Here is a 103,153-nt window from a genome sequence, read left to right as displayed (position 1 = left end):
GAGATGATGAAACATTGCATGAGCTCTACGATTTGCTTAATAGCTCGGCTGAAGAAATGGTCCAGAAGTTTCTTGCGCATGGGGTTGAAGCAACTTTTGTTGGTGATCGCAGCTTATTTTCTTCCCGGGTTCTCTCATCGATTGAGTTTATAGAAGCAAAAACACGAGGCCAAGATCGTTTAAAGCTATCAATTTTATTTTGTTACGGTGGAAAGCAAGAAATTGTTTCCGCAGCCAAAAGAGTTGCGCAGCGTGTTTTGCAAGGGGAAATATCGCCAGAAGAGATTACAGCAACAACATTTGAACAAGAATTGTGGAGTTATCCAGTCCCATTTCCTGATTTAATTGTTCGAACCGGGCGACACATTCGCTTGAGTAATTTTTTGTTGTATCAGGCGGCATATTCTGAGTTGGCATTTTTGGATATCTTATGGCCGGATCTGTCTGCAGCAGATTTGGATGCTGTTTTTGAAAAATTTTCTTCATCAACACGAACATTTGGTCGTTGATAATATATTTTTACGCGAGCGTTTTTTGCTGCATTTTTAAAAGAATAAAACGCTTTCCAGAAAGCCGGTTTTTGAGGCTTTGTTATGTTTGGAATGCTGATTTTTTTTATATTCATACAAAAAATCAGCTCTTTGAGTGACTGAAGAGTTCTGATCGAAATGGTTTGTACCGTTATTTTTGAAATTTTGCATGTTCCGTGTGATCTGATTATGGGCATTTTGAGATTAAATGGAACTTGTTTTTGGGCATGAGATATTCCTTTGAAGTAGTTTTTTTCCACTATTTCTAACCCGTTTGCGGTGTCTTGAATTTCAAGTGTTCCTGCAGAATTTGAAAGAGTAGAAGAGCCTCTTTTTAGGGGTAAAGCAAAAATGAGCAAGGTGAAAATAACCCCGCACAATAAGGTTTTAGTAATTTTTTGATGACTTTTTGCATGAAAAAGTGTGTACGCAGTTCCTATGTTGATGAGTATCAAAATAAACAAAAGGACTGGGGAGTATATTTGAGCAAATAAAACATTTCGCGAGCTAAAAGAAAGTAAGAAAAGCCATATTTTTGTAAAATTATCGAGTATCCATCCAAGATGCCAAACAGTTACGTTTAACGCTGCAAAAACTGTAAAAAGACTTGAAAGTAAAATAAAAAAAATTAAAAAAGGGGTAAAAAAAATATTTCCAAATAACGTCAGCATCGAAATAGGCAGTCCCCACCAGAGTAAAATTGGCGCAGAGAAGATGAATGAAGTGCTATTGACGACGAAAGAAGAAAAGCAAAAAGCGCTCAGTTTTTGTCCGATCGAAGATGCATGTAATTTTGAGAGTACGGGTATTATTTTCTCGGTCATGGTATCTCAAGGGCGGATAAAATAAGAGTTCGCCAAAATATTTTTCCCGATCCGGGGGCAGGAGGGGTTGTGCAAAAGGTGTATGCAAGATTAATAAAACGACTTTTTCTTGCAGAATTTTCATCAGCAGTTATTTGAACAATAAAATCATTTAAAATTTTTAAGCTGATTTCCTTTTCAAGAGATTTTTTTTGAAGAATCGCATCAATTTTTTGAGCTGTAATTGGTTGTTGATTGTAGATTTCAAGAATTAATAATAAAAGCTCATCATTCTGATTTAAATCTTGATCTGTGCTGTTTTTTATAAATTCCTGATCGCAGCGGGATAAAATCGTTGGCAAAAGCGCGTTGGCATTTTGTGATAAAAAAATAAAAAAAATATTTTCACCTGGTTCTTCAAGTGTCTTGAGAAGGCTATTTGCAGCCGCAGGCAGGAGAAATTCTGGGTGTTCAAGGATAAAAAAAAGAGGTTCTGATGTGGATCTTTTTTGCGCGCTATACACAAGAATTGGCTCTATATCGCTTTTTGTGTAGGAATGTTTGGGTTCAATGTAAATCGTGTTTGGATGGATCTGCTGTAAGATGAGAGAACATCCTTTGCAATAACAATCGACGGCATTTTTATTTAAACAAAAATATTTTTTTAGGGCTTGAGCGCATGCTGTGCGTAATTCAATGATGCTGGAACTTATAAATAGTTTTACAGGATTCATTGTTATTTTTTTTGCATGATTTCAAGAATTTTCTGAGTCACGGTGTTGCAGATAGATTCCACATCTTTTGTTCCGTCAACAACAAGTACCGAAGGAAGTTTCTGTAAAAGTTTTTTATATTGCGCTTGAACGATTTTAAAATATTCAATTCCGCGTGCTTCGAATCGTGATTTTCCTTCAGGTCGAGCTGAAAATCTTGCAGATGCTTCTTCGGGTGAAATATCTACAAATACGACAAGATCAAGGTGCGTTTCCTGAAGTGCGATTTGATTAATTTTTAAAATTGTTTCTTCGGAGAGTGATTCATTTGCTTGATAAACGATTGAAGATAAAAAAGTTCTATCCGAAAGAACAACATCCCCTTGAGCGAGTGCTGGTTGAACAACCGATGCAATATGTTCGGCTCTGTCTGCAGCAAATAAAAAAGCTTCAGTAAGAGAGCAGAGGCTTGCTGGCGAATGTTGAAGAATATTTCGAATTGCTTTTCCGATAGGGGTGCCTCCCGGCTCGCGAGTTGAGACGATACGACAGCCGCACTCAATAAGTTTTTTTAGAACATGGGCGATAAGGGTTGTCTTGCCAGCACCATCGATTCCTTCAAAACCTACGAAAATTCCAGGAAAAGTAGTGGCATTTTTGTCTGAGTTTAACATGCGGATACCGTGTTTTTTTGAGATTTTTTTTACCTTCGTAGGATATCCCAGAAAAAAAAAGATGTCCTGTTTCACAATGGAAGTATTGTTTTTTGTTTTTTAACCATAGTACAACAATCCAGCCTTGCTGAATTTTTATTCAAGCTTGGTGGGATTTGTGATTTTTTAAATTTTGGTTGGGCTGGGAATGAAAAATATCCGCATATTTTTAAGCACGATTTTGTTGTTAGTGGTAAGTGGAGTGTCTGCGCAAACGGTTAATAGATCGTTTACAACGGGAGCAACCATTGGGTCAGAAACAGTAACTCCCTCACTTGCGGTTATGGCTAGTGATAACGATGCAACAAACGCGATTTCTTTAGCTGGAAACTTAACAATCAATGGAAATGTTATTTTTGGAGCGCTGCCGAACTGTAAATTAAAAATTGATTTAGGCGCTTTGACTCGAATTCGTCCATCTGCACCAAATAACACTAATATTGAAGGTGGCTTTGGGTATGGACATCTTATTTTGTACGCGGGAGATGGGGCGAAGGTTACCGTCAACGTGAATCATGATTTAACATTTACCGGAACAAATCCTGATGGCGTTGGCTTGACTCGATTAGCAACAATGGCGGGAGACTTGAATTTAACGTTTTCAGGCGCGGGTCAGGTTGAATTTGTTGTAGTTGATGGAAAAACGATATCGCTTACTAGTCTGTATGAATCTGAACCTGGAACATTTGCTGCTACTTCAGATGCGGTTGGATCAGGCGTTCGAGGTGTTATTTTAATGGATCATGATGACACTAGGGTTTGGCAAAAGGGTGTGAATAAAGTTGTTGTAAGCAGAAAAATAACAACATGGGATCCTGAAAGTGCTGAAATGCAAAATGATATCACTTTTTCGATTGGCCATAATTCATTTTTAACCTTTGGCTCAATAAATAAAACAGGTTTAAACCCAACTTCTGCTGAGGGAATTAGCGCGAATGAAACAACTGAAATGTTAAGTGCTGCGTTGGCATTTGATGTTTCATGTGCAGGGCCAGGAAGAACGATATTAAAGATTGAAGGTATGTCAACGGCAAATACATATCGTGATGGGGCGTTAACAATTGGTGGAAACCTTATTGATGACGGTTCTGGGGGTGTGGGATCGCTTTCGAATGCAACTCATATTCGATCGAACTTAAGGCTTCACAAGCCAGCTGGTGGACAAGCGTTTTTGCGAGTAACAGATGAAAAAGCTTATTCATTTAGTGCCTATGCAACAGCAATGGAAGATGCTCTTACAAGTTATTTGGATAATGCGAGTCACATTCCGCTTGATGAAGATGGAAATCCAACAACTCGTGGATTATGGATAATAAATACCAATAATTCACATCCTGCGATGGCTGCAAATTCATTTTCAGATATGTCATGGTTTTCTCAAGAAATTTTTAATGCTGGGAAAGGCCGATCTTCAATTAGGCCTGGATTTGTCTTAGCGATTAATGGACAGCTTTCGATTTACCATAATACGTTTGTTCATCATTTAGCATGTAAAAATACACGAGCAATAGATCCTTCTGCCTCAGGAATGGCAGAGCTTGCATCCATGATTGATGAAGCAGAAAACTCAGACTATAGATCTATCGGAGCTACAACAAAAAAACATAATCCGTCGGCGTTTATTATTGATGGTTATTCGTCATATGTTGGCGGAAGCTATTTGGCTTATAAAGGTGACACGCGAGCAAAAATTACCCTTTGGGGTGCTGCACAATTGTATGTTTCGTCAGGGGCGAATGCAAGTGGAACGGTGACGGCTGATTACACCATCGGAACTGGAACGTATAATGGATCTTATGTACCAATCACCAGTGGAATGACTTCTGGCGAGGGTGAGCATGTTCTTGATATTCAAGGATTATCAGCTATTCGTTCATTTATGGATTCTGCAGTAACGGATACCACTGTTGCATTTTCGCGACATGAAGGATCGATGATTGGAAAATATCGCTCGGTAACCGATGATGAAGGTGAAACAACGCTCGTTCCACAGCCGGGAGGTATTGGTGGTATTTCTATTGGATCGGTAAAAATTGATTATACGGGAACTCCGCTTCGTGCATCTGGTGCTCAAATTGCGTCATGGCCACTGCTGAAAAATGCTACTTATAAATTATATAATCGTGGATGTATTAACGTAAATAACGATGTCACTTTAAGGTATGCGCGCTTAAATCACTTTGATGTTGGTCGTGACGTGGTAAGAGATTATGCAGCGACATCACCTGCTATTGTTGGTGGTGAGTATGCTGTGTACGCAAGCAGGGTTTTGGATAATGATGAACAAATTCCTGTTATTTGGTTAGAAAACGCACAGCTTCGATGTCATGAAAGCATGTGCGTATCAGGTGTTCGTTTTGCGGTTAAAGAACAAATAAACTTAACAGCTCCATTTATTGAAAATAATTCATCAAGCATTTATTTGTATAATCATGGTGATGAATTAGACATGAATATTCGTGGATATGGTCGAGTGTTTCAGCTAGGAAGTCAGGTAAATAAGCTTGCAGGTGGGGCAACCACTTCTTTATTACAAAGTGCGTATGCGAATGCGTTTAGGCATATTGTTGATGAAACAACGGTAGAACTTGCTCTTGATACGTTTGTGGATGATGGTGTTTTAAATTTATCAGAACGAGCTTTTCAGCTTGTTCACTTGGCAAATGATTCAAATCTTTCCTTGGGTTGGACTTCTACGCAGGGGATTATTTCTCGTTCTTCTGGTGCGGTAACAACAACGGTTTATCCGTGGCATGGAACACAGGTTCCTGTGATTGGAACAGGTTGGTCGCTGTTCTCGCTTGATGCCGAAAGTACTGCTCGTGCATCGCTTAAAATAAATGGTGAACTTATCCACATTTCAGCAAGTGCTGAGGGTGGAGCTACTCCTCCAACGATTGTATCAAATGCTACCATGGGGGGCGTTGTGTATGTAAACCATGGTGCACAAATTACTGCAGGAGATGTGACCAATAGTTCAGGGCTCGTGCCTCCGTATACTCCAACAGCTGCTATTGATGTGCCAGTTGCGTTACGGGTTGCGCAGTCAACACTTAATACATACAATCCAATGGGAACGTTAACTGTTCCGTTTGATCAGATCAACTTATTAAAAGGCGTCCAACCATATAACATCGATACAGATTTTGCTGCTGCTCAAGATGAACATGTAAATCTTTCATTTCAATTGAGAACTGATGGACTCTCTTCTGGTCTTACAATTCCATGGAATGTCGTTAAAAAAAATGTAACGTTTCCATTTAAAAACATTTCATTTTCGCCAGAGTTTGAACGAGCGTTTTCTGGCATTGCAACGCGAAGTGTTGGGGTTCAAACAACTGCTATTTCTATGCCGACAAGTGGTTTATTGAAGTTTGGAGCAGGTGTATCGCTTGAACAACTTGCTATTTCTGGGGCGACTTCTGCAAATCCAATTGGTTTGTATTTGACTGGTGATGGTACGAATTATTCGATTGTTCGTGAAATTGTTTCAGTCCCTTCAACTTCTGGATTTGTTCCGGGTGAAGGTTCCTATGCTGCTATTTACATGGATAAAGATGCTTTCCTTGGTCTTGGTCAACGCAATTGGAATGATAAATCGGTAAATGCGTGGAATATGTTGGGTCGTAGTCGCGTTACCTTGGTAGCAAATGGAGATTGTTTTATTGAATTAAATGAAGACATTATTCTTTCTGATGCTCAGCCAATAATCCCAACAACAAACTTTGGGGCAACTCGAGCTCAGCGCATTACGTTCTTTTCTCAGGATCCTCGTGAAATTAGAATTCCTCGTGGTGGAGAGTTTGATTTAAGTGCCTTTGGGTCATTAACAAATGGAACAAATCAACAAATTACCTTTGATGGAAATATTCGATTAATTTTTGAAGCAGGATCGACCCTGAGATTCCCAGCAGTTGGTCATAGTAATAATACAAAGGGACCTGTTCTTTACATGAATGGAAAATCACAAATTATTTTTGAAGGACTTTCGGATCGAGATACTTCTCGTATTGTCAATCGAAACGTTAGTGCTGTTGATTTTGCAACAGCAGGACGGTCACGTATTGTTGGGGTTGGTAAGATTTGGTTAAACAAAAGCGCGTCTATGAAAATTATGGAATCAGCTTGTGTTGGGATTGAGGGTGATTCTCGGGCTCTGGAAACAGATATTTTAATTTCGATTGCAAGAGAAGGGTCGCTCTTGCTTGGGGATCAAAATTCTGCTGGCGGAATCTTGCAAGTTGGAAACGTTGCCGATTTAAGTAGCGGCGGAGATGTGTTGGCAGGGGTGTATTTAACGCTCAGAATTAATGGTCCTCGTTCGATTGTTCATATGGATCGAGAATCATATCTTGGGTTTGGTGCAGGGGTTCTTAATAGAAATCAACTTGTTTCTGGTTCATTGCAGAATTCGTTGAATAACATGAAGTTAAAAGCTCTATTTAACGTTAAAAATGTTGCTATTCGAGCAGCTCGAGGAAGCTTTAGTCATAACCAAATTTATGATGGACGAGATTCTCAGGCTTCGTTGTTGGCGTTTGGACCATCAACAGAATACACCCTTGATCTTGGTGTTTCTGCAGAATCGATTTGGCGAGGTGGTGGAAACATGATTTATGTTACAGAGTCTGCAACTGTTGAATCGCCACTCCAAGTTTCAGTTCTTTCTTCTGCGCAACCGCTTGCAGATGAATACAATCGAAATACGAGTGGAGAAGCAACAACCGTTAATAGCTCTGCTCGTTCAGGAAATAATGGTAAAATTTCTATTATGGGTTCTGGGGTTATGGCTCGACAATTAACTCAGACAACGTTGCCATATCCTGGTCCGGTTCGCGTTGTTAGGGAAATTACCAGCACTTACCTGTCATCCATAAGAGACTCAGATAATGGTTCTGCTCCAACGTTGTTGGGAGGTAAGAATTTTACAGGTCCTCAAGCGGATATGTTTAGATACTTGGCATTCACTCCGTTTGAATATCAGGAGCCTTCAAAATATAGCGTGTTGGGTTCTACTCAGTTTGAATTCAAGATTGGATATGTGATTGGAACAACAATTACCAGGACAACAACAATTCCAATGTTGGGTGATGCTAAACCAGAGGGTGCTGCAAAAGTAGGAGCTCTTCTCGTGGAAGCTGTTGATAGTAGTGGAAATCCGGCCTTGTATGGATTACCTGAAGTCCCAAATAATCCGCCTATGTTATTTATTGCATCATAAAAATTGTGGGGGATATGGAAAATGGTTTTTAGGAGATTAGCCGTTATGAAATTAAGGCCCATAAATAATGTTCTTACAAAGATTTTTGTAGGATTTTTAGCGTGTGCTAATCTTGTTGCCTCTGATTTGCGACCTCCATTAATGAGCATGGAAGGGCCATTGCGATTTGTTCAAGAAGCTGAAGTGCGTGATGAAAGTTCGCTTAAATTTTGGGCAACAATTGGCACGCGACAAGCGTCTCAAGCGTTTATGGAGCATGGTTTTTCTTCGGTTGATTATTCAAATCTTATTTTTAATAAAAGCCAATTTCGCGTTTCTGATATTTTTACAGATTCTTATGTTTCATCTCGGTCGGAATCATATTTAGCGTTGTTGCGTACAGCTCGTATTTCGACAAATGCATCTTACGCAGAAAAAGCCATTGTTTTTGGTTTGCAGTGGATGTATCCAGTGTATGAAGATCGAGGTCGCTTTGGAGTTCGAGTGAGAGTGCCGTTGAAATCTGTTGAAATAGAAAGAGAAGACGTGAAGGGGCTTCCTGGTGGAGCACAACTTGAAGATCTTATAGCTGTTCAGCAAGCCACGAGCAAGTCAAATGGTTCAGGTTCATCGCGAGATTTACCATCGGTTCAAACGCGAATGATGAGGTTTGACTTTGCAGAAGCGTTGACGCAATCAAGTGATTTAAATTTAGTTTTTAATTTTGATGCACAGCCTAAGATGTCGGGAGATCGAATTATTTCTGGTCCAAATAGTGTTGAGCCTCAAGACACTGCAAAGCGAAGACTTGCTGTTGTGTATTCTCCGGTTGGAGATGTGCCACAAGTTCCCGAAATTCCAACAAACGTAGCTGTTGTTCTGAATGCAACAGAGCAGATTCCTTCATCGTATTTAAGTTTGCCGGCGGATGGAAAAATAGCTCCAGGTAAAGTTTATGTATTTGATTCAACTCCAGGAAAATACAGAAATCTTCTTGATGACAATGCGCCAGACGCAAATGTTCGTCGTGCAAATCAGCTGACAAAGGAAACGATGTGGCTTGTTCCTTTTGGCTACGAAAATTCAGCAAGTGCTATTGTTATGGCGGGAACAGAAGATGGCGGAGCGATGAAAACATTAAAAGAATTAAGTGGTCGCGTTACTGAAAACGTTTATCAGTGGCTTTTGGCTCGAGGATATGAGTTTGAAAGTGAACCGCGTCAGGGCCTTGGAGATGTTTCGATCGAAGGTTTTTATCAGCATGACCTTGTTCCAAATATGTCGACAGAGTTTTTAGTTGGGGTTGGTATTCCTTTTGATAGGGATAATCAATTTTATAAATCGCCCTACAAAGCAAGACTCGGCAATGGAGGTCACTGGGAAGTTTATTTTGGCGGGGGCGTTGGGTCTGTTTTTAAGAAAATGATTAATTTAAGAGTTCATGGAAATTATGGTATTGTTCTTCCCGCAGAGGAGGAAATTAACGCAACTTTTAAAGGAACATTGATTAAAGCAATTGGTCCAAAGCAAGAAGCAACAATTGACTGGAAGCGCGCGACAGTTAATTTTGATTGTACTCTTTTTCATCCAGATTCAAAGACGTGTTCTGCCGTGCTTGGGTACCAGTTTCACTGGAGAAGTTCAAGTAATGTCTCATTCAAAAATCATGAAGCAGAAACATGGCTTGGGAAAAAATATAATGTAAGTCGTCGAGAATTTGAGCCAGACTTGGTGGTATTAGATTCTTCTCGACATGCGATTAATACAAATTCTATTGCGCATCGTCTGCGCATGGAAGTTTCTTTGCGGATTGGTTCGTATTGTGAAATGTTGTTTGGCGGTGCGTATACAATAGCGGGTAGATATGTTGCACGAGATCTTGATACACATTTCGGTGTGCACCTCACCTTCTAATAAAGGATAGGTTTCATGCAAATAACCAAACATTTTTTTATTACGTGTGCGTTGGTGATTGGGATAATAACAATACCTTCGGTGATTAAAGCGGTGACGATTCAGCCTCCTATGCCCTATGACAGGGGTCCAATGCGGTATTTATTTGATTTTGATGAGCCAGAAAGTACTCGCAATTTAAAGTTATGGACCGGAGCTTTTATGCGGTACTCTGGGGCTGCGTACACAGATGTTTTGGGCTCTCAAACAGAGAATTTATCTAGACTTATTTTTAACAAAACAGATTTTAGAGTAACAGAAGCATTTCCCGATTGTCTTGTTCCTCAGAATGCAGAATTTTACAACCCGCTGATGAGAACAGCACACTTTGAAAACAAAATAGATTATAAGGAAAATACGTTTCTTTTTGGGGGACGGTATACGATCCCGGTAAATAATAACGAAGGGCGGGTTGGTGTTCGCTGGGTGGTTCCTTTGCGTCGAGCAACAATTCGTCGACTGGATGCTCGCAGCGTTCCTCGAGGAGCTTCATTGGAGGATGTTTTGGCTTATTCATCACAAGTTATACCTCGCACGGGTGAAGCGCCGATTAATGTGACGACTGTACCGATGATGCGAATGGATTTTGCTGAAGCGCTTGTTCAATCTCGCTCAAAAAATCCTGCGTTAATAATTGATTCACGAAATAAGCCGCGCGTTGGTGGTTCTGAGATTAGTGATGCAAATCTTGCTGGTGGAGATGATGCGTTTAAAAGTTCTGTGCAGCGTTGCTTGTGTGTTGTTCGCTCGCCTAGAAACTTTATTCCACGACCTCCGGTAGTAAAAAACACCGCAGTTATTACAAGTGTTCCTGTTATTACAGCTCCAGCAACGGCGCCAACAGTCGCCCAAATGAAAGTTGCTGATGGAACAGATGATGTGTTGCCAGATGATGGAAATGCAGAGTATCGAATGATTTATCGGCTCGAAACAGTTGGAGATCCAGGCAAATATGGAAAACTTGCAGATGAGACAACAACGGATATCGATGAGCGCTTGGCTCGACAAGAATTAAAAGAAGAGTTGTGGTTAATTCCGCGCGTTTCAGCAACTGATTCAACGGTAAGTGGTTTTGGCGTTGGCGGAACCCTTAAAACATTGGTTGATTTGAGTGAGCAAGTAACTGAAAACGTTTATGAGTGGCTAGAAGACAGGGGTTATTCGTTTGAAACAACAACGGTTGCCGGATTTGGGAATGCATCGGTAGATGTTTTTTATGAGCATGCGATAGCAGATAAATGTTATGGAGAATTATTTGTTGGGTTGGTTTTACCAACTGCTCAAGAGTCAGATGATTTTCTTTCGGCGTATCATACATATTTGGGGAATGGAAAACATTTTGAAGTAAAATGCGGCGCAGCCTTATTTGGACAACCGTTATCTCGGCTGAATATCAAAATTGATGGGCTTTATGCATGTGTTATTCCTCGTGAAGAGACCATGCGGGCTTCATTCCGAGGAAGTAACATAAAAAATATGGGTCCTTTGGTGAAGGGATTTGTTGGATGGAATTATCTTGTCGGAAAAGTTGAAGCAACAATTTTCCATTTCAAATCGCGAGCACTTTCTACCATGTTTGGATATGAAATTTATTATAAGCAGCGTGATTCGTTGAGTTTCCCATCCAATACAATGGAAACTTGGCAAGGAAAGCAAATTCAATCTGACGGTCAGATGATTTCTAATCCACGTATTCTTGATGAATCGGTTACGACAAAAAACACAGATTCTATTGCTCATCGAGTGAAAATAGAAGCTTCTATGCGTATTACCAATCAGTGCGAGTTTGCACTTGGGTTTGCATATACGATTTCGGGTAAAAATACGCCACAAACAGTTGATCTTGGAATGACGTTTAACGTCATATTCTAGTTTTGATATTTTTGGTACCATCAATTGCATAGATAGCATCGTAATATGATTGTTTTATGTATATGAATAAACCTTTAATTGGCGCACATGTTTCTATTGCTGGTGGAATTGAAAAATCATTCGACCGAGCTTGTGAAATAGGAGCGAGCTGTTTTCAGATTTTTACTAGAACAAATAGAAGTTGGACAGCTCAGTTATATTCTTCTGATGAAATCGCTCGATTTAAACAAGCGCAACGTAATTCTACTATTTCCAGTGTTATTGGGCATGCTTCATATCTGATTAATCTTGCCTCTGCAACCGAAGAAACGCGTGAAAAATCAAAAAATTTTCTTGTCTCAGAATTGATTCGCTGTTCAAGCGTTGGAATAAGAACTTTGGTTCTGCATCCAGGTTCTCATGGTGGTGAAGGCGAAGATCTTGGAATCGAAAGACTGGTTGAAGGTCTACAGTTCGTGCTCTCTCAGACTCCAGATGATTGTGTAATTGCTTTAGAAACAATGGCGGGTCAGGGTTCAAGTTTGGGATCTTCGCTTGAAGGATTAAAAAAAATAGTACAAGCGATGCCGTCATTGGCTCGTATTAAATTTTGTATCGACACGTGTCATATTTTTGCTGCAGGATACGACCTTTCCTCTGGCGAGAAATTTGAGCTGTTTTTAAATGAGTTTGATCAGCAACTTGGGTTAAAAAATGTTTCAGCGATTCATTGTAATGATTCTTTAACGGTGAGTGGGAGTCGTGTTGATAGGCATGCAAATCTTGCTCAGGGTAAGATGAATCCGGAAGTTTTTTCAGTATTAATGAATAATTCTGTATTGGCCGCTGTTCCCAAGATTCTAGAAACACCAGAAAAAGATGGGCAAGATCAGTACGCGCAAGAAATTGTGTGGCTTACTTCTTTGGTGAAGAATACACAATAAACAACCATACAAATAACCCTACAAAGAGTGTTAACCAGAGCAGGTACAGTGGAATGTATGAAAGTCTGTAGGCAACAACAAGTCCATTTAAAATAATCCCTGCAAAGCTGGTGAGTGCTATTATCTGATTCCATGACCACATTTTTCTTTGTAAAAAATGAACATAATGATGTGGGCTTGCAAGAACGGGAGAAAGGCCAAGTTGAAGTCGAATTACGATAAGAGCGATAACTTCAAGCAAGATTACTCCTGCAACCACCGGGATGCTGAAAATTTCAAAGAATTGTTCACTCTTCCATACATGTGTAAGGATAAAAAATCCTAAGATGCCACCAAGCAACAATGATCCAGCATCGCCAAGATAGATCGATGCTGGTTTTTTGTTGTACCACATAAATCCAACCACCGCGCCAAGTGCGATGACTTCTAAAAGTAAAAGGCTATTGTGTCCGGCGATAATGCTCAGCGATATAAGCCCGCAAAGTGAAAGAGCGGTAGTTGTTGAAGCTATAAGATCCATGACATCAACAAGATTTACAGCGTTTACGATAGTCCACAAAAAGAACAGACTTACTCCCATAAAAAAGAGCGGTGGCGTTACTCCTGTTGCTGCATTAACTGCAATAAGGAGTGTCACGCAACCTGCGCCTTCAAGAACAAATTTTGCTTTTGCATCAAGAGTGTATTTGTCATCAACAAGTCCAGTAAGGCAGAGCAGTCCAGCTCCTGTTAAAAAAATGCCAACCCACGCATACATTTTTAAAAAAAAGATTGTTGTTGCAAACAGAGCTAGATAAATAGCAACGCCTCCTAGGTATGGGACGGGAGCGGCATGTGTTTTGTGGGGAGTGCTTGGAACATCAATAATCTTGGTCTTTTCTGCGACCTTAATCATCAGTGGCGTAAGAATAAGTGAAATAACAAGAGCAGCAAAAAAAGGAAGGTATGCGATCATAATTGACCACCAAATAAAAGGTACCTTTTTAAGGTCGCAATCGTATCAAAAATTTACTTAAGGGTACAGGTTTTTATGAAGATTTTTTGTTAAGTAATTCTAAAACACGAATTGCTTGTTTACATTCTGGCTTGGTTTTTAGCACTCGCTCGGCAAGTAGTTGAGTTTCCTTAATGTCAAAACTTTCATTTCCTGGTTCATAGAGAGCAAGTAATGCTTCTTGTAATTCAATATTGGTAGGCTCGAGTTTTGCAGCGCGGTAGGAGTGAAAGAAGGAGAGTTCTTTAGCTCCCTCGAGTAGCTTTTCGTGATTTGACGGTGAGCAAAAGATAAGAGGTGTGATTTGAGCGAGAAGTGTATGCCATTGAGCTGTTTCGCCAAATTCGCGTATTAATTCCCAAATAAAATCATAAGTTCATCCAGCATTAAGAAATGTAGGGCATTTTTTAGAGACTGGCAGGTTTTTTATGCATATTTTGCAAAAAATCATTGTTTTTAAACCTTAGGCGCAAGGCTTTTGTGAAAAAAAAAGGGGGGGGGTATTCTCAGAAGATCTACCCAAAAATGTTATCAAAACAAAGGAAAAAACGTGAATTTTTTAAGATACTTAACTTTAGTTCTTATCATGGGAACCGCCACATCAGACATCAGTGCAGGCATAAATCCAGAAGATATGATTGCACGTGCTCATACAATACTCTCTGCAGTAACTGCTATGTCACCAGAAGAACAATTAGCATCCACAGCAGATATTCTTGAAGAATCAAACAGACTGCTTACAGAACTAAACTTTTTTAAAGAACTCAACAACACTGCCGATTATCGCTTACCCAATGAAACGGCGCCCGAAGGTTTCGATTTCACAGGTCCTGTTACTTACGAATATCCCTACATTAAAGACGATGGTTCTTTTTGGACAACCAATGAGTTTGAAGATGTTATTGCTGTCGTAAACACTGTAATATCAGCGATCGAAAATCTTTAAACCGATTAAAAAATTCCCTCGCATCTTCAATAAAAAAGATGCGAGGGAATTTTTTATTTTTTATTATCTAAAATCATCTACTCTCCGTCTGGTGAAAAGCCAACAACGAAAAGATTGCCATAAAAGGCCTCTGTATCAGGATAAATAAAGGAATGAGCCTACGCAGTCTCGTAGGCTCCGGTAAGATATTGAACAGAAAATTGAAACATTAAAAAAATTTGAGTGTGCCAATAAATATCTTCGCGTTTTAAATTTAAAAAACATACTAAGCCGTATGCGCAGAGATTTCCATCATCTGCTAGTGTCTCAAATATTTTGTTAAATCCAAGAGATTCAATTTCTGTTTGATTGTACTGTAAATAAATGCTGGCAAAATTTGAAAATTTTCCATGCATAGCAAGCGAAAGTAATTCAGTGTATTTAGGTGAATTCATTTTTGTTTCAATTATCATGAAAAAACTCTTTTCGGAATCGGGTTTATTGCCAGATTAGATAATTTCTTTTTCGTGGATTATGTTTTATTACTTCGTTAACGCAATCTTTCCATATACTATATGGAAGATTAACAGCTGTTTTTAATTTTAATTTTTGTACTAATTTTATAAATTCTTCGTCAGCGCCAAGAGAGCAGTATATTTCTAAGAAATTAATAAGCACTTCATATGCTTGAGCTTCTGTCATATTGATAGCATCAATTTTGTCATTTTGATTAAAAAAAACATTTTTTACAGCCCTTTCCCAATCTGACCAAACTGCTAAATCAAACGGTCTGTCTTTGCTAGAAAGGAGCATATTACTTGCTATTAATGCGGCATCATCGTGATTGGTTTTTGAATAGCAATAATCTATAAATTTTTGTGCAGCATCGTATGCGTCATTTGTATTCATTTTGGATTGGGAGAGATGATATTATTTTTTGTCGAGTAATTCTAAAACGCGAATTGCTTGCATGGTGTAGGTTTTCTTGGCGATTAGCTTTTCTGAAAGAGCTTTAACATCAATATCATCAAAGCAGGGATGGCCAGGGGTATACATACGTAGAATATTTTCCTGAAGGTCGATATTTTCGGGATTAAGTTCTGCGGCACGGCTTACATGAAAAAAAGCTAATTCTTTGGCGTGTAGATCTTTGCAAAAATCACCGCCGTATTCGTAATCAAAAATTTCCCGAGCCATACGAGCCATAAGGGTATGCGTTCTGGGGGTTTCGCCTTGTTCGCGCATCAAAAACCAGCAGTAGTCATAAGCGCATACGTTGCGTTCTTTGAACGAAATCATAAACAAGATATCTTCAATTTCTTCAATCGAAAGAGTTGGTAAAATTTGTCGTGTTTCGATGTAGCGACCTCGCAAAACTAAATCTCTAAACGCTGCTTTTTTATCCAGAGCAATTGCTTGTGTAATTTTTTCTGCAGTTGAAATCTGAGGGGGGTTATTCTTGCGATTATTGATGATTCGTTGAGCCGTCTCATGATCTGGCCATTTTTTTAATATTTCTTGGGCGAATTCATAAATTTCTCCGTCTGGAAGATTGCCTTCGGGGGTAAAGTCGATCATTAAAATAGCATTATATGTTCCTCTTTGATGAGGATTGAGCTCAAGTTGTCGCATTACATGTGCAAACGACACTTGGCATGCGCCTGGAAGGTAGGGCATATGAATTTCCATCATAATGGTTATTAACTCATGCCAATCAGCGGCTTCTTGTTGAAGATTTAAATAACATGCAAGACCGTATCCACAGATGTTATAGTTATAGACGGCTTCATCGCATAAGGAATCTAGCTTTAAATCACGTCTTTCTTCTTCGGAAAAGGTGAAATAGTTGTTGGAAAATTTTGTAAATTGGCCTTTTTCTAATAGTTTTTTCATTAAAATAGCAGCGTCGTTCATTGTTATTTGTACCTATTTGTGGTTGTGATTTTTATATTCGAGACGATTGCATAATGCACGAAAGCGCGAATCTTAAATTCGATCTATTTTTTTGTTAAGTAATTCTAAAACGCGAATTGCTTGCTCACATTCTGGCTTGTTTTTTAGCACTTGCTGGGCAAGTAGTTGAGTTTCTTCAATGTCAAAACTTTCATTTCCTGGTTCATAGAGAGCAAGTAGTGCTTCTTGAAGCTCAATATTGTATGATTCAAGTTCTGCAGCGCGATAGGTGTGAAAAAAGACGAGTTCTTTTAAGCCTTTAGGGTCTTTTCTTATCCCATTGCGTTCGCATTTAAAAGACTCTTCTGCTGTTTTTGCCATGAATGAATGCCTTTGGGAGTTTTCGCCCATTTCACGCATTAAGAACCATCCATAATCGTATGCGCATATGTTACCTAGGGTTGTAGCAATTTCAAGAAGAATTGTTTGCATTTCGATTTCACTAAGCAGCAAAAATAGTTGTCGTGTTTCGATGTAGCGACCACGCAAAACTAAATCCCTAAAGGCTGCGTGCTTGTCTTGTTGGATGGCTTGTTTAATAATTTCGGCTACAGTTATTGTTGGGGGGTTATCTTTTTCTTTATCAAAGACGATTTTTGCTGCTTGATTATTTGGCCACTGAGATAAAACAATTTGAGCAATTTCAAAAAGCTCATTGTCGGGAAGTTCTCCGTCTGGTGAAAATCCGACAAAGAAGGCGTCACCATAAAAAACTTCTATATTGGGAAAGAGTTCAATGTTTCTAAAAGCATGAGCAAGAGCAGCTTGATATGCCCCAGCTAAGTATTGGATGTCAAATTGAAGCATGAAAAAAATTAATGAGTGCCAATATGTGCTTTCGTTTATTAGGTTAAGGTAGCAAGCTAATCCATATCCGCATAAATTATAGTCGGTTGCAAGATTTGAACAAATTTTATTTAATTTAAGCTCTTCTATTGTTGATTTGCTTGAAGTTAAATAAATTTGAGTAAATTTTGAAAATTTTCCACATAGAGCTAGTTTGTACATATTGTTATATGGTTCGTTCATTTTTGTTTATCCTTAGGAATGTATTTATCCAAACGTTCTTGTGTATCAGCAATAAAAATGGATCCTATTTTTTCAACTCCTTCATGTTCACCATAGGTTACGACGACAGGTTTACGGCCAAAATATTTAAACCTACATCTGCCTGTTTGGCCTAAAATATTTCCTTCTTCTCCGGTACTCATTACATCATCGATTAGCGCGTGTGTTTTTTCCCAGGTAAGCTCACCTTCAACTACGGTTTCTAATTGATGGTTGCTTCCTTTTGATCCGTACATTAAATGATTTCTTTTTTCATCGCTTTCTTCTTTATCGATTCGATCAAGATCATTAGGCCTGCGTTCTTTAACGCCATCATCGGTTTCATTCGTAGATGTGCCTTCTGGGGCTGTGGCTTCGGATGCTTTTTCGCCTTCGCCTTCAGTTGATACAGGTGTTCTTTCAGGCTTTTCTTCATCCTGAGTTTTTTCTTTTTCTGGAATTGCAGGGGTATCATCGCCATTCGTAAATGGAGGAAGATCGTTAAAGCCCTTAGAAAAATTACACGATTGCGGCTCTGGCATAAATTTTGCCATATGCTGACCGGTGCCGCAAACAGGTCGCGTAAATTCTTTTTTTGTGGGAGGTTTTCCAAGCAGCCGAGAAAATGGCGGCTCTGGCGAGTGAGATCCGGGAAAGGGGCTTTCTGGATCTGAATCTTCTGGCTCGAAAGATGTGCCGGTTGGGAATTCTGGTGAGCTGTCGGGGGTGCAGCCGGCAAATGCCCGTGATGATTGAGCTCGTTCGGGACTCCAATCGCATTCGCATTCTGATGTTACATCAAGGGCCTGAAATTCATCGTCTGAGCAAGGAAAGAGAGAGACGACTAAAAACTTCTTACCATCAATTACATAAGCGAAATTACTTTTGGGGAAATGCGTCACCAATAGTGGCAGCTTTGGATTAAAGCTTTTTCTGTGCGATTTATTAAGCAGGGGAATTGGTATCAAGTCGCGCCAGCTTAAGTGATGAGCAGAGGCAAAGTCGGCAGCTTGGGGCGAAAATTGTATTAAACCTATTTTAAAACCGTGTTCTGCATGAGTTGTGTTAAGATCGCGCGCTTTTTTTCCAAGAATACTGTGAGCGCACAGATGATTTTTGGGGCAGAGAAATGAATTAAGTTTTAATTCTTCGGGCAGGGAAGTTTTTCTTGAGCGAAATTCTGCCATTTTTTGATTGAATTCATTAGTAAGAAGAGTCGCTCTTTTTTGTTGATATTCTTGGTAGAGATGGCGGTGTTGAGCGGACGCCCATTGTCTGTACAAATCATTGTCTTGTTCTTGAACAAAACCAGTGAGTCTAGATACTCCAACAATTGAAGGATTTTGACCGCGAGGGTGATGCACAAGAACTTTAAGGTCTTTGGTAAGGCTTCTTTTGATATAAAAATAAAAATCAAAAAAGCTGTAAGTGGAATCGCTGGTACCGTTTTTTACGGCCTGGGCGATGTGGTAAGGCGCAATCTTTTCGCGAAGGCACCACATGAGCACGTTCGGTTTAAAATGGTATCCATGAAGTACTTTGTCGTACAAGCGCAATTTAAATTGATTTTCTGGGGTTGATTTTGTGTAGCAACCGGTTTCATCGGAAAAGGTCCACAAATCGTCTACGGTGTACAAAGAGTTAAAAGAGCTTTCAAGCGTTGCAAGTTCTTTTGCATCAAGTATCACTTGTTCTTCCGGAGAGGGGGGAGCGGGCAGTCTTGGTTGTGGGCGCTCATAAACAGTCTCTTGAGAGTATGAGCGTTGGTTGTTTTTTTTAAATGATTGAAAAAGACTGATGAGTAAAAACTGTCCAGCAAGGCCAGCTGCATCAGAGAGATAATTGTTTTGTGGGCGAAAAGACTCGATAAGGGCAGCAGGGTATACAGGTTTTTCTGGGTGAGTTAAGGTGTTTAATTGTCTTGGGTAAGCTTCGCACGCAGTTTGAGAGTAATGAGGCGAAATAAACGTAGGATTTCTGGTGGCTGAATTTTCAGGAAGAGAAGGAGTTGTTTTAAAAGAATCGGTTGATTTATTCGAGCGCGACTTATCAATCTGTATTGAAGTAGCGGCTAATCCAAAGACTACGGCCAGGCCCGCAATACCCGCAAGAACGCTGTCACTCACTGCAAAGGCGATCGAAAATTCGATAAAAAAATTGTGAAGCAGCAGTTTGTTTTTTGTTGCAAAAAATAAGTGAGGGAACTCTAAATGTAAGCCATAAAAAATGGCACAATCGCGACCAGAAAGAGCACGCAGGTTTTGCAACTGTTTGTTGCTAGTTTGCGTTTGAGGGTTGATAGTTTCAAGAGCTAAAATTTGAGTTAAAGATTTATCTACATCTTCTAGCAGGTCACCAATACGCAGATCTTTTGCTTGAATAAATTGCTGTTCGGGGTCACCGTTCACTTCTGAAATTTGCTCTGGCGGGGCTCTGCTTACACGAAATAGTTGCGCGTCAGAAACAACAAAAACATCATCAGGGGTTGTGATTTTTATACGCGTGGCAATCGCATAGCGCACCACAGACCGAATCTTAGTTTGTATGTATTTTTTTGTTGCAAGATCAAATCCAACAACCTCATCTCCCGCTTTGAGGTGCTGAATTTGCACCATGCCATGAGGCGTTAGGACGAGTGTCTCGGGAGGTAATGCAGATGAAAGTTGTAAGCAAACAAGAGAAAGAAGAGCAATGAGCAGTTGGTTGCGCATGATGAAAAACCCGTAAGAATGACGTGATTTTACGCAGCAACGATAGCGCGATATTTTCTTCGTGTAAAGTGAGAATGAAGAAAGGGGAGTCTTTCGATTTCTCGAAAAACCCCCCTTAGGGTGTAAGGCTTTTTATTTGTTATGCAAGGCGCGAAAGTTTTGTTATACCTGCTTTTGCAAGTTGAGCAACAGCCTCTGAGCCCATGTGTGCAACAAGGTCTCTGACAACAGGATTATGAAGTGTTTGCTTGGTAATCTTTAAAAGATTTTCAGGACCAATTTTTTCAGCCCATTTGCTTTCTGGAGATTTCAGAGCCTGTATAATGATTGATTTTCCGATGAGCGCAAGAACGGGTACCGCAAGAGCCATAAGCCGTTTATTAGAAGAGGTTGCTAGGGCATATCCCCACCCTTTGAGTTTGGATGTGATTGTATTTTTTATGGTAGGAATTTCTTCAAGTTCTTTTGCTTTTTCAAGACCCAGAGCCTTTGCCAGAGTGAATGATGTTGGAGTTGTCAGAGTTGTTGGATTTGCTTCTACATCAACAGCTACATCTTTTGGTTCAGGTGTTTGAGCGGTCACAATATCATCAACTTCTGATTCGTGAGCAGCATCAAGAGCGTATGGGTAAAAAGTTTGTGCGCATGAAATCGGTGATTTTGGGGCACTGATTACATTATTTGCAGTAGTTGCTGCACTCAAAATAATAATGAGTAATAATTTTTTATTAACGGTGTTCATAAACCCTCCTTACTATGGTTTATTGTACGACTTTGTTTTCTCGTGTTATTTCGTAATGTACTTATTAACTGTAGCAAGATTTGATTAATGCAAAAACGGGTAGCATTCAGGGTGAAAATATTGGTTGTTTTTTTATAAAAACTGCTTAATTTGACTAACTTGTTTGATTAAAAAGACTAAAAACGGCATGTTTTTGATAAAAAGTGTTAAAAAGAGCAAAAAATGAATGATTTTAAATTGGCAGAAGTGTGGAATCGATATACAAATCGATCATTTTCTGAAAAAAATGACATTTCTGAGCAGCAGATAGAATTACTTTTTGAGGCTGCAGGCAGAGCGCCGTCATCCTTCAATGCTCAGCCCTGGCGATTTATTTATGGAGAAAAAGGTTCGCAGGTAGGAGAACAGTTATTTTCTTTGTTGAAAGAATCGAATGCAACTTGGGCGCGTAATGCATCTTGGTATGTGCTGCTTGGTGCGGTAGAAACTGTTTTGTTTAAAGGCTCAGAAATAAAAAATGATAAAGCTTTTTTTGATTCTGGGGCTGCGTGTCAAAACTTTGTTTTACAGGCAACGCATATGGGCCTTGCAACAGCTGTTATTGGTGGTTTTGATTATCAAGCCGCAGCTACATTGGTAGGAAATTATATGACTCCAGTATGTATGATTATTGTTGGTCACTTTGATGATGCAGAGCCTAAAGTGTCCACTAGAAGGGCTCTTTCGGAGATTGCTAAAAAGACATTCGAATAATGCTGTTTTCTCTATTTCTCCGATTGGCATGGGTTGACGGTTGTGGGGGTGGTCGTTAAAATTGAAAGAATGTTTATTTGCTATCTTGGGAGGATCCGCTACATGATCGAGAAAAAAAATATGCCAATCCGAGCGATAATCTTTGATATGGATGGCACAATTGTTAATACGGAAAAAGTATGGGATTTTGCGACAAAAAAACCGTTGTTTGATCGCGGAATATTAGAATTTACAGAAGAAGAAGAGATTTTTTTAGATTCATTTTCTGGGATTGGAATTGAAGACTGGGCTGTTCAGGTAAAATCGTTTTTTAAATTAGACGATCCGCATGAAATGATTGCTTCTGAAGCTGTTATGAATGCATCGCAAGGCTTTGAAGAAATAGTTCCTTTTATCGAAGGATTTGAGCGTTTTCATTCATTTGTTAAAGATTCAAATTTGGTTTTTGCAATAGCAACCAACACAGGGCGACAAGCGTTTGATGCTATTATTGAAAAAATGAATTTTAAGTATTTTTTTGGTAATCATTTGTATTGTAAGGATGATGTTGGTGGTTTAGCAAAACCAAATCCAGCACTTTTTTTATATGCGGCAGATCAACTTGGTGTTTTACCAGAAGAATGCTTGGTAATTGAGGATTCAATTTTTGGTTTTGAAGCAGCGGCTCTTGCAGGAATGCGATGCATCGCTATAAAAAATAAGCGAAATAAAGAGCATATTCATCACGCAGATTATGCCGTGCGTGATTATCATGATGCGTTTGATGTATTGGTAGATATTTTTGCCCATCAAAACGCTGCACAAAACATCGTTTCTAACGACATACAACAATTGCAGTAATTATTTTCGGTTGATGATTTGATAGTACTCGAGCAGCCTCTGTGAGGGTTGCTCCAGTCGTCATGACATCATCAACCAAGATGATTTTTTTATTAAATAATAATTCTTTATATTTTTCATCGACCGAAAAAGAGCCCTTGATATTGATTTGTCGCTCTTCTTTGCTGAGCTGGGTTTGGGGTTTTGTGCGAACTTTTTTTATGAGGCACGAAAGCATTTGGGCCCCACTAAGATCTGCGTATGTTTTTGCAAGTATTTCTGTTTGATTGAAGCCGCGTTGAAGTTTTTTAGTCCAATGAATAGGAATCGGAATAAAATAGTCAACGTCTTTGATTTCTGGCGAAAGATTCTTGAGTGTGAGCCGCGCAAGTTTTTCAAAGGTTTTTGATTGTCCTTGATTTTTTCTTAAAACAAGTGTTTTGGTGATTCCAGAATAATGAGTTAGGGCGTGTACGGTGAGTGATTTTTTTTTGGAGATTAATAGGTTTGAGCTACACACTTGTGAAAGACTTGCTGCACAGGAGTTACATAAAATTTCTTCTCTAGAAAGTAATATGTGGCATTCTGCACAAAAGCTTGGAAAGGCAAAATTGATCAGCGTGTTGAAAATTGAGCTCAGTTGACTAATCATGCAAGAATTATTCGTAAAATAAGCATACAAATGTTTGAACAAATTCCCGCAACAACATCAAGAGCGAAAATGCCAATAAGTCCAGAGAGTGCGCTTAGGTCGATTTCAGTTTTCGAAAGAATAACCTGATTTACAAGGCTTCTGGTCATATGAAAAACAATTAAGGCTAAAATGATGAACTTAAGTTGCATCGGAATGTAAAAGTAGGTAATAAGCATGCCAAGAATGCGATTTGCCGTGATGGTGTTTTGTTTTTCTGATGGAAGTGATTCGAAAACAAAATAAAGACCATATGAGAGCAATGACATAAATATCATAAAACAATTATAAAACAGATCTGGGGAAAGGTGGTATGCCGATCGTCCGAGAATAATCAGCGGAAAGGCCCCAAGAGACAGCGTGACGCCACCAAGGATTCGATTATTGTTGACATGAAATGTTGCGAATTTAAATAATGCGCTTTTTATTTTTTCAGAAGGGAAATTCATGAGAAGCCTTTTTTAAGAGTATGCAGATGCCGACGATAATGTATACATCCGCAAGATTAAAAACAGACAATCGATAGTTTCCGATAAACAGTTGAATAAAATCAATGACTGCTCCGTGAAAAAGTCTATCTACAAGATTAGAAAATCCACCAACAATAATCAGGCTCCGGCCATAAATGATCCATTTTGAGGAATATTTGCACCAATCGAGCAGCGTTTTATAAGAAAGAAAAATAAGACCAATAAACATCCCCAGGGAAAATATCCATCGCATAATTGGAGCCGAAGAAGCTCCAATACCCCAGGCAAGTCCATTATTTGCTTCAAGACCCAAAAAGAGCCAGGATTTTAGCGCTATGATGTTTTCGCTCCAAAAAAGAAGTGCACATCGTTTTGTTATTTGGTCGATTATAAAAAGAAAAAAGAAAAAAAATACACTTCTGCTCGGTCTGAAAGGGGCGTTGTTTTCTCGCATTTTTATTCTCTAAGACTTAATTTGTGTTGCTGTGCGAATGAGGTGATTTTGGACAAGATGCTATCAATATCATTCTTATCTGTTGTTTTGTCATGCGAGCTAATTTTGAGTCTAAAGGTTAGCGACCGATCTCCATTCCATTCTTTTTTGGTAAAAGAGTCGATAAGGCTCAATTCCGAAATGGATGAATCAAGGGCTTTTAGTTTAGTTGCGATAAATTCGTAAGAAACTGTTGCGGGAACCAAAAATGAAACGTCAACAGAGCTCGCTTGGTATCGAGAGATTGGCTTAAATTTAACGAGCGTTTTTTTGTTGTTTTTGAGTACGGAATAATCAAAATCAAAAATAATCGCAGAACTTTCAGGAAGGGTTCCGGTAAGTTTATTGATAATTTCTTTGCGAATAAATCCGACAAATCCAATTAATTTATTTTCGTGATAAATAGACGCTGTTTGTTCTGGGTCAAAACAGGCGTAGAGTGGTTCGCTTGAAGCCTTCCAATCAGCTGTTTTTAGATCGGCTTCATCAAGCAATCGCGAGAGAATGGTTTTTTTCTGTAAAAAATGAGCTTTGCTTCTTCGCGAGAAAAATATTCCAGAAAGACGTTGTTCTTCTTTGTATGTTTGAGCGGGTTGCAGATTCCAGGTGGCGTTAATTTCAAAAAAAGAAAGTGCATCATATTCCAAAATGTTATCTTCTACGTTTTTGAGCAACCCTGGAATAAGAGAGTCTACAAGAAGTGATTGGTTGCTAGAGACAGGGTTTACGATAGATAAACATTTTGAAGTATCAAGTCCAAGTTGCTCCGTGAATGATGAATCAAAGTACATGTAATTTTTTTGTTCGAACATGCCACCAACATTTGACAAAATTCGCTTGAGGTTTCGTTCGTGAGCATTTATCGCCATGTCGCTTGGGGCTGTTGTTCGAGAGGGAAGAGAGAGCGGGATTTTATCAAATCCGTACATGCGAGTAATTTCTTCGATGATATCTTCTCGGATGCGAATATCTTTGGATGCTCTAAAGTGAGGAACTTTAATTGTATAGGTAGTTATTTGATTTTGAGTTGCGCATGAGATTTCGAATTCTAAAGATGAGAGCATGTCTAAGATTTGTTCCTTGGAGAGGATTATTCCCATGCGAGATTCGATAAAGTGATGTTCGATCGTAATTGTTATTGGTTTATTTGGGTTATTTGCGATATTTACGATAGGACCAGAAATTACAGGATTTAATGATAGTTGTTTTGCTAAAAACATAAATCGTGCAAGAGCTTCAATTGGTTGTTCAGATGAAAGTGTTTTTTCAAAACGGGCAGAAGCGTCTGTTCGAAGATTTAATTTATGAGCTGTTTTTCTGACAGAGGTTGCATCAAAAGTTGCAAATTCTAAAACAGCGGAAGTTGTTTTTTTTGTAATTCCAGAATTTAGGCCGCCCTTGATGCCAGCAATGCAAAGGGCTTTTTCTGGCGATGCTATAACAACGTCTTGTGGAGAAAGTTTTTTTACAGAGCCATCTAAGATTGTTATTTCTTCGTCGGTTTTTGCATGTCGAACAATAATTTTGTTTTCAGCAATTTCAGCGGCATCATATGCATGGCTTGGTTGAGACCAATCAAGCATCACATAGTTGGTGAGGTCGACGATTGCGCCAAAAATTTTTGATCCAAGGCGCATTAACCGAATGCCAATAAAAAAATCAGAGGCTCTATTTTCGATTGATGAAAGATATGCCAAGACTAATCGCGAGCATTGCTCTGATTCTATTGCACCCGCAATTTTCATCGAAGAATTATGTTCTGTGTTTTCAAGTGAATCTGTGACTTGATTATGGGGCTTTAATGGTAAATTCATAAAAGCGGTAATTTCTCGAGCAAAACCACGGTGTCCCCACATGTCAGGGCGATGAGTGATTGTTTTGTTGTCAACTTCGATGATTGTGTCGTGCGTTGGGATAAGATTCCGCCATGAGCCGTCATGATATTTTTGATCCAACCAAAGAGCGGGAATAAGTGTTTCAGATTCTTGTCCCATATCTTTATATGTTGCCCAATCAAAAGATCCAGCTACTTTTTTTACAAGAAAAACAACAGAATTGGATTGATTGTTTTGTGCATCTGATCGGATAGAAAGATTGATTGTTTGATTTGTTTCTGCAATAAAAGCTTCTACGTGCTCAGAGGTTTTGTTTTTTACAACAGCTGTATACAAACTATCGTTGTCGTAAGTCATATGACAAACGCCATCAATTTCGGCAGATACTTCGTTAAAGCGCTTGATAATCTGTTCAACATTTTGATGTGACAGCGCTGCATTGATGTGATCAAAAATCCAATTCAGTGAAAGTTTCATGACGACTCATTTACGGTTTTAAGGGTTTTAAACGATTATTCTTCTGGCTTGTAAACAATAAATGAAAGTAATACGCAGCCAACAAGTGGAAGCACGCTATTCATTCGAACACTCCAGCTTGTACCAAGAGATAAGAATGAGTAAGTAGCTAATCCAACGCTTGAAATAAACCCAAAGAAGGCAATTAATTTGTCTGAGAGGCTTGGCGCTACTTGTTTATTAAGAACAGCGATTAATGATGTAATGAGTAAAACGAAAACAAGTAAGACCGTTAAATTGGTCAAATTTGCAAGAACAAGAATGTTTGGAACAAGTGTGCCAAGAGCATAAATTGTGATGAACTGTAAAATTCCAGCAAACAGTGGTCGATCGTTTTGATTGGTTATTGTTAAAATTTCGCCACCACGAATTAATTTATCTTTTGCAAGACCGTATAAGGTTGTGATGTTACCAAATGTCATGCCATTTGCGGATGAAAAGTAAGATAATTTAATTGCAAATCCAAGAAGCATAGCAACCCACAGTTTGATCGTGATTGATGAAAGTGGAAGGAATGATGCAAATCCAGTTGCTCCAAGAGTTGCCAGATTTTGACTTCCCATGAGTTTTAACAATCCAAAGTGGAACAAAACGTATAAAACTGTTGTTGATAAAAATGTTCCAACAACAGCACGCGGGCCGTTTACTTCTTTGTTTGAAAGATATTGATTTAGTGCGAGAGAATATTCAAAACCAAGGAATCCAAAGATTGCAGTTGTGAGCGCGCTTGGAAGATTTCCTAGTTTGCTTAAATCAAATACAAAATCAGAGCCGCTTGCGAATGGAATTGCGCCAATAACAATAAAAAGTGGCGCGAATTTGAGCAAAATTGCAGGTGTTTCAAAACTATTCATTACGCGAATGCTGACAAGGTTTAATGTTGCGATTAAAGCCATCGCAATTCCGTAAAATGCAAAAATATTTTGAATCAAAAAGGTTTCTGGAAATGCGGTCAAGAGAAGTGCGCGCAGAAAGCTAATGACTGCAGTAGCGGCAAATGTGTAACCAAGGTAGTACATAGAACCACTCAAAAAACCGACTGAACGACCGAGGGCTTTTTGTGCGTATGCGTAAATTCCGCCATCGTTTTCAACAAGTTGCGTAAGTCTCATGATACTTAAAACAATTGGAAGAATGACAAGGGAGACACCCCAAGCGAAAATTCCCATGTCGCCGGCTGCAGTGGTGATGATTTGAGGGGCTGCTAAAATAGCTGCGCCAACCATGATGTTCATGCCTTTTAAGATAGCATTTACCAGTGAGATTTGATTTTTTTGTTCCATTTTTTGCCTGACTAATTAACTTCAGAAAAATGCCGAACCAATTTTAACACACATATTTTTTTATAACTAGGGGAGTTGAAAATATCGTGGGGTTTGCTGCTTGAGCGAGCGCATATTTGCTTTTAGATATTCGTATGGTAAACTTCGTCCGTATTTTTGTAGCGGCTGAAAGTAAGGAGCTGTTTTATGGAATCATCAGGTAAATCGTTGTTGTTGATTGTTGTTTTGCTTGGTGCGGCTGGCGCATTTGTTGGTCGAAAACAGCTTGCAGTGTTCTTTGAAATGGGCAAATCGTCTGCTCAGTCAGCACTTATGGATAGTGAAAATGTGTCGCTGGTTCAGGGTGGCGAGATTCTTGTTGAGGCTTTTGGTAAGCCGTATGTTTCGGAAGAAGCGTTTAATAAAAAGTTAAAACAATTGTTAAAGTCATCTCAGTATACTAAAGAGATGGATCCAGAAACATTCCCTGTTGATGCCAAGGCTAAGTTTTTAAAGGATTGGGTCAATTTCCTTCTTATTAAGGATGTTTGGGGAAAAGAAAAAAATCTTGAGCAAGATGAAGCATTTAAGGCTCGTTGCGTAGAAAGTTTTGAAGCGATTAGAGATTCATTGATTATCGACACATTTGTTCAGTCACTTAAAGAAACAATTGTTGTTTCTGATGATGATGTTGCAGTCGAATATAGCTCAAATAAAGATAATTACATTAAGAGCCGTGGTGGTTCTCGTTTTGCTGTTGCGGAGTTTGCGATTAAAGCTCAGGCTCAAAAATTGCAAAGTCAGCTTTCAGGCGTTGCGGAAACTAAAGATTTTGCGGCATTGGCTGAAAATCTTGATGGCATTCCTGTTGAGATTGGGTATATCGATGGAAAAGGCTCTTCGCTTAATGCTGTGATTGGAAAGTATCCAACAGAGGTTCGTCGCTTGTTCTATGCAAAAACAGTAGATCCTGTTTCGTTGGTTTCTGAGGGCGATAGACATTATGTTGTTTTTGCAACAGAAAAAAAATCAGCAACCTATTATGAGCTTGATGAGATTGCCCCAAGAATTAAGGCTATGTTGGAAGAAAATTTACATAAAAATGCGTTAGAAAAAGCACTTGATGAAATGATGAAAAAAGCAAACGTTACTCTTCATGAAGATGTTTTTGAAAAAAAATCAAAGTCGCCAAAGCCTCGTATTATAAATAAGAAAGAATTGCAGCAACTTAATGATGAGTTGGATGGTGAGTTTGAAGAGGAAAACCCTGAAGGGCATGTTCATTAAAGAGAATTGCAGGATATGAAAAAAAACCTTTTATTTATTCTTTCAGTTTTTTTTGTTTCGTCGGTATCGGCTCGAGATCTTGTTGACTGTGTTGTTGCACGGGTTAATGATGTGGTGATTTGCAAATCTGATTTGAATGAGCCGCAGTTGATTCTTGGCGGAAGAACAAGGGATCTGGAAAGATGCATCATGGATGAGATTTTGTTGCAAAAAGCTCAGCAGAATGGCGTTGTTCCATCTCAAGAGGATGTTGAAAAAAAGGCTATCGCGTATCGTAATGGTCATGGATTTGGCTATAAAAGCGGCGAAGAATACGAGCGTTTTCTTGGTAGAGCCGGGTTGTCTTCAAAAAAAGTTGTAAATCAGATTAAAAATTCTGGTGCAGCCGCTCGAATGGAGATGCTTTTGATGCCAAAGGGAGCGGTTGTTTCTCGTGATGAAATTGTAGCTTTTTGTGAAAAAAACCCTGAACAAAAAGAGGCTTTATACTTAGTTTCTTTTTCGACAGGCTCTAAGGACTTGGTCGATGAAAATGGTCACTTGACCAAAAAGGCAGCGACTCAATGGTCGCGCTTTGACGGGTGGCTGAGCGAGTCAGAGCTTTCAAAAAGCATGAAGTTTATAACAAAAATGGAGCCAGGCCAGGTTTCAGAGCCTGTTATTCGGGGCGATAGTTTTTTTATATATCGACTTGAAGAAAAGCAAGATGCGCGACTGTTTACGATTGAAGAGCGGTATGCAGGGATTGAGCAACGGCTTTTGGAAGAGGCCAAAAAAGATAAGTTTATTGATATAAAAAAGCGATTAAGGCAAGAGGCCTGCGTTGTTTATATGTCTTAACGGGACAATCCGTTTAAGGGTGGCTTTACAAAAAAACCCTTTTCTTGGATACTTTTAACAATTAGGCAGGTCTTTAAAAAAGTAGAATTAAAGGTTAATTATGAAAAAAAGCGGAATTCATCCAGAAGTACACACAGTTGAAGCGCATTGTGTTTGTGGAAGCAAGTTCACCACAACATCAACACAAAAGAACATTTTGGTCGAAATTTGTTCCAAGTGCCACCCATTTTTTACCGGACAGCAAAAGTTTGTCGATAGCGCTGGTCGTATCGAAAGATTTGCTGCTCGTTATGCAAATGTTGGCAAAAAATAACATTTTTGAGAGTCGTTGATGATAGATTGGGGTTCTGTTAGAGCGGAATACAACAAAATTCTTGAAAAATTAAACGATGGAGCTTCTCTTCCCGCAAAAGACAGAGTCGATTTGCAGAAAAGAAGCTCTTTGCTTAATGGCCTTTTGGAAACTAATGATGAACTTGAGCAGGTTTCGCGTGAAGAAGCCTATTGTGTTCAGCTTATTTCGCAGGGTGATGAGCTTTCTGATTTATACAAAGAAGAATTGATTTCTTTAAAGGCTAAGCAGGTCGCATTGGAAAAAAAGCTAGAAGATAAGCTTTATCCGGCCGATGAGCACGATGATAATTCTGTTTTCTTGGAAATTCGTGCAGGAACGGGAGGCTTGGAGGCAGGTCTTTTTGTGGCAGATTTATTCCGAATGTATACTGCTTATGCTAATTCATTGGGCTGGGAAGTTTCTGTAGTTGATATTAGCTCGTCTGATATTGGAGGCTGCAAAGAGCTTATCGCCTATATTAAAGGCAAGGGCGTGTACCGATCTTTAAAGTTTGAGTCTGGAGTGCACCGTGTTCAACGAGTTCCAGCAACCGAAGGGGCTGGTCGAATTCATACATCAACAGTTACTGTTGCGGTTTTGCCAGAGGTTGATGAAGTTGAAATTTCTATAAATCAAAGCGATTTGCGTATCGACTATTACCGTTCTAGTGGTGCGGGCGGTCAGCACGTTAATACCACAGATTCAGCGGTTCGCATAACTCATATCCCAACGGGAGTTGTTGTAACATGTCAGGATGAGCGATCTCAAATTAAAAACAAAGCAAAAGCGATGAAAGTGCTTCAGGCGCGAATTTATGAAGCCGAGAAGCAGAAGCTTGAGGCTGAGCGATCCAGTAATCGTAAGTCACAAATCGGAACAGGTGAGCGTTCCGAGAAAATTAGAACATATAATTATCCTCAAAACCGAATTACAGATCATCGTGTCGATGTGACACTTAAAAAACTTGATTTGGTCATGAATGGTGATATGCAGGATCTGATTGATCCTCTTATCGAAAATGAACGCATTGAGCGACGTAACAACGCCCGGATTGTCTAGTTTTTTACAAGAAAAATATGAACAAGTTATTTTTAATCGCCGTATTGTTTTTGAGCGGGGTTTTGGGATTTTATTTTATGTCATTAAAACTTGAATGTGATCAAAAGGAATTAAAAAACGCCTTGGATTTAAATTTGACAGGGCCCTATAAGGTAGGCACGATAGTTCATCAGGTGATTGATAAAGATAGGCACGATCCCTTTTTTGCAAGCGAACCACGAGAATTGAAGGTTCGTTTTTGGTATCCCGCAATACATGATGAAGCGTATCCTCTTGAATCATATTATGATGAGGCTATAGCTGCCGTGCAAACGTTTAATCATTTTATGGGAGTGGAGCGTGAATCAGTTTCTGATCTTCGATCTATTAAAATTCCAGTACAAAAAAAAGCTCAACCTGTGCGGCAAAAATTTCCAGTAATTTTTTTACTTCATGGGTATCTTGCAAGTGCGCCTGAAATGTATAGTTTGTTTGCTCATGAATTAGTAAGTCATGGATATATTGTTGTTGGAATATCGCATACTCATTTTGCCAATAAGGTAGTTATTTCTGGCAATCGAACGGTAACGTTTAATAAAGATAAGCAAAGTTCTTTTCTTTCTGATTACTATAAATACGAAGATCAGGAATTATGGATTTCGGATGTAGATTCGGTAGTTAGTGAAATAGAAAAGATGCAAGACGATTCAGAGTCTTTTTTGCATGGGCTTTTTGATATGGATCGAGTTGGTGTGATGGGGCACTCTTTTGGTGGAGTTGTTGCATTAATGTTAGCGGCTAAAAAAAACCTATTTAGGGCATGTGTAAGTCTTGATGGTGTTGCACTGGGTGATGTTATCCCTTCAAAATCAAGCAAAATTTATTTTGCGCAAACATCTGTTGAGACATTTTATCTTCCTTCGAGCGATGAAGAGCTTTCTGCTCAACTTAATTGCCCTCTTGCTTTTATTGCTGATGCTCGTCGTGAGGCTTTGATCGCAATTCGCACGCTAAATAGTGAGGTCATTAGCGGGCTAGGGCATAATGGATTTACAGATCTTTTATTGTTGAAAGACTCGCCTATCTATTTTAAAAATCAAGCTACTGCGGCTATGATTGGGGCGGTAAATGGTAAGATTGCATTGCAGGCTATTAATCAAGGCATTACCGATTTCTTTAAAGCAAATCTTAAATAGCACATCTTTTTTATTTAGATCGTCCTTAAATGTTTTATGGAGGTTTTTAAACTTTTAACAACGCCCGGATTGTCTAACCGTTAAAACCGCAGCTTTTTATTTTTATTGAGTGATTATTTTCTTTAGTGAAATAATTTTAAAAGTATAAAGAGTTCTGTTGTTGATCGGTTTTGTTGTGAAAAAATATTTAAAAATCTTTTTTTTGTGTACTATTTTTGCCGTTCATTCACTGTTTTCGTTGTCAGAGGGTGAGCTTAAATATCAATTTCAACAATTATTTACAAAATCTGTTGATGCTTCGATTTATGATTCTACGAGTTCTTTAAAAAGGTCCTTTGATTTGTTTTTAAAATCGTTGTTACGGATGAGCGATCGCCCTTCCTTGCAAATAAATTTTGTAAATTTATTTTTTTATAAAGCTGTTCTTCTTGACATGGTTTCTATTGATGATATCTCTTTGATAGCCGATTTGTATGCAGGCACAAGGGCTCGGTTGGATGAGCTTCTTGATCGCGCAAAAGCGCAAATTTGGGTAAATTCTATTGATCCAGAAAAAGGAATTGAGAGAATTGAAGGCCTTATGATAGCTCTTTTAGCTGTTTTTGACTCAGCAACGTCTTCGGATTGTTTTTTTTGTTCTAATCAAGAAGGCGATTAGAAAGAAATTCATGAAGAATCAGCTCATGTTGATAGCAAGCCATTAGCGGAGTTGAGTGTTGCTATTCCAGAAGATTCATTGTCTGATTTTGTTAAAAAGGTTGGGCGATCTTCTTCTGGTGCGAGCTCTGCCACAGCAACACCTTCTAGTGTTGACTCAAGAAAATCGTCAAGAAAATGCTCCGCATGTGATTATTATGGAAATTCTCCGATTGCCGTCGATGCACGTAAAAGAAGAGGCGTGTTTATTGTAACGGCACGTCAATTGATTAAAAAGTAACTAAAAATGTAGGCCCATTTTTGATGGGCCTTTTTTATTCTCGTCGTGGGGAAGTGATACCAGGGTGAGGGATAATTTTTGAGTTGGTGTGTGAAATTTAAGCTCAGGAAATTCTGAATTGTTTATTTTGTGTGAAAGTCGTGCGGTATCTTTTGCTAATTCAGGATTTTCCATCAATAATTTTTCGATAGCAGATACAATCCAGTGTACTTCTGATTCTGAGCCTTTAGTAAATGTAACGCCATGTTTAATTTTATGATCAAACGTGTGGTGATACTGATTGATTGCGCTATTTTCTTTAAGTTGTTCATTTAGTGCGTTGATAAAAAGGCTAACAGCGTTTTCAAGTGAAATTTTTCCAGAAATTTCACTAATTAGGCAAAATTCACTGACTTGATTGATAAAAAGAGCAACTGTTTTTTGTTGAGCATCCAGCGCAGTCGCATGCCAGGTGTCCAAGAGTGGTGTTGCGTGTTCTTAAACCCGATTAATTGGGTGTGAAATATGTTTTTGTAATTGTTCTGCACAATCAATAAGAATACTTATTAGGCGGTTTTCTTTTTTGGTATTGTTGTTTGTTGTAGCGAATTATTCTTCAGGAAAAATCGATACAAGGTCGTAAACACTCCTAAGGCCAAGAATACTCTCGAATTTGTTTTTGCAAAAAGCGGTTTTTATTCAAAAATGTTAATAAAAATTAGAACTTAGGAGTCCAATCTACAGGGTCAACATAAAATTTTTTAATCCAGACCTCATCAGGGAGTTCTTCTCGAAATGTTATTTTACCTTGTTTCAACGTTATAATTGATGGCTTATTGCAGGAGCTAAATTTATTTCTATATCCATTTTTTAGGTAAATTGACATAGAAAGCGCATAAGGCCATGAGAATTTTAGCTTATCCATCGAGCATTGTTTTTCAATAATTGGAATATTTACAAAAACATGATGATATGTTTTACAGCGAGCGATTTTTCCTGAGTAGTGAGGTAGTTTTGATAGCGAGAATTTAAATAAATTATTTTTTTTAAATGTGTATCTTTTTATGCAAGGGCCAAATAGGGGCATGCGAGCATCTTTGTCGGGAGGCATAAACCATGGATTGCCAATAAGCCAATCTGTAAGTTCTTCTTCGGAAAATAAAGAAGTACATTTGTTTGGATGTTTACCGTGTAGCGTTTCTTCAAACTTGTTAATTTGTACGGCATGAGCATAGTCTCTTCTTGCTTTAAAATATCCCGCAAAAAAAATTGATTCCAATGATGCGCAGCTTAAAAACATTATTACGCTTAAAAATAAATGAGACAGATTGTTGCCCATGAGCTCTTCCTAAAATATTTCATGAATAAAAATATTTTGAGTAATTGTGGACTTTTAAGTCCACAATTACTGTTTCAGGCTTAAAAAAGATACATATTAATCTGCTGGTTATTCTGGGAAAATAGCGACCAGGTCGTATACGCTGCGGAGGCCTGTGACTGTTTCAAATTTATTTTTTCCGGCTACGGTCTTGTGTGAAGTTATTAAATTTTTGATACCAAACTTATGCGCTTCGAGTAATTGTTTTTCGCTTGATGAAATTGGTTTTATGTGACCTGTTAGACTCATTTCTCCAAGGGCCATCGTGTGTGGAGGAAGAGCTTTTTGAAGGTAGGATGACAATAATGCCAGGGCTATTCCCAAATCGCTGCCCGTCTCTTTAACCGTAAAGCCGCCAGTGACTTTAAAGAAGATATCTTGTGAGCTGAGTTTAATGCGGAGATACTTTTCTAAAATCGCTGCAACGAGCACAACTCGTTTATGATCAAGGCCGCTGATAACTCGTTGTGGTGTGCCAAATTTGGATTCAATACACAGTGCTTGAACTTCAACAAGCACAGGCCGAGTGCCTTCCATTGAGCAGATGAGTGATGCTCCAGGGCTGATTGATGCATTTTGAATAACAAGAGCGTTGATATCAGACACTTGCGACATGCCGTCGGCATTCATTTGGAAAAAGCCAATCTCGTTGATGGTGCCAAATCGATTTTTTACGGCTCTCAAAATACGCGTTTCAAATCTGTCATCACCCTGCAAGTAAAATACCGCATCCACCATGTGCTCAAGTACTTTTGGTCCAGCCATGGTACCATCTTTTGTTATGTGACCGGTAATGATGATTGCGATATTGTTTTCTTTTGCAAGGCGCATGAGTTCAAACGCAGCGGTTTTGAGTTGCCCAACGGTACCGGGAAATGAATATTCATCACTTTCGACAATACAGCTTTGGATTGAATCGATGATCATGATGTGGGGTTTTTGTTCTTTTGCGATAGCAATAATTGTTTCTAGATGGGTTTGGTCAGAAAATTGCATCGCTGTGTGAGCGATTCCAATTCTTGTTGCGCGGTTTTTAACTTGTTGCAATGATTCTTCTGAGGAAAAATAAAAAACTGTTTTGTCGTTGGTCGATAGTGCGTGTCCGAGTTGAAGGAGTAATGTTGATTTGCCAACACCTGGATCGCCGGTAAGAATAATAAATGCTCCTGGAAGAATGCCGCCTCCCGAGACTCTATCCCACTCGTCAATTCCACTTATAAATCGAGGAAACTGTTCGGTTGAAATTTCATTAAGCGAATGCATGACCGTTGATGACACTTTGTTTAAAGGAGCGGATTTTTTTGGGTTTTTTGCTTCTTTAAATTCGGTGTAGGTATTCCATTCGTTGCATTGGGTGCAGCATCCGATCCAGCGAGCTGATTCTTGGCCACAGTTTGTGCAAAAAAAAATAGTTTTTTGCTTAGCCATTGTTATAGTTGCGTGCGAACGAGAGGTTTATACATCGCCTTGTAGGGATTGTCTTTTAGGACAAAGCAGCTTCTGCAGCGTGCTTCATAAAATTCAGATGCTCCAACAAGAATAATTGGATCATAAAAAGACGCTGGAGCTCCGTTGATGAGTCGTTGGCTGAAGTGTGCATTTTCTCCACAGGAGATGCAGATTGCATTCAGCTTATACACTTCATCTGCAAGTGCGAGAAGAGAGGCGACGGTCGGAAATGGTTCGCCGCGAAAATCAAGGTCAAGTCCAGCAACAACAATTCGTTTTCCCTGATGTACAAGCGATCTAAGCGCATGAAGAATTTCGGTTGAAAAAAATTGTATTTCATCGATTCCGATGACATCTGCGTCTTCAGCCATGCGTGTAATTAAATTTACCATAGCAGGAGAGTTTTCAAGCGGATGCGCTTCGCGCAGGTTGCCGTTATGGCTTGTGATAATAGTTGTTCCACTACGAGTATCGATATGATTTTTTATGGTAAGAACACGTTTTTTTGCGATTTCTGCTCTGCGCAAGCGGCGCAAGAGTTCTTCTGTTTTCCCGGAAAACATTGATCCACAAATAACTTCTAATCTTCCTTGGTTGTGATATTGCATTGTTTTCTCCTCAAAATATGCCTAGAGCGCTCGTGAAAGTTCAGCAACTTCTCTGGTGATTAATGTTTGACGTAATTTATTACAGTGTAGTTTTAATTTTTCAAGAGCTGAAGATGCATTTTTTGTTGCCGCATCCATAGAGACAAATCGTGCACTTTGTTCTGCCATGAGTGCTTCATGCAAAAGATTGACTAGCAGGGCGATCCCGAATTGTTCGGTTATTTGCTGGAACATAAGTTTTTCTGATTGCTCAAGGTGAAATAACTCACTGTAATGTGAGATGCTGCTAGAAGATTCGGCTTTTTGATTAAAAGAATAAATGTGTCGAACGGTTTGTTCTCGTGCATCAACTTCGCTGAGTTGGCTGAAGGGGTAAAGAATTGTTTCTGTCGGCTTATAAGAAAAAAAATTGATGAATCGATTACTAAAAAGACGAACAGTTTTATAATTTTTTTCATAAATAAAAAGCATTATTTCTCTTGCGGTATCATATACATTGTTGGCGTTTAAAACCTCTATGTGTTTGACGCATGTAGCCGTTGTGTAGCTTGTTTTGCAAATTAAATGTGTTTTTTGTCCAATTTTAATCAAGTCTGGTGTTGATGAGCTGTTTTTTGTGCGAGAGTTTAAAAATTTTCTTAATGACTCGTGATATCCGCCACAGAGGCCTTTTGTTGATGAGAGGATAATAACAAGTTCATCTTGAGGCGGGGGTGAGTCATTGGTGCGAACTTGCTCAAAAGTGCTTTTGTGCTGTTGAAGTGCCTTGAAGTTTGATTTTAACTCAGAAATCCAGAGTGACGACTCACGTCGTTTTTTTTCGCTTCTATTGTACAAAGACATTGCAACCAATCGCATAGCGTAGGTGATTTTTTGAGTTTTAGTGATTGATGCAATTCTGTGTTTAATTTGATTTATGTTAAACATGATATCATTTTAATTGGGTTATTTTTTATCGCCTCATCGTAAATCAAACGAAGCGACCGAGGCAATTTTACGGTAAGGAAAAAATCCAGTGGTGGTGGTTGTCGATGCGTATAATGTTATAAGGCTTTTTGGGAAAAAGACAGCCGGTACTCAGGTGGACGACTCAGAAAGAAGTTTATTTTGCGCAAAAATGCGAAAATATGCTGAAAAAAGAAAAAAAACTATCAAAAAATTAGTATTAGTTTTTGATGGCGGGAGTCTTGCGTATCCAGAAAAAAGATTTGTTGGTGATGTTGTTGAGGTATATGTTGGGTATCGACAAATAGCTGATGATTGGATTTTTAATTATGTTGTTGATAGTCGTCATCCGTGTTGCGTTGTTGTTTCTGATGATCGTGGTTTAGCAAAAAAGGTTTTTAATTTCGTTGATGCTGTTGTGGGGGCGAGTGATTTTAGGGAATTGGTGTTTTCTGCGATGAGGGAGATTAATACTCACAAATCGGTTGCATTGCCAAAAAAAACTGTTCTTACAGAATATGACCACATGGATGGTCGAAGCGATGAAACAAAGGATTTATTAAGAATCTTGATGGAGCAGTCGACAAGAAATGTTGTTAGTAAAAAAGAAGACGATGCCGCTTTTTATGACGATGAAAAAATAGGTGAATTGGGAAAATCAAGTTCTAAAAACGATATGCGACTTATGCGTATTTTGAAAAAGATGTAGGTGTAAAAGTGCAAAAAGAGCAAATACAAGATTCGAGCGTGTATGAGGTGGAGTCAACCGCCGTAATTGTTAAAGAAAAGATTTTGCCATTGTGGGAAAAGGGTACAATATTTGCGTTGCGCGGCGAAATTGGAGCCGGAAAAACAACACTTTCAAAGGAATTGTTACGACAATTGGGTGTTTTTGATGTGGTTATTAGTCCAACTTATTCATATTTTTGTCGATATGAAACTACTTCAGGTCATTCAGTGTATCATTTTGACTTGTATCGAGTTGAATCTGTCGAAATGTTTTTTGAACTTGGGTTTGATGAAATTTTGTTTGATATCGCTCATTCTATGGTGGTTGAGTGGCCCGAAGTGATTTCTGATTTGTTGCAAGATGATATTTTGCGCTCACGGGTTGTGTGGATAGATATTTTATACGATGCGAAAAATCCTCAAAAGCGAGACTTAGTTGTCTCTCGATTTGTATAAATATTAAAAAAAGTGTCTAAAAAAACAAAAGTTGTTTCAAAAGCCCTTGCAATACTCATCAGAATAATTATTCTATCCAATAGTGACTTTGACATATGTGGCCACATGTGTCTTTAAAGTTAATTGTTTTTTGATATACGTTATTTTCCTCGGGCGTTATACAGCTAGATCTTGAGGGGGAGATTCCCGAGCGGCCAAAGGGGACGGACTGTAAATCCGTTGGCTCAGCCTTCACAGGTTCGAATCCTGTTCTCCCCACCATAGCAAGAGTGTATTGCGGGAGTAGCTCAATTGGCAGAGCGACAGCCTTCCAAGCTGTAGGTTGCGAGTTCGACCCTCGTCTCCCGCACCAAAAATGTTAGCTGGCATAGCTCAGTCGGTAGAGCAGCTGATTTGTAATCAGCAGGTCGCTGGTTCGAATCCAGTTGCCAGCTCCAGTGTTTTGGTGCCCGCGTAGCTCAGGTGGTAGAGCACTCCCATGGTAAGGGAGAGGTCGTTGGTTCGAGTCCAATCGCGGGCTCCAGTTAATAACGCGTCAGGGAAGTGGGTTTTTGGGAAAAGGATAAGGCGATGGCAAAAGATAGAATAATCGTTCATTTGGAATGTACGGAGTCGGGAATGCGAAATTATAGCATTCGTGTTCCAAAAAATAGAAAATTTGGTAAAATTGCTCTTAAGAAGTATTGTCCTAAGCTTCGAAGGCATACTCTTCATAAAGAAACTAAATAGTTGTTAGTTCAAGAGGCCAGTAGCTCCAATGGTAGAGCGGCGGACTCCAAATCCGCGTGTTGGGGGTTCGAATCCCTCCTGGCCTGCCAGTCTTAGCGTATATCCTGAGGTTTTTATGCGTGAGTTTTTTAAATTTTTCAACGAGGTTAAGAGTGAGTTGCAGCGTGTTACGTGGCCAAGCTCTGAAGAGTTTTTTCAGATGTTGGTTGCTGTAGGGGTTGTTGTGTTCTTTTTCTCCGTTGTTTTGGCTGGCATGGACTTTGGATTTAGTTTTCTGTTGAAGAAATTGATGTCTTAAGTTGAGAGCTGTTAAGGGAGCGAAATGAGTAAGCGTTGGTATGTTCTACAGGTTTACACGGGGTATGAAGACGTTGTAAGGGCGGATCTTTCCAAGCGTGTGGTCGAAGAGGAATTGCAAGATCTTTTTGGTGAGATTGTTGTTCCGTCTGGCGAGGTGGTAGATCGATTTGTTGCAGATGAGCCGCGCCAGGAAAAAATTTTTCCTGGATATTTGTTGGTTCAGATGGAAATGAACGGTGCTTCTCAGCGACTTGTGATGCAAACTCCTCGGGTTTCTCGCTTTCTTGGCGGTAGAGATCCAATGCCGTTGACTGGTGCTGAAGTTGAGCGAATCTTTACGCAGATGAGCGGAAAGTTGTCGTTGTCTTCAGAGAAAGAGTCTATCGTTATTGGTTCAGAGGTTCATATTACCGGTGGACCCTTTGTTGGTTTTGTTGGTATTGTTGAAGGTATTGACGAAGAGCAAGAGAATGTTACTGTAGTTGTAAGTATCTTCGGTCGTATGACGCCGGTTGTGCTTAATTTTCGTCAAATCAAATATTAGCGTGGGTTAAATGTCTAAAAAAATAAAAGCATATGTGAAGATGCAGTTGCCTGCTGGTGCTGCTACTCCAGCGCCTCCTGTTGGTAGTAGTCTTGGGCCCCACGGGCTTAATACTATGGATTTTTGTAAAAGGTTTAATGCTGAAACGGCTACCAGAAAAGGTGAGACTGTTCCAGTTGTTGTGACTGTTTATACAGATAAAACGTTTGATTTTATCACAAAAACAGCTCCAACTTCCGAGCTTCTTAAGAAGTATGCAAAAATTGCAAAAGGCGCAAAGAAAACAGGTTCAGAAACTGTTGGAACTATTTCGATCTCTGCAATCGATGAAATTGTAAAAATTAAGATGAAAGATCTTAATGCTTGGACAGTTGAATCTGGTCGCAAAATGATTATGGGTAGTGCGCGCAGTCTTGGACTTAGTGTTGTTGATTAGTTGTTGGTTATTTTAAATATAGAGTGTATTGGTGATGCGGAAGATTGATACAAGTTCTCAGGTCTCTTTGGGGCACGGCCTTAAAGAAGCGCTTGAGCAAGTCGTTAAGACCGCCCGAGCAAAATTCGACGAATCTGTCGATGTTGACGTCGTTCTTGGGATAGATCCAACTAAGGGTGAACAGACCGTAAGAAATTCGGTGTTGTTGCCTCATGGAACTGGAAGAAAAGTGAGAGTTATCGCTTTTGTTAAGGGTGAAAATGAGAGCAAGGCGCTGGCTGCAGGGGCTGATTTTGCTGGTGGTGAAGATCTGGTGGCAAAAATCGAAGGTGGATGGCTTGATTTTGACGCGGCCGTTGCTACCCCCGATATGATGGGTCTTGTTGGTAAGGTTGCTCGTGTTCTTGGGCCTCGTGGCTTATTGCCTAATAATAGAGTTGGAACTGTCGCGTTTGACATTCTTCCTGTTATTAAAGAGCTAAAACATGGTCGTGTTACTTTTAGAAATGATAAGGGTGGCGTGGTTCATGCACCGTGTGGAAAGGTTTCTTTTGGTGTTGATAAGTTGGCTGAAAATTTGATTGCTTTTTTGAAAGCTCTTCAAGCAAGTAAACCAGCTACCTCAAAGGGAAAGTTTCTCAAAAAAGCATTTGTTTCATCAACGATGGGCAAGGGTTTTCAGCTTAGTCTAGAAAATCTTGGAATTCAGGGATAAGGGTTAGATTATGAATCGTAATCAAAAAGGGGTGACCATTGAGTCTTTGCGTGAAAGCGTAAAGCAGTCAGAGGGCGCTATTCTTGTTAATTATCAAGGTATGACAGTTGAAAAACTTCAAAAATTAAGAACCCAGTTGCGTCAAGAGGGTGCGGTAATGAAAGTTGCCAAGGCTCGTTTGATGGTCCGGGCTATTGATGGTCTTGCTGATAGTGAAGGATTTAAGTCTTTCTTGAAAAATCAAGTTGGTCTTGTCTTTGCGAAAAGCAACACCCCGGGAGTTGCAAAAAAATTAGTTGATTTTGCAAAAGATGAACAGGGCTTTGCGGTTGTTTCAGGCTTGTTTGAGCACAAAGTTTGGGATAAGGCTGGGGTTGAGGCGCTTGCCGCTATTCCGTCGCGGGAAGTATTGCTTACTCAGTTGGCAAATGTCTTGCAAGCTCCTATTGCTGGACTTGCTAGAGTTCTTGATAAGACAGCTCAAAAGCTTGCTGAATCAAAGTAGTGTTTATAGTTAAATTTATACGTTTTATTTAAAAAATTATTTGTTTTGGAGAAGGTCACATGACACCTAACGCAATCCTTGAAGGTATTAAAGGTTTAAAAGTTACAGAATTGGCAGAATTGGTTAAGGCAATTGAAACAGAATTTGGTGTTTCTGCTGCTGCTGCTGTTATAAGCGCAGGACCTGCTGCTGCAGCTGCTCCTGTTGCTGCAGAGAAAACTGAATTTAAGGTTGTTCTTAAATCTGGTGGTTCAGAAAAATTAAAAGTAGTTAAGGCTCTTCGTGCTGTTTGTCCTGATTTGGGCTTGAAAGAAGCGAGCGAAGCGTATTCAAACACTCCGTTTGTTGTTCGTGAAGCTGCTTCAAAAGATGATGCTGAGAAAATGAAAAAAGCTCTTGAAGAGGCTGGTGCTCAGGTTGAGCTTTCATAAAAAGCGGGTTCTTTTGAATCTAGTGATTTAGTTTAATTCGGGGTTAGTTTGCTTTTCATATGTAGAAATGCTGCTAACCTCGAATTATTGTGTGGTTGATTATCAGCTTTATAAAAATTTAACTTAACGAATGGGAGCGGGTGGATGTCTGAAGTGCAAAGCGGTGTGACTTTTTTGAGAAAGATGTTCGGAAAGACGAAAGATGTCGTCGCGCTGCCGAATCTCATTGAGGTTCAATCCAAGTCGTTTAATGATTTTGTGCAAATAGATTACTTGCCGTCTGAACGCCTCAACATTGGTCTTGAAAAGGTGCTCCGTGACATCTTTCCTGTTGAGTATAATTCTCGGATTGCCTTAGAGTATGTAAGCTATGAGCTTGGCGATTGGTCCTGTATTTGTGGTAATTTGACGGGAATCGCGGCTCGATATCAGTGGAAGCATCATGGTTCAAAAAAGACCGGATGTTCTCGTTTGACCGATCAGCAATTGGCGTCAGGTCATTCATATGTGCGATGTACAAAATGTCACGCGCGAGTAACATTGAAGCCTCAGGCTTCGCCGGAAGAATGCCGATATGGTGGCAAAACGTATTCCGTTCCATTGCGTGTAAAAATGCAATTAACTACCTGGGACATTGATCCGGTTACAAATGAAGGCTTGATGCGCGACATTAAAGAACAAGAAGTGTTCTTTTGTGATTTGCCTATCATGTTGGATTTGTATGAAGATAATGATGGTAGAATTAAGGCCGGAAATCAGGGTATTTTCTTAATTAATGGTGTTGATCGAGTTGTGGTCAGCCAGATTCATAGAGCGCCCGGTGTTCTGTTTGCTGTAAATAAAAAAACAAAAGATTTTAGGGGAAATGCATCCCTTCTTGCGCGGATTATTCCTGCGCGAGGTGCGTGGTTAGATTTTGAGTTTGATCAAAATGATTTCTTGCATGTTCGTATTGATAAAAAGAAAAAATTATTGGTAACAACATTCTTGCAAGCTCTTGGGCTTAAGCGTGAAGAAATTCTTCCATTGTTCTATTCGTTTGAAAAAATTGAATATGCAGGTGGTGAGTTTATTCGTCCATTGAACAAAGGGCTTATTGGTACTCGTCTTGAGCTTGGTGCATTGTCCAAGGAAGTTGAAAAACAATTTACCGTTGGGCAACGTATTACTGAGCCGGTGTTTCAAAAATTAAAAAAACTTTCAGTTGATTGCCTTAAAATTCGTCGAAGTAGTTTGATTAACCGTATCGTTGCTGAAGATTTCGTTCATCCAAAAACGGGTGAATTGTTGCTTGAGCGTGGCGGTACGATTAAAGAGGGCGTTCTTGATTATATCGAATCATTGAATGCTGAGTGTTCATTGACCGTAATTCAAACCTCAAGTCATGCTCCGCAATTGTCGCTTGCTTTAACGCTTGCGCAAGATCAAGCAATGTCTCATGAAGAGGCGGTAAAAGAAGTTTATTCAAAACTTCGTCCTGGTGATTTGCCATCGATCAAAGTCATGACAGATTATGTTATGGATTTATTCTTTAATGGTCGTCATTACGATTTAACCGTTGTTGGTAGAACAAGAATTAATCGTAAGCTCGGTGTTGGTTTGTCTCTTGATGTTACAACACTTGCTCTTGAGGATATTATTGGCGTTGTGCGGTATTTGATTGGGCTTAAGGAGCGTGGAGAAGGTGAGCTTGATGACGTTGATCATTTAAGTAATCGCTGTGTTCGTTTGGTTCGTGAATTATTGCAGTCTCAATTTTATGTTGGCCTTGCTCGAATTGAAAAAATTATTAGTGAGCGTTTTAGACTTCAAGAAACCTATGCAGCTCAAATGCCATCAGATTTTATTAATGTAAAGCCGTTGTCTGCGGTCTTAAGAGAGTTTTTTGGAACAGGTCAATTGTCTCAGTTCATGGATCAAACAAATCCTCTTGCTGAGATGGCTCATAAGCGTCGATTGTCAGCTCTCGGGCCCGGAGGTATTACCAGGGATCGAGCAACGCTTGATGTTCGTGACGTTCACCCTTCTCACTATGGTAGAATTTGTCCTATTGAAACTCCTGAAGGTCAAAACATTGGTCTTATTTCCTCTCTTTCAACGTATGCTCGTGTAAATGAACTTGGTTTCATTGAGGCGGTGTATCGTCCGGTAGAAGATGGAAAGGTTGCAGATAATGTTGTTTATATTGATGCATACCAGGAAGTTGGAAAAGCAGTTGCTCAGGCTACTGTTTCGCTGGATAAAGCTGGAACAATTACAGATTCTTATGTTCTTGCTCGTCGAGATGGCGCAATGCAGGGAATGCCGGTAGAAGACATTTCGTACCTTGATGCGTCTCCTCGGCAGTTGGTTTCTGTGGCAACGGCCTTGATTCCTTTCTTGGAGCATGATGACGCTAACCGTGCGCTTATGGGATCTAACATGCAACGGCAAGCTGTTCCGCTGGTAAAACCAGAGGTGCCGCTTGTTGGAACAGGTGTCGAGTGGGAAGTTGGCCATGCTGAAGGCGCGGTTATAATTGCTCGAGCAACCGGTATTGTTAAATACGTTTCTGCGGATAAAATTATTATCGCCTTAGAGCAAGATCAAAAATCAGATGAAGAATGGTTTGCGCGTCCAATTGATGTGTATCGATTGAAAAAATTTGGTCGTTCAAGTCATAACACATGGGTTCATTATGTTCCGGCGGTTCAAGTTGGAAAACTTGTTCAGCGCGGTCAGGTAATCGCTCATGGAGCTTCGATTTCTGAGGGTGAGCTTTCCTTGGGGAGTAACGTTCTTGTGGCATATATGCCATGGTACGGATATAATTTTGAAGATGCGATTGTTGTGAGTCGTCGTTGCGTAGCTGATGATGTATTCACTTCGGTATATGTTGAAGAGTTCGTTGTCGAAGCTCGAGATACAAAACTCGGTGCAGAAGAAATTACGCGAGATATTCCAAACGTCGGTGAAAAAGAGCTTGAGTCTCTTGATGAAGACGGTATCGTGAAGATTGGTACGCGAGTTGAACCTGGTGACATTTTGGTTGGTAAAGTAACCTTTAAGGGTGACGTACAAGTTTCTCCAGAAGAGAAATTGTTGCGAGCTCTTTTTGGTGAAAAATCTCGAGAAGTAAAGGATACTTCATCAAGAGTTCCACCTGGTGTTGCGGGAACAGTTGTTGACGTAAAAATCCTTTCACGAAGTGGTATTCGAAAAGACAAACGTTATAAAGATGTTGTTCAAAAAGAAACTCTTGAAATTGAAGAAAATTATGCATGGCAGGTTGGTGTTCTTGAGCGATCTATTAAAGAAAAAATTGTTGCAGAATTGCAGGATGTTTCTTTGAAGGGTTCCGAGTTTGCTAATGCGAGTGGTGTTATCAGTAAGGATAAGGTTGCGGTAGCGAATGTTCACGACTTACTTAAAATCAAAGTTGCGGACAAAAATGTTACAACAAAACTGGCTTACTACCGTGACATTTTAGATAGTCAAGAAAAAGTTCTTGAAGCACTTAAGGCTGAACAGGTTTCTAAATTACGTAAAGGGGATGATCTTCCGTCTGGCGTTATTAAGCTTGTTCGAGTCTATGTTGCGGTAAAGCGACCAGTTTCTGTTGGTGATAAAATGGCGGGACGACACGGTAACAAAGGTGTGGTTTCAGCGATTGTTAACGTTGAAGATATGCCATATTTAGCTGATGGTACGTCTGTTGATATCGTTTTAAATCCACTTGGTGTTCCTGGTCGTATGAACGTGGGGCAAATTCTTGAAACTATGTTGGGTATGGGTTGCCGAAAAGTTGGTGAAAAGCTGGCTGATCAGATTAATGCTATGTCTTTCAAGCAAGTTGAAGCTTTCATGAAAAAATATTACGCGCCAGAACTCATTAAAAATATTCAAGAAAAATATGGTGATGAAGGTGTCATGGATGCTGCACGAAGAACCGCTGCGTTGGGATTAAGAATTTCAACACCAGTGTTTGATGGTGCAAGTTTTGAAGATGATATTAGTCCATTATTAAATGAGCTTGGATTACCGTCTCGTGGGGTATATACCTTGTATGATGGTCAATCGGGTGAAGCATTTGAGCAGCCGGTAACGGTGGGCTATGCCTATATGATGAAATTGAATCACTTGGCTGACGATAAACTGCATGCTCGTTCTGTTGGTCCGTGTTCATTGATTACGCAACAACCGCTTGGTGGTAAAGCGCAATTTGGTGGACAAAGACTTGGGGAGATGGAGGTGTGGGCTCTGTTTGCATACGGTTCGGCGCATATCTTGCAAGAGATGTTGACGATTAAGTCTGATGACGTAAATGGTCGATTAAAAGCGTACGAGGCAATTGTTCGCGGAGATGAATTGCCAGAGCCAGGTATTCCAGAATCATTTAACGTTCTTGTAAAAGAACTACAAAGTCTTGGGTTGCAAGTAGAGTTGTTTAGAACAGGTAGGGAGCAGGCCAGTGAGTAGCAGAATTTTTGATCGTTTTCGCGAATACATTCATACCACTCAATTTAACGCTATTAAGATCGGGATTGCATCTCCCGATCAAATTAGATCGAAATCGTATGGTGAAGTAAAAAAAATTGAAACAATTAACTATCGTACGTTAAAACCAGAAAAAGATGGTCTTTTCTGTGCTCGTATTTTTGGGCCACAAAAAGACTGGGAATGTAATTGCGGTAAATATCGTCGCATGAAGCATCGTGGTGTAACGTGTGAAAAGTGTGGGGTTGAGGTAATTCAGTCTCGCGTTCGTCGTGAGCGGATGGGACACATTAATTTGGTGTCGCCAGTTTGCCACATTTGGTTTTTGAAGGGTATTCCAAGCTATTTAAGCTTAATTCTTGATATGACGGTTCGTGATATTGAGAAGGTTATTTACTTTGATAGCTATTTAGTTTTACAGCAAGGGCAGTCACCGTATCCAGTAAGATCATTGTTATCAAGCCAAGAGTACGAAGAGTATTTGGAAGCTCGTTCTGATGATTTTGATTTTAAAGCTGATATGGGAGCTGAGGCTATTCGTAAAATTCTTGCGCAAAAAGATCTTGCGTTTGAAGTGCGAAAAGTTGAAGAGCAGTATCGTCAAGCAACAGCACTTACGGTTAAGCATCGATTAGCAAAAAGATTTAGAGTTCTTTCTGGTCTTTTGGCTGCTAATATGCGTCCGGAGTGGATGATTTTTGATGTACTTCCTGTTCTTCCTCCAGATTTACGTCCGTTGGTGCCGCTTCCAGGTGGAAGATTTGCATCTTCTGATTTAAATGATTTGTATCGTCGTGTCTTGAACCGAAACATTCGTCTTAGAAGGCTTATTGAACTTGAGGCGCCGAGTGTTATTGTCAAAAACGAAAAACGAATGCTTCAGGAGTCTGTTGATAGTTTGATCGATAACGGCCGAAGAGGACATCCTGTTCGTGGAACGAATCGTAGAGCTCTTAAGTCATTAAGTGAGATGCTTCGCGGTAAGCAGGGGCGATTCCGTCAAAACCTTCTTGGTAAGCGTGTTGACTACTCTGGTCGTTCCGTTATTGTTGTTGATCCAAAGCTTAAGATGTCTGAGTGTGGATTGCCTAAATCTATGGCTCTTGAATTATTCAAGCCATATGTTTATGCAGAATTGCAGCGTCGTGAAATAGCGCCAAACCTTCGTGTTGCAAAGCGCATGGTTGAAAACATGGAAGCGGATGTTTGGGCAGCTCTTGAAGAGGTTGTTAAAGATCGTCCGGTTCTCTTGAACCGTGCACCAACTCTTCACAGACTTGGTATTCAGGCATTCTTCCCTCGCTTGGTTGAAGGTAAAGCAATTAAGATTCATCCGTTGGTTTGTACAGCATTTAACGCTGACTTTGACGGTGACCAGATGGCGGTTCACTTGCCATTGAGTGATCGTTCAAGGGCTGAAGCGTGTGCATTGATGTTGGCAACAAAAAACGTGATCGCATCTTCAAGTGGCAAACCGGTTTCACTTCCTTCAAAAGAGATGGTTCTTGGTTTGTATTATCTTACTAAGGGGCGAAAAGGTCTTTTGGGTGATGGACTTGTTTTTGCTAACACTGATGAGCTTGTTTTTGCATACAATCAAGAAAAGGTTCATCTTCAGGCGATTATTTCATTGCGTTTGGCTGATGGAACAATTGTAAAAACAACAACTGGTCGAGTTCTCTTGTTTGACGTATTGCCTCCTGTTGTGAAATTTGAATGGATCAACAAAGCAATGACGAACAAGGATATTGGTAAGTTGATCTCAAAGATTCATAGATTTGCTGGTGTTGAGCCAACCGTTGAAGCATTAGATAAAATCAAAACCCTTGGCTTTGATACAGCAACAAAGAGTGGTATTTCTTTGTGTATTGATGACTTGGTTGTTCCTGAGGCTAAAAAATCAATTCTTGATTCAAGTCGCTCTGCAATTGAAAAAATTGAAAAATTATATCGTGATGGTGCTATTACTAATGGTGAGCGTCAAAATAATGTAATTCAAGTTTGGGGTAGGGCAACTGAAGATGTTGCATCTGCCATGATGAAAGAGCTTGAGGCAAATGATGCGCAAGCAGTCGAAAATGAAGATTTGAAGAAAAAACCGTTTAATCCGGTCTTCTTGATTCTTGCATCTGGAGCGCGAAATTTAAAATCTCAAGTGAAACAGCTTGGTGGTATGAGAGGGCCGATGACTAACCCGAGTGGTGACATTATCGAAACGCCAGTTCTTGCTAACTTTAAAGAAGGTTTGAATCCATTTGAGTACTTTATTTCAACTCACGGGGCTCGAAAAGGTCTTGCCGATACAGCGCTTAAAACCGCTGATGCTGGTTACTTAACAAGACGATTGGTTGACGTTGCTCAGGACGTGGTTATTGCAACGGAAGATTGTAAAACCCTTGGGTATGTTACAATTGAATCGCTTGAGCGAGCAGGTAAAGTTCTTAAAACACTTGATGAGCGAGTCTATGGTCGTGTTGCGGCTGAAGACTGGAGAGATCCAGTGACAAATGAATTATTGGCGCGAGAAGGTGATTTCATTACGCATGACATTATCGATAAGTTGCGCGATTCAGCATTAGTAAGTGTTAATGTTCGATCTGTTTTAACTTGTCAGGCTGCAGTTGGTATTTGCGTAAAGTGTTACGGTCTTGACTTGGCTACAACTCAAAAAGTTGACGTTGGCGCTGCGGTTGGTATTGTTGCGGCTCAATCTATTGGTGAGCCAGGAACTCAGTTGACGCTTCGAACTTTCCACATTGGGGGTACGGCTTCTGGTCTTCTTGATCAAACACTTCTTTCGTCACACGTTGCAGGAAGAGTCTTGTTTCAAGATGTTCAGTGTGTCGTTCGAAAAGATGGTTCAAGCGTCGTTATTAATCGAAAATCACGCATTTTAATTATGTCTGGTGATGGTCGAGAGCTTGAGCGCTTTAGAATTGAATACGGTAGTGTTCTTTTTGTAACTGATGGGCAACAGGTTCAAGTTGGGGAAAAATTGGCGCAAGCTGAACCTCAACGTGTTATCGTAACTGAGCATGCTGGTAAAATTGAATATCTTGATTTGATCGAAAACGTTACGTATCACGATCAATACGATGAGTCTACTGGACAATCCAGAAGGTTTATTTTAGAGCGTCGAGAAGAAAAGCGTCAGCCTTGTCTTGCTATCGTGGATAAAGAAAATGAGGTTATTGCTCGCTACTTCTTGCCAACAGGAACAAACATTGTCGTGAATCATGGTGATGTTGTAACACAGGGGCAAGTTGTTGCAAAAATGCCTCAGCAGATTACAAAAACCAAGGATATTACCGGTGGCTTGGCGCGAGTGGTTGAATTATTCGAAGCTCGAATGCCGAAAGATTTGGCGGTCTTGAGTGATGCTGATGGTAAGGTTGAGTTTGGTGGTATTCATCGTGGTCAGAGACGAATCACGGTTACAACTGATGATGGCGAAGTCTTTGAATACAATATTTCTCGAAGCAAACATTTGAACATCGAAGATGGTGAATATGTTAAAGCTGGGGATATTTTGACTGATGGACTTCCTGCGCCGCATGACATCTTAAGGATTCTTGGACCAGATGAACTTCAGCGATATTTGGTTGGTGGAATTCAAGAGGTTTATGCCGATCAAGGTCAAACAATTGATGATAAACACGTAGAAATTGTTGTTCGTCAAATGTTGAAAAAGGTTAGAGTTGTCGATCCAGGTGAAACAAGTTTTGTTGTTGGAGATCGTGTTGATAGACATCATTTGCGTGCTGTAAATGAGCTCTTGGCAAAAGATGGTAAGAAAATTGCTATCGCTCGTCCGTTGTTGATGGGTATTACCAAGGCTTCTTTGGAAACTGATAGTTTCCTTGCTGCAGCATCTTTCCAAGAAACAACACGAGTTCTTACTGAAGCGGCTATAACTGGACAGGTTGACTATTTGTCCTGCTTGAAGTCTAATATCATTATTGGTAGAATGATTCCTGCGGGAACTGGAGTTGCATCTTTCCGGCAGAAATATATTGGTGATAACCGTTCAGACTTTGAGAAGAGAGCCGCAGAAGAGGAGCTTCTTGAGGTAGGTCTGGATAAGGTTTTTCTCCCTTCTGGGGTTTAAAAATCGAGTAGGCGCGTAGCTCAGTTGGCAGAGCATCGCCTTGACGTGGCGAGGGTCAGCGGTTCGAGTCCGCTCGCGCCTACCATTTACAGTGGTAGATAGTGGTTAGTTTTTAGAAGCTAAGGTTTTGGCATAATGTTAAATAAAGAAGTTGTTGCGTCTATTGTAGAGCAATTCGGTTCAAATTCTGCGGATACAGGTTCTTCGGCGGTTCAAATCGCTTTGCTTAATGCTCGTATTCGTAAGGTTAGTGGTCATTTGAAGCTTTTCCCAAAAGATAAGCATTCTAGATATGGCTTGATTAAAATGGTTGGTGAAAGAAAAAGATTTTTAGCGTATCTTAATCGTACTGATCGAGAATTGTATTTGAAGCTTGCTGATAAGTTAGCGGTATAAATAATTCTGTAATAAAACAGAATGGAAAGTTGGGTTGCTAGGTGAATATGTCTAAAAAATTTGTATTATCATCCCTTGGGATTGAAGTTGAGATTGGAAAAGTTGCACTTCAAGCTAATGGGTCAGTGTGGATTCGATCTGGTGATTGCATTGTTTTGTCTGCTGTGTGCGCGAGTGAAGAAGAGCGCGAATTTCAGGGTTTTTTCCCATTAACAGTGGAACATCGTGAGCGTCCTGCGGCCGTTGGTAAATTTCCAGGTGGTTTTAAAAAACGTGAAGCACAACTTTCAGAATCTGAAGTTTTGTTGTCGCGATTGATTGATAGATCTGTTCGACCTTTGTTCCCTGAGTTTTATTTCAAAGAAGTTCAAATTTCTTCACAGTTATTGTCTTCTGATTCAAAGATTCCTTCAGGCGTTCTTGCGGTCACAGGGGCTTCGTTGGCTCTTGGAATTTCGGATATTCCATTTCAAGAACCAGTTGCAGCAGTGTATGCGTATCGCATTGCAGGAGCTTGGAAGTTTAATTGCGATGCTATGGCCGCAAAAGAATCAGATTCTTGTATCGTAGTTGCTGGAACAAAAGGCGGCATTTCGATGGTTGAAGGGTATACAAATGACCTTTCAAATGAAGAAATGATCGAGATGCTTTTTAAAGCGCATGAAATTATTTGTGAGTTGGTTGCGTGGCAAGAAGAAGTTATTCGTGAGGTTGGTAAGTCTAAAATAAATCTCTCAGAAGGCTTTGATTGGCATGGCTGGCAAGCAAAAATCCGAGCTGCTCTTCCGATTGAAAAAATTAAATCTCTTATTGGTCTTTCGAGCAAAGAGGCATTTAAATCTGGCGTTAGAGAGTGTAAGGGTCTTGTTGCAGGGCATTTTGAGCAAGATGTTGTTGCTGGACGTATTGGAGAATCGATTTTAAAGTATCTTGTTGATGCAGAAATTAAAGAATTGCTTCCGATTTCTGTTTATAATCAAGAGGTTAGGTTTGATGGTCGTGCCTTAGACCAGGTTCGTCAAATTAGCTGTGAAGTTGGTGTTTTACCAGCTTCTCATGGATCTGCGTTGTTTCAACGTGGTGAGACTCAAGCGCTTGGAACGTTGACTCTTGGTACTGGTCAAGATGCTCAGAAGGTTGAATCTCTTGCATATGGTGCAATTGAGCAATCCTTTATGTTACATTATAACTTCCCAGCGTTTTCAACCGGTGAATGTCGTCCTTCTCGTTCGGTAAGTCGTCGAGAAATTGGTCATGGACATTTAGCTGAAATTTCATTTAAGCATGTCTTGCCTGACAATAAAACTTTTCCATATACCATTCGTTCGCTAGTCGATATTTTAGGGTCAAATGGATCAAGTTCTATGGCATCTGTTTGTGTAACCAGTTTAGCGCTCATGGATGCAGGGGTTCCTGTGTCTGATGCTGTTGCTGGTGTTGCGATGGGACTTGTCTCTAATGGTCATGGAAAATATAAAGTTCTCACTGATATCTTGGGTGATGAAGACGCATTTGGTTTTATGGATCTTAAGATTACAGGAACTCGTCGTGGGACCTGTGGCTTGCAGCTTGACGTTAAACATGGAATCAGTTTGACTCGTGAATTAATGACTGACGCGTTTGCTCGTTCAGAAAAAGCGCGAAATCATATCTTGGATGAAATGGCTAAAGTTATTTCGTCTTCTCGTAAGCAATTGTCCCCTCGTGCTCCACAGTTTGTTACATTAACAATTTCTCCTTCAAAGATTGGTGCTGTTATTGGAACGGGTGGTAAGGTTATCAAAGAAATTATGGCTTCAACTGAATGCGAAATTGATATTGAAGATTCAGGCTTAGTAAAAGTGTATGGCAAATCTGCTGTTCAAGCAGAAAAAGCTGTTGGCTGGATTAAGGCTATTGTCGGAGATTTTGAAATCGGTGCTATGTTTGAAGGTGTTGTTCGCAAGATCGCTGATTTTGGCATTTTTGTTGAGCTTGTTCCTGGTTGTGATGGCTTAGTTCATATTTCTGCGATTGCAAAACAAAAACAACCTGACGTTGCTCGTAAATATAAATCTGGCGATAAGTTGAAAGTTAAAGTTCTTGCTGTTGATAAAGAGACGGGAAGAATCCGATTGTCAGCTCCTGACCTTGAGTAATCGTGATTAACAAAAAAAATATACAAAGACGTGGAAACCGGCAGCTTCATGAGATTCGGCCGGTTTCTTTTGTTTATAACCCGTTCGGGTTTGCTCCTTCCTCTGTGTTGTATCGCGCTGGTGATACTGTTGTTGTTGCATCTGTTTCTTTAAATCCTGGCGTTCCACAATTTTTGCGGGGCAAAGGTGAAGGTTGGTTAACCGCCGAATACGAAATGCTTCCAATTTCAACGCGTAAACGCAATGTCAGAGAATCTACGCTTGCGCAGCGAAATGCTCGTTCAGTAGAAATTTCAAGGCTTATTGGACGTGTTTTCAGGTCAGTCTTTGATCCTTCAAAGTTGGGCGAATTTACCGTTTATATCGATTGTGATGTTTTACAAGCAGATGGAGGCACAAGAACAGCGGCTATTGCGGCTGTTTCATTGGCACTTTCTCGCGCATGCGACATTTGGCATAAAAATGGCATTATACCTACTGATTTAACGGTGCAAAAAGTTGCTGCGATTTCTGTTGGCATTAAGGATAGCGAAGTTTATCTTGATCTTGATCAGGATGAAGATAATTCAGTTGATGCAGATTTTAATTTTGTAATGACAGAGTCGGGTGAAATTATTGAAATTCAAGGAACGTGTGAAAAAAAACCTGTTTCTGCCGATTTATTTAATCAATTATATGCTCTTGGTCAACAAGGTGTTGAAAAAGTTTTTGAAGCATGGAATTTTGGTTTGGCTGAAAATGATGCGTCAAAAGCGGCGCTATTTAATTTAGCCCTTCCTTCAAAAAGTGATGAAGTTTTAAAACCGGCATTTTCTACTAAAGACAAAAATGATAAAAATCTTAAAACACCGCTCTTTTCGCTTGGAAATCGTATCGCTAAAAAATAACATACTGGTTGATTGATGAAGTCTTTTGCAGCTTTTTTTTCAGAAATAATAAATAAACGTGAAGACATGTGGAATACGCATGTCTTTTTTGTTTATCAACATATGCACAGTGTTCGCTTGCAGCCATTTATCGCCACGATTCTAAAAAAGCGTTATTCATTACGTATTTTAAATGCGCTTACAGCAGAAGAGCTAAAACGTGAAGATAATGAAAATCGTGAACAATTAAGTCTTTTTGGCTCAAGTGAAGTACTTCTTCGGCCAGATATTGTTTGGTTAGTAGATTTTCTCAGCTCTCCTGATGGTAGTTTTTTGAATCAGGCCCAAAAACAGGCTTTTTTTAAACAGTTTTATTCGTTGCTTGGTTCATCTGTGGTGTATTGTGCATCCCTATCTCAGAAAGACGCTGATTTGCTTAAGTCGTTTTTGGGGGAGAGGGCTCATGAGGTTGAATTTGTAAAAATTCCAGATCGCTTGTCGTATGATGATTTTTTGCTCTGTGCTTGTTTGGCCGATTTTTCATCAACAATAGAATTGCGTGAAGTATATTCGCTTTTTTTTGAGCTTTCATTAGATCAAGCGTTGGTTTTATTTGATCATGTTGGATGCATGAGTAAAAAAACATGGGAAAAGTCTAAAGACTATCTATTTTCGCTGGCTTTTGAGGGTGGTGAGTTGCGAGATATATCAGAATTTTTTTGGACAAAAAATGCAAAGCGGTTTTTTGCTGAGTGGAGTCGATTAGCGTCCGAATATTCTGATGTTTTTTGGACATCATATTGGTCAAACCAATTGTTTTTGGCTTATTTTTATATTGATCGTGCGAGTGAGAATCCGAAAACAACACCTCAAGGGCAAGAGCATTCACTTGCGCCATATTTTACCTGGAAAAATGGATGGAAAAAATATACAAAAACGTATTGCGTTCAATTACATCAAAAACTTTTTGAGCTCGATTGTGAACTCAAAAATGGCTCTGAATCAAGTGCGTTTGAGTTTTTTTTTAATGCACATTTTTTTTAATCACCAGTTCCTTGATGTGGAAAAATATTTTTTTGATTAAAGATTTTTACAAGAATCTCAACGGTTCTATTTTCGTTTTCTTGAGTAAGTATTTCATGGGAAAAATCGAATTTTTCTTTTTTCAATTGCGACTTGAACGCTTTAAAAATATCAAAAGCTTTGCGATATGTTTTTTCGGTTGTTCCAAAGAATCTGATTTCAAGGTTTCGGGGATTTTTCATTGATTGAGAAACTATTTGTGCGGCGATAAGTTGTAAAACAATACTGACTACTTTGTGATGTCCAAATGCCCCTGTTCCAAGTCCGCCTGAATGAATAATAATTTTTTTAAATCCTAGTTCTGTTGTTACAGCTTGGGTGTGTTGAAAGCCAGAAAGAATTTGAGCAAAAAAATCTTGAATCATCATTGTTGTGTAAACTCGTCGACCAGTTACGTTCGGAGCGCAAATTGCAAGAAGGGTATTATTTTGATGAGGTTCAAGCAGTGAGAGTCTGTGATCAATTTCAGCAACTGATGCGCTAGCAAAATTATTTCCGTATAAAATTTTACCATCAATTGGTTTTTGAGAATCAATTCTGCAGAGTTGAGGAACATTATGAATGATTACAGAATTTGATCTTGTATCTAAAACTGCAGGTGCATCTTCGGCTATTTCTTGAGCAAGAAGGCCAAGGTGCGGATGCTCTGCAACTTGAATTTCGTCTTGCGCAAAAAGGTTTGATTTGCAAAATCTGAAGAGCGCGGGATCTGCAAAATTGAGCGTAATGAGAAGAGCTTTTTTGCTTCTAGGAGCGTGCTGATACGTAAAGAATTTTTTAGTTCTCGATGTTAAAAATTGAGTTGTTTTTTTGCACGCGTTGGTGAGAATATGTAATTCCTTTTGACTTAACTCGCTTATGTTTGGTCTACTGAAAACTGTAATTTGTTCATCAACAGATTCGTTTTTAGCAAATAGTTGTCCATAAATGTGTTTTTTGTTTGGAGTACATGCGTCTAAAAATGAATCTTTGTGCTCAGATGTAAGGCTGAGCGTTGAGTAGTTTGTGCTAAAACCCACCAGTGAAAGTGTGCAGAAAAAAAGAGCGCTAACAAGCGTCTTTGCGAGCAAAATCATAGATTAACCAACAATTTAGTTTGATATATTTGAACCTATGGTAAAACAACGCTTTCGTTTAAAGAAATAGTTGTTTTAAAAAATCTTTGATAAAAAGTCTTTTACTCGAGGATGTCTTGGAGAAGTAAAGAATTGTTTTGCTGGTTGGTCTTCAATAATTTCGCCATGATCCATGAATAGAACTCTATCAGCGATTTCGTTTGCAAATCCCATTTCATGGGTTACAAGAACAATTGTCATTTCATGGTTGGCTAATTTTTTTATGACAGATAAAACTTCTTTAACCATTTCAGGGTCAAGTGCTGAGGTTGCTTCATCAAACAACATAATTTCAGGGCGCATCGCAAGTGCGCGAGCAATTCCTACGCGTTGTTTTTGGCCACCAGAAAGACTTGCTGGCTTTGCATGTTTTTTTGATCCAAGGCCAACACTTGCCAGTAATGTTGCGCCAAGTTCATTTGCTTCTGCCGGGTTCATCCCAAGAGAATTGATCGGGGCATAGCAGACATTTTCTAAGGTCGTGAGGTTTTCAAAAAGATTAAAAAGCTGGAAAACCATTCCTGTTTTTTTTACTAAATCTTTTTCTGTCGTTTCTGTAAGTTCAGTATTATCGATAAAAACACTTCCTGCAGATGGCAGTTCTAACCGGTTGATCATGCGAAGCAGTGTTGATTTTCCGCTTCCTGATGGGCCGATGACGCAAACAACTTCACCTTTTTTTATGGTTAAATTGATATTTTTAAGTACTTGTTTGCTGTGTGATGATGATCCAAATGATTTGTAGAGGTTTTTAATTTTAATCATGGTCATTCTCGGTTTGAAGGTACATTTCGAGTTTGTACCCAATAAAGTTTAAAATACTGGTAATTATGTAATAACAGCATGCGGCAGCAAGCATTGGCTCAAAAAACGCATATGTTTCGGTATTTACCAAATGAGCGCATCGGGTGATATCCGTAATGCTTGGTAGTTGTGAAATGATAGCAGATTCTTTTACAAGGTTGATGCTTTCGCTGACAAGCGCCGGTAGAACCGTTTTAAGAGCTTGAGGAAGAATAATATCTTTCATGCCAATCCAGTAAGGAATTGAGAGAGCTTGCATCGCTTCGTATTGTCCTTTGCTTACTCCTTCAATTCCCGCACGGATGATTTCGCAAACATACGCTGAAGAGTTGAGTGAAAAGGCAATAATTCCTGTTGTGAAAGGAGACAGTTTAAAGGGTAATCCGTAAGCCACTAAAAACAATTGGACGAGTAACGGAGTCCCTCTAAATACTGATACGTAGAAGTTTACAAACCATCTAAGCGGTCGAGGGCCGCTAATTTTGGCAAAAGCAAGAAAGATCCCAAAAGTGAAGCCAAAAAGAAGGGGTAAGAAAGAGTAGACAAGGGTTGTCGGTATTCCTGAGGCAACTTTTGTAAGCGTTACTAAAAACTGAGAAAAAACGTTATTCATTGTTTTCGGGGGTTTAAAATTTTATTGTTCGGATACAGTAAACCATTTTTCTGTAAGTTTATTGAGCATTCCATCGGTTTTCATTTCTTGAAGTGTATTATTAAAGCTTTCAACGAGTGGAGAGTTTGGTTTGAAGATAATTCCATACTGGTTATTTTCGCTCGCTGATTTAAGGGTGCTTAAGGTCCATTTTGGATTGTTTTTGGCGATTTTTTTTGCAACTTCAGCATCGATTAAAATGGCATTTATTGTTTCTTGAGAGAGCTCTTGTACCATTTGGTTAATGCGATGGAAACCAGATACGGTGAGGGTTGGATTTGTTTGAGCAAGTTGTTTTGCAAAAGTCTCCCAAACAGATCCGAGTTGAACGCCAACGGTGATGCCCTGAAGGTCGACTTCTGTTTTGTAAGAATCATTTCCGATAACCGTTGGCATGCTTTCGTAGTATGGAATAGAAAAATCAATGTTACGTTTTCGTTCTGGCGTGATGTTAAAGCTTGAAATAGAAAAATCTATGACGTTGTTTTTTACTGCGGGGATAAGTCCGCTAAAATCAAGATCTTTGATTTCAAGGCTGTATCCAAGTCGGGAAGCGATTTCTTGTGCAACATCGACTTCAAATCCTTGAAAACGATCGTCTTTGAAAAACGTAAACGGTGGATTGTCTGCAGAAATTCCAAGAATAATGGTTTGGTGACCTGTGTCCAGAGAAGAATGCGGTCGATGTTTGATGTACAAAAAGACAAGAATAAGAGCTATAAATAGCAAAAAACTAAATTGAATCTTGGTTTTCATGAAAATCTAAAAATAAAAAATTTATTTTGATGATGAGGTCAAGTTTATCATAGTTTCTTGTTATTGACATAAACTATTTTTTTTAACGTTGTTGGCTTCTTGACGAATAGCGCAGTTTGAGTAACCTTTCGGTAGGATTTTTTTTTGAGCTTTTTTTAGAAATTAAGCTCCTTTTTATGGCTGGTAAGAAGATGCTCTTTGTTCTTCATCTCTTTTTAGCGTGTTTATTCGTAAATTCATTGGGGGCTCTTGTTCCTCAATATGCTTCTTTGACCGATTTTGGTCCTGATATTTTTTCATCTATTGGTGTGAATCGGCATATTTTTGCTCATTTAGCAGCAGGTTATTCAGACTCTAAGTATGGCGATGCTACGACAAATTTAGGTATTTTTGAGTCAATTAATTTAAAAAATTTAGCAAAAAGTGCAGACGTTTATTCTCGTGAAATGGGCAATGGAGAATATCTTCCAGAGATGCTTCAGCTCATTCCTCGTTGGCAGGGTAAAAATATCCCCTTTTCAACCGACACTTCTTTTCGTTCGCAGCGGATTTCCATTGCGTATAAAGATTTTATTCAGTTAGAGCGATATGCGGATGAGTTTGAGCAAGGATCGATAAAAAAACGGTTAGCCGAAGGCGCGGGAATTGTTTTTGGTGTTTCTGTTCCCTTTATACAAGTTCAGTCGGTGAATCAGTATGTTTTGAATAAAAATTTAGATACAGCCTATGTTGATGTTAAGAATGCTGATCCTGTTATTGAAAGTAAGCTGGAAACATTGCGAGCTCAGTTATTTAAAAAAATTGGTTTAGCAGAAAATGTTTGGGATAAGCGTGGGCTTGGTGATGTTGAGTGCTACGTGGGGCTGCAAACGCATGTAGATTATTACTTACGTCTTCGGACTCTTGATGCAAATATTTTGGTTGGTTTGACGATGCCAACTGGCGGAAAAAAAGATCCAGAATATCCTTCATCGGTGCCGTTTGGAGCAAATTCTTTTGGGCTTTCATTGCAGTCAAATATTAAGATCGGGCTCAAAGATTATTTGCATGTTGGATTCAATTCTGGACTTGCATTTTTCTCGACACGCTCTGCGATTATGCGTGTTCCTGTCTACGAAGAACCGATGGCGTACAGTCCATTGGTGACTTCGATTCGAATCATTCCTGGTGGAACCTATTGGTTTAATCCATTTTTAACAATTAAAAATATTTCAAATGACTTGCATCTTACCTTGAATTATTCATTCATTTGGCATTCGGTAGATGAATACTTTGACGAACGTCGAGATGCAACATCCTTGAGTGTTTTCTCGCGTGCAGTAAATGATGATTTGGGAATTGTTTTTAAAGATCGAAATACAGCAAAAAATTCTTTGGTCAAAGCTTCACGCTGGTTCTCGCGAAATTTTGGGTTGACTTTGACATACGATCCATATCAAGTGCGTTCAGCAAGAACGATAGTTCCGTATTTCAATTTTGGATTCCAGTATGCTCACAATGGGGTCAATGTTCCTGCCGTGCATCAGTTGCATGCGAGCGTGAGCGTTGATTTTTAAGGATAAATGATGGCAATTATTTCATATGAAGATTTTGAAAAAGTAGAGCTTCGATCGGGCACAGTACTCAAAGCTGAAGTCAATGAGCGAGCGCGCAAACCTGCATATAAAATCTGGGTTGATTTTGGAGCAGTGTTTGGAGTTTTGCAGACATCAGCACAAGTTACTGCCCATTATACCCCAGAGACTCTTGTCGGACGCAAAGTGATCGGTTGTGTGAACCTTGGAGAGAAAAATATTGCGGGATTTGTTTCCCAGTTTTTACTTGTTGGTTTTGCGGATGATTCTGGGGCTATTTGTCTTGCTGGTGTTGATGAACGAGTTATGAATGGTCAAAAGTTGCACTAAAAATGCTTTTTTGATTATTTATAATAAGTTAATATTTTCTGTGCTATTTACTTGGTGTGAGAAAAAGATTTATTGAATGTTGAAAATTACGAGTATTAAAGATCCTAGAGTAGAATTAGCGAGAAGTTTGCATTCTGTTTCTGGGCGGCGGCGCCATGGAAAGGCTTTATTGTTTGATGTTGAACAGATTAAATGGGCGCTTGAAGCAAAACTTTTTTTTGAAAATATTTTTATTCTAGATGGGATGGAAGATGTGTTTGAATGCAATAAAAATTGTATTTACTACGTTTCTGAAGGTGTTTTAAAAAAAATTAGTGATACTTCTTATGTTATTCCTTATTTAGCGGTTGTTCATATTCCAGATAATACATTAAAACCAGAAGAGTTTGTTGTTGTTATGGATGGACTTCAAGATTTGGGTAATATTGGCTCAATCGTTCGAACAGCACAGGGACTAGGAATTAAGCAATTTATATATTCAAGCATGTTGCAAGATTCCTTTCAGCGCAAAATTATTGATTCATCTCGAGGACTTGTTTTTAAAAGTTCTATAATTGAAAAAGAGTCCGCTTTAAAAACAATTGAGTATCTAAAGCAGAATGATTATCAAATTGTTGTAACGACTCCTCATGCAAAGTTACTTCAGTCTCAGATAAGGCTTTCTGAAAAAAAAATTGCTTTGATTGTCGGAAATGAATCGGTTGGAGTCTGTGATGAATTATTGAATATTGCAGATATAGCTGTTCAAGTTCCCATGAACTTGAATGTTGAGTCTCTTAATGCAGCAGTTTTTGCTGGTATTTCTATGTATGAATTAAAGTTTAAACAGGTTGTATCTATGCTTAAAGAAAAAATACTTACGAATTTTGGTAGAGAGGTTAATGTTACGGGCATGTTTATTCGCATGGCATTTGACTTTGAAGTTCGACAGTTAACTTCGTTTTCTGGAAATCAGGTTATCTGCATGATGATTATGCACTGTGAGTCAGGTGTAGCAAAAGAGCAGATTTGTAGAGATATTTCGCTGCTTGAATCTGAGTTACAGTCATTTGTTGAACCGCTAATAAAGGAAAAGTATGTTTCTTTTCAAGATGATTTATATGTTTTGACCTCTAGCGGAGAGATTTTCATAGCTCAAATTTGGCCAATTGTTGAGCGTACATATCAAAAAATTTTTGAAGGATTTCGTCAGGAAGAAATAGAGCAATTAAGTTTTTTTTTAAAGCGCTTGCAAAAAAATTGTACTCAAGTATTTGGCGATAGAAAGTAACTTTTTATGTTATTTGGCGAAAGCATTTTTTATTTGCATGTTGCGGAATTAAAAGATCTTTGTTGCCGTCTTAACATTTCATCTGTCGGAGCCAAAGGTATTTTGGCGCGACGTATAATTCATTTTTTGGAAATATGAATGGTCAAAAATTACATTAGCATCCTAAAAGGCTTTTTAGAGTTTTTTTTACCGATATTTATTTTGTGTTTTGCTTTTAATTTTTTTATGTGGTGGAATCTTTTTTTAGACTTTGTTCCTTTAGGGAAGTCTTTTACGATTAAAAATAATATCTTGCGTGTTCGAAGTGTCTACTCTGTGTGGGCGGGGAACATATTTGTGAGTCTTATTTTGGCACGAATTCATGTATTGCTTGGATTGATTATTTTTTTGGGATTCTCGTTTCTCATATTTATTGATGCACATGCGCGACCGAGTTTGATATGGAGTTCTAAAAGTATACAAGTCCGTGATAGAGACAAACTAGAGGTGCTTTTTGATAGGAAGTGTCTTAGGTCAGTGGAGCTTATTCCAAATTCTCAACGAGAGAATCTTCGTATAAGGGTGTCATTTGTGCATTTGAAGAATTGTTTATGTAAAAAAAATATTAATATATATATAGGAGGCAATCGTCGAAAATCTAGTTATTGGTATGAGCAACGGCTGTATCGTAAAACATGTCTTTTGTCGGGAGACTTGTTTCCTTTTGACCCTGCGATTTTTGCTTATGCTATTGCATCAGGAGTAATTGATATGAGTAAGCAAGGTTTAAAAAAGGGTCTTTTTAATGCTGTTTAATCAAAGCATTTTTTATTTACATGTTGCCGAATTAAAAGATCTTTGTGTCCGTCTTAATATTTCATCAGTCGGAGCCAAAGGTATTTTGGCGCGACGTATAATTCATTTTTTGGAAACGGGAAAAGAGTTGGCTATGCCGAAGGTCCCGATTGTTTCTTGTGCGAAAAAAGGAATTATTTCTTCTCTTGAGCCCCATAGTTTAATGCTTAAGGGTGCGTACAAAAATGATTTAGCGACTCGATTGTTTTTCAAAAAACTTATTGGGGACCATTTTCACTTCACCGCGTTTGGAATCGACTGGCTTAATGAGCGTTGGCTTGCGGGTAATCCACCGTCGTATCAGGAATTTGCAAGGTTTTGGCAAGAAGAAATGGATAGGCGGAAAAAAACTGTGAATGAGCCAAAGCAAGAGTGGCAATTTATAACGTTTTTGCAAAATAAATCCGATAGACATGGGTTAAGTCACGGTGAACTTATGCTTGCATGGAAACAAGAGCGAGAAAAACATAAAAAATTTGTTGAAAATTATATTGAATTACAGATACTCCATTTAACGGTTGTTAAATAATATTAAAGATATTTCTATGTGGTTTAGACTTTTACTATTTTTTGCTTGCGCAGTTAATTTTTGTTCTTTTTCTGCTCCACGCAAAAGTCCTGTGTTGAGAAGATATTCAAGTTCGCTCGAACCTATTCCAGAGCGAGTTGAACTTGAAATTGGTCCACCAAAAGTGATGGGAAAATTTTTATCATTAAAAAATGAAATCACCGGAGAAAAAACAACTGATCCGCGGGTAATGATTGAATGGTTGCAAAACGAGATTGATCGATTAAAAGAGCTCAAAAAATTAGAGCTAGAGCATTTAAATTATTTAAAATCGTTTGAGTGTCTCTTGCGGGTTTGTAGTTGTTTTGTTGGAAAGGCAGCACAGCAGGTTTTTGATCTTGAAGAAAACCAGTCCAATTTCGAGCAAAAAATAGACGAACACCAGCGTTCGATTGAAGAGATAAAAAATATATACGAACTTAGGTAAATAAGGGGTTGTGCGTGTTGTATCTAGTAATTGTTATTGGTTTGCTAGCTTTTCTGGGATTAACATACTGGATCAGAAAAAATTATTGGGTTCCCTTTGGATTAGATTTTGTATTGATTGAAAATGGTCCAATTCGAGTGAGGCATTCTTATCCAGCATATTTTATAGGTTTTTTTAAACTTTATTTTTTTGGAATGGCTATGATTTGGATTTCAAAATTTTTTTGGAAAGAAGAATTTTATTTTACCAACATTCAGTTTGTAGCACTCGTTCTTGCTCTGAGTGTCATTTTGCTGGTTGTTATGCTTTTGTTAGTTCCATTTTTGGCTCGAATGAATTTTTCTGCTCTGATTTATTCGAATGGGATTGAGCTTAAATCTGCTTGGGCAAATACAATTTTGCTGGACGCCGGATGTATTTGCGCAGTTGAATTTTCTAGCAGTACAGGTTCTTATGTTGAGGTAAAGCTAAATCATACTGAAAATTGTATTTGCTTGAAAAAAATAAATTCTAAACAGCTTCTAACGGAAACATTCAAAGAAGATTTTTGTGATATTGATACATCATTTTCACCTCTTCAGCTGGCGGTTTTTGCGAATATGATTGCATCGGGAATAATAGATTTAAATGTGGATAATTTGCCGTCGGGAGAAATCCAAGCATCGTGGGATGCTGAGCAAGAAGAAGAGAACCATGGTGTATATCAAAAAGAGTATTGCACTGAGGGTTCTCCCGATCATGCGGTTGATGGAGATGTGCCTGTGGTGTTGAGTCCAAGTATGTTTGTTAGGGTTGGCATAATTTTTGTAACATTTTGTTTAACAATTACGGGTTTGTTTTATTTTCTTCAGTCTTCATTAATTCCCATGGGATCTGATTTTTTGAAAACATCTGATGGTTTGGTTGTTCGATCTTTGTATGACATCTATTTATATGCAGGGCTGCTGTTTGTATTAGTCGCTGTTGGATGTTTTTTCTATCTTAAGGAAGATGTTTTTACTGTTAATGAATGGTGGCTGTCTGACTATTTCAAAACAGTGTGGTATTCGCTAGCAATTGCATTAGCGTTTTTTTTCGGAATTTTCGCGCCACAGATTTTCTGCTCTCTTGAATCTAAAAAATCAGAAATAATAATTAAAAACGGATGGTTTGATGATAAAATTATTTTGAATAGGGCTTGTCTAAATGAAATTGGAGTTGATGAGAATGCTCGGGTTATCGTTTATTTAACCCATTCGAAAAGCTGCTCTTGCGTGTACAGGTATAAAGGGTTTTTAGGGATCGGCAAGCGCACAATTACAGAGCGGCTTACCAAAAGTAGTTATTATCTAGAGCCATATAAATTCCCTTTTGATGTAGCTGTTTTTGCGTATGCGATAGCTTATCAAAAGATTAATTTGAACCTTTCAGGTAAGCGAAAATTTTGGATCGAATGTAGGTCGAAGGATATCGAATAAGCGGTGATTAAGTGTTCAACTCTAGCAAGTATTTGTAAGCATTTAGATTGTCAGCCAGCAGATATTTTGGAGTTTAGGGACTTGCTTTCAAAAAAAAGTGTTAACTATTAAGCATATGCGTTTGAATAATCCCTTGTAGCTGAGCTTGAAACTCTTGAGATTCACTATCGCGCCAGACTTGGTAGGAATGATGTCCCATTACATTTCGTTGAATTGCATGAAAACATGTGTATCCATGAGCCATAAAGCAGTCGCGTATTTTTTCATATTCTGATGATGGAATAATATGATCGTCTGCAGCATGAACGAGCACGATTGGTAAATCTGCGCGAACTGTTTTTGTGGCAATAAGTTGGCATGGCGTAGGTTGTCTAGGTGAGTAATTTGGCGCACAAACTGCTTGGAATGAACGTTTTATGATGGTTTTTGAGTAGAGTTGTTTTGGAATTTTTTGAGCATTCCCAACTTCTGAAATATCATCGTACGGCGCAAATAAAATTATTCCAGCAATTTTGTTTGCAAGTTCAGGGTAAGAAAAAAGAGTTGCGATAAGGGTAGAAGCTCCGTTGCATTGAGCAAAAACAATCGTTTTTACTTGATCATTTTCTTTGAGAGCAAAAATAGCTTCTAAATTTTTTTTACACTGAAAAATATCCCACTTTTGTGCGTATGAAATAAATCGTCTGCGGCATTTAAATGCTGGAGCGAAAAAGCGATACTTATTTTCGGGCAAAAATTTACTGAATAAAACTTCAGCTTGATATGGGTCTGGGTCAAGGTCATCGGCAGCAACTCCCCTAAAAAAAACAATTTGAGTCTTGGGATTTTTTTTAGATTGAGCATATTTCCCGCCGATCCAGGTCGCCAATTCCAGTTCGCCCTGTTTTTTGGTAATAGTCCAGCGAGCTAGTCCGTAAAGTCCACCTAGAGTTAATAATACCTTTTGAATTGAGGGGATTAACCAAGAACCTTTTTGTGTTGGGGGATTTTCTGAAGAACATGAATCTTCTGTTTTGGCTGGCCATACTTGGCCGATTATCATAAATAAAATAGCTAAATATAAGGTTTTTTTCATAAAAAGAGCTTTTTAGGTTAATAATTTGAATTTTTAGTGTTTCTCAAAAATGCTTTTTTGTCTAACCGATGTAGGGTTACTACTGTTGTCGGTGATTTTTAAAAAGAGGCTTGTTGAAAATAATCAATTTTTTATTAAATCTCTTATTAGAGATACTTTTTACGATAATAGATTTCAAAAATAAGACATATAACATTACATGCGATAACTATTTTTGTTACTTTATCAACCAGATAGAGTATCTTTTTTTGTTGTTTAAAAAGCTGCATATAAAATCGCCATAAAAAAGATTTTGAAGAGTTGCATTCAAGCGCAATTAGGGTGTGCCGTATTAGCAAAAAAGAAAAAATAGTTATGTAGCAAAATCCAATTGGATTGATAATAGTTTTAGCAAGCTTGCCCATATCTTTTGTGACGTTATTTAGCGAAATAGAGAGTGGTATGCTTTGTTGTTTCAAAGGTGTCTGCAGAAAAAATTGTTTAGGCGGCGTAGTAGAATTTGAGTTAGCAATAAGTATTAAAAAAATAAAAATGGGGTATGTAAACTTTTTTATTATAAAAACCGCATGATTTTATCGTGAATGATATCAAGGGGGCCACACTCCGTATTGAATTGATGATCTCCATTAGGAATTGTAAACAGTGATACATTCGCGTATTTAGCAGATCGCAGTGTTTTTTTAATTAATTTTGAGTGACTGATGTTGATAAAAGAGTCATCTTGCGCATGAATAAGTGTAATTGGGATATTTTGGTTAGGCAGCAAACAAGAAGATATCCATTCGATTGGGTTTTTTTCATCAGGTGAATAGCCAGGAGCAATTGTTTTTTGAATGGCGCTAACCATTTCTTTTTTCTTTTTAAAAATAGATTTATATCTGTTGTCCAAAATATTTGCATAAGGCGCAAGTAAAATAATGTGAGCAATATTATTGGCCAATTCAGGATGCTTGCAGAGAGTAACAATTAAAGAAGAGGCTCCATTAGAATGCCCCATTACGATAAGAGGTTTATCAGGGGCGTGATTTTTTTTATGTTCAATAAAGGCGCGCAAGTGTTTTTCTATTTGAGCTATATCATTTCCTTGTCCTAGGTTTGTTATGTTGCGCAAAAAGCATAACCCTGGAGCGTATGAATAAAAATTAATTGATGGTGGGAGAAAAAAACTTTGAGATAAAAGATTTTCTTGGGCTTCGTCTCGGGTAAGATTTATTGGGCCTGGGTATCCATGAGCAAAAAATAGCCATGCTTGAGCAGATTTATTTGGTTGTTCTGCGCACAGCTCTTGAATTTGCAAACTAATATTTTTGGATAGTATGCTTTCATGATTTATCGGTTCTTTGGTTAGGCAATATCGTGCGTTTTCTATTGTACGATCAAAGATGCTTAAAATAATGAGCGCTATGAAGAAGAGCTGCATATCGTTATTTTTATATTAATTTTTTGACCTATTGATATAGCTTAGCACTTAAGAAGAAAATATTTATTTTGCTTTTTTTTATTTGAAATGTGGTTTTTTTGCTCTTTTTTGTGTTTTTACCCTTCATTTGAGGATTTTATCGAGAGGATTAGCTTTCTGAGTTTTTCGCCATGATTGGCCAATCTTTATAAAAAAATCGCTAAATATGGGGTTTTTTTATAAAAAAGAGCTCCCTTTTAAGCGGAGCGTTATCTTCATTGATTAGGATACTTACCTGAACTTCTTTTTTGTGATTTTTTTATTTAATCAATTTAATTTGATCTTCGGCTGCGTTGAAACGAAATAGCAAAATGGTGAGCATAATCACGAATGGCCATAAGGGTTTTGCCCCCCTTGCTTTTACGATTTACGAGTTTTCCTTCTGTGGGGAGCGTGTCTGAAAAGATGCGCTCTTCGCGCTTTGCAATACTTGCAAGATGTACAAGATCAAAAACGGCCCTCACCGCATTAAGTTGTCCCTTGCCTCCATCGATGAGGATAAGATCTGGTAATTCATTTTGGTTCTTGTATCTGCGTGAGACTGCTTCCTGGAGTGCTGCGTAGTCATTTTGGTTGGTCAAAGATTGAATAATAAATTTTCGGCAGCCATTTTTGAAGGGAACGCCATCTACAAACCGCACACAGGAGGCAACAATATTAGTTCCCTGCAGGTGTGAAATATCAAAACAGTCGATTACATGTGGTTCGAAATTGAGATTTAAAAATTGTTTAAGATCTTTAGCGGAATCGTTTTTTGTTTGAGCTTTATTGGCAACTTCAAGAAGGGCTAGTGACATGATGTGGTCAAGGTGGTGTGAGTGTGCATCAATAAAAAGTGTTTCTTGAGGCTGATTCCATCGTGTTTTTAAAAATTGAGAAATTAATAATTTATTTTCTAGCTCTTGGTTACACATGAGTTCGCGAGGTGGTTGATATTGTTGGTAGTAGGTGCTCATAAAGGTATCGATTGGTTCATCTGAATCTGCCAAAAAAGTGTACGTTATGCTGAATTTTAATTTTTTCTCTTCAAGCAAGTAGACATGATTTTTATGCTTAATCCAAATGTGACGAGAGGTCAATTCTTCGAGCGAGTTTCGCCAGTTGAGAATTGATGTTTTGTGTGCGAGAAAACTTGTAAGTTGCATCTTTGCGTCGACTAGTTTTTTTGATACTTCAAATTCCATTTTTTCGTTATGAGATTCGATGAGAGAATCAATTTCTGCAAAGAGCTTTTTATTGCCGCTGACAAACAGATTTTTAATCAAATCTAGCCTTTTTTTGTATTCAGTAAGATCAAAATCTGGCTTGCAGGTGCCGGCGCAAATCCCCATGTGGTATCGCAAGCAGCCGTGTGGCATTTTGCGCGAGCATGTTTCGAGTCTGAATGTTTTGAGTAAAAATGCATGCAAAGATCGAGCTTGTGATTTTTCGATAAACGGCCCAAAGTATGAGCCTTTAAGTTTTTTTGTCCTGGTAAGAATAAGTCGTGGGACGGTCTCGGTTGTTATGAGAAAATAGAGAAAGGGTTGTCCATCTTTGAGTAATACATTCAGGGGTGGACGATGGTGTTGAATAAGTTCGGCTTCGAGTAAGAGCGCTTCAAGTTCTGAAGATGTTTCCTTGAATTCAAAATGAGTTGCTGTTTGGTCGATAGTTAAGCCTTTTAGATCATCGGCCTTAGGCTGTAGGTATGATGAACATCGATTGCGCAGATCTTTGGCTTTTCCGATGTAAAGCATTTCTGTTTGACTGGTTTTGAAAAAATAAACACCAGGAGTGTGGGGGAGTTTATTAATTTGGTTTTTAATAAATTCATTCATTATTTTTATAAAAAACTAGGCCTGACGAATCAGGCCTAGTTTACTTAGAGTTTATTATTTTTGAATGTTCGTATTTAAGATTTCTCTGAGCGCGGTTGTTGCACCTGCAAACCCTGCAGCTTCGTATGGAACAACAATTGTTTTTCCTTTAGAATCGGCCATCGCTTCAGAAAATGCTTTTATGTACTTAGTTGCAATAACATAGTTTGCAGGATTGGCATCGGGCAGACTTTGTTTGATGAAGTTGATAGAATCAGCTTCTGCTTTTGCAAGAAGGAGCTTTGCTTCTGCTTCTGCTCGAGCGAGTGCAAGTTGAGCTTGAGCTTCACCTTCTGCGCGTTCAAGTTTGGATTGGCGATAACCTTCTGCCTCAAGAATCTGAGCTCTTTTAAGACCTTCAGCTTCAAGGATATGTGCTCGACGGTCACGTTCGGCTTTCATTTGTTTTTCCATGGCAACTTGAATGTCGTGTGGAGGGTTAATTTCTTGTAGTTCAACGCGGTTAATTTTTACGCCCCACTTGTCAGTTGCTTCATCAAGTCTGATGCGTAATTTATGATTAATTGCTTCTCGAGAAATGAGTGTTTCATCAAGATCCATGTATCCGATCACATCACGAAGTGTTGTTTGTGTGAGCTTTTCAATTGCCAGAGACAAGTTGTTAATTTCGTAAACAGCACGCACAGGATCGGTAATTTGATAGTACAAAAGTGCATTAATTTCCATTGTGACGTTATCTTTGGTGATTACATTTTGGCGAGGGAAATCATACGTTGTTTCTCGTAGATCGATACGATAATCCGACTGAATATAACTGTAATATCGCTTTGAATTGGCTTCTTGCTTAAAAAACGTCCAGTGTACTATGCGTGGCGCGTCCATAAATGGCACAGTGAAATGAATTCCTGAGTCCAAAATAGAGTGAAATTTACCAAAACGTTCAATAACTATTACTTCAGCCTGTGAAACTTGATACGTTCCTTTGATGATGATAAACAAAATAAAAGTTGTGATGAAGGCTAAAAAGCCAAAATCTAATAAAATGCTCATGAGAGTTCCTTTGATTTAAGAATAAGCGTATTTCCTTGAATATTTACAACGATTACACCAACGTCGTTAGTTAAAATAGTTTGACTATTGTTTTTACAGCTCCAGAGTTCTTTTTCTACATATGCATAGCCGCATTCGCCAGGACTGAGCGGTTGTTCCAGGTGTGCTTGTTTTCCAATCAGCGATTGTATATTGCTTGTGATATGAGGGTTTTGCTTGTGAGAATAGTTAAAATGTTCGATTTTAAGCTTTAATACAAAGAAGATAATCGCTCCATAGATAACGAAAAATTCCTGATGCCATGAGAAATCTTTGAATAAAAATGATAGCAATCCAGTTGAAAGTCCGCTGATTCCAAAAGCTAAACAAACAAAAAGGCCAGGCGAACATAATTCTAGAAGAATAAGAACTATGCCGATAAGTGTCCAAAGATAAAAAGGTGTTAAAATCATAGATGTTCCGTTCCAGCTGAAGCATCGTTCTTATTGTTTTTAGCTTAGCGCGATTAAAAGGTTTTGTCATTCTTGAGGTAAAATAAGGTATTTTTTTCGTATATTTTTAAACGAGTCTGTGACTTTAATTGAACCATATTGAATCATTAAGTCTGCTCTAAAATCCCCTGGCGAGATGATGACAGCGTGATCACCTAATTTTTCTGCCATGATTGAAAAGTTTGAATCTGGGCGAATGAGTGCGTCAAAATGCATTATGGAAAAAAAATCTTCTAAGACGTTTGTGTTGTGATGATTGTTTTCTCTTCGATAATCGATAGTGATATCTGATTTTTTTAATGCCTTTTTTATTGTATGGGCTATTTTTGCAGGATGTTCATCGTCGGTAAAAATGTGTACATAAAGAGGCTGTTCGTTAAAAAGGGTATAAAGAACTTTTATTTGATCTATGTAAAATTCTAATTCTGGAATTTTGTAGAGATGGTATCCGTGTTTTTGGCTTGGTTTCCAGTGTTCAAATGAGCCGCCACGCCTGATGTGAACAGCTACAGAAAGGATGTTTTTGGGTGGATGAATTAGTGAAAGTTTTTTAACAGGGGTAACCAAAGATTTTAATATTTTTTTAAATTCAGGGTTTTCCCAGTCGACATAGAAAAGTGGTGAAAAAAAGGATTCGGAAAAGTAGGGGATGCAAATAAGGGTGTTGAGTGGTTCTTCTTTGCATAAAGCTTTTTTTTCATTTTCTTCAAAAATTATTTTTTTTTTAAAAAGACCATCTTGAGAAGGGTTTTCTTCAAACACGTTTGTTAGTACCAATTCATCTGAGTGTTTGAATGTGTTGTAAAAAAATGTATAGCCATTTTTGAAAGCAAAATAGAGTCCGTGGCAAAAATGAAGAAGACTATCGCCAAATCGACCGTTAGACGGTTCCACAATAACGCCATTGGTAGAGGTTATTTTCCACGGATGCGAATTTGCGGAGATCGATACCAATAAAAACAAAATACAAATAATTCTCATGCGCTCAAGTATGAATCAGCATAAAATTTTTTAAGCATCAAGTTAGCGTATCTTTTACCGTGATTGACGGTCAATTAAGTTTGTGGTTAACAAAATCGCTTTAATTTTTAGATTAAAAAACTTAGTTAACCACACTTTTTGATTTATTTTCTTATGATTCTTCCTCTTCATCGTATTCTTCGGTTTCCACGTCTGGAAATTCAATTCCATGAAATGAAGGGTCTATTTGTTTCAGCCATGCTTCAACTTGCAGAAGATCTGTGATTTCTAGATTCATGTCCATGGCTCTGTTCCAGATATCTAGTTTTATACGTAGTGGTATTTGGCCTTGAGTGCAGATGAGCTGCTTGAGGCTTGAAAAAATAGCCATAAGTCTGGTGATAGAAAGCCCTGGCCGGCCATCAAGAAGTAAGTCTTGAGAGTCGGCGTTTTCTTTGTATCTCAAGCAAAGCGTTTCTAAGTCGGCAAGAATAGCAGTTGTATCTTTTTGTTCATATTTATAGTTAAACATTTGAGGGGAGTTGATTATCGAATCAAAGAAGGAGTCTTCTTGAGAGAAGTTTCTCGTGATATATATCATCCAATCTGGAACTCTTGCAAGGTCTTTCATTCTTGCCATTGGAAGCACGAGTTTGAATTGTGAAATATCTTCACAAAAGGGAAGTGTCCTTTCATCCCTATACGATGGGATCACCATTACGTCAACTCGAGTGTGCGCAGGCATCATTTTGCGTCGGGAGTCTCGATCAGGAATTTCTCCATGAAGTAACGGTGTAAGTTTTTCAAGAGACAAATCTTCTTTTTCTTTGAAAAAGCGATTTACCCTTTTTAAAATTTCTACACAATTTGCTATTGCTTCATCGTGCACAATCTCTGGAGGGGGAAGAACTGTTCTTGAGCATAGGCAGAAGAGCAGGCTGTCCGTAGACGCTTTAAGGGAGTCAGTTACAAAATCTAGGGAAGGTCTGTGTATTGCAAGAAATTGTTCTTTTAGTTTTGAGAGTTTTGACTTAAAAGCGTCTTTGATTTGAGGATTGTGGCAAGAGAACAAACGAATTGATTCTTGGGTGTAATATTCAAAACAAGCATGACTAGCGTCATTACCAGAAGCGGCTTGCTCTTGAAGGTATTTAATTATTGTGAATACAAGAGTCGTTATAATTAAGCTTAGTTTTGTTTTTATTTCACATTTGAGCTGAGAAGGTGTTTTTTTTGAGATGTCTTCGATTTGAGTTATTGCAGCTAAAGAGAGCCAGCATGTGTCATCAAGTGAAAAAAAATCAAATAATGCTTTATTGCGCACAGAATCTGGGTAAAAATCTCTCATGATGGGACCATATTCTTCGCTGAGGATTCTTGTTGCTTGTTGAATTTGATCAATCGGAGAACTTGCGGCTGCTTCATGTGTTAGCAGTGGAGCAAGAAGTTCACTCAAGCAACTTTCTTTGAGCGTATCTGCCGCTGCAAGGCTTACATCTTTACGCATGTTTTTTATGGCAACAGCTCTATCCATTATTCCAAACATGCCACGAATGCCTTTTAGCACGCTATCAACACTTATTATGAATAAGGGATCTGTGGCTTGAGAGTAATGAACAAACCATGCAATAGCTTCTATAAAATCGACAATTTCGAGCAACAGTTTTTTAAAATGTATCTCGTTTGAAACGGTTACAGAGGTAAACTTTAATTTTGGTTCAAGCAAGCGAAATGCATTATCAATTCGTTCAAAGATTCTAGAGAGGTCTTCTGTTCTTGCAGGTGGGCGTGCTGTTGCTACAATTACAGGCAAATTTTGGGTTATTTGACCGAGAGTTTTTTTTAATTCTTGGACAGATGTTAATTGATTGTTTTTAACAAATCCCTGATTTTCTCTGGACATTTTGCCAGTGATACTCAAAACGCGAAATCCTTTTGGCGCGATTTTGAGGGTAAAGGAATCTATTCCAGCTTCGTATTCAGCAATTTCTTTTGAATTGAGGTACAGATACTGTTGTTTTTTATCGAGAATGTGAGCTACTCGTGGATCGAGTGTAGTGTCGATAGCTGCAAGAGCAGCTTCTGCACCGCCGGCTGCAGCTTCGTCACCTCCGCCGGTTGTTAGTTCAGGCTCGACGGCTGTTGTTGCAACAGCTTTTTGTTTGGGTTTTCTTCTTTTTGGTGCTGAGTTGAGCAAAAAACAGCACGAGCAGGCGAGTAGTAAAAATTGTATAAATTTCATAGATTCCTTAATTTTTTATAGAAAAGAGCGATGTGAGAGGATTTAGTTTATGTATTGGGTTTGTTTTTTTATTATTTTATAAAATGTTAAAAATAGAGCGCTTTTTCCGCTTTTTATAAAACAGGTTGATTCGCATTGAAAAGATTAAGATTTTAAAATTGTTTGTAGGGATGAAGATGTGCATATTTTAGGGAAAAGCTTAGATTGTTACAGTTATTTGATTTTTTGGGGTCTTGAGATTAGATGATTTATATGATTTTCGTTTTTGATTTAAAAGTTTTTTATTGTGGCGCACGCAAAAGTTTTTTCTGCAACAACCCTTGGGGTTAATGCTTCGTTGATCGAAGTTGAAGTTGATTTATCGTTTGGATTGGTAAATTTTTTTATTGTTGGATTGCCCGATAAGGCTATCAAAGAGAGTAAAGACCGTATTCGCGCAGCTTTTAAGAATTGTGGCCTTAAGATGCCTGATCGTTTGGTTACGGTTAATTTGGCGCCTGCTAATCTTAAAAAACAAGATTCATTATTTGATGTTCCTATTGCGGTGGCGTTGTTGCAAGCTGCTCAGCTTGTAAAATTGGATAAAAGTTTTTTGGATGAAACGGTATTTCTTGGGGAATTGTCGCTGGACGGTCAAATTAGACCAATTATTGGAACCGTTTCGATTGTTCATGGGGTGTTGGGATTTGGCAAAAAACGCGTTGTTGTTCCATTACAAAATGTTTACGAAGCTCAATTGATAGAAGGAATTGAGGTTATTGGGGTTGAAAATTTAGTTCAACTCGTGGCGTGGCTTCGAGGTGAGATTACTCTTGAGCCTTCAGTGACAGACCTTAAAAAATTACTTGCCGTTCAGCAACGTTTTTTGGATGATTTTTCTCAGGTAAAAGGGCAGCGCCAAGCAAAGCGAGCGTTACAGCTTGCAGCTGCGGGATGGCACAATACATTGTTTATTGGATCTCCTGGGGGTGGAAAAACAATGCTTGCAAAAAGACTTCCTACCATATTACCGCAGCAAACGTTTGCCGAGGTGTTAGAAACTACAAAAATTTATTCTGTTGCTGGAAAATTCTCGCGAGATGAACTTGTCTATTCGCGTCCATTTCGTGCGCCACATCACACCATTTCGCAAGTTGGTCTTGTTGGTGGAGGTTCTCATCCGCAGCCAGGAGAGATTAGCTTGGCTCACAACGGGGTCTTGTTTTTGGATGAATTAACAGAATTTTCACGTACGACGGTCGAAACTCTTCGCCAGCCGTTGGAAGAAAAGGTGGTTCATATTTCCAGGGCTCAATATTCAGTTGATTTTCCCGCCTCATTTTTGCTGGTTGCAGCGCTCAATCCCTGTCCGTGTGGTTTTTATGGTGATGAATCAAAAAAGTGCAACTGCAGTTCGCAGTCAATCGAAAAGTATTTAGGAAAACTTTCCGGGCCGTTACTTGATCGACTTGATATTCATGTGCGAGTCGCATCGTTGTCATATGATGAGCTAAAAAATTCTTCAACCACAGAAAAAACTTCCGCCGAGATGAAAGCAGAAGTTGATATCGCTCGAGCATTTAGATGCAACCGCCAGGGCGATATACCCAACGGGCTTCTTTCTCCAAGCCAGATCGAGCAATTTTGTACATTAACCACAAATGCTGAGCTTTTGGTAAAAAAAATGTTTGATCGTTTGGGTCTGAGCATGCGTTCGTATCATAAAATATTAAAATTAGCGCGAACAATTGCTGATTTTGAGTCGTCAGAAAAAATTAATGAATCACATCTTAAAGAAGCGTTTTCGTATCGATGTTTTGATAGGCACCAATCGAAATGACCTTTGTTGGTATTGATATTGTAAAAAACAACCGTTTTTTACATTGGTATTTGTATTCAGATCGTATGCTGCTCAGAGTTTTTCATCCACAAGAGGTTGCGCAATTTAAAGAACTTTTTCTCCAAAATGCTGAAAGAGCAAAGCTTTTTTTGGCTTCCCGGTACGCGGTGAAAGAGGCTTTTTTTAAGGCCTATTCATCTTTTGTGATACAAAAAAAGAGTGATATTCCGCCATTTTTGACACTTTCGCGTTCTTTTTTTGTGGAAAAAAAAGAAAACAACCAGCCATTAATAATGATTACAAGTGAATTTCTTGCAGGCCTGCATGATATTTCTGTTTCTCTTTCCCATGAGGGCTGCTGTTCGTCGGCGGTTGTTGTTTTGAGTGCGTGTTAGTTTCTTATTGAAAACCTACTTTTTATGTTTTTGTAAAAAATGATTTTTTTTGGAGCAAGTGATATTTTTTGTGAGTTTTATGAAGGAAGATCTACATTTGAGGTTAGAGAAGCGTTTAATCTTAAAAAATAAAAAAGGTTATTGTTGATGATAAAAAGAATGATTGTTTTAGTGATGCTTGTTTGTGCATCTATGACCGTTGGAGCTGAGACTATTTCTAGTCACCGGTCTTCCTTTCCGGGGATTTTGAAAGTTTCGTTTGCGTATGAAGTGGTTGATACTCTTCCTGCGACCGAGCAAGAAATAGTATTTGGCATGGCGCATACCGATGAATTGTTGTACGAAAAGTTTGCGACATTTCAAGGTCGGTATGGTGTTGCGTCGTCGACCTCGCCTGCTATAAAAAAATGGTTCGATTTTATCGGCAGACGAATGACGGTTGTGCAGTTAAGTAGAGTCAAGGCAGATGAAACGATGGTTAAGTTTGTTGTGTCATCGATCGATGAAGCCTTTGTGGTTGGTTTTCGGTTGGAAAAACAAGCGCTGCGCTCTGTGGAGCAAGTACATGCACTTGTAACTATTTATGGGTGTGAAAAAGATGCACCTGGATATTTGCTAAACTTTTTGCAGTCTTGCTTTGTAGAAAAAGCGATGATGCAAAAACATTGGGGTAAGGCTTTGGTTGCAGGATTTGGCTTGGCCGCAGCCGTTTATTGGAAGCGTATTCCTTTAATCGCGCAATATAAAAAATGTTTAAATCGTCTTAGAAGAAGGGCGAACGGTCATACTGTTGCACCAAATGCTGGGCCCGCTGTGACCTATTTTCATCAGAATGATACAGCCCTTGGGCCTGTTTTAGCGGTTTCTACTCTTCCAACGCTGAGGGCACTAGCTGTTGTTGGGAATAACCAAATTTCAGATCAATCATTCGAGGCGGATATGGACAATGGAAAGAGCTTATTTACTCGAATTTTTGAGCTTTTTAATGTACCGCTGCGTGCAGATAATTCAGCTGGTGAATGGTGGGATAAAATGACGCAACTGCATAATCTTTTGGTGAATTATGGAGGAATTGATCTGCTTTTAAATCATTTTGAAACAGTTTCTAATGACTCAAATAAAAAATTGAGAAAACTTTTTTATGGAACAAATGGAATTTTTTGCAGATTATTTGCAGCTTGTGGGACAGTGAGCTTATACAAACGCGATGAACAACCGCTCGTTAAGACTATGAACCATCGGCGCGTGGGATATCGCTGGAGGGAGAGCGGTGTTATTAATATTAATGAGACAGCAGAGAACTTTGCGTGGACATTCATAGATTAAATAATTTTTAAAACTTTCATTAAGTAGGGTGTGGAATTTTGTTCTTCGCCCTACTTAATTTTTTATCATTTACTTTGAATCCGAGTCGTCTTTGAATTCTATTTCATCGTCTTTTTTTGATTCTTTTTTGTCTGAGGATTTATCTTTTTCTGAGTCTGCGGACTTCTTTTTTTCGCTTTTATCGGCATCTTTTTCTTTTTTGTCTTCAGATTTTTCGTCTTTGTCGACATCTTTTTTAGACTCTTTTTTTTCAGGTTTCTTTTCCGAATCTTTTTCTTTTTCGTTACCTTCTGCAGACCCGTTGAGTTTTTTTACTTCTTTTTTGAGGTTTTCGATTTCTTCGTTGTATTTTTCACCGGCTTTTTTGAATTTATCGACGATGGTTTCCATGCTTTCTTTTGCTTCTTCCATTTTTGTTTTAACTTTTTTTAAAACACCTTGGATAAGAATGACTGAAACGGTTGAATAAACAGTTGCAAGGCTGAGTATGCCCATCAAGATATTCCAAAGCAGTGGACTATATTTTCCTAAAAAACCTTTTTTCATATATATCCTATCTTTTTGACGGTAATAACAAGGTTTAGGCTGCCAGTAAGCGGAGCTTTATGACAATTATTTAGGCAAATATTTATTGTTGCTCAAGTTGTGAATAGGTTTTTACGCCAATCCAGGAAAGTAAAATAGCCATGCTCAAGCATGAAAATAAGTTAATGGTGTATGAGGGCGTTTCTATAAAGCTTGTTGCCACTAGAGTTAAGAAGATTGCCCAAGCGATTGGTTTGTTAAAATCGATTTGAGCCTTGATGTATTCCATTTGCGAGATGTTGGTTACTGAGCTGGTCATGGTTCCAAGGTCTGCAAGTGGCGATGTGTTGTTGCCCAAAACGGCGCCAGACAAAATTGCACCGATTGTTTTAAATAGCAGTATGTCAAATGTTCCAGATTGTAGATGAGCAAGCATCGGAATCGCGATTGGATAGAGCAGGGTCATGGTTCCCCACGATGATCCAAGACAAAACGCGGTTAAAGCTGAAACTGCAAAAAAAGCTGGTGGAAGATAGTTCATCGAAAAGAGTGGGAGTAGCTGCTCGATGATTATTTTTCCGATGGAAAGTTCTTGTGAAATGATACTGCTAAAGGTCCACGAAAGGGAAAGAATAATAATTGATGGGAACATCATTAAAAAGCCTTCCTTGAGGCATTCTAAAAAAGAGAGCAGTTTGATTTTTTTGCGAATAATAAACCAACTAACGGTTACCAAGAGAGTGTATATGCCACTCATAAACATCGAAAGTTCAAGTTTGCAGTTGTTGATAGCTTCAAAAAGGCTATTATTCCCAGAGATGAGATAGAATTTCCCGGTGTATAAAATTGCAAGAATTAATGAGGCAATCAGCGTAATAATTGGGATAAAAAAATCAGTCAGAGTTGCCGTATTTTTTTCTGGCTCAATAAAATGATGATGTCCCGTTGGTTCATGGTGTGAAGACTTGAGGTCTGCAAGATGCTGTTCATGTTGGGCGTATCCGATCAGAGTTCCTTCAAGTGTTGTTATCCATGTCACGATAATTAATGAAATAGGATAAAGCGCGAAAGGAATTGACCATAAAAAGACAAAAAAAGCATTCTGTGGGATAAGACCAGTTGTATCCATATTGATTCCAGCACTTGCAAGTGTACCTACGATTGCCGCACCCCAGGTTGAAAGAGGCATGATTGCAGCAATCGAAGTTGAAGTGTTTCCGATCAGCTGTGCGCATCTGACTCGGGCAATCCCAAACAAATCTGTTATTTGTTTCATCACAGAAGCTGTTGTGATGGTATTAAAATAGTCATCAAAAAAGAGAAATAATGCGAGTCCCAGAGTTGCGCATTCAGCTTGTTGACGAGCTTTGATGTATTTTTTTATGAATTGAGCGTATGCCGTGCTTGCCCCAGAAATTCTAATTATTTCAATAACGCATCCGACGGCGATTAAAAAAATAAAGATAAATAATCGAGTGCTAGAAAAGAATGCAGACAGATTAAAAAGGTTAAAAAACTCTATTTTTTCAGCAAATCGAGTAATCGAAAAAGTGACTGCTCCAAGTGGCGAAAAATCTTTATAAATAAGGCTTGCAGAAAGTATTCCCGAAATAAACGCAAGAACCATTCTTCGAGTTTGAAAGGCGATAAAAAGTGTAAGCGCAACTGGCGCAAGGGCCAAAATATGTTGCATGATAAAACCTCAGGGGAGCGTTGACACGGCAATGCATTTCTTTGGTAAGGTGTCAGCGTAATTTGAATAATAATTCTGAGAGTATAGCAGACAAGCTTTAAAATAGGAATTTATGCTCATTTTTGTTTACAAAGAGGCGAAGCAATGCGCGTAAAAAGTCTTTTGATTATTTTTTTGATTGGATCTTTTGTTGGGGCATCTGGGGATGTTTTTGAGACCAAGTTGGCAAAGGCTCGCTATCAAGATTTGAGTGGTTCTGAGCGCATTGAGGCATACGGAGATGTTTTGCGAGCGATTCATAGAGGGTTTGCAAGCGATGCTCAGGTTGGTGATTTTGTGCAAGCTGTTTTGGGGCTTTTAAAACAGCGGACCTTGGGAAATGTTTCGATCCTTAAGGGGTTGTTGGATCTTGTTAAAAATATACTTGCGTCCAAAGTCTCTGCCTTTACTGAGCACAAAGGTGTCTTTGCTTATTGGAAAGATGTCTTGGAAGCTGATTTACAGAAGTTTGCATTAAATAATGGTGAAATTATTAAAATGCGCTTTTTTAAAGAACGAGATAACTGTTTCTCGGTTCGTATGAAAAATAATATCCCTGTTGTTGAAAACGATCGAGCTGACGGACTTTCAGCTTATTTTAAAGTAGCCCTTTCTGGTGTTAGTCATCCGGGAGAGCAGCCGCAAATTATTTTGGGGGGCGATGCAATTGAACTTGTGCCGTTGTATTGTGAGCGCTCGGGAATTTGTTGTGCATTTGATGACGAAAAAGCGTTGTATTGTTTTTCTTCTCAGGGTGCTGAAGATAGTATTCTTTTGGCCGTTTGCTCTCCTGCACAAGAGCGAATGTATTCTCCCTTGAGTGTTGTCAAAAAAGAAAAAAATCCTTTGTATGTTGGCGAACAAGTTTCACTTCGTTCTTCAGGTTGTAATGCATGGGATGGTTGTGTTGAGCGTGTTGACACTGAAAAAGTAAAAAAACTTGAAAATGAAAATTTAGAGGCAGCTTTGAATCGTATAAAGTTGATGCCTGGAGCGAGCGAAAAAATTGATTGGATGATTGTTCTTGCGCCTAATTTGAATACTCGTATTGTTGAAAAAAATTACAAACTTTTTTTTAAAGTTCTTTCAACTATTTTTTCGGCAAGAATGACACTGGATAAAGATGCATTAGTAGCTGCTCGAAAATTGCTATTTCAGCTTTCTGTAAAAACAGGATTTGGGGAGCACAAAAAATATTTTTCTGAATGGCTGTACGATTTAAATCAGCGATTGTTAGCATACTCTTTGAAATATTCAGACTGTTTAAAAATTTCATCAAAGCAACAGCAAGGTTCTTGTTTTTCGATAATACCACATTTAGTTTCGCGCGCAGATGCTATTGCAAAAGAATTTAAAGTTGGACTTGGTGCACGACAATCTTTTGCTCCTGGATATGATTTATGTTCGCTTGTTTCTTCAGTTGGAAAAACAGGACCTATTTTTTATGGTGATGAAGTAGAGTTGTCATTCCCCCATCTTGATGAAATTGGTGAAGTGCGATGCGTGGTTAAGGTGGATGGAACTCAGGGACGCTTGCAGGCTTCTAGTTTAGAAGATCTCGGAGAGGGAGATGATACTCTTTTTGTTGTTTCGTCTCCATTCTTTGGCATCGATGAAGTTTCAGGACCGCTTGTTGTTGGTGATGAATGTATGCTGAAATCAAAAAAAACGGGTCTCGTGATAGGCTTTTTGAGGGGTGATGGCGCTGATGGTTGGTCGAACTTGGTTTCGTGTGAGCGATCTTCTCATTCTAAAAAATCAGTTGTTTTTACCGTGTCAAAAGTTGAAGCTGGGGGTGTTGAAACTGTTGTTACGCAATCATTTTTTTCAAAGCTTTCGCAAATAAAATTAGAACAATCTTATGTGGTAAAAATGGAAAAGTTATTACGAATTCTTGATGGTATGAGTTTAAAAATATCGATCGATGATCGAAATGACTTTTGGGATATTATGATGCTTCTTGTTGCCGATAAAAAACATATGTCTGAAGGTGAAATTAAGCAGTTAGTTGATTTGCTTTTAAAAATAGTATCGGTTGCAAAATTGAATGGATTTTCTTCATGGATAATTCGAGCCGAGCAAGCATTTATAGATGTTGAGTTTTATAAAAAAGTAAAAAGAGCCTTGTCTTCTCCTGGCATGGATAGGTTTAAAGAAATGCTTCAACTTGTAGGTGATTTGAAAAAAGTTTCAAAATCAGAATCGGAATATTTTTTGGAAGAGCTTCGTTTATTAAGAAAATATAAAAAAGATCAATCAAAAGCTGCAAAATTATTACTTATGCATGTTTCTGAAGAAGTTGGTGCCGCGAACGACAAAAAATAGTTGTTCTTGAATAAGGGATTAAAAAAGATTCGGTATTAAAAAAAGAATCTAAATTAGATATTGATTTTTGTATTCTTGAACGCATACCATTCTCCCCTGATATTGATTGCTAGCGGATGCAGGATATTTGGTGATGGCGATTAAGTTTGTTTTAAGAATATTTTTTTTAATAGCATCATTGTTTGTGCATGATTTTAGTTTGTTTGCGAGTCAGCCATCTGTTAATAAAAAAACAGTTCCAACTAGGATGCGAGAAGGACAGGCTGTCGGAGGTGGCGCTTTTGATATCCAAGCTTTTAATAAAAAAATCCGAGGCACTAGGCTGGAGCCTTTGCCTGCATCAAAAGGAGCTCGTGTTGGAACTCTGGAAAGTCAACTGAAGAATGTTAATTTTTTGTCTTATGGAAGTGTTATTACATTATCATCGGCAAATGACACTCTTGATGATTATTTTTCTAAAACAAAAACGACGAATAGTGTTACATATAGATACCGTGCAGCACATCCAACAGGAATTATTTCAGTGGAAGCTCCGGTTAATAATCAGTATCCTGAGTCGAGCAGAGTCGATAATCTTTTGAACCCTGAAAAACGACTGACCGCAGGACCTGGAATTGAATGGGCAAAGGGCGGTGATGTTGGGATGCTTGCATTTGCGTCTGCCGCTCCAGCATACGCCGAAAATCAATATTGGATGGTAAAAGGACCGCACAAGGATGGCGATAGGTTTAATAATCCTTTAGAACCTTTGGTTATGTATGGTTCAGAAAATCAGCTTCGCTTAGAGAACGTTGTTCGCAAAGGAAATCTTGCGTTAACTAATATAAAATCTCCCTACAGTCTTATTTTTGAAGGTACTTCAAGCCCGGTAAAAGATAAATATACTTTGGTAAATCTTGCAGGAAATGGTTCTGGCGTTGGAACTGTTAATGATAATTGGTACATGTTGACTCACAAGGGAGACAAGTATGACACATCTTTGGTAAGTACCGGAGTTTCTTATGTATTAAAGGGCGCGTATTTTGCTCTTGCAAGTAATATTTCAGGAACAACAAAGGCTCTTGCTATGCCGGTTTATTCTAAAGATTCAGAACCTGACTTTGGTGTTGGGGTAAAGATAAAAGAAGATACTGATTGGACAACTCAGAAGGGGGGTCCTGCTGTTTGGAGTTTGGATTTAGGAGTTGATGAAGTTACCGCCGTTGGTGGAAATGTTGATCAGGGTGGGCTTCAGGGGCAAATTGTACAAAAGTTTAGTGTATATGTTTGGGGTGCTAACAAGCGGGCGTTCTTTAATACAGATAATCCAGCTATGTGTATTGATACGTATAAATCAAAACCAAGAAGTTGGCTTCCGGTTGTGAATGGGTGGATGAGGACTACAGAGCCTCAGGCGCTAGCAAATACCTTTTTTCAGTGGCCAGGGGATGGCAAATGGGGTGTTGGTCGAGTTTCAACTATTAATGCTTTCCCAGCTGCACGAAATGGGATTGATTTAGGGCTATCGAGTTGGACGGGAGCTTTGCAATTTAGATTTAGAGCTCAACGAATAAAAGGTGGTGCATGGTCTCATGATGGAGCTAAAGACCCAGATCATGGCGTGTATATGACTCAGCCAATTGGGGGAATGGATGTTTCGAAAAAAGAGTTACCTTGGAAGATGCCTAAAATAAAAGGAACGCCAGATGGTAACTTTGACGCAATATCAGGGGTGCGGTCTGTTTTGGAGGTTAGTGCGCGAGCAGGTGATTTGGCAATGGGAACAGCGGGATCTGTCATGACGCTATGGCGTCTTAAAGATATTTTTCCTCGAGAAGTATTACAGCGATGTGCTGGACGAGGTGATGCGGATGCTATCGCGAAATTGAAAAAATTTTATGGTATAACAATGCCGACTTATGTTCCATTTGATTCGAGTAATTTAGAGTCAGAGAGTTTTTCTGGTATCAGATATGGGGCTGTTTCGTTGTTGAGACACGTTGAGTCTGGAAAATATTTAGCGGTGAGTAATGTTGCTCATCCTTCTTATCCAGGAGTGTTTTATCTTACCTGTGTTTCGGATAAGTCATCTGCTGGGCAATGGATGGTTGCGCCGGGAATAGGACTTTCTGCTCAACAAGGTGGGGTTGCAGTTGGTGCAGGTGATGGAATTCGCTTGGTTGATCGTGTTACAAAAAGAACGTTGCTTGCTGTTCAGAAGCAACCGCCACTTTCTGTAAACTTTGCGGTTCCAAATCTTGATATGTTATCAACTCCTTCAGGAGATTCTCTTTTGCGGGTTTATGATGTTCCTGCTGTTGCATGTAGTGGAAATCCTCCTGATGAAAAACTTCAGTATCCTGCAACAAATTGGATTGTTTATCCTTCTTTTAAATCTCCTTCTGCGGGAGCAACAGGAGCTGCGGGTGCATCTTCATCTCCAATTCCTCTTGGTATTTCATTTTTCAATCAAGCATTAAGTGGCTATTTAACCTCGGTTAATGGATATCTTTTCAAGCCTACAGAAGGATCTTCTAATTGGCTGCAAGAGGTGACTGTCTTTGATAATGGATCGACAACAATAGCGGATGTGGGTTCTTTTGGTACTTGGGCACTAGAGGATGTTGTTCCAGCGCCTTCTCCTCAGGCCGATGTTTCTTCAGCAGGATTTGCAGGGCCGTTTGCTCTTGTTGATGGATCGCAGTTGAATTTGGTTTCTGTGGCAGCAGGTTCAGATGGTTGTTTGTATGGTGTTGATGGTTCTGGAAATGCTGTGAAGGTTGATTTGGTTAAAAAAACAAGTGAACAACTGGCTTCTGGAATCAAAAAAATAGTTGTTGGAACTGATGATGCTATCTTAATGCTCAAAAATGATGGAACAATTGTTATGAGACCTTCAGGTGGAGCTGACCAAACTATTGCTGGTTGCATGGGAAGAGATATCGCAATCGGTTCAGCAACAAAATTTGCTGCAGTTTCTGTAGATGGTGGAAGTCTTGGAAACTTGATGTTAAATCAAGGGCAGCAGCTTCTTGCGAGTTCTCAAAAATGCTCTTGTGTTGATATTACAGACGATGGATATGTTTTTGGGGTGGTAACTAACGCTGCTGATGGAAAATCTCATTTATTAATTGCTCAGCAGTCAAATACTTCTTCGTGGCAAGATGTTTCCTTGGCTGCACTCGGTGAGGATATTATACGGATTTCAGCTGGTAGTACTCGTTTTATTATTTTACATGGCGAAAAAGGAACATTGTGGAGATTGGCTCAAGCAAAAGGCGAAGAATTTTTTGGAAATCCTTCTTTGTTGTTGTCAAATAGTGCACAGCTTGCGCAGGCGTCTTCTTGGGAGAAAATTACCATTAATCAGGCAGCTGCAAATACACCAGCAAGACCATTAATTGTTGCAGATGCATCTATTTCATCAAATGGATTGTTGGCTGTTCTTGCGGGCCAAGTAGCAGCAAATTTTGATTTTCAGGTCTTTACTCTTTCGTTAGCTCCGTGGCCAGAATCAAATGTGATGTTTAATTTAAAAGTAGAGAGAACGCCTGCGGTTGTTACGCCTGCAGGCGTAATTTCATCCCCGGCTGTGTATTCAAACCGATTGGTGTGCGATAGTGCGAGTGGTCATTTGGTTGCTGTTTCTGATGCAAATAAAATTCAAGCGTCTGGTGGTGCGGGGCAATTCTGTTTGATTTCTTCAGATGGCTACGTGACAATGCAAACCAAGAGTACTCTTGCTGTAAGAGTTGGAAATATTCCTCTTGGTTTGAAAAAAGATGATCCTCTGCAAAATCTTAATTTAATGACCGGCAAGACGGCATCTGGAGATGCTCTTACAAGTGGGGTTGCTCTTGAAGCTAGCGTTGAGCAAGATCAATTGTCGGTAGGTTTTGGTGGTACTAAGTTTAGGGCTGATGATACTGCAGCGCTTTTAGAAAAATTCATGTTTTACGCTGAGGGACGGCCAACTGCAGGTGGGCAGCAAAGATTTAAATTACAAAGTAAGGCAACTGGCGGCTTTTTACAGCTAGATCAAACAACATCAAAAGTCGTTTCTTTGAAAAAGGTTGATGGAAAAGCTGCGGTGATTACTCGTGAAGAAGGATCGATTTTCCTTCTCTCTCCACTAGCCGCAACTAATTTAAGATTACAGCAATCTCTTGTTGGTAAAAATCCTCGCGAGACTATGGATGTTCTTGAGGCAGCGTGGTTGGATCAGGCAAATTTTGTAAATGGAATTGATTCATTTTTAACAGTTGTTGAACGATGGCTTGAGGGTTTAAGAATTTCCCCTGCTACATGGACAGATTTTACAGAGACGGTTAGTGATTGGGTAAGTCCTATTGATAAGCTTAAAAAGTCTATTACGGCGTGTGCTCGATTGAATATTCTTCTTTCTGATCAAAGTCTTTTAAAGAATTCAATAGTTGCACAATCATTTGTTGATCAAGGTGATTCTACAAAAATCAGAAAAATTGATTCTTCTGAAAAAATTGCAATTGTGAGGGCTGCTTGTGATCCAAATGCTACTCCAACAAATCTTGGGTTAATTAAAAACGTTAAAGATGGATCGATTATTGCGTTGCGTTCTGTTTGGGGTATCGATGCAAACGGAAAACTTACTAGCGCAAAAGCAAGTATTGTTAATGACTTGTATGTTTCTGTCGATGCATCATCTGGGAATGTAAAATTAGCAGATATTACTATGTTGGATTTATCAGCTCAGTTTTATATGAAAGTTGTTCCATCACCTCTGGCTTCATCTCGAAATGTTGATGAAGGGCGTGATTCTAATGATATTCAGCGCTGGATGTTTCAGGCAACAAGTGCAACGGATGCAGCAAATAAGCGCTTGAATGTTCCAGCTATTCCGACGAGTCTGGTTTTAGATTCTCGTGAAACAGCATTAAAGCGATATATTCTTCAGTGGACTGGCCTTGCGGGGGTTGATCAGCCTTCGTTATTGCCGGCATATTTTGATGTTCAAAATGTTGGAGAAAGACTTGCGTCTGTTGTTGTTTTACAAAGTGCTGTAAATAGTGGATATGTGGGTGTTGGGAGAACTGATGTCGCAACAAAACTTAAAGAATCATTGGTTGTTGATGATTCAACCGATTTTGTTTTGCGTACTCAGGATGCTGTTCCTTCAGGAAATGGAAATGAGTTTACGCCAACGCCGTTGACGCTTGCAGATGCTGCAAGGTTTGAAATTGTGATTGTAACACCTGTTATGCAGCAGCTTTCTGAGGCGTTTAAGAAAACAACTTTTGATGAGCAAGTTGCGACATTCTTAGATGTTTCTTCAAAATTAGAAAAAGTTGTTGATGCTATTACATTTTGTGATGGAATTAGTTCAATGATTCGAGCAACGGTAAGAAATTCTCAGGATTCTTGGAATAAGTATGTTGGCAATCGTCCAGCGAGAGAAAAATTGTTAGCATCAGTTGAAAACATTAAGCGACTCTTTAGTGCTGATTATAATTCAAGCGCATCTGCATCAAAATCTTACATAGATGAGTTAGTAAAAGTTCTTGATGTTGCGCGTGTTCCAAGTTTTGGAAAAACAAAAAATCGTACAGAAATTATTGTTGACTTAGAAAAACAATTGACAGATCTCTCTGGTCCTGGTGCGACAGAAAAATTTGTAACAAATGGCAGTCCAAGAACATTTATTACATTACTTCAGCACGGGGTTAATGATTGGTTTACGAGTGCAGGAATTTCTGTTGACGATAGTAAGATTCAGCAAGATCGACAACGACTTGCGGCTCTTATTGATGGATACAAAAAAGCTCTTGGGGTAAGTCTTTCAAAAGCAGATGCTGCGTCGTTGGATGAATTTACAAAAACATTAAACAACTCAAAAGCTCAGATGAATCCTGTCGATCTTCTTCAAAACATTATTACAGCAAATACAACAAATGGATTAATCACCTTTGGTGCGGATACAAAATATTCGTTTATGAGCAAGATTTGGGAATTGTACAAATCTAGTACTCTTGATCCAGAGGGTGGAGCAGCTTCTGTTGTTGATGGAAAAATTATAAGTCGTGGTGTGATCTTTGGGTTAACTCCAGCGCAAATCACTCAACTTACAGAGTTGTTAAGAAGTGTTTCTAAGGCACCAGATTCGCCGACCGCAGTTGGTGGACCATTTTTTGCCGATGATGCAAAAGGATCTATTAGAAGTGGACTTGTCAAAGATGGTGGCTGGGGATGGACTAATCAGCCGTTTATGGATATTACAAACACCCAGGTAATAAATCAGTTGGCACTGTTTTTTGTTGCTCCAACATTTAGTGAATTTGTTTCAACCTATTTGCAGTATTTAGCTGCAAATCAAGATAGTCTTGCGACTCTTGCAACAAGTGGAGATGAAGCATCGTTGATGCAGGTTGAGCGGTTTGTTGTTCGATTGTTGGGTCTTGCCGAACAATGGGCTTCGTGGCAAAAAGCTGCAACAGCTCGGCAACAACGGCAAGAATTGAATCAATTTAAAACATTGGTTCGAGCTGTAAGATCTTTTGTACGGTCTAGTCCTGAATTGAAGACACGGGTAGAAAAACTTTTGGGAGTTATTCAGGGTGCTATTGATCAATTAAGTTAACGGTATTTGGTAAAAAAAGAGGAATGTCCTAATGATAAAAAAGATGAAAATTCTCTTGTTTGTGATTTCTTCGGTTGTTTGTTTTGGTGTGTCTGCAAATCAAACGGCTGATGAAAAAGCAATACAGGCAGCAAATAAAACAGTTGATGAGGCTTTAGCCAATACAACGAGTATGTATAATTTGGTTGCTGCTGCAGGAGACTATGCTTACAGTGATGCAATTGCATTAATTTCTCCGATGGCGGATTTAATTACAAATCCAGTATGGTTGGCCTTTAAAAGAATTAATAATGCTGAAAAAAGAAATAATTATCTAAAATTATTATTAAATTTAACTTCTGGACTGATTGATAATCGTGAGCGTGCATCTAAGGCTGATAACATGGCCCTGCAAGATGCCCTTGATGCTAATATGAGTAGCGAAGATTTTGTCTTAGCCCTGGGTTCACCATTTAGTTCTGATGAGCTAAAAGCTCAGCTTACAACATTGGTAAAAAATTTTGCAAAACCTGTTACGAAAAAACAAGATACAAAGTCGATTGTTTCATTAGTGCTTTTGGGACTAGTTAAAGCACAAACTCCAGATAAAGATGTTTTTGCGAGAATGGCTGATGTGGTCAACCGAAGACTTGATGATGATGAAGTTGTGAATATTATTAACGCCTCTGGAGTATCGGTTCAGTCATTTCAGTTTCAGTCTGATGGATCTGTTCCTTCGGTATCGTCAGTTAATTTTTTTGATGCAACAAATTTTGATGTTGATAAAAAAAGATATATAAATGGATTTTCATATGAGAACTCTTGGGCATCTCTTCGCAGTATGATTGAAAAAGTATGTGGCCATGCGGTGTACAGAAATTATACTGATTCTATTGATCTTGTCAGTGTTTTTAATAAATCGGTTAATGGTGTTCAGGCATTACGAACAGAGTTGCTTGCTCGTTTGGTTGCTCCTTTCACGATAGACGAAGTGGCATTATGTATTGATCGTTTGTCATCGATAGATCCATTTAAAGGTTTGGATGTTACGCGTTTTGTAAATAGAGTTCGGTTAATTCGTCATTTGATTAGTAATAATTTATTAAAACAAACAGCCGCAGCTGCAAAGACGATTCGATTGCGTATTCAATTTGTCTTGCAATCAAAGATTAATGATCAAAACACAGCAGAAGCATCAACATCGGTTGCGAATGTAAGAAAAGAAGTTCAAAATTTATTGGATGTTATCGGTTCAGAAGCATTTAATGATCAGATTCCAGATTCTGGAACAATTGTGGCATTGCAATGGAAAAATCCAGCAACTGGTTTAAATCAATATGTTTCTGCGGGTTACTCTCAAGAAAGAAAAGCATGGTTGTTGAATGCTACGAATACCGATTACATAGATGATACTGCGTTATTTTATGTTATCTCAAATGGTGACAAAATCGGATTTCAGTGTGTTTATACCACAGGTGCAAACAAAGAAGCACCTGGATTTATAGCTCAAGATTCGGTTGCCGCGAGTGGCGCTTCGGGTATTTTAAAATTTGCTGCGATGGCAAATAATCCAGCAAGGGCAACAGCGCCTTCAGTTGAATATTTAAAAGCGAATAAATCGGTACAGTTTTTTATGGAGGGAACGCGAGATTCAGCCTCATTTAAAAGTGGATCGTTTGTTTCTGGTGTGACTCAGCAATCAGGGTATTGGTCGGTATCTCCAGAGGGAGTAATTAGAACTTTTAATCCCGGCACAATGTCTCCTTCGGGTGCTGTTGTTGATGGCAGTTTAGTTGCAGGTCCTTGGGAAACCTTTTCATTGGTGATGGTCGATCAATTTTTTATTGATTTAGCAAAAATACGAAACGCTGCAGAAGACAGTGCAAAAATAGATTTTTGGCGCAATTCATTAAAGCAGGTAGCAATTGATCAATCAAATCTTGGAGTTGCAAAACGACTTGCAGTTGTGAGTGAAATGTTAAAATTTATTCAATCAAAAGATTTTCGTGCCGAAGATTTGGGAAATCTTGCGCAAAAATTCTCTGATGCGTTGTCATTTGCATCTTCTATGTTGGCAACGGCTTTGGCAAAAGAAGATTCTTTACGCATGACTTTAAGTAAGTTGCGTGCGGAATTTGATATTCCTGTGCAGAAAAAAACAGATGGATCGGTTGCTGCTTTGCCTGTTGGATTGCCTCTTGATGGTCAAGCGGTTGTATTGTTTGTTCCGCAGCTTGCAGGTTCTTCGAGTGGAAGATATTTGGAAGTTGTTCAAGAATCATTGGATCCTGAAAATCCAAGTTACGTTCTGAGGGCTTCTGCTTTAGATCCTGTTTCTCCAGAAGCACAATTTAAAGCATCGGTTTTCAGGGATTTTGTGAGCTTTGAATCTATTGCTTATCCGGGAAATTTTTTCCAGGTTGGAGTTCCTGATGATAATTATAAGAATCTTGTAAAAGAGGCTCGTGCACTGAGAACGAGAGTTGGTTTGAATTCTTTAGCAAAAGATAGTTTGGGTTTAACAACCGGGTTTTGGGATGTTGCAAACAGGACGGCGCGATTACAATTGATAGATAATGGAAATACAGGGTCGGAGTATTTTAGATGCGTTGCTAACCGTGCCTTTTTACGTGTTGATTCGGATGGTTTTGTAAGAACATATGATGTAACAAAAGTGGCAGATGCTACTCCTGCTGCAATTGTTGGAAAAGATGCAACTTCTATTCCGTCATTGGCAACACCGTTTCAGGTTATTCCAGTAAAAATGTTATATACAAAACTTGGTGATTTACAAAAACAAACGGAAGATCTTGGTCGTGTTCAGGGTTACAAAGCTTTAATTGCTCAAATCGAAACAAATGATGACATCTATGTGTTGTTTGATGAAGTTGGTGGTTATTTGGATAGTAAACGAATTGACTCAAAAACCTGGACGAAATTTGATAGCAATAGTGCATTAAAGAATGCTGTATTGGATTTATTAAAACAACTGAGAACATCATTTAAAGATGCATTAAAAACAAAGGCTTTAAAAAATCGCTTAGGTGATATTGAAGAAAAATTTGCAATAGCTCCAGTATTTTCTTCGCAAAGCTTGCTTAAGGATGGCGATGTTATTGCTTTGGGTTGGAAGGACGACACTGGGGTTACTCGATATGTTTCTTTGCGCTCAACTGATTTTACAGAGTTAAAGGATCGGATTGGTGGAACAGTACCAGAAGAGCTGTTGAACTTTGCAGGGAAAAAAATAACACAGCTTGAAGCTGGCGACTTGTCTCCAATTGATGGAAAAACTCATTTTAAAGTGCTTATTCGTAAAAATACTAATCTTCTTACATTACAATCGATGATGAATCAATCGAATATGCAGGCGGTAAGTGATGGGTCTTTGATTGATATTGAAGATCGATACAGCTCATTAACTCCAGTTTCAAAAACAGCATTCGATAAAGCTAAAAATGATGTTTTGGGTGTTGGTATTATGGGTATGAATTTTGATAATGATGTTTCAGACCAGCGTATTATCGAAGAATTTACAGCTGTTGCGGGAGAAACATCTATTTCGTTTAAAAGTGTTGCAACCGGTGGTTTTGTTTCGGTGAGCCCTTCAAACAGAAGATTGGTTACAATTGATCCGATTACTATGCATAAATCTGGGATGGAACGAGCAGGGGTATTGGTTCCAACGGCGCGTGAACAATTTATAATAATTCCTGTTTCTGATTATATCGTAAGGCTTGGTGCAATTTTAAATGAAGCTGATGTTACAGCTCGATTTGCTAAATATTTGTATTATGTCGCAGGGGCGGTAACGGATGCAGATCGTAAAGTATTTATAGATTCTATCGAACAAGAAATCTCTCAAATTACCGCAACCGCTGAAAAATGGAGTGTCTTTTTGAATGATCCATCGAATGCGGATGCACGTGCGAGTTTGGCTGCAATTGTTAATCAGCTTGAACAAGATCAAAGTTATCAAAAAACCTTTAAAGCCGATATTGATCGACTTTCTGCAAAACTGGATGCTGGGTATGTAGGAACGGGTGTTGGTGGAGTTCCGGCTAAGGGATCGATTATGGTTCTCAGAACGATGGGAGCAAATCCAAAATATGTTCGAGTGGTGCCAAGTCAATTTGATGGATCTGTGTATGTTCTTGCCGCAGGCCTAGATGGTGGAGATGATTTGTTTGATCCTTCGTGTCAATTTATTACCGATGCAAAAAAGGGCATGCTTGGTTTAAGATCGACGCTTGTGCCAAATACCTATGTTAAATCGGTTGTGGTTGATTCTGCCGCGGGAGCAACCTGGATTGCTGCTAAAAGAAACGCTCAAACAGAAATTTCGTTAACGGGGAAAACTTTTGCTTCATTGTCTCAATCTGATGATCAAACATTTAAGCTTGAGGTAGTTGATCCTATTGCAGGAACTGTCCAGCTCATAAATACTGCAACAGGAGGGTATTTATCATGGGTTACCGGTACGGGTTTGCCGTCTGAGCAGCAGCCTGCCGCCGTGCCAACTGATTCAAAAGAAACACAATCAGTTAATTTTGTTGTTAGTTCTCGATTGAGGACAGTTGATCCTCTGACGTTAAAACCATTTGGTAAAAAAACAGTCGTTGTGAGAAATACAAATTCAGCCGCAAATGAGGACATTGGTGGTACCACATTTACAATGACGGTCTTTGATGAGTATTACAAAATGTTGTTAGCAGCACGAAGTGAGAAAAATTATATTGCACGGTTTGCTGTTTATGCGCGAATTCTTCCATTGGTTAAATCAAGCGAAGAGTTGCGTATCTTCTTGGCTGAGTTGTCAAAAATGGTTGATGTTGCGCGAAACGATAAAGACTCTCAGGTTTGGAAAGATTTTAGCAGCGAAGAAGTTAGATCGAAGTTCAATAATTTATTAACGTTAGTGCAAGACAATTTTGGGGTAATGTTGTTTGATTCTGCAAAAAAACCAACAGAATTGGGCAAGGTTCTTATTTTCTTGCAGAATTTTGAATCTAATGAACAAGTTATTTCTTATAACGATCGATTCTTGGGTCTAAAAAATTATCTAGATTTCTTGCTGACGCCAACATGCGTTGATGACTTTATGATGAATTTGACAGCATTAATTAACGACAGAACGGATGCGGTTGTTATCAAGCCAGCAACAAGTTCTTCTCCTGCAGCATTATCGTTTGATTTGATTACTACTGTTACAACGTGGGTATCTGAAGGGGTCTTTTATAATAAAATTATTAATCAAACAAAGAAAAAAGAGGCCGTTTCCGCATTAATGGAGCAGGCTAATCTTCCTGTAACGTATGCTGAATTTATTAAATATTTAGATACTCGTTGGATTGGTGGAAAAGATCGCTTTACTGCGAATGAAAAAACATATGTTCTTTCCTTGTTGGATAGGGTTGTTGCTGTTCCATGGCTTGCATTGGCATCTGCGCAGGACTATGATTTGGCTCAAGCTAAAGACTTGTTATTCCGAGCACGAGCAAATCAATTACGAGATGATGCTGATGCGGTTGCAAAAGTAAATGCGCTTCTTCCTCGGTTGGTCTATCCACTTATTTCTGGCACAGCGTTTATGGTTATTGTTAATGATGTTATGAGGGCTTTACGATCTGTTAAAGACCAGAATTCCGCGGCATTTACCGAAGCAAGAGATGTCTTTATTAGAAAAATTTCACTCTGGAAGACGCGTGTTATTTTGAAGGGCGCAGGTCAGCTCGATCTCTTTAATTTTGCAACGTTACTTAACAGTATGTTGAATGATCCAACAATTGCTCCAAAAATATCAGGCAATTTGCGACCGGTTCTGAGTGACGTGGTGGGAGAGCTTTCTGCGCAGGGTATTTCATTCACCATTTCAAATGGCGCAGATACTGGTGTTGATAGTTATGGATCGGTTGATAGTCCAGCGGCTTCAACCGCACCTAAGCCATCAGTTGGACTTGTAAGCTCAAGTGGTATTGGCATCTAATTTTGATGGGGGGAGTTTTTACTCCCCCCATCATTTTTTGTAGATTCTTGTCTTAAAAATAAAAAAATTTGAGAAATCATTGATTTGGCCCCGTTTCTTTTGAATATTGTTGGGCTGATCTTTGAGTTGTATTTAAAAGAAAATTTTTATTTATGCTCAGCGAGCTTAGGTAATTAAAGGACATAATTGTATGATGAATTTTTGTAAAGTATGGCGACTAGCCGTTGTTTTTGCGGTTTTTGGAGCTCTTTTTCAGCATCCATTGAAGGCTAATCAGGTTTCGCTTCTTGATGCTGCTTCAAATTATTCAAAAGCTATAAAAGCCGCTGCTGCGAAATCATCGTTTATTGATGTGTATAATGCTGCAGGACCATTAGTTTTTGCAGCACCTGTAGATCTTGGCGCTGTTGTAAGAAATAATTGGTATCGAATTCCAACAACAGCTCTTGCGGATATTAGAGATGCTTTAACGAGTGTTGCCAACAGGTTATTAATTTCATACAAAACGCAAGATGAAAATTTTGCAACATTGTATGATGAAAATGTTGCTTTTCAGACAGCTCTTTTGAGTGTTAATGATACCTCGCGAATGTCTGACTCTGATACGATTTGGGTAAATTTTATTAGTGATGAAACGAATAAAGCATTTTATCAATTACTTACGTCTTTAAGACGTCGAAGAGATTTTTTCAGAGCTGCGATTGATCCAACAACGCTCGCATCATCACCTATTTTTTCGACCGCGGAAATTACAGATCCAGATAGTTTAATTAATAAATTACTTACAAAACCTGGATTGCCTGCTGGAGCTCCTGCAAATGGTGAATTGGTGATTATTAAGGTAAATGTTAACGGCGCTCCGCAATATATGAATGCTGTTTCAACGGATGATGGAATTGTTTTGGAAGCGACTGGAAAAGATCCATTAGATACAACTGCTGTTTTTAAATTAGTAGTAGATTTTGATGTTTTTGGTTTGCAGGTAAATTCTGCAGGGGGTAAGTATCTGAGCGCAGAAGATGTTGTTGCTTCTCCGGGATGGCTGCCAACAAAACGACAAAAAATTACACGTTTAGCTCTTTCTGGTACGGATTTTAGTTCATCTTCTCCTGTCGTGGGTAAATTTTTCTTGGAGCCTGTGAGTGGTGTTCAGGGGCAATTTATTGTTCGAAGTGCAAATTACGAGCCAGGTAGTGGTTATTTAAAAGTTGATATCGCTGGAGATTTGTCTGTTCGTGTCTTGGATCCAAATTCAAATTTATCTGCAGATGGAACATTTGTACCATATCGTGCTGGTGATGCAACCCCTATTTCTTTTATTAAATTTACAGCATTTCATAAGTCTTTATCGGATTTAAGATTAATCGCTGATGCATCGCAGCGGCTTACAAGTTACACGCGTCTTTTGGATAGTACTGCTATTTCAACGCTGGATGATTTTTTATTTTTAGTTGCCGAAGCTCAGATGTATGTTGACTCCAATCGGTCTAGCGCAGCGGGATGGAAAACGTTTTCTGATGCAGGAGGCATAAGTCTTGCAAAAACATTAATTCAAAAATTACGACAAAATATGGTGACTCAAAATTCCACAAATAGTGCTGTTTATGCTTTGCAAAATAACGCTATTTCGGCACTTGAGCTTTCTGTAAATGCTGGAATGAACACAACATCAGCAGGTCCGGCGTTTCCAGACGGATCTCCGATTAAAGATGCTCTTTTGGTTATTACTACTGGTGCTGGGACTATGGTTACGCTTGGTGATGGGGCTACGGTTATTTCGGCTCAAAGAGATTTGGTTGATCCTAATGCGCAATTTATTGCGGAAGTTGATGCCAATGGAAACGTCTCATTTAAGTCTCCTGTTGCAAATAATCGATATATTCAAGCGGGAGCTGTTACAACAAATGTTGCAGGGTGGTTAGCGCAAGCTAAGGCAGACATTGCACGTGCAACGTGTTTGCGTACAACAGCAGGGCAAGCAGAAAAATTTGTTTTAACTGCTCAGGGTTCTGCTGTAGGAATGTATTCGCTTAGAAATCTTGAAAGTCAGGGTTTTTTTTACGTTAACAAGGATAATGTATTAAGATCCCTGGATATTTCTGCGTCTTCGGCAACGCTTCCAGCGTACAAAGTTCCAGCAACGGTTTTTAGCTTTGTTCCTGTAGATGGTTTTATTAAAAGACTTTCAGGTTTGCGATCGGAGTCTCAGGATAAGGTGCGCTTTGATGGATATGTTACACTTGCAGAGCAAATTTTAACGAGTCTTCATGTAGATCTTCTTCTTCAGGAGTTGAATTTATTGGTAAGTGGTGCGGTAAAGTCAAAAGCAAAATGGGCCTCGTGGCAATCGTCTGGTCTTGATAAACTTATTTTAAGTTGGATGCCAAAGGGCTTAGCAGCTTATGTTGATAAAACGGTTTATAATGAAATTTTAAAAAAAATAAGCGATGGATACGTTGTTGATGTTTCGGCAAATGACATTTCTGGTTTGACCGCAGGAGATATTGTTGTTCTTCAGGTTGCGGACCAAGAATCAGGATTTTTGCAGGTTCAGCAAGACGGTACAGTTAAAGTTGTTTCAGGAGATGCTTATTTATTAGATCCTTCTGTGCAAATGGTTGTGGTTAAAAGCCAATCAGATGGCAGTGTTGTTGGATTTCAGTCTCCTTTTTTAAATAATCTTGTATTGCGCGCGCCCGATATTGCTGTTCCTTTTGGTGCAAGTCCTTCAGATTTATTAACGGACCGATTGGCAGGGATGAGTTGTGCAAAATTTGATGGGCAATTTGATGCGGCAGCTGCATTTGAAATGATTCCAGTAAGAGAGCCTGGTAAAATTTCTATAACCGTATCGGCCGGAAGTAAATTTACGTTGAAGCGAAAAGATAAAGATGGATTATTAAAAGTTTCTGTTGATGGATTGGTACGCTTTTTTGATGAAAGTTCAACGGTTGCAGTTTTGCCTCCAGTTCAAGATGTTAGTGCTACAAAAATATTTTATACAGTTATTTCATCTCTTCAAAAAAAGCTGACTGATATTAGAGTACTGTCTGATGATGCGGCAAAAGTAACTGCTTATCGAGGCTTATTGTCCGCAGTTGTTACACTAGGTGATTTAAAATTAGTTTTATTTGAGCTTAAAAACTATATCCAACAGCCTCGAGTTGATGCCAAGTCGTATATGAATTTTAAAAATGTTGAAATTCCATTTATGGAAGTTTTGAATCAAATTGCAAAATCGTTTGCAAATTCTTTGACTCAATTTCCTGCGGATGCACAAGTTCCAACTATAGATTCACTAAAAGCCTTGTACAATGCTCAGTTGGTTCAGGACATTCCAGCGTCTTTTTCTATGTTGGCGCCAGCTGAAAAAATTACAACTCTTGAGGGATTGTTTCCTTCTGTTACAACGGCAGATAAAGCGACTCAGTTTTTGACATTATTTGGATTGGCAATGGTCGATAGACCAATGTTTAATGAATCTCTTTTCAATAAAATGAAAAGTTTACATCAAGCAATTTTGATGAATGATTATACGAAAGTTAATACTCAAAATGCGCCGGGAGGATCTGTAAAATTACTTGATTTCTGGGGGCAGCAACTTGCAACGCCAGTGCAGTTTGCTGATGTTGTTGTGTTGCTTCAGCCTTTGGCAGAAAAAATTAGACAAATTAAGCCTGCGAGTTCAATTGATGATGTAACAAAAAATTTATTTGTTGCTTATGCAACTAGGCTGACAGCATTGCTTGATTCTTCGACAGATGAAACGCGCGCTACGGTTAGTGCTGTTCTTGATTCAGCGGCGTATACCTATTTGTTTGATAGAAAAAACAACTTGGTTCCGGTGAGTAACTTAATTAAAAATTATGTAAAAGCTCAAAATGTTCCAGCATCATTTAGTGCGTTACTGGATACGTTAGATCAATTGCTTAAAAATATTTCAGCAAAATCATCATCTGCAGATATGGAGAAGTTTATTACCGAAGCAACAGCTGCAGTAAATCAACGCGTTAAGGGTGTTGAATCAGATATTTCGCGGTTGAATAAAATTTTGGATGATTCTTTGTGGAATCCTCAAGTATTAAATCAAAGACCAGTTGGTGCAGGAAAACAGCGATTTGACGCTCAGATTAATGGATTGATAGCTATAGTAAAACAACCAATTCCATTTTCTGAAATTGTACAATATTTGTCAGAGATGTTGGATAAAAATGCTTCTTTTGCAGAATCAGATGTCAGTTATTTTGTTCTGAGGGCTGGTCAGCTTACCGCTCAACGAGCAGGCCAAAGTGATCCAGGGGTTATTGATGCGGCTATAAAAGTTGTAACTCGGGGTTCGAGATATCAGGTTTCTGCTCAGCGCCAACAGCTTGATCAGTTAATTGCTCAATTAACGAGTTATAAAGCGTCTTTAACTGGATCGGCAGAAGAAACGTATATTCAAAAAATTAATACAATAAAAGCCAAATTAACGGTGCTTGATACTCAGGGCGCAACTCGTCCGTTAAGTGATTCAGAAACACAGGGCTTTTTTGATGATTTGCAGAATTTAGTCGAAAACAAGCTTGATGGAACTCCTTCTCAGGTTGATAATTTAATTGGATGGCTGACCTCGAGTGCTGTTGGAACAAGTCGACTTATTTTTAGTAAACAAGATGGCATGTCTTTGATTCAGAAAATAGTTTCATCTTTACAGATTCAGGTTTCGATTTCTGAACGTGTTGCAAACTTACAGCAAATGCTTAAACGATATCCGCAGTTTGTTGATTCTCAGCTCAAAATGGACTTTTTGGAAAAAGCAACTTTCTTAGCCTCGATTGATGCTCGACAGCAAGCGGCATCTGAGAAGTTTGATCTTAAAACATCTCTTGGGCAAATCTTGGCATTTGCAAAAGCTAATCAATTTGGAAGTGACTCGAGTGCTCAGACAGGAGCTCAAAACATTGATGCGATAGTTTCGCAGTTAAATGCACCATTAAATCAGGTTTTAGCGGGATCTTCAGATCAAACTGTTGTTGCTCGATTAACTGCAAAATTTTCATCATTAAGTTTTTCAACAAAGGTTTCTGAGCTTAATCGAGGATCTTCTGAAATAGTTGATAGTGTTACGGCAGCGTTTTTTATTTCTTTGGTTAATGTAGCTGTTGCCGATCGAATTAATGCAAAACAAGAAGATGTTTTACGATTGCGTAATGTGATTCAAGCTGCGATGAGGGCTCCTGGAATAGCAGATGATCCTTCTAGGCAATCTATTGCTAGATTAGAAACTGCTATTTCAAAACTTGCACAACCGCTATTGTACAGTGATTATTATAATGCAGCTAATGTTATGGCTTCAGCCTTACCATCGGACATTTCAAAAATCAGTGAAGAGACAAAAAATCTATTGGTTGGCTATTCTCAGAAAATGGCAGATAATTTAGTTTCATCGGCCGATCAAAATGCACGAATTGCAGCTGTTGCGCTTCTTAAAAGATTGGCATTTAATCAGCTTTCTGACAGATCTAGTGAAGTTTTAAAAATTTGCGATGTGATTGAAGCATATGTTCCTTCAGAGCAGATTGGATTGAAATACACACAAGCTGTAAATAGTCTTGTTAATGAGAGAATTGCTAATGATACCGTTGGCGAAATTCTTAAAAAAATTACAGATCTTGTTTCTAAGAGAGCAGAGGGCGCAGCAAGTGATTATGAGTTGCTAAAAAGTTATATTGATAAGTTGATTTGGCATCCAATTGTTCAAAATGAGCCTGGTCAAGTACGACTTAAGGCGCTTACCGCTTTAGTAAAGACTCTTTCAGAGCCAGTTCCGGTAACAGATTTGATAGCGCTATTAAATGCGCGATTGAATAATCAATCGTTTGCGCCAGATGATGTTAACTTCTTTTTGGCGAAGGCTCAAATGCTTGTTGATCAGCGAGAAACGATAAAAGATAAAGCTGTTTTGGTGATGGCTGAAAATTTATTAAATCGAGCAGCTCGTTTTCAAATGGCTTCAAAAAGAACAGAGGTTGATCAATTGATTGCTATTTTGCAAACACAAGCAAAAATGTTTAGTCAAAAAGATTATGTTTCATATTCAGATGCTGTAGCTCAAATAAAATCACGATTAACAGATTTAGATTCAAAAGCTCAGGCTACAACATTAAATGCCGACGAGTCTGCCCAGTTTATCAAGGATCTTGATACGCTGGTAAATAATCGAGCACAGGGGGTTGCTGCGAATATCGCTGATTTGACCAGTTGGTTACAATCGATTGTTACTCAAAGTAGATTCTTTTTTGTCACCAGAGGGGCAAAGGAAAGAGCAGCAGATCTTCTTAAAAGATTGGAGCAAACAGTTCCGTACGTAGATCATTATAATCATTTAGCTGCGTTGTTGCGTGATTATCCAAATTTTAGTTCTACGCAAATGATTACTGATTTTTTTGATAAGTGTACTTATTTGGTTTCAGATGATGGAAAGAAGCAAGCAATTTCAGAAGGTTTTGATTATAAACGATTGCAAGAAGTGTTGGTTTTTGCATCTCAAAATCAAATGGCATCGGCGAAAGATGAAGTCAATGCGTTAATTTCTAAGCTTGCATTGCCCGTTTCAGGCATGCAAGTAGCATCAAAATCTTATAATGAAAAATTAACAGAACTAGAAAATGAAATAACAAATCTTAATGATACAGGGACTGCTCTTTCTGATTATGTTGTAAAACTAGAGGCGCTTGTTTCTGTTCGCTTTGATGCGGTTGATTCTGAAATTAAAAGATTGAACGAGTTGCTTCAAAAGGTTCTTTGGAATTCTGTTGTTCGTAGTGCAGGAAATTCTAATGTGTTATTGGCTAAGGTTCAATCTGCGATTGATGGTTTAGCAAAGCCTATTTTGTTTACTGATTTGTCAGCCTATTTGATCGCAAATGCAAAAAATTCATTAACATTGCCAGAGGATCAAAATAGATTTATTGCTCAGGTTGGGAATTTGGTCAAATTGAAAGATCAAACAAATGATGTTGCTATTCTTGATCAAATTATTGCAGCGATAAAATTGGTAGCGTTTAATCAGCTGCAAAAGCGAACTGAATTATCGCCATTAATAAATCAGCTTCAGGGGTACAAAGATCAGCTTGGAAAACAAACAATTTTATCTTTTAATCAACAAATAGCTGATTTGAACAATAGAATTTCCTCGTTGGATGCAAGCAAAATTGACAGGTATCTTTCTCAGCTTTCTGCATTGGTTGGGGGAAGGTTTGAGGCTTCATCAGAGCAGCTTAAAGCGCTTTCAGATCTTGTAAATCAAGTATCCTGGCTTAATATTGTGCGGTCAGATAAGCAAAAGGGCTATCCGCGAATGCTTGCTGCCTTAGTAAAAGAAGTTGCGCGAGTTCCTCTTCTTCAGGAAAGAATTCAAGATTTGAGTAACATGCTTTCTGGAAGTGAAGTACTTAATGATGTTTTACAAGATTCTTTTGTTCAAAAAGCTCAACAACTTCTTCTGTTAAGATCTCAAGCAACGCTTGCTCAGTTGACAGCTATTGTCCAGCTGCTTCAGGTTGCGATGTTCAATCAGGCGAAGGGTCGAGCTCAAGAAATTCAAGACATTTTAAATAATTTTATTAAGCAACAACAAAACTTACAGGCAACGGGAGGAATGCTTTTTGGGGATAGGGTTCGTCAGCTTCAGCAGATGTTACCTTCGCTTTCAGAGCAATCTTTGAATGAATTTAGACAACAAGTGAGTGATTTGTTTGCTAATCGTGTTGATGCGACCGATGAAG

General features: G+C 38.8%; 77 protein-coding genes and 6 tRNA genes. 50 read left to right on the top strand and 33 right to left on the bottom strand.

All coding sequences use genetic code 11. The annotated features are described in order from the left end of the window. Positions 1 to 509: di-trans,poly-cis-decaprenylcistransferase (uppS, locus tag FJ366_01015; protein ID MBM3894166.1), on the top strand; the 509-nt coding region annotated here is incomplete at its 5' end. On the opposite strand, the gene FJ366_01010 is transcribed toward uppS, so the two are convergent. From FJ366_01010 to tmk, 3 genes are read right to left on the bottom strand one after another with little or no spacing between them, the layout of a single operon-like run. Continuing rightward, entirely contained in the window at positions 392 to 1,354 is a 963-nt protein-coding gene (locus tag FJ366_01010; GenBank protein ID MBM3894165.1) for a hypothetical protein, read from the bottom strand. The genes uppS and FJ366_01010 overlap by 118 nt on opposite strands. After that, entirely contained in the window at positions 1,351 to 2,067 is a 717-nt protein-coding gene (locus FJ366_01005) for a hypothetical protein (GenBank protein ID MBM3894164.1), read from the bottom strand. The genes FJ366_01010 and FJ366_01005 overlap by 4 nt, the downstream gene beginning before the upstream one ends. Positions 2,068 to 2,069: 2 nt before the next feature. Beyond that, positions 2,070 to 2,720: a dTMP kinase gene (gene tmk, locus FJ366_01000; GenBank protein MBM3894163.1), complete on the bottom strand. Its 651-nt coding sequence runs from the start codon at positions 2,718 to 2,720 to the stop codon at positions 2,070 to 2,072. Positions 2,721 to 2,907: 187 nt separating this feature from the next. Between tmk and FJ366_00995 the strand changes: the two genes are divergently transcribed. From FJ366_00995 to FJ366_00980, 4 genes are read left to right on the top strand one after another with little or no spacing between them, the layout of a single operon-like run. Then, complete coding sequence (locus FJ366_00995; protein MBM3894162.1) at positions 2,908 to 7,980, top strand: hypothetical protein; 5,073 nt, start codon at positions 2,908 to 2,910, stop codon at positions 7,978 to 7,980. A gap of 21 nt (positions 7,981 to 8,001) precedes the next feature. Further along, positions 8,002 to 9,873, top strand: a complete 1,872-nt coding sequence (locus tag FJ366_00990; GenBank protein MBM3894161.1) for a hypothetical protein — start codon at positions 8,002 to 8,004, stop codon at positions 9,871 to 9,873. Positions 9,874 to 9,888: 15 nt separating this feature from the next. After that, entirely contained in the window at positions 9,889 to 11,784 is a 1,896-nt protein-coding gene (locus FJ366_00985; GenBank protein MBM3894160.1) for a hypothetical protein, read from the top strand. A 56-nt stretch (positions 11,785 to 11,840) separates the two neighbouring features. Further along, entirely contained in the window at positions 11,841 to 12,707 is an 867-nt protein-coding gene (locus FJ366_00980; protein MBM3894159.1) for a deoxyribonuclease IV, read from the top strand. On the opposite strand, the gene FJ366_00975 is transcribed toward FJ366_00980, so the two are convergent. Continuing rightward, complete coding sequence (locus FJ366_00975) at positions 12,679 to 13,662, bottom strand: undecaprenyl/decaprenyl-phosphate alpha-N-acetylglucosaminyl 1-phosphate transferase (protein ID MBM3894158.1); 984 nt, start codon at positions 13,660 to 13,662, stop codon at positions 12,679 to 12,681. The two genes, FJ366_00980 and FJ366_00975, sit on opposite strands and share 29 nt — an antisense overlap. A 589-nt stretch (positions 13,663 to 14,251) precedes the next feature. Here FJ366_00975 and FJ366_00970 point away from each other — a divergent pair. Further along, the gene (locus tag FJ366_00970) at positions 14,252 to 14,647 is read left to right on the top strand and encodes a hypothetical protein (GenBank protein ID MBM3894157.1); all 396 of its coding nucleotides are present in this window, start codon (positions 14,252 to 14,254) and stop codon (positions 14,645 to 14,647) included. Between the two features lie 158 nt (positions 14,648 to 14,805). Here the strand turns inward: FJ366_00970 and FJ366_00965 are convergent, their stop codons facing one another. The 6 genes from FJ366_00965 to FJ366_00940 form a co-directional block, all read right to left on the bottom strand. Further along, complete coding sequence (locus tag FJ366_00965) at positions 14,806 to 15,099, bottom strand: hypothetical protein (GenBank protein MBM3894156.1); 294 nt, start codon at positions 15,097 to 15,099, stop codon at positions 14,806 to 14,808. Positions 15,100 to 15,124: 25 nt separating this feature from the next. Continuing rightward, positions 15,125 to 15,535, bottom strand: coding sequence for a hypothetical protein (locus tag FJ366_00960; GenBank protein ID MBM3894155.1), 411 nt, complete (start codon positions 15,533 to 15,535; stop codon positions 15,125 to 15,127). A 21-nt stretch (positions 15,536 to 15,556) separates the two neighbouring features. Beyond that, the gene (locus FJ366_00955) at positions 15,557 to 16,519 is read right to left on the bottom strand and encodes a hypothetical protein (GenBank protein MBM3894154.1); all 963 of its coding nucleotides are present in this window, start codon (positions 16,517 to 16,519) and stop codon (positions 15,557 to 15,559) included. Positions 16,520 to 16,612: 93 nt separating this feature from the next. Further along, positions 16,613 to 17,608 carry a hypothetical protein gene (locus FJ366_00950; protein ID MBM3894153.1) on the bottom strand — a complete coding sequence of 332 codons (996 nt, stop codon included), beginning with the start codon at positions 17,606 to 17,608 and terminating at the stop codon, positions 16,613 to 16,615. Beyond that, entirely contained in the window at positions 17,605 to 20,337 is a 2,733-nt protein-coding gene (locus tag FJ366_00945) for a hypothetical protein (protein MBM3894152.1), read from the bottom strand. Before FJ366_00945 ends, FJ366_00950 begins: the two co-directional genes overlap by 4 nt. Before the next feature lie 139 nt (positions 20,338 to 20,476). Continuing rightward, on the bottom strand, positions 20,477 to 21,079 hold the full coding sequence (locus FJ366_00940) for a hypothetical protein (GenBank protein ID MBM3894151.1): 603 nt from the start codon (positions 21,077 to 21,079) through the stop codon (positions 20,477 to 20,479). Positions 21,080 to 21,301: 222 nt separating this feature from the next. Here FJ366_00940 and FJ366_00935 point away from each other — a divergent pair, with 222 nt between their 5' ends. Together FJ366_00935 and FJ366_00930 are read left to right on the top strand one after the other, a co-directional pair. Then, on the top strand, positions 21,302 to 21,832 hold the full coding sequence (locus FJ366_00935; protein MBM3894150.1) for a hypothetical protein: 531 nt from the start codon (positions 21,302 to 21,304) through the stop codon (positions 21,830 to 21,832). A 48-nt stretch (positions 21,833 to 21,880) separates the two neighbouring features. Continuing rightward, the gene (locus FJ366_00930; GenBank protein MBM3894149.1) at positions 21,881 to 22,672 is read left to right on the top strand and encodes an HAD family phosphatase; all 792 of its coding nucleotides are present in this window, start codon (positions 21,881 to 21,883) and stop codon (positions 22,670 to 22,672) included. Here FJ366_00930 and FJ366_00925 read toward each other — a convergent pair. The 5 genes from FJ366_00925 to FJ366_00905 are packed head-to-tail and all read right to left on the bottom strand — an operon-like array spanning position 22,647 to position 27,939. Then, positions 22,647 to 23,303: a ComF family protein gene (locus FJ366_00925; protein MBM3894148.1), complete on the bottom strand. Its 657-nt coding sequence runs from the start codon at positions 23,301 to 23,303 to the stop codon at positions 22,647 to 22,649. The genes FJ366_00930 and FJ366_00925 overlap by 26 nt on opposite strands. Continuing rightward, the gene (locus FJ366_00920) at positions 23,300 to 23,791 is read right to left on the bottom strand and encodes a hypothetical protein (protein MBM3894147.1); all 492 of its coding nucleotides are present in this window, start codon (positions 23,789 to 23,791) and stop codon (positions 23,300 to 23,302) included. The genes FJ366_00925 and FJ366_00920 overlap by 4 nt, the downstream gene beginning before the upstream one ends. Further along, positions 23,775 to 24,266 carry a hypothetical protein gene (locus tag FJ366_00915; GenBank protein ID MBM3894146.1) on the bottom strand — a complete coding sequence of 164 codons (492 nt, stop codon included), beginning with the start codon at positions 24,264 to 24,266 and terminating at the stop codon, positions 23,775 to 23,777. The genes FJ366_00920 and FJ366_00915 overlap by 17 nt, the downstream gene beginning before the upstream one ends. Before the next feature lie 2 nt (positions 24,267 to 24,268). Beyond that, positions 24,269 to 26,617, bottom strand: coding sequence for a phenylalanine--tRNA ligase subunit beta (locus FJ366_00910; protein ID MBM3894145.1), 2,349 nt, complete (start codon positions 26,615 to 26,617; stop codon positions 24,269 to 24,271). Between the two features lie 35 nt (positions 26,618 to 26,652). Further along, positions 26,653 to 27,939: an APC family permease gene (locus FJ366_00905; protein MBM3894144.1), complete on the bottom strand. Its 1,287-nt coding sequence runs from the start codon at positions 27,937 to 27,939 to the stop codon at positions 26,653 to 26,655. Positions 27,940 to 28,125: 186 nt separating this feature from the next. On the opposite strand from FJ366_00905, the gene FJ366_00900 reads away from it, so the two are divergent. From FJ366_00900 to FJ366_00875, 6 genes are all read left to right on the top strand, one after another. Then, positions 28,126 to 29,205 carry a hypothetical protein gene (locus FJ366_00900; GenBank protein MBM3894143.1) on the top strand — a complete coding sequence of 360 codons (1,080 nt, stop codon included), beginning with the start codon at positions 28,126 to 28,128 and terminating at the stop codon, positions 29,203 to 29,205. 15 nt (positions 29,206 to 29,220) lie between these two features. Further along, positions 29,221 to 30,045: a peptidyl-prolyl cis-trans isomerase gene (locus tag FJ366_00895; protein MBM3894142.1), complete on the top strand. Its 825-nt coding sequence runs from the start codon at positions 29,221 to 29,223 to the stop codon at positions 30,043 to 30,045. Between the two features lie 100 nt (positions 30,046 to 30,145). Then, positions 30,146 to 30,358: a 50S ribosomal protein L31 gene (gene rpmE / locus FJ366_00890; protein ID MBM3894141.1), complete on the top strand. Its 213-nt coding sequence runs from the start codon at positions 30,146 to 30,148 to the stop codon at positions 30,356 to 30,358. A gap of 18 nt (positions 30,359 to 30,376) precedes the next feature. Beyond that, positions 30,377 to 31,438 (top strand): peptide chain release factor 1, encoded by a 1,062-nt coding sequence (gene prfA, locus FJ366_00885; GenBank protein ID MBM3894140.1) that lies wholly within the window; start codon positions 30,377 to 30,379, stop codon positions 31,436 to 31,438. Between the two features lie 17 nt (positions 31,439 to 31,455). Then, positions 31,456 to 32,613: a hypothetical protein gene (locus FJ366_00880; GenBank protein MBM3894139.1), complete on the top strand. Its 1,158-nt coding sequence runs from the start codon at positions 31,456 to 31,458 to the stop codon at positions 32,611 to 32,613. Between the two features lie 175 nt (positions 32,614 to 32,788). Continuing rightward, positions 32,789 to 33,271 (top strand): hypothetical protein, encoded by a 483-nt coding sequence (locus FJ366_00875; GenBank protein ID MBM3894138.1) that lies wholly within the window; start codon positions 32,789 to 32,791, stop codon positions 33,269 to 33,271. A gap of 279 nt (positions 33,272 to 33,550) precedes the next feature. Here the strand turns inward: FJ366_00875 and FJ366_00870 are convergent, their stop codons facing one another. The 5 genes from FJ366_00870 to FJ366_00850 all read right to left on the bottom strand — a co-directional run bounded on the left by FJ366_00870 (position 33,551) and on the right by FJ366_00850 (position 37,891). Next, positions 33,551 to 34,009, bottom strand: coding sequence for a hypothetical protein (locus FJ366_00870; GenBank protein MBM3894137.1), 459 nt, complete (start codon positions 34,007 to 34,009; stop codon positions 33,551 to 33,553). Between the two features lie 238 nt (positions 34,010 to 34,247). Further along, complete coding sequence (locus FJ366_00865; GenBank protein ID MBM3894136.1) at positions 34,248 to 34,868, bottom strand: hypothetical protein; 621 nt, start codon at positions 34,866 to 34,868, stop codon at positions 34,248 to 34,250. A 108-nt stretch (positions 34,869 to 34,976) separates the two neighbouring features. Continuing rightward, the gene (gene radA, locus FJ366_00860; protein MBM3894135.1) at positions 34,977 to 36,335 is read right to left on the bottom strand and encodes a DNA repair protein RadA; all 1,359 of its coding nucleotides are present in this window, start codon (positions 36,333 to 36,335) and stop codon (positions 34,977 to 34,979) included. Positions 36,336 to 36,337: 2 nt separating this feature from the next. After that, positions 36,338 to 36,964 carry a thymidine kinase gene (locus tag FJ366_00855; GenBank protein ID MBM3894134.1) on the bottom strand — a complete coding sequence of 209 codons (627 nt, stop codon included), beginning with the start codon at positions 36,962 to 36,964 and terminating at the stop codon, positions 36,338 to 36,340. A gap of 21 nt (positions 36,965 to 36,985) precedes the next feature. Next, positions 36,986 to 37,891 (bottom strand): hypothetical protein, encoded by a 906-nt coding sequence (locus FJ366_00850; protein MBM3894133.1) that lies wholly within the window; start codon positions 37,889 to 37,891, stop codon positions 36,986 to 36,988. 88 nt (positions 37,892 to 37,979) lie between these two features. Here FJ366_00850 and FJ366_00845 point away from each other — a divergent pair, with 88 nt between their 5' ends. The 21 genes from FJ366_00845 (at position 37,980) to FJ366_00745 (ending at position 55,782) form a co-directional block, all read left to right on the top strand. Next, positions 37,980 to 38,618, top strand: coding sequence for an NYN domain-containing protein (locus FJ366_00845; GenBank protein MBM3894132.1), 639 nt, complete (start codon positions 37,980 to 37,982; stop codon positions 38,616 to 38,618). 8 nt (positions 38,619 to 38,626) lie between these two features. After that, a complete protein-coding gene (gene tsaE, locus FJ366_00840) occupies positions 38,627 to 39,094 on the top strand; it encodes a tRNA (adenosine(37)-N6)-threonylcarbamoyltransferase complex ATPase subunit type 1 TsaE (GenBank protein MBM3894131.1) in 468 nt (155 codons plus the stop codon). Positions 39,095 to 39,270: 176 nt separating this feature from the next. Further along, positions 39,271 to 39,355: transfer RNA gene (locus FJ366_00835), tRNA-Tyr, on the top strand. Between the two features lie 15 nt (positions 39,356 to 39,370). Then, positions 39,371 to 39,446, top strand: a tRNA-Gly gene (locus tag FJ366_00830). 9 nt (positions 39,447 to 39,455) lie between these two features. Further along, positions 39,456 to 39,531: transfer RNA gene (locus FJ366_00825), tRNA-Thr, on the top strand. A 10-nt stretch (positions 39,532 to 39,541) separates the two neighbouring features. Beyond that, positions 39,542 to 39,617, top strand: a tRNA-Thr gene (locus tag FJ366_00820). Positions 39,618 to 39,664: 47 nt separating this feature from the next. Beyond that, positions 39,665 to 39,823 (top strand): 50S ribosomal protein L33, encoded by a 159-nt coding sequence (gene rpmG / locus FJ366_00815; protein MBM3894130.1) that lies wholly within the window; start codon positions 39,665 to 39,667, stop codon positions 39,821 to 39,823. Between the two features lie 13 nt (positions 39,824 to 39,836). Next, positions 39,837 to 39,912: transfer RNA gene (locus FJ366_00810), tRNA-Trp, on the top strand. A gap of 26 nt (positions 39,913 to 39,938) precedes the next feature. Beyond that, positions 39,939 to 40,121: a preprotein translocase subunit SecE gene (gene secE / locus FJ366_00805; protein ID MBM3894129.1), complete on the top strand. Its 183-nt coding sequence runs from the start codon at positions 39,939 to 39,941 to the stop codon at positions 40,119 to 40,121. A gap of 24 nt (positions 40,122 to 40,145) precedes the next feature. Continuing rightward, positions 40,146 to 40,667 carry a transcription termination/antitermination factor NusG gene (nusG, locus tag FJ366_00800; GenBank protein ID MBM3894128.1) on the top strand — a complete coding sequence of 174 codons (522 nt, stop codon included), beginning with the start codon at positions 40,146 to 40,148 and terminating at the stop codon, positions 40,665 to 40,667. A 10-nt stretch (positions 40,668 to 40,677) separates the two neighbouring features. Next, the gene (gene rplK, locus FJ366_00795; protein ID MBM3894127.1) at positions 40,678 to 41,103 is read left to right on the top strand and encodes a 50S ribosomal protein L11; all 426 of its coding nucleotides are present in this window, start codon (positions 40,678 to 40,680) and stop codon (positions 41,101 to 41,103) included. A gap of 34 nt (positions 41,104 to 41,137) precedes the next feature. Then, the gene (locus FJ366_00790) at positions 41,138 to 41,818 is read left to right on the top strand and encodes a 50S ribosomal protein L1 (protein MBM3894126.1); all 681 of its coding nucleotides are present in this window, start codon (positions 41,138 to 41,140) and stop codon (positions 41,816 to 41,818) included. 10 nt (positions 41,819 to 41,828) lie between these two features. After that, on the top strand, positions 41,829 to 42,323 hold the full coding sequence (locus FJ366_00785; GenBank protein MBM3894125.1) for a 50S ribosomal protein L10: 495 nt from the start codon (positions 41,829 to 41,831) through the stop codon (positions 42,321 to 42,323). Positions 42,324 to 42,382: 59 nt separating this feature from the next. Then, the gene (locus FJ366_00780) at positions 42,383 to 42,754 is read left to right on the top strand and encodes a 50S ribosomal protein L7/L12 (GenBank protein ID MBM3894124.1); all 372 of its coding nucleotides are present in this window, start codon (positions 42,383 to 42,385) and stop codon (positions 42,752 to 42,754) included. Positions 42,755 to 42,898: 144 nt separating this feature from the next. After that, positions 42,899 to 47,212 (top strand): DNA-directed RNA polymerase subunit beta, encoded by a 4,314-nt coding sequence (gene rpoB, locus FJ366_00775; protein ID MBM3894123.1) that lies wholly within the window; start codon positions 42,899 to 42,901, stop codon positions 47,210 to 47,212. Next, the gene (gene rpoC / locus FJ366_00770) at positions 47,205 to 51,338 is read left to right on the top strand and encodes a DNA-directed RNA polymerase subunit beta' (protein MBM3894122.1); all 4,134 of its coding nucleotides are present in this window, start codon (positions 47,205 to 47,207) and stop codon (positions 51,336 to 51,338) included. Before rpoB ends, rpoC begins: the two co-directional genes overlap by 8 nt. Before the next feature lie 9 nt (positions 51,339 to 51,347). Beyond that, positions 51,348 to 51,423 (top strand) — tRNA-Val (locus FJ366_00765). Positions 51,424 to 51,470: 47 nt separating this feature from the next. Beyond that, positions 51,471 to 51,734, top strand: a complete 264-nt coding sequence (gene rpsO, locus FJ366_00760) for a 30S ribosomal protein S15 (protein MBM3894121.1) — start codon at positions 51,471 to 51,473, stop codon at positions 51,732 to 51,734. Positions 51,735 to 51,781: 47 nt separating this feature from the next. Beyond that, on the top strand, positions 51,782 to 53,872 hold the full coding sequence (pnp, locus tag FJ366_00755; protein ID MBM3894120.1) for a polyribonucleotide nucleotidyltransferase: 2,091 nt from the start codon (positions 51,782 to 51,784) through the stop codon (positions 53,870 to 53,872). Next, positions 53,872 to 54,759, top strand: coding sequence for a ribonuclease PH (locus FJ366_00750; GenBank protein ID MBM3894119.1), 888 nt, complete (start codon positions 53,872 to 53,874; stop codon positions 54,757 to 54,759). The genes pnp and FJ366_00750 overlap by 1 nt, the downstream gene beginning before the upstream one ends. A gap of 15 nt (positions 54,760 to 54,774) precedes the next feature. Next, positions 54,775 to 55,782: a hypothetical protein gene (locus FJ366_00745; protein MBM3894118.1), complete on the top strand. Its 1,008-nt coding sequence runs from the start codon at positions 54,775 to 54,777 to the stop codon at positions 55,780 to 55,782. Here the strand turns inward: FJ366_00745 and FJ366_00740 are convergent. The 4 genes from FJ366_00740 to FJ366_00725 all read right to left on the bottom strand — a co-directional run bounded on the left by FJ366_00740 (position 55,779) and on the right by FJ366_00725 (position 59,148). Continuing rightward, the gene (locus FJ366_00740) at positions 55,779 to 56,897 is read right to left on the bottom strand and encodes a hypothetical protein (protein ID MBM3894117.1); all 1,119 of its coding nucleotides are present in this window, start codon (positions 56,895 to 56,897) and stop codon (positions 55,779 to 55,781) included. The genes FJ366_00745 and FJ366_00740 overlap by 4 nt on opposite strands. Positions 56,898 to 56,972: 75 nt before the next feature. Next, positions 56,973 to 57,701, bottom strand: coding sequence for an amino acid ABC transporter ATP-binding protein (locus FJ366_00735; GenBank protein ID MBM3894116.1), 729 nt, complete (start codon positions 57,699 to 57,701; stop codon positions 56,973 to 56,975). Beyond that, positions 57,694 to 58,353: an amino acid ABC transporter permease gene (locus FJ366_00730; GenBank protein ID MBM3894115.1), complete on the bottom strand. Its 660-nt coding sequence runs from the start codon at positions 58,351 to 58,353 to the stop codon at positions 57,694 to 57,696. Before FJ366_00730 ends, FJ366_00735 begins: the two co-directional genes overlap by 8 nt. Before the next feature lie 21 nt (positions 58,354 to 58,374). Next, a complete protein-coding gene (locus tag FJ366_00725) occupies positions 58,375 to 59,148 on the bottom strand; it encodes an amino acid ABC transporter substrate-binding protein (protein MBM3894114.1) in 774 nt (257 codons plus the stop codon). A 176-nt stretch (positions 59,149 to 59,324) separates the two neighbouring features. Here FJ366_00725 and FJ366_00720 point away from each other — a divergent pair, with 176 nt between their 5' ends. From FJ366_00720 to FJ366_00685, 8 genes are all read left to right on the top strand, one after another. Then, on the top strand, positions 59,325 to 60,704 hold the full coding sequence (locus tag FJ366_00720; protein ID MBM3894113.1) for a hypothetical protein: 1,380 nt from the start codon (positions 59,325 to 59,327) through the stop codon (positions 60,702 to 60,704). Between the two features lie 9 nt (positions 60,705 to 60,713). Then, complete coding sequence (locus tag FJ366_00715) at positions 60,714 to 61,052, top strand: tRNA-binding protein (protein MBM3894112.1); 339 nt, start codon at positions 60,714 to 60,716, stop codon at positions 61,050 to 61,052. Positions 61,053 to 61,128: 76 nt separating this feature from the next. Then, on the top strand, positions 61,129 to 62,322 hold the full coding sequence (locus FJ366_00710; protein MBM3894111.1) for a hypothetical protein: 1,194 nt from the start codon (positions 61,129 to 61,131) through the stop codon (positions 62,320 to 62,322). 138 nt (positions 62,323 to 62,460) lie between these two features. Next, complete coding sequence (locus FJ366_00705) at positions 62,461 to 63,117, top strand: hypothetical protein (GenBank protein MBM3894110.1); 657 nt, start codon at positions 62,461 to 62,463, stop codon at positions 63,115 to 63,117. After that, complete coding sequence (locus FJ366_00700; protein ID MBM3894109.1) at positions 63,107 to 63,685, top strand: hypothetical protein; 579 nt, start codon at positions 63,107 to 63,109, stop codon at positions 63,683 to 63,685. Before FJ366_00705 ends, FJ366_00700 begins: the two co-directional genes overlap by 11 nt. Before the next feature lie 16 nt (positions 63,686 to 63,701). Further along, positions 63,702 to 64,151: a hypothetical protein gene (locus FJ366_00695; GenBank protein ID MBM3894108.1), complete on the top strand. Its 450-nt coding sequence runs from the start codon at positions 63,702 to 63,704 to the stop codon at positions 64,149 to 64,151. A 14-nt stretch (positions 64,152 to 64,165) separates the two neighbouring features. Then, positions 64,166 to 65,608 carry a hypothetical protein gene (locus FJ366_00690; GenBank protein MBM3894107.1) on the top strand — a complete coding sequence of 481 codons (1,443 nt, stop codon included), beginning with the start codon at positions 64,166 to 64,168 and terminating at the stop codon, positions 65,606 to 65,608. Between the two features lie 3 nt (positions 65,609 to 65,611). Beyond that, a complete protein-coding gene (locus FJ366_00685; GenBank protein MBM3894106.1) occupies positions 65,612 to 65,719 on the top strand; it encodes a hypothetical protein in 108 nt (35 codons plus the stop codon). Here FJ366_00685 and FJ366_00680 read toward each other — a convergent pair. The 7 genes from FJ366_00680 to FJ366_00650 all read right to left on the bottom strand — a co-directional run bounded on the left by FJ366_00680 (position 65,709) and on the right by FJ366_00650 (position 74,705). Then, a complete protein-coding gene (locus tag FJ366_00680) occupies positions 65,709 to 66,683 on the bottom strand; it encodes a hypothetical protein (GenBank protein ID MBM3894105.1) in 975 nt (324 codons plus the stop codon). The genes FJ366_00685 and FJ366_00680 overlap by 11 nt on opposite strands. A 553-nt stretch (positions 66,684 to 67,236) precedes the next feature. Then, on the bottom strand, positions 67,237 to 68,103 hold the full coding sequence (locus FJ366_00675; GenBank protein MBM3894104.1) for a hypothetical protein: 867 nt from the start codon (positions 68,101 to 68,103) through the stop codon (positions 67,237 to 67,239). Between the two features lie 311 nt (positions 68,104 to 68,414). After that, complete coding sequence (gene uvrC / locus FJ366_00670; protein MBM3894103.1) at positions 68,415 to 69,962, bottom strand: excinuclease ABC subunit C; 1,548 nt, start codon at positions 69,960 to 69,962, stop codon at positions 68,415 to 68,417. A gap of 54 nt (positions 69,963 to 70,016) precedes the next feature. Further along, positions 70,017 to 71,012, bottom strand: a complete 996-nt coding sequence (locus tag FJ366_00665; protein ID MBM3894102.1) for an SPFH/Band 7/PHB domain protein — start codon at positions 71,010 to 71,012, stop codon at positions 70,017 to 70,019. Beyond that, positions 71,009 to 71,464 (bottom strand): NfeD family protein, encoded by a 456-nt coding sequence (locus tag FJ366_00660; protein ID MBM3894101.1) that lies wholly within the window; start codon positions 71,462 to 71,464, stop codon positions 71,009 to 71,011. Before FJ366_00660 ends, FJ366_00665 begins: the two co-directional genes overlap by 4 nt. A 66-nt stretch (positions 71,465 to 71,530) precedes the next feature. Continuing rightward, positions 71,531 to 72,484, bottom strand: a complete 954-nt coding sequence (locus FJ366_00655) for a hypothetical protein (GenBank protein ID MBM3894100.1) — start codon at positions 72,482 to 72,484, stop codon at positions 71,531 to 71,533. A gap of 151 nt (positions 72,485 to 72,635) precedes the next feature. After that, positions 72,636 to 74,705, bottom strand: coding sequence for a hypothetical protein (locus FJ366_00650; GenBank protein MBM3894099.1), 2,070 nt, complete (start codon positions 74,703 to 74,705; stop codon positions 72,636 to 72,638). A gap of 286 nt (positions 74,706 to 74,991) precedes the next feature. Here FJ366_00650 and FJ366_00645 point away from each other — a divergent pair, with 286 nt between their 5' ends. The 3 genes from FJ366_00645 (at position 74,992) to FJ366_00635 (ending at position 78,245) form a co-directional block, all read left to right on the top strand. Then, on the top strand, positions 74,992 to 76,524 hold the full coding sequence (locus FJ366_00645; protein MBM3894098.1) for a YifB family Mg chelatase-like AAA ATPase: 1,533 nt from the start codon (positions 74,992 to 74,994) through the stop codon (positions 76,522 to 76,524). Then, positions 76,521 to 76,919, top strand: a complete 399-nt coding sequence (locus FJ366_00640) for a 4'-phosphopantetheinyl transferase superfamily protein (GenBank protein ID MBM3894097.1) — start codon at positions 76,521 to 76,523, stop codon at positions 76,917 to 76,919. The genes FJ366_00645 and FJ366_00640 overlap by 4 nt, the downstream gene beginning before the upstream one ends. Before the next feature lie 147 nt (positions 76,920 to 77,066). Next, entirely contained in the window at positions 77,067 to 78,245 is a 1,179-nt protein-coding gene (locus FJ366_00635) for a hypothetical protein (GenBank protein MBM3894096.1), read from the top strand. Between the two features lie 69 nt (positions 78,246 to 78,314). Here FJ366_00635 and FJ366_00630 read toward each other — a convergent pair whose 3' ends face one another. Continuing rightward, positions 78,315 to 78,791, bottom strand: a complete 477-nt coding sequence (locus FJ366_00630) for a hypothetical protein (GenBank protein MBM3894095.1) — start codon at positions 78,789 to 78,791, stop codon at positions 78,315 to 78,317. Between the two features lie 82 nt (positions 78,792 to 78,873). Next, positions 78,874 to 80,463: a hypothetical protein gene (locus FJ366_00625; GenBank protein ID MBM3894094.1), complete on the bottom strand. Its 1,590-nt coding sequence runs from the start codon at positions 80,461 to 80,463 to the stop codon at positions 78,874 to 78,876. A gap of 144 nt (positions 80,464 to 80,607) precedes the next feature. Between FJ366_00625 and FJ366_00620 the strand changes: the two genes are divergently transcribed. From FJ366_00620 to FJ366_00605, 4 genes are all read left to right on the top strand, one after another. Beyond that, complete coding sequence (locus FJ366_00620; GenBank protein MBM3894093.1) at positions 80,608 to 82,827, top strand: hypothetical protein; 2,220 nt, start codon at positions 80,608 to 80,610, stop codon at positions 82,825 to 82,827. Between the two features lie 133 nt (positions 82,828 to 82,960). Beyond that, positions 82,961 to 89,419 carry a hypothetical protein gene (locus tag FJ366_00615; protein ID MBM3894092.1) on the top strand — a complete coding sequence of 2,153 codons (6,459 nt, stop codon included), beginning with the start codon at positions 82,961 to 82,963 and terminating at the stop codon, positions 89,417 to 89,419. 31 nt (positions 89,420 to 89,450) lie between these two features. Further along, complete coding sequence (locus tag FJ366_00610; GenBank protein ID MBM3894091.1) at positions 89,451 to 95,384, top strand: hypothetical protein; 5,934 nt, start codon at positions 89,451 to 89,453, stop codon at positions 95,382 to 95,384. 190 nt (positions 95,385 to 95,574) lie between these two features. Continuing rightward, the coding region (locus FJ366_00605) for a hypothetical protein (GenBank protein MBM3894090.1) at positions 95,575 to 103,153 on the top strand (7,579 nt) is incomplete at its 3' end.

It is taken from the genome of Candidatus Dependentiae bacterium (assembly GCA_016871815.1).
GTDB lineage: Bacteria > Babelota > Babeliae > Babelales.
The sequence above is the reverse complement of the archived record's forward strand: the minus strand, read 5'-3'. Positions and strand labels throughout refer to the sequence as shown.

Excerpts from the sequence above, each read along its gene's own strand:
- FJ366_01010 (MBM3894165.1), bottom strand. The coding sequence starts at position 1,354 with ATGACCGAGAAAATAATACCCGTACTCTCAAAATTACATGCATCTTCG.
- FJ366_01005 (MBM3894164.1), bottom strand. The coding sequence starts at position 2,067 with ATGAATCCTGTAAAACTATTTATAAGTTCCAGCATCATTGAATTACGC.
- tmk (MBM3894163.1), bottom strand. The coding sequence starts at position 2,720 with ATGTTAAACTCAGACAAAAATGCCACTACTTTTCCTGGAATTTTCGTA.
- FJ366_00995 (MBM3894162.1), top strand. The coding sequence starts at position 2,908 with ATGAAAAATATCCGCATATTTTTAAGCACGATTTTGTTGTTAGTGGTA.
- FJ366_00990 (MBM3894161.1), top strand. The coding sequence starts at position 8,002 with ATGGTTTTTAGGAGATTAGCCGTTATGAAATTAAGGCCCATAAATAAT.
- FJ366_00985 (MBM3894160.1), top strand. The coding sequence starts at position 9,889 with ATGCAAATAACCAAACATTTTTTTATTACGTGTGCGTTGGTGATTGGG.
- FJ366_00980 (MBM3894159.1), top strand. The coding sequence starts at position 11,841 with ATGTATATGAATAAACCTTTAATTGGCGCACATGTTTCTATTGCTGGT.
- FJ366_00975 (MBM3894158.1), bottom strand. The coding sequence starts at position 13,662 with ATGATCGCATACCTTCCTTTTTTTGCTGCTCTTGTTATTTCACTTATT.
- FJ366_00965 (MBM3894156.1), bottom strand. The coding sequence starts at position 15,099 with ATGATAATTGAAACAAAAATGAATTCACCTAAATACACTGAATTACTT.
- FJ366_00960 (MBM3894155.1), bottom strand. The coding sequence starts at position 15,535 with ATGAATACAAATGACGCATACGATGCTGCACAAAAATTTATAGATTAT.
- FJ366_00955 (MBM3894154.1), bottom strand. The coding sequence starts at position 16,519 with ATGAAAAAACTATTAGAAAAAGGCCAATTTACAAAATTTTCCAACAAC.
- FJ366_00950 (MBM3894153.1), bottom strand. The coding sequence starts at position 17,608 with ATGAACGAACCATATAACAATATGTACAAACTAGCTCTATGTGGAAAA.
- FJ366_00945 (MBM3894152.1), bottom strand. The coding sequence starts at position 20,337 with ATGCGCAACCAACTGCTCATTGCTCTTCTTTCTCTTGTTTGCTTACAA.
- FJ366_00940 (MBM3894151.1), bottom strand. The coding sequence starts at position 21,079 with ATGAACACCGTTAATAAAAAATTATTACTCATTATTATTTTGAGTGCA.
- FJ366_00935 (MBM3894150.1), top strand. The coding sequence starts at position 21,302 with ATGAATGATTTTAAATTGGCAGAAGTGTGGAATCGATATACAAATCGA.
- FJ366_00925 (MBM3894148.1), bottom strand. The coding sequence starts at position 23,303 with ATGATTAGTCAACTGAGCTCAATTTTCAACACGCTGATCAATTTTGCC.
- FJ366_00920 (MBM3894147.1), bottom strand. The coding sequence starts at position 23,791 with ATGAATTTCCCTTCTGAAAAAATAAAAAGCGCATTATTTAAATTCGCA.
- FJ366_00915 (MBM3894146.1), bottom strand. The coding sequence starts at position 24,266 with ATGCGAGAAAACAACGCCCCTTTCAGACCGAGCAGAAGTGTATTTTTT.
- FJ366_00910 (MBM3894145.1), bottom strand. The coding sequence starts at position 26,617 with ATGAAACTTTCACTGAATTGGATTTTTGATCACATCAATGCAGCGCTG.
- FJ366_00905 (MBM3894144.1), bottom strand. The coding sequence starts at position 27,939 with ATGGAACAAAAAAATCAAATCTCACTGGTAAATGCTATCTTAAAAGGC.
- FJ366_00900 (MBM3894143.1), top strand. The coding sequence starts at position 28,126 with ATGGAATCATCAGGTAAATCGTTGTTGTTGATTGTTGTTTTGCTTGGT.
- FJ366_00895 (MBM3894142.1), top strand. The coding sequence starts at position 29,221 with ATGAAAAAAAACCTTTTATTTATTCTTTCAGTTTTTTTTGTTTCGTCG.
- rpmE (MBM3894141.1), top strand. The coding sequence starts at position 30,146 with ATGAAAAAAAGCGGAATTCATCCAGAAGTACACACAGTTGAAGCGCAT.
- prfA (MBM3894140.1), top strand. The coding sequence starts at position 30,377 with ATGATAGATTGGGGTTCTGTTAGAGCGGAATACAACAAAATTCTTGAA.
- FJ366_00880 (MBM3894139.1), top strand. The coding sequence starts at position 31,456 with ATGAACAAGTTATTTTTAATCGCCGTATTGTTTTTGAGCGGGGTTTTG.
- FJ366_00865 (MBM3894136.1), bottom strand. The coding sequence starts at position 34,868 with ATGGGCAACAATCTGTCTCATTTATTTTTAAGCGTAATAATGTTTTTA.
- radA (MBM3894135.1), bottom strand. The coding sequence starts at position 36,335 with ATGGCTAAGCAAAAAACTATTTTTTTTTGCACAAACTGTGGCCAAGAA.
- FJ366_00855 (MBM3894134.1), bottom strand. The coding sequence starts at position 36,964 with ATGCAATATCACAACCAAGGAAGATTAGAAGTTATTTGTGGATCAATG.
- FJ366_00850 (MBM3894133.1), bottom strand. The coding sequence starts at position 37,891 with ATGTTTAACATAAATCAAATTAAACACAGAATTGCATCAATCACTAAA.
- rpmG (MBM3894130.1), top strand. The coding sequence starts at position 39,665 with ATGGCAAAAGATAGAATAATCGTTCATTTGGAATGTACGGAGTCGGGA.
- secE (MBM3894129.1), top strand. The coding sequence starts at position 39,939 with ATGCGTGAGTTTTTTAAATTTTTCAACGAGGTTAAGAGTGAGTTGCAG.
- nusG (MBM3894128.1), top strand. The coding sequence starts at position 40,146 with ATGAGTAAGCGTTGGTATGTTCTACAGGTTTACACGGGGTATGAAGAC.
- rplK (MBM3894127.1), top strand. The coding sequence starts at position 40,678 with ATGTCTAAAAAAATAAAAGCATATGTGAAGATGCAGTTGCCTGCTGGT.
- FJ366_00790 (MBM3894126.1), top strand. The coding sequence starts at position 41,138 with ATGCGGAAGATTGATACAAGTTCTCAGGTCTCTTTGGGGCACGGCCTT.
- FJ366_00785 (MBM3894125.1), top strand. The coding sequence starts at position 41,829 with ATGAATCGTAATCAAAAAGGGGTGACCATTGAGTCTTTGCGTGAAAGC.
- FJ366_00780 (MBM3894124.1), top strand. The coding sequence starts at position 42,383 with ATGACACCTAACGCAATCCTTGAAGGTATTAAAGGTTTAAAAGTTACA.
- rpoB (MBM3894123.1), top strand. The coding sequence starts at position 42,899 with ATGTCTGAAGTGCAAAGCGGTGTGACTTTTTTGAGAAAGATGTTCGGA.
- pnp (MBM3894120.1), top strand. The coding sequence starts at position 51,782 with ATGTCTAAAAAATTTGTATTATCATCCCTTGGGATTGAAGTTGAGATT.
- FJ366_00745 (MBM3894118.1), top strand. The coding sequence starts at position 54,775 with ATGAAGTCTTTTGCAGCTTTTTTTTCAGAAATAATAAATAAACGTGAA.
- FJ366_00740 (MBM3894117.1), bottom strand. The coding sequence starts at position 56,897 with ATGATTTTGCTCGCAAAGACGCTTGTTAGCGCTCTTTTTTTCTGCACA.
- FJ366_00735 (MBM3894116.1), bottom strand. The coding sequence starts at position 57,701 with ATGATTAAAATTAAAAACCTCTACAAATCATTTGGATCATCATCACAC.
- FJ366_00730 (MBM3894115.1), bottom strand. The coding sequence starts at position 58,353 with ATGAATAACGTTTTTTCTCAGTTTTTAGTAACGCTTACAAAAGTTGCC.
- FJ366_00725 (MBM3894114.1), bottom strand. The coding sequence starts at position 59,148 with ATGAAAACCAAGATTCAATTTAGTTTTTTGCTATTTATAGCTCTTATT.
- FJ366_00720 (MBM3894113.1), top strand. The coding sequence starts at position 59,325 with ATGGCTGGTAAGAAGATGCTCTTTGTTCTTCATCTCTTTTTAGCGTGT.
- FJ366_00715 (MBM3894112.1), top strand. The coding sequence starts at position 60,714 with ATGGCAATTATTTCATATGAAGATTTTGAAAAAGTAGAGCTTCGATCG.
- FJ366_00710 (MBM3894111.1), top strand. The coding sequence starts at position 61,129 with ATGTTGAAAATTACGAGTATTAAAGATCCTAGAGTAGAATTAGCGAGA.
- FJ366_00705 (MBM3894110.1), top strand. The coding sequence starts at position 62,461 with ATGGTCAAAAATTACATTAGCATCCTAAAAGGCTTTTTAGAGTTTTTT.
- FJ366_00700 (MBM3894109.1), top strand. The coding sequence starts at position 63,107 with ATGCTGTTTAATCAAAGCATTTTTTATTTACATGTTGCCGAATTAAAA.
- FJ366_00695 (MBM3894108.1), top strand. The coding sequence starts at position 63,702 with ATGTGGTTTAGACTTTTACTATTTTTTGCTTGCGCAGTTAATTTTTGT.
- FJ366_00680 (MBM3894105.1), bottom strand. The coding sequence starts at position 66,683 with ATGAAAAAAACCTTATATTTAGCTATTTTATTTATGATAATCGGCCAA.
- FJ366_00675 (MBM3894104.1), bottom strand. The coding sequence starts at position 68,103 with ATGCAGCTCTTCTTCATAGCGCTCATTATTTTAAGCATCTTTGATCGT.
- uvrC (MBM3894103.1), bottom strand. The coding sequence starts at position 69,962 with ATGAATGAATTTATTAAAAACCAAATTAATAAACTCCCCCACACTCCT.
- FJ366_00665 (MBM3894102.1), bottom strand. The coding sequence starts at position 71,012 with ATGAGCATTTTATTAGATTTTGGCTTTTTAGCCTTCATCACAACTTTT.
- FJ366_00660 (MBM3894101.1), bottom strand. The coding sequence starts at position 71,464 with ATGATTTTAACACCTTTTTATCTTTGGACACTTATCGGCATAGTTCTT.
- FJ366_00655 (MBM3894100.1), bottom strand. The coding sequence starts at position 72,484 with ATGAGAATTATTTGTATTTTGTTTTTATTGGTATCGATCTCCGCAAAT.
- FJ366_00650 (MBM3894099.1), bottom strand. The coding sequence starts at position 74,705 with ATGAAATTTATACAATTTTTACTACTCGCCTGCTCGTGCTGTTTTTTG.
- FJ366_00640 (MBM3894097.1), top strand. The coding sequence starts at position 76,521 with ATGACCTTTGTTGGTATTGATATTGTAAAAAACAACCGTTTTTTACAT.
- FJ366_00635 (MBM3894096.1), top strand. The coding sequence starts at position 77,067 with ATGATAAAAAGAATGATTGTTTTAGTGATGCTTGTTTGTGCATCTATG.
- FJ366_00630 (MBM3894095.1), bottom strand. The coding sequence starts at position 78,791 with ATGAAAAAAGGTTTTTTAGGAAAATATAGTCCACTGCTTTGGAATATC.
- FJ366_00625 (MBM3894094.1), bottom strand. The coding sequence starts at position 80,463 with ATGCAACATATTTTGGCCCTTGCGCCAGTTGCGCTTACACTTTTTATC.
- FJ366_00620 (MBM3894093.1), top strand. The coding sequence starts at position 80,608 with ATGCGCGTAAAAAGTCTTTTGATTATTTTTTTGATTGGATCTTTTGTT.
- FJ366_00615 (MBM3894092.1), top strand. The coding sequence starts at position 82,961 with ATGGCGATTAAGTTTGTTTTAAGAATATTTTTTTTAATAGCATCATTG.
- FJ366_00610 (MBM3894091.1), top strand. The coding sequence starts at position 89,451 with ATGATAAAAAAGATGAAAATTCTCTTGTTTGTGATTTCTTCGGTTGTT.